Origin of the sequence: Rhodococcus oxybenzonivorans, assembly GCF_003130705.1 — a bacterium.
Classification (GTDB): Bacteria; Actinomycetota; Actinomycetes; order Mycobacteriales; family Mycobacteriaceae; genus Rhodococcus_F; species Rhodococcus_F oxybenzonivorans.
This window is the reverse complement of record NZ_CP021354.1, coordinates 4,014,081-4,128,791: the sequence shown is the minus strand read 5'-3', so window position 1 is coordinate 4,128,791 and position 114,711 is coordinate 4,014,081. Positions and strand designations below refer to the sequence as shown.

Annotated in this window: 113 protein-coding genes and 1 pseudogene (2 of these 114 running past the window's edge); 68 read left to right on the top strand and 46 right to left on the bottom strand. The window is 66.4% G+C overall.

Translation table 11 applies throughout. The annotated features are described in order from the left end of the window. Positions 1–624 carry the 5' portion of an ATP-dependent helicase gene (locus CBI38_RS19500; RefSeq protein WP_204164773.1) on the bottom strand. It extends 3,885 nt beyond the left edge of the window, so the window shows 624 of its 4,509 coding nt (coding positions 1–624); it begins with the start codon at positions 622–624; its stop codon lies off the left edge, out of view. A 112-nt stretch (positions 625–736) separates the two neighbouring features. Here CBI38_RS19500 and CBI38_RS19495 point away from each other — a divergent pair, with 112 nt between their 5' ends. After that, positions 737–2,194 (top strand): HNH endonuclease signature motif containing protein, encoded by a 1,458-nt coding sequence (locus CBI38_RS19495; protein WP_109331377.1) that lies wholly within the window; start codon positions 737–739, stop codon positions 2,192–2,194. Between the two features lie 27 nt (positions 2,195–2,221). Here CBI38_RS19495 and CBI38_RS37935 read toward each other — a convergent pair whose 3' ends face one another. The 4 genes from CBI38_RS37935 to CBI38_RS19480 form a co-directional block, all read right to left on the bottom strand. Next, positions 2,222–2,365: a hypothetical protein gene (locus CBI38_RS37935; RefSeq protein ID WP_162603256.1), complete on the bottom strand. Its 144-nt coding sequence runs from the start codon at positions 2,363–2,365 to the stop codon at positions 2,222–2,224. 86 nt (positions 2,366–2,451) lie between these two features. Continuing rightward, a complete protein-coding gene (locus CBI38_RS19490) occupies positions 2,452–3,456 on the bottom strand; it encodes an acyl-CoA dehydrogenase family protein (protein WP_109331373.1) in 1,005 nt (334 codons plus the stop codon). A 30-nt stretch (positions 3,457–3,486) separates the two neighbouring features. Beyond that, positions 3,487–5,004 (bottom strand): L-piperidine-6-carboxylate dehydrogenase, encoded by a 1,518-nt coding sequence (amaB, locus tag CBI38_RS19485; RefSeq protein ID WP_109331370.1) that lies wholly within the window; start codon positions 5,002–5,004, stop codon positions 3,487–3,489. Beyond that, complete coding sequence (locus CBI38_RS19480) at positions 5,001–6,227, bottom strand: 2-oxoadipate dioxygenase/decarboxylase family protein (RefSeq protein WP_109331369.1); 1,227 nt, start codon at positions 6,225–6,227, stop codon at positions 5,001–5,003. The genes amaB and CBI38_RS19480 overlap by 4 nt, the downstream gene beginning before the upstream one ends. A gap of 30 nt (positions 6,228–6,257) precedes the next feature. On the opposite strand from CBI38_RS19480, the gene CBI38_RS19475 reads away from it, so the two are divergent. The 3 genes from CBI38_RS19475 to CBI38_RS19465 all read left to right on the top strand — a co-directional run bounded on the left by CBI38_RS19475 (position 6,258) and on the right by CBI38_RS19465 (position 8,916). After that, entirely contained in the window at positions 6,258–6,722 is a 465-nt protein-coding gene (locus CBI38_RS19475; protein WP_109331368.1) for an Lrp/AsnC family transcriptional regulator, read from the top strand. Between the two features lie 65 nt (positions 6,723–6,787). Next, a complete protein-coding gene (gene lat, locus CBI38_RS19470) occupies positions 6,788–8,131 on the top strand; it encodes an L-lysine 6-transaminase (protein ID WP_109331367.1) in 1,344 nt (447 codons plus the stop codon). Beyond that, positions 8,128–8,916: a tyrosine-protein phosphatase gene (locus CBI38_RS19465; RefSeq protein WP_109331366.1), complete on the top strand. Its 789-nt coding sequence runs from the start codon at positions 8,128–8,130 to the stop codon at positions 8,914–8,916. Before lat ends, CBI38_RS19465 begins: the two co-directional genes overlap by 4 nt. Here CBI38_RS19465 and CBI38_RS19460 read toward each other — a convergent pair. The 10 genes from CBI38_RS19460 to CBI38_RS19415 all read right to left on the bottom strand — a co-directional run bounded on the left by CBI38_RS19460 (position 8,880) and on the right by CBI38_RS19415 (position 18,071). Further along, complete coding sequence (locus CBI38_RS19460; RefSeq protein ID WP_109331365.1) at positions 8,880–9,212, bottom strand: VanZ family protein; 333 nt, start codon at positions 9,210–9,212, stop codon at positions 8,880–8,882. The two genes, CBI38_RS19465 and CBI38_RS19460, sit on opposite strands and share 37 nt — an antisense overlap. A gap of 2 nt (positions 9,213–9,214) precedes the next feature. Continuing rightward, positions 9,215–9,553, bottom strand: a complete 339-nt coding sequence (locus CBI38_RS19455; RefSeq protein WP_109331346.1) for a GNAT family N-acetyltransferase — start codon at positions 9,551–9,553, stop codon at positions 9,215–9,217. A gap of 1 nt (position 9,554) precedes the next feature. Next, on the bottom strand, positions 9,555–9,950 hold the full coding sequence (locus tag CBI38_RS19450) for a DUF1707 SHOCT-like domain-containing protein (protein WP_109331344.1): 396 nt from the start codon (positions 9,948–9,950) through the stop codon (positions 9,555–9,557). A 16-nt stretch (positions 9,951–9,966) separates the two neighbouring features. After that, positions 9,967–11,754: an acetyl/propionyl/methylcrotonyl-CoA carboxylase subunit alpha gene (locus tag CBI38_RS19445; protein ID WP_109331343.1), complete on the bottom strand. Its 1,788-nt coding sequence runs from the start codon at positions 11,752–11,754 to the stop codon at positions 9,967–9,969. A 131-nt stretch (positions 11,755–11,885) separates the two neighbouring features. After that, positions 11,886–13,262, bottom strand: coding sequence for a condensation domain-containing protein (locus CBI38_RS19440; protein WP_109331342.1), 1,377 nt, complete (start codon positions 13,260–13,262; stop codon positions 11,886–11,888). Positions 13,263–13,282: 20 nt separating this feature from the next. Then, the gene (locus CBI38_RS19435; RefSeq protein ID WP_109331326.1) at positions 13,283–13,699 is read right to left on the bottom strand and encodes a SufE family protein; all 417 of its coding nucleotides are present in this window, start codon (positions 13,697–13,699) and stop codon (positions 13,283–13,285) included. Further along, entirely contained in the window at positions 13,696–14,595 is a 900-nt protein-coding gene (locus tag CBI38_RS19430; protein WP_109331325.1) for a sulfurtransferase, read from the bottom strand. Before CBI38_RS19430 ends, CBI38_RS19435 begins: the two co-directional genes overlap by 4 nt. Before the next feature lie 90 nt (positions 14,596–14,685). After that, positions 14,686–15,111 carry a hypothetical protein gene (locus CBI38_RS37930; RefSeq protein WP_162603255.1) on the bottom strand — a complete coding sequence of 142 codons (426 nt, stop codon included), beginning with the start codon at positions 15,109–15,111 and terminating at the stop codon, positions 14,686–14,688. Positions 15,112–15,147: 36 nt separating this feature from the next. Then, positions 15,148–16,590, bottom strand: a complete 1,443-nt coding sequence (locus CBI38_RS19420; RefSeq protein WP_109331324.1) for a condensation domain-containing protein — start codon at positions 16,588–16,590, stop codon at positions 15,148–15,150. Beyond that, positions 16,590–18,071 (bottom strand): condensation domain-containing protein, encoded by a 1,482-nt coding sequence (locus CBI38_RS19415; protein WP_109331323.1) that lies wholly within the window; start codon positions 18,069–18,071, stop codon positions 16,590–16,592. The genes CBI38_RS19420 and CBI38_RS19415 overlap by 1 nt, the downstream gene beginning before the upstream one ends. A 250-nt stretch (positions 18,072–18,321) precedes the next feature. On the opposite strand from CBI38_RS19415, the gene CBI38_RS19410 reads away from it, so the two are divergent. Beyond that, positions 18,322–20,106 carry an MFS transporter gene (locus CBI38_RS19410; protein WP_109331322.1) on the top strand — a complete coding sequence of 595 codons (1,785 nt, stop codon included), beginning with the start codon at positions 18,322–18,324 and terminating at the stop codon, positions 20,104–20,106. Here the strand turns inward: CBI38_RS19410 and CBI38_RS19405 are convergent. Genes CBI38_RS19405 through CBI38_RS19395 form a run of 3 tightly spaced genes read right to left on the bottom strand, consistent with a single transcriptional unit; the run spans position 20,026 to position 22,698 of the window. Continuing rightward, on the bottom strand, positions 20,026–20,670 hold the full coding sequence (locus CBI38_RS19405; protein WP_109331321.1) for a Maf family protein: 645 nt from the start codon (positions 20,668–20,670) through the stop codon (positions 20,026–20,028). The two genes, CBI38_RS19410 and CBI38_RS19405, sit on opposite strands and share 81 nt — an antisense overlap. Positions 20,671–20,704: 34 nt before the next feature. Next, a complete protein-coding gene (locus CBI38_RS19400; protein ID WP_109331319.1) occupies positions 20,705–21,061 on the bottom strand; it encodes an acyl-CoA carboxylase subunit epsilon in 357 nt (118 codons plus the stop codon). Next, complete coding sequence (locus CBI38_RS19395; RefSeq protein WP_109331314.1) at positions 21,058–22,698, bottom strand: acyl-CoA carboxylase subunit beta; 1,641 nt, start codon at positions 22,696–22,698, stop codon at positions 21,058–21,060. Before CBI38_RS19395 ends, CBI38_RS19400 begins: the two co-directional genes overlap by 4 nt. 104 nt (positions 22,699–22,802) lie before the next feature. Here CBI38_RS19395 and CBI38_RS19390 point away from each other — a divergent pair, with 104 nt between their 5' ends. From CBI38_RS19390 to CBI38_RS19370, 5 genes are read left to right on the top strand one after another with little or no spacing between them, the layout of a single operon-like run. Then, a complete protein-coding gene (locus tag CBI38_RS19390) occupies positions 22,803–23,663 on the top strand; it encodes a biotin--[acetyl-CoA-carboxylase] ligase (RefSeq protein ID WP_109331313.1) in 861 nt (286 codons plus the stop codon). A 16-nt stretch (positions 23,664–23,679) separates the two neighbouring features. Beyond that, the gene (locus CBI38_RS19385; RefSeq protein WP_109331312.1) at positions 23,680–24,237 is read left to right on the top strand and encodes an HdeD family acid-resistance protein; all 558 of its coding nucleotides are present in this window, start codon (positions 23,680–23,682) and stop codon (positions 24,235–24,237) included. Positions 24,238–24,253: 16 nt separating this feature from the next. Further along, positions 24,254–24,811, top strand: coding sequence for a PH domain-containing protein (locus CBI38_RS19380; RefSeq protein WP_109331310.1), 558 nt, complete (start codon positions 24,254–24,256; stop codon positions 24,809–24,811). Between the two features lie 39 nt (positions 24,812–24,850). Then, on the top strand, positions 24,851–25,531 hold the full coding sequence (locus CBI38_RS19375; protein WP_109331309.1) for a response regulator transcription factor: 681 nt from the start codon (positions 24,851–24,853) through the stop codon (positions 25,529–25,531). Between the two features lie 8 nt (positions 25,532–25,539). Further along, positions 25,540–26,874 carry a sensor histidine kinase gene (locus CBI38_RS19370; RefSeq protein ID WP_109331308.1) on the top strand — a complete coding sequence of 445 codons (1,335 nt, stop codon included), beginning with the start codon at positions 25,540–25,542 and terminating at the stop codon, positions 26,872–26,874. A gap of 15 nt (positions 26,875–26,889) precedes the next feature. Here the strand turns inward: CBI38_RS19370 and CBI38_RS19365 are convergent, their stop codons facing one another. Beyond that, a complete protein-coding gene (locus tag CBI38_RS19365; RefSeq protein ID WP_109331307.1) occupies positions 26,890–27,432 on the bottom strand; it encodes a GtrA family protein in 543 nt (180 codons plus the stop codon). Between the two features lie 131 nt (positions 27,433–27,563). Between CBI38_RS19365 and CBI38_RS19360 the strand changes: the two genes are divergently transcribed. After that, complete coding sequence (locus CBI38_RS19360; RefSeq protein WP_109331306.1) at positions 27,564–28,823, top strand: 5-(carboxyamino)imidazole ribonucleotide synthase; 1,260 nt, start codon at positions 27,564–27,566, stop codon at positions 28,821–28,823. Continuing rightward, entirely contained in the window at positions 28,807–29,334 is a 528-nt protein-coding gene (purE, locus tag CBI38_RS19355; RefSeq protein WP_109331293.1) for a 5-(carboxyamino)imidazole ribonucleotide mutase, read from the top strand. The genes CBI38_RS19360 and purE overlap by 17 nt, the downstream gene beginning before the upstream one ends. Positions 29,335–29,415: 81 nt before the next feature. On the opposite strand, the gene CBI38_RS19350 is transcribed toward purE, so the two are convergent. After that, positions 29,416–30,102: an endonuclease domain-containing protein gene (locus CBI38_RS19350; RefSeq protein WP_230989886.1), complete on the bottom strand. Its 687-nt coding sequence runs from the start codon at positions 30,100–30,102 to the stop codon at positions 29,416–29,418. A 131-nt stretch (positions 30,103–30,233) separates the two neighbouring features. Between CBI38_RS19350 and CBI38_RS19345 the strand changes: the two genes are divergently transcribed. Then, on the top strand, positions 30,234–30,614 hold the full coding sequence (locus CBI38_RS19345; protein ID WP_204164977.1) for a hypothetical protein: 381 nt from the start codon (positions 30,234–30,236) through the stop codon (positions 30,612–30,614). Here CBI38_RS19345 and CBI38_RS19340 read toward each other — a convergent pair. Both CBI38_RS19340 and CBI38_RS19335 read right to left on the bottom strand, forming a co-directional pair. Next, positions 30,599–31,318 carry a TIGR03089 family protein gene (locus tag CBI38_RS19340; RefSeq protein ID WP_109331290.1) on the bottom strand — a complete coding sequence of 240 codons (720 nt, stop codon included), beginning with the start codon at positions 31,316–31,318 and terminating at the stop codon, positions 30,599–30,601. The two genes, CBI38_RS19345 and CBI38_RS19340, sit on opposite strands and share 16 nt — an antisense overlap. Positions 31,319–31,341: 23 nt before the next feature. After that, positions 31,342–32,856: an LCP family protein gene (locus CBI38_RS19335; RefSeq protein ID WP_472515498.1), complete on the bottom strand. Its 1,515-nt coding sequence runs from the start codon at positions 32,854–32,856 to the stop codon at positions 31,342–31,344. Between the two features lie 67 nt (positions 32,857–32,923). Here CBI38_RS19335 and rfbD point away from each other — a divergent pair, with 67 nt between their 5' ends. The 3 genes from rfbD to manB are packed head-to-tail and all read left to right on the top strand — an operon-like array spanning position 32,924 to position 35,776. Beyond that, positions 32,924–33,772 carry a dTDP-4-dehydrorhamnose reductase gene (gene rfbD / locus CBI38_RS19330; RefSeq protein WP_109331289.1) on the top strand — a complete coding sequence of 283 codons (849 nt, stop codon included), beginning with the start codon at positions 32,924–32,926 and terminating at the stop codon, positions 33,770–33,772. Between the two features lie 34 nt (positions 33,773–33,806). Beyond that, a complete protein-coding gene (locus CBI38_RS19325) occupies positions 33,807–34,700 on the top strand; it encodes a glycosyltransferase family 2 protein (RefSeq protein WP_109331288.1) in 894 nt (297 codons plus the stop codon). Beyond that, positions 34,697–35,776 carry a mannose-1-phosphate guanylyltransferase gene (manB, locus tag CBI38_RS19320; protein ID WP_109331287.1) on the top strand — a complete coding sequence of 360 codons (1,080 nt, stop codon included), beginning with the start codon at positions 34,697–34,699 and terminating at the stop codon, positions 35,774–35,776. Before CBI38_RS19325 ends, manB begins: the two co-directional genes overlap by 4 nt. A 50-nt stretch (positions 35,777–35,826) precedes the next feature. Here the strand turns inward: manB and CBI38_RS19315 are convergent, their stop codons facing one another. From CBI38_RS19315 to cofD, 3 genes are read right to left on the bottom strand one after another with little or no spacing between them, the layout of a single operon-like run. Next, on the bottom strand, positions 35,827–36,375 hold the full coding sequence (locus CBI38_RS19315; protein ID WP_109335206.1) for an NUDIX hydrolase: 549 nt from the start codon (positions 36,373–36,375) through the stop codon (positions 35,827–35,829). Between the two features lie 10 nt (positions 36,376–36,385). Continuing rightward, positions 36,386–37,726, bottom strand: a complete 1,341-nt coding sequence (locus tag CBI38_RS19310) for a coenzyme F420-0:L-glutamate ligase (protein WP_109331285.1) — start codon at positions 37,724–37,726, stop codon at positions 36,386–36,388. Beyond that, positions 37,723–38,709 carry a 2-phospho-L-lactate transferase gene (gene cofD, locus CBI38_RS19305; RefSeq protein WP_109331283.1) on the bottom strand — a complete coding sequence of 329 codons (987 nt, stop codon included), beginning with the start codon at positions 38,707–38,709 and terminating at the stop codon, positions 37,723–37,725. The genes CBI38_RS19310 and cofD overlap by 4 nt, the downstream gene beginning before the upstream one ends. Positions 38,710–39,175: 466 nt before the next feature. Here cofD and CBI38_RS19300 point away from each other — a divergent pair, with 466 nt between their 5' ends. Next, entirely contained in the window at positions 39,176–39,436 is a 261-nt protein-coding gene (locus CBI38_RS19300) for a WhiB family transcriptional regulator (protein WP_201453656.1), read from the top strand. On the opposite strand, the gene CBI38_RS19295 is transcribed toward CBI38_RS19300, so the two are convergent. Further along, positions 39,437–39,928, bottom strand: a complete 492-nt coding sequence (locus CBI38_RS19295) for a metallopeptidase family protein (protein WP_201453459.1) — start codon at positions 39,926–39,928, stop codon at positions 39,437–39,439. 79 nt (positions 39,929–40,007) lie between these two features. On the opposite strand from CBI38_RS19295, the gene CBI38_RS19290 reads away from it, so the two are divergent. From CBI38_RS19290 to secA, 17 genes are all read left to right on the top strand, one after another. Beyond that, positions 40,008–40,403 carry a DUF3499 domain-containing protein gene (locus CBI38_RS19290; protein WP_109331273.1) on the top strand — a complete coding sequence of 132 codons (396 nt, stop codon included), beginning with the start codon at positions 40,008–40,010 and terminating at the stop codon, positions 40,401–40,403. A gap of 115 nt (positions 40,404–40,518) precedes the next feature. Continuing rightward, positions 40,519–41,886, top strand: coding sequence for a phosphomannomutase/phosphoglucomutase (locus CBI38_RS19285; RefSeq protein WP_109331272.1), 1,368 nt, complete (start codon positions 40,519–40,521; stop codon positions 41,884–41,886). Between the two features lie 85 nt (positions 41,887–41,971). Then, entirely contained in the window at positions 41,972–43,045 is a 1,074-nt protein-coding gene (locus CBI38_RS19280) for a tobH protein (protein ID WP_109331271.1), read from the top strand. Then, the gene (manA, locus tag CBI38_RS19275) at positions 43,045–44,277 is read left to right on the top strand and encodes a mannose-6-phosphate isomerase, class I (RefSeq protein WP_109331270.1); all 1,233 of its coding nucleotides are present in this window, start codon (positions 43,045–43,047) and stop codon (positions 44,275–44,277) included. Before CBI38_RS19280 ends, manA begins: the two co-directional genes overlap by 1 nt. Positions 44,278–44,413: 136 nt before the next feature. Further along, entirely contained in the window at positions 44,414–45,922 is a 1,509-nt protein-coding gene (locus CBI38_RS19270; RefSeq protein WP_109331269.1) for an amino acid permease, read from the top strand. A gap of 196 nt (positions 45,923–46,118) precedes the next feature. Next, positions 46,119–47,342, top strand: coding sequence for an alkane 1-monooxygenase (locus CBI38_RS19265; RefSeq protein ID WP_109331267.1), 1,224 nt, complete (start codon positions 46,119–46,121; stop codon positions 47,340–47,342). After that, positions 47,339–47,524 (top strand): rubredoxin, encoded by a 186-nt coding sequence (locus CBI38_RS19260; protein WP_109331266.1) that lies wholly within the window; start codon positions 47,339–47,341, stop codon positions 47,522–47,524. The genes CBI38_RS19265 and CBI38_RS19260 overlap by 4 nt, the downstream gene beginning before the upstream one ends. Further along, positions 47,521–47,703, top strand: coding sequence for a rubredoxin (locus CBI38_RS19255; RefSeq protein ID WP_109331265.1), 183 nt, complete (start codon positions 47,521–47,523; stop codon positions 47,701–47,703). The genes CBI38_RS19260 and CBI38_RS19255 overlap by 4 nt, the downstream gene beginning before the upstream one ends. Positions 47,704–47,779: 76 nt before the next feature. Then, positions 47,780–48,406, top strand: a complete 627-nt coding sequence (locus CBI38_RS19250) for a TetR/AcrR family transcriptional regulator (RefSeq protein WP_109335204.1) — start codon at positions 47,780–47,782, stop codon at positions 48,404–48,406. A gap of 84 nt (positions 48,407–48,490) precedes the next feature. Continuing rightward, on the top strand, positions 48,491–49,975 hold the full coding sequence (gene ahcY / locus CBI38_RS19245) for an adenosylhomocysteinase (RefSeq protein ID WP_109331264.1): 1,485 nt from the start codon (positions 48,491–48,493) through the stop codon (positions 49,973–49,975). 56 nt (positions 49,976–50,031) lie between these two features. Continuing rightward, positions 50,032–50,730 carry a dTMP kinase gene (locus tag CBI38_RS19240; RefSeq protein WP_230989885.1) on the top strand — a complete coding sequence of 233 codons (699 nt, stop codon included), beginning with the start codon at positions 50,032–50,034 and terminating at the stop codon, positions 50,728–50,730. A gap of 45 nt (positions 50,731–50,775) precedes the next feature. After that, positions 50,776–51,453, top strand: a complete 678-nt coding sequence (gene mtrA, locus CBI38_RS19235; protein ID WP_005240059.1) for an MtrAB system response regulator MtrA — start codon at positions 50,776–50,778, stop codon at positions 51,451–51,453. Further along, a complete protein-coding gene (mtrB, locus tag CBI38_RS19230) occupies positions 51,450–53,264 on the top strand; it encodes an MtrAB system histidine kinase MtrB (protein WP_109331263.1) in 1,815 nt (604 codons plus the stop codon). Before mtrA ends, mtrB begins: the two co-directional genes overlap by 4 nt. Continuing rightward, the gene (gene lpqB / locus CBI38_RS19225) at positions 53,264–55,048 is read left to right on the top strand and encodes an MtrAB system accessory lipoprotein LpqB (RefSeq protein ID WP_109335202.1); all 1,785 of its coding nucleotides are present in this window, start codon (positions 53,264–53,266) and stop codon (positions 55,046–55,048) included. Before mtrB ends, lpqB begins: the two co-directional genes overlap by 1 nt. Before the next feature lie 44 nt (positions 55,049–55,092). After that, positions 55,093–55,791, top strand: coding sequence for a ComF family protein (locus CBI38_RS19220; RefSeq protein WP_109331262.1), 699 nt, complete (start codon positions 55,093–55,095; stop codon positions 55,789–55,791). A gap of 212 nt (positions 55,792–56,003) precedes the next feature. Continuing rightward, on the top strand, positions 56,004–56,687 hold the full coding sequence (gene hpf, locus CBI38_RS19215) for a ribosome hibernation-promoting factor, HPF/YfiA family (RefSeq protein ID WP_109331261.1): 684 nt from the start codon (positions 56,004–56,006) through the stop codon (positions 56,685–56,687). Positions 56,688–56,838: 151 nt separating this feature from the next. After that, positions 56,839–59,706, top strand: coding sequence for a preprotein translocase subunit SecA (gene secA / locus CBI38_RS19210; protein ID WP_109331260.1), 2,868 nt, complete (start codon positions 56,839–56,841; stop codon positions 59,704–59,706). A gap of 9 nt (positions 59,707–59,715) precedes the next feature. Here the strand turns inward: secA and CBI38_RS19205 are convergent, their stop codons facing one another. Further along, a complete protein-coding gene (locus CBI38_RS19205) occupies positions 59,716–60,237 on the bottom strand; it encodes an Rv3235 family protein (protein ID WP_109331259.1) in 522 nt (173 codons plus the stop codon). 104 nt (positions 60,238–60,341) lie between these two features. Between CBI38_RS19205 and CBI38_RS19200 the strand changes: the two genes are divergently transcribed. The 6 genes from CBI38_RS19200 (at position 60,342) to CBI38_RS19175 (ending at position 66,629) form a co-directional block, all read left to right on the top strand. Further along, positions 60,342–60,779 carry an HAD-IA family hydrolase gene (locus tag CBI38_RS19200; RefSeq protein WP_109331258.1) on the top strand — a complete coding sequence of 146 codons (438 nt, stop codon included), beginning with the start codon at positions 60,342–60,344 and terminating at the stop codon, positions 60,777–60,779. Next, positions 60,773–62,194 (top strand): WS/DGAT/MGAT family O-acyltransferase, encoded by a 1,422-nt coding sequence (locus CBI38_RS19195; RefSeq protein WP_109331257.1) that lies wholly within the window; start codon positions 60,773–60,775, stop codon positions 62,192–62,194. The genes CBI38_RS19200 and CBI38_RS19195 overlap by 7 nt, the downstream gene beginning before the upstream one ends. Before the next feature lie 30 nt (positions 62,195–62,224). Further along, a complete protein-coding gene (locus CBI38_RS19190) occupies positions 62,225–62,734 on the top strand; it encodes a DUF6912 family protein (protein WP_109331256.1) in 510 nt (169 codons plus the stop codon). Between the two features lie 108 nt (positions 62,735–62,842). Beyond that, positions 62,843–63,958, top strand: a complete 1,116-nt coding sequence (locus CBI38_RS19185) for a ferredoxin reductase (protein WP_109331255.1) — start codon at positions 62,843–62,845, stop codon at positions 63,956–63,958. Between the two features lie 64 nt (positions 63,959–64,022). Then, positions 64,023–65,279, top strand: coding sequence for a fatty acid desaturase family protein (locus CBI38_RS19180; RefSeq protein WP_109331254.1), 1,257 nt, complete (start codon positions 64,023–64,025; stop codon positions 65,277–65,279). Between the two features lie 111 nt (positions 65,280–65,390). After that, positions 65,391–66,629 carry a fatty acid desaturase family protein gene (locus tag CBI38_RS19175; RefSeq protein WP_109331253.1) on the top strand — a complete coding sequence of 413 codons (1,239 nt, stop codon included), beginning with the start codon at positions 65,391–65,393 and terminating at the stop codon, positions 66,627–66,629. Between the two features lie 34 nt (positions 66,630–66,663). On the opposite strand, the gene rsgA is transcribed toward CBI38_RS19175, so the two are convergent. After that, positions 66,664–67,653 carry a ribosome small subunit-dependent GTPase A gene (rsgA, locus tag CBI38_RS19170; protein WP_109335200.1) on the bottom strand — a complete coding sequence of 330 codons (990 nt, stop codon included), beginning with the start codon at positions 67,651–67,653 and terminating at the stop codon, positions 66,664–66,666. Continuing rightward, complete coding sequence (aroA, locus tag CBI38_RS19165) at positions 67,650–68,966, bottom strand: 3-phosphoshikimate 1-carboxyvinyltransferase (RefSeq protein WP_109331252.1); 1,317 nt, start codon at positions 68,964–68,966, stop codon at positions 67,650–67,652. Before aroA ends, rsgA begins: the two co-directional genes overlap by 4 nt. Positions 68,967–69,067: 101 nt before the next feature. On the opposite strand from aroA, the gene CBI38_RS19160 reads away from it, so the two are divergent. Next, positions 69,068–69,820, top strand: a complete 753-nt coding sequence (locus tag CBI38_RS19160; protein WP_109335201.1) for an SOS response-associated peptidase — start codon at positions 69,068–69,070, stop codon at positions 69,818–69,820. On the opposite strand, the gene ybaK is transcribed toward CBI38_RS19160, so the two are convergent. Next, complete coding sequence (gene ybaK / locus CBI38_RS19155) at positions 69,807–70,301, bottom strand: Cys-tRNA(Pro) deacylase (protein WP_109331250.1); 495 nt, start codon at positions 70,299–70,301, stop codon at positions 69,807–69,809. The genes CBI38_RS19160 and ybaK overlap by 14 nt on opposite strands. A gap of 201 nt (positions 70,302–70,502) precedes the next feature. Between ybaK and CBI38_RS19150 the strand changes: the two genes are divergently transcribed. Together CBI38_RS19150 and rsrA are read left to right on the top strand one after the other, a co-directional pair. Next, on the top strand, positions 70,503–71,159 hold the full coding sequence (locus CBI38_RS19150; protein ID WP_374432561.1) for a sigma-70 family RNA polymerase sigma factor: 657 nt from the start codon (positions 70,503–70,505) through the stop codon (positions 71,157–71,159). Further along, a complete protein-coding gene (gene rsrA / locus CBI38_RS19145) occupies positions 71,156–71,437 on the top strand; it encodes a mycothiol system anti-sigma-R factor (RefSeq protein ID WP_109331247.1) in 282 nt (93 codons plus the stop codon). The genes CBI38_RS19150 and rsrA overlap by 4 nt, the downstream gene beginning before the upstream one ends. Positions 71,438–71,507: 70 nt before the next feature. Here the strand turns inward: rsrA and CBI38_RS40595 are convergent, their stop codons facing one another. Beyond that, positions 71,508–71,582 carry a 50S ribosomal protein bL37 gene (locus CBI38_RS40595; RefSeq protein ID WP_022597109.1) on the bottom strand — a complete coding sequence of 25 codons (75 nt, stop codon included), beginning with the start codon at positions 71,580–71,582 and terminating at the stop codon, positions 71,508–71,510. Between the two features lie 92 nt (positions 71,583–71,674). On the opposite strand from CBI38_RS40595, the gene CBI38_RS19135 reads away from it, so the two are divergent. Together CBI38_RS19135 and CBI38_RS19130 are read left to right on the top strand one after the other, a co-directional pair. Beyond that, entirely contained in the window at positions 71,675–71,890 is a 216-nt protein-coding gene (locus CBI38_RS19135; protein ID WP_005240095.1) for a biotin/lipoyl-binding carrier protein, read from the top strand. 24 nt (positions 71,891–71,914) lie between these two features. Then, positions 71,915–73,426, top strand: coding sequence for a sensor histidine kinase (locus tag CBI38_RS19130; RefSeq protein ID WP_109331246.1), 1,512 nt, complete (start codon positions 71,915–71,917; stop codon positions 73,424–73,426). An 80-nt stretch (positions 73,427–73,506) separates the two neighbouring features. Here CBI38_RS19130 and CBI38_RS19125 read toward each other — a convergent pair whose 3' ends face one another. Both CBI38_RS19125 and CBI38_RS19120 read right to left on the bottom strand, forming a co-directional pair. Further along, a complete protein-coding gene (locus CBI38_RS19125) occupies positions 73,507–73,761 on the bottom strand; it encodes a WhiB family transcriptional regulator (protein ID WP_005240099.1) in 255 nt (84 codons plus the stop codon). 240 nt (positions 73,762–74,001) lie between these two features. Next, a complete protein-coding gene (locus CBI38_RS19120; RefSeq protein WP_109331245.1) occupies positions 74,002–74,955 on the bottom strand; it encodes a diacylglycerol/lipid kinase family protein in 954 nt (317 codons plus the stop codon). A 75-nt stretch (positions 74,956–75,030) separates the two neighbouring features. Between CBI38_RS19120 and CBI38_RS19115 the strand changes: the two genes are divergently transcribed. Then, complete coding sequence (locus CBI38_RS19115) at positions 75,031–75,444, top strand: hypothetical protein (protein ID WP_109331244.1); 414 nt, start codon at positions 75,031–75,033, stop codon at positions 75,442–75,444. A gap of 3 nt (positions 75,445–75,447) precedes the next feature. On the opposite strand, the gene CBI38_RS19110 is transcribed toward CBI38_RS19115, so the two are convergent. Together CBI38_RS19110 and CBI38_RS19105 are read right to left on the bottom strand one after the other, a co-directional pair. Next, on the bottom strand, positions 75,448–75,927 hold the full coding sequence (locus CBI38_RS19110) for a GNAT family N-acetyltransferase (protein WP_109331235.1): 480 nt from the start codon (positions 75,925–75,927) through the stop codon (positions 75,448–75,450). Then, the gene (locus tag CBI38_RS19105; RefSeq protein ID WP_109331234.1) at positions 75,924–76,538 is read right to left on the bottom strand and encodes an acid phosphatase; all 615 of its coding nucleotides are present in this window, start codon (positions 76,536–76,538) and stop codon (positions 75,924–75,926) included. The genes CBI38_RS19110 and CBI38_RS19105 overlap by 4 nt, the downstream gene beginning before the upstream one ends. 69 nt (positions 76,539–76,607) lie before the next feature. On the opposite strand from CBI38_RS19105, the gene CBI38_RS19100 reads away from it, so the two are divergent. Then, the gene (locus tag CBI38_RS19100; RefSeq protein ID WP_109331233.1) at positions 76,608–77,405 is read left to right on the top strand and encodes a ParA family protein; all 798 of its coding nucleotides are present in this window, start codon (positions 76,608–76,610) and stop codon (positions 77,403–77,405) included. Here the strand turns inward: CBI38_RS19100 and CBI38_RS19095 are convergent. Next, a complete protein-coding gene (locus tag CBI38_RS19095; RefSeq protein WP_109331228.1) occupies positions 77,377–78,207 on the bottom strand; it encodes an SDR family oxidoreductase in 831 nt (276 codons plus the stop codon). The genes CBI38_RS19100 and CBI38_RS19095 overlap by 29 nt on opposite strands. A 139-nt stretch (positions 78,208–78,346) precedes the next feature. On the opposite strand from CBI38_RS19095, the gene CBI38_RS19090 reads away from it, so the two are divergent. Further along, on the top strand, positions 78,347–78,760 hold the full coding sequence (locus CBI38_RS19090; RefSeq protein ID WP_109335198.1) for a VOC family protein: 414 nt from the start codon (positions 78,347–78,349) through the stop codon (positions 78,758–78,760). Here the strand turns inward: CBI38_RS19090 and CBI38_RS19085 are convergent. Next, positions 78,752–79,966, bottom strand: a complete 1,215-nt coding sequence (locus CBI38_RS19085) for an Rv3212 family protein (RefSeq protein WP_109331227.1) — start codon at positions 79,964–79,966, stop codon at positions 78,752–78,754. The genes CBI38_RS19090 and CBI38_RS19085 overlap by 9 nt on opposite strands. A 9-nt stretch (positions 79,967–79,975) precedes the next feature. Beyond that, a complete protein-coding gene (locus tag CBI38_RS19080) occupies positions 79,976–81,568 on the bottom strand; it encodes a DEAD/DEAH box helicase (protein WP_109331226.1) in 1,593 nt (530 codons plus the stop codon). A 324-nt stretch (positions 81,569–81,892) separates the two neighbouring features. Here CBI38_RS19080 and CBI38_RS19075 point away from each other — a divergent pair, with 324 nt between their 5' ends. After that, the gene (locus tag CBI38_RS19075) at positions 81,893–82,573 is read left to right on the top strand and encodes a ferritin-like fold-containing protein (protein WP_109335197.1); all 681 of its coding nucleotides are present in this window, start codon (positions 81,893–81,895) and stop codon (positions 82,571–82,573) included. 121 nt (positions 82,574–82,694) lie between these two features. After that, the gene (locus CBI38_RS19070) at positions 82,695–82,925 is read left to right on the top strand and encodes a DUF3107 domain-containing protein (RefSeq protein WP_109331225.1); all 231 of its coding nucleotides are present in this window, start codon (positions 82,695–82,697) and stop codon (positions 82,923–82,925) included. 62 nt (positions 82,926–82,987) lie between these two features. On the opposite strand, the gene CBI38_RS19065 is transcribed toward CBI38_RS19070, so the two are convergent. Further along, positions 82,988–83,659: a TetR/AcrR family transcriptional regulator gene (locus CBI38_RS19065; RefSeq protein WP_109331224.1), complete on the bottom strand. Its 672-nt coding sequence runs from the start codon at positions 83,657–83,659 to the stop codon at positions 82,988–82,990. 81 nt (positions 83,660–83,740) lie between these two features. On the opposite strand from CBI38_RS19065, the gene CBI38_RS38460 reads away from it, so the two are divergent. The 4 genes from CBI38_RS38460 (at position 83,741) to CBI38_RS19045 (ending at position 87,284) form a co-directional block, all read left to right on the top strand. Beyond that, positions 83,741–83,932 carry a hypothetical protein gene (locus CBI38_RS38460; RefSeq protein ID WP_109331222.1) on the top strand — a complete coding sequence of 64 codons (192 nt, stop codon included), beginning with the start codon at positions 83,741–83,743 and terminating at the stop codon, positions 83,930–83,932. Positions 83,933–84,006: 74 nt separating this feature from the next. Next, complete coding sequence (locus tag CBI38_RS19055; protein ID WP_230990248.1) at positions 84,007–85,020, top strand: DUF3152 domain-containing protein; 1,014 nt, start codon at positions 84,007–84,009, stop codon at positions 85,018–85,020. A gap of 140 nt (positions 85,021–85,160) precedes the next feature. Continuing rightward, on the top strand, positions 85,161–86,363 hold the full coding sequence (moeZ, locus tag CBI38_RS19050; RefSeq protein ID WP_109331220.1) for an adenylyltransferase/sulfurtransferase MoeZ: 1,203 nt from the start codon (positions 85,161–85,163) through the stop codon (positions 86,361–86,363). A 66-nt stretch (positions 86,364–86,429) separates the two neighbouring features. Beyond that, on the top strand, positions 86,430–87,284 hold the full coding sequence (locus CBI38_RS19045; protein WP_109331219.1) for a TIGR02569 family protein: 855 nt from the start codon (positions 86,430–86,432) through the stop codon (positions 87,282–87,284). Positions 87,285–87,308: 24 nt separating this feature from the next. On the opposite strand, the gene CBI38_RS19040 is transcribed toward CBI38_RS19045, so the two are convergent. Continuing rightward, on the bottom strand, positions 87,309–87,974 hold the full coding sequence (locus tag CBI38_RS19040; RefSeq protein ID WP_109331218.1) for a FadR/GntR family transcriptional regulator: 666 nt from the start codon (positions 87,972–87,974) through the stop codon (positions 87,309–87,311). An 11-nt stretch (positions 87,975–87,985) separates the two neighbouring features. On the opposite strand from CBI38_RS19040, the gene CBI38_RS19035 reads away from it, so the two are divergent. The 6 genes and pseudogenes from CBI38_RS19035 to CBI38_RS19010 all read left to right on the top strand — a co-directional run bounded on the left by CBI38_RS19035 (position 87,986) and on the right by CBI38_RS19010 (position 95,721). Beyond that, the gene (locus tag CBI38_RS19035) at positions 87,986–89,269 is read left to right on the top strand and encodes an MFS transporter (protein WP_109331217.1); all 1,284 of its coding nucleotides are present in this window, start codon (positions 87,986–87,988) and stop codon (positions 89,267–89,269) included. An 89-nt stretch (positions 89,270–89,358) separates the two neighbouring features. Continuing rightward, positions 89,359–90,765 (top strand): nitrate/nitrite transporter, encoded by a 1,407-nt coding sequence (locus tag CBI38_RS19030; protein WP_230989884.1) that lies wholly within the window; start codon positions 89,359–89,361, stop codon positions 90,763–90,765. A gap of 54 nt (positions 90,766–90,819) precedes the next feature. Next, a pseudogene (gene nirB, locus CBI38_RS19025) lies at positions 90,820–93,329 on the top strand (nitrite reductase large subunit NirB). 81 nt (positions 93,330–93,410) lie between these two features. Next, entirely contained in the window at positions 93,411–93,866 is a 456-nt protein-coding gene (gene nirD, locus CBI38_RS19020) for a nitrite reductase small subunit NirD (protein ID WP_109331215.1), read from the top strand. Further along, positions 93,863–95,020 carry a uroporphyrinogen-III synthase gene (locus tag CBI38_RS19015; protein WP_109331214.1) on the top strand — a complete coding sequence of 386 codons (1,158 nt, stop codon included), beginning with the start codon at positions 93,863–93,865 and terminating at the stop codon, positions 95,018–95,020. Before nirD ends, CBI38_RS19015 begins: the two co-directional genes overlap by 4 nt. Beyond that, on the top strand, positions 95,017–95,721 hold the full coding sequence (locus CBI38_RS19010; protein ID WP_109331202.1) for a sirohydrochlorin chelatase: 705 nt from the start codon (positions 95,017–95,019) through the stop codon (positions 95,719–95,721). The genes CBI38_RS19015 and CBI38_RS19010 overlap by 4 nt, the downstream gene beginning before the upstream one ends. Positions 95,722–95,725: 4 nt before the next feature. Here the strand turns inward: CBI38_RS19010 and CBI38_RS19005 are convergent, their stop codons facing one another. Continuing rightward, complete coding sequence (locus tag CBI38_RS19005) at positions 95,726–97,474, bottom strand: NTP transferase domain-containing protein (RefSeq protein ID WP_109331201.1); 1,749 nt, start codon at positions 97,472–97,474, stop codon at positions 95,726–95,728. Positions 97,475–97,683: 209 nt separating this feature from the next. Between CBI38_RS19005 and yczR the strand changes: the two genes are divergently transcribed. Both yczR and CBI38_RS18995 read left to right on the top strand, forming a co-directional pair. Then, entirely contained in the window at positions 97,684–99,129 is a 1,446-nt protein-coding gene (gene yczR, locus CBI38_RS19000) for a MocR-like transcription factor YczR (protein ID WP_109331200.1), read from the top strand. Between the two features lie 145 nt (positions 99,130–99,274). Next, positions 99,275–100,525, top strand: coding sequence for a lipase family protein (locus CBI38_RS18995; RefSeq protein ID WP_109331199.1), 1,251 nt, complete (start codon positions 99,275–99,277; stop codon positions 100,523–100,525). A gap of 8 nt (positions 100,526–100,533) precedes the next feature. On the opposite strand, the gene CBI38_RS18990 is transcribed toward CBI38_RS18995, so the two are convergent. Both CBI38_RS18990 and CBI38_RS18985 read right to left on the bottom strand, forming a co-directional pair. Then, on the bottom strand, positions 100,534–100,830 hold the full coding sequence (locus CBI38_RS18990) for an MGMT family protein (RefSeq protein WP_109331198.1): 297 nt from the start codon (positions 100,828–100,830) through the stop codon (positions 100,534–100,536). Further along, entirely contained in the window at positions 100,830–101,606 is a 777-nt protein-coding gene (locus CBI38_RS18985; RefSeq protein WP_109331197.1) for an alpha/beta fold hydrolase, read from the bottom strand. The genes CBI38_RS18990 and CBI38_RS18985 overlap by 1 nt, the downstream gene beginning before the upstream one ends. Before the next feature lie 63 nt (positions 101,607–101,669). Here CBI38_RS18985 and CBI38_RS18980 point away from each other — a divergent pair, with 63 nt between their 5' ends. Both CBI38_RS18980 and CBI38_RS18975 read left to right on the top strand, forming a co-directional pair. After that, positions 101,670–104,969 (top strand): ATP-dependent helicase, encoded by a 3,300-nt coding sequence (locus CBI38_RS18980; protein WP_109331196.1) that lies wholly within the window; start codon positions 101,670–101,672, stop codon positions 104,967–104,969. Continuing rightward, positions 104,966–108,286, top strand: coding sequence for an ATP-dependent helicase (locus CBI38_RS18975; protein ID WP_109331195.1), 3,321 nt, complete (start codon positions 104,966–104,968; stop codon positions 108,284–108,286). Before CBI38_RS18980 ends, CBI38_RS18975 begins: the two co-directional genes overlap by 4 nt. Here the strand turns inward: CBI38_RS18975 and CBI38_RS18970 are convergent. Then, on the bottom strand, positions 108,277–108,675 hold the full coding sequence (locus tag CBI38_RS18970; RefSeq protein WP_109331194.1) for a DoxX family protein: 399 nt from the start codon (positions 108,673–108,675) through the stop codon (positions 108,277–108,279). The genes CBI38_RS18975 and CBI38_RS18970 overlap by 10 nt on opposite strands. 241 nt (positions 108,676–108,916) lie before the next feature. Between CBI38_RS18970 and CBI38_RS18965 the strand changes: the two genes are divergently transcribed. Beyond that, positions 108,917–109,984 carry a potassium channel family protein gene (locus tag CBI38_RS18965; protein ID WP_109331193.1) on the top strand — a complete coding sequence of 356 codons (1,068 nt, stop codon included), beginning with the start codon at positions 108,917–108,919 and terminating at the stop codon, positions 109,982–109,984. Between the two features lie 19 nt (positions 109,985–110,003). Then, a complete protein-coding gene (gene nudC, locus CBI38_RS18960; protein ID WP_109331192.1) occupies positions 110,004–110,918 on the top strand; it encodes an NAD(+) diphosphatase in 915 nt (304 codons plus the stop codon). On the opposite strand, the gene CBI38_RS18955 is transcribed toward nudC, so the two are convergent. Next, positions 110,915–111,169 (bottom strand): mycoredoxin, encoded by a 255-nt coding sequence (locus CBI38_RS18955; RefSeq protein WP_109331191.1) that lies wholly within the window; start codon positions 111,167–111,169, stop codon positions 110,915–110,917. The genes nudC and CBI38_RS18955 overlap by 4 nt on opposite strands. Before the next feature lie 80 nt (positions 111,170–111,249). On the opposite strand from CBI38_RS18955, the gene CBI38_RS18950 reads away from it, so the two are divergent. Both CBI38_RS18950 and CBI38_RS18940 read left to right on the top strand, forming a co-directional pair. Then, on the top strand, positions 111,250–113,385 hold the full coding sequence (locus tag CBI38_RS18950; RefSeq protein WP_109331190.1) for an ATP-dependent DNA helicase UvrD2: 2,136 nt from the start codon (positions 111,250–111,252) through the stop codon (positions 113,383–113,385). A 449-nt stretch (positions 113,386–113,834) separates the two neighbouring features. Then, entirely contained in the window at positions 113,835–114,176 is a 342-nt protein-coding gene (locus tag CBI38_RS18940) for a WhiB family transcriptional regulator (RefSeq protein ID WP_284707313.1), read from the top strand. Between the two features lie 73 nt (positions 114,177–114,249). Here the strand turns inward: CBI38_RS18940 and CBI38_RS18935 are convergent, their stop codons facing one another. After that, on the bottom strand, positions 114,250–114,711 hold the final stretch of the coding sequence (locus CBI38_RS18935) for an ABC1 kinase family protein (protein WP_109331188.1). It continues 882 nt past the right edge of the window; 462 of the gene's 1,344 nt are visible here — the last part of the coding sequence; its start codon lies beyond the right edge, outside the window — the gene reads right to left on this strand; it ends in the stop codon at positions 114,250–114,252.

The following is a 114,711-nucleotide window of genomic DNA, read 5'->3' as shown; positions in this document are numbered from 1 at the left end:
TTCTTCGTGCGGGCGCACCGTCGCTGACAGTCCGATGCGCTGCGCGGGGGTGTCGAGGAGCCGGTCGAGTCGCTCGAGCGACAGCGCCAGGTGCGCCCCACGCTTGGTTCCTGCGACAGCGTGAACTTCGTCGACGATAACGGTATCGACCCGGGTCAGCGTCTCCCGCGCCGACGAGGTGAGCATGAGAAACAGCGACTCAGGTGTGGTGATGAGGATGTCCGGCGGATTCTTGATAAGCGCGCGGCGGTCGGCGGGCGGGGTGTCGCCCGAGCGGACACCGACCGAGATCTCGGGCGGTGTCAGGCCGAGCCGTTTCGCTGTCTGGGTAATGCCGACCAGTGGGGCGCGCAAATTGCGTTCGACGTCCACGCCGAGTGCCTTCAGCGGTGAGATGTACAGAACCTTGGTGGACCGGTCCTTCTCGCCCGTCGCCGCGAGCTGGTCGAGGGACCACAGGAAGGCTGAGAGGGTCTTGCCCGACCCCGTGGGTGCGACCACCAGCGTGTTGGCGCGGCTGGCGATCGATTCCCAGGCACCGAGCTGCGCGTCCGTCGGCGCGGGGAAGGCGCCGTCGAACCACTCCCTGGTGGCGGCAGAGAACTTGCCGAGGACTTCGGTCACCGTTCCATAGTGCACCGGAGGTCCGACAGACACCGCACGTCTGCCCGAACGGCCGAGAGGACGACAGGTGCAGATGGAAAAGTGTGTCGGAGCGCTGAGATAGGTTTCGCACATGAGTTCGACTGGGGGGTCGGCGGAGAGCCGGGTGGCGGGGCAGCTGTCGCTGCTCACCGCTGCGGTGGACGGGTTGCTGGGCGCCGACGTGGTGGGATTGTCGGACGCCGAGGTGGTCGACGCGATCAGGAACCTGGAACGCGCACTTCGCCGCGCCGGTGCGGTGTCGCACCGGCTGGTTGTGGAGAGCGTGGAACGGTCCCTGCCCGCATCCTTCGGCTACCGTTCGCCCCACAAATTCCTGGTCGACGTCCTGCGTATATCCGCGGCCGACGCATCAGCCCGGGTCAGCGCGGCCCGGCAACTCGGGGTGTGGCACGCCTCGACCGGAGAATCTCTCCCGGCCGCTCTTCCGGATACCGCGGCCGCGCAACGGAATGGCGACATAGGCGCCGATCATGCCCGAGCCGTGTCGAGAATTCTGCGCAAGATCCCACACGCGGTCGACGCCGACGACACCAAGGCCGCGGAATCGACTCTCGCGCGAGTGGCTCGTGACGGGACGCCCGAGGACGTCGAGCAGGCGGGGCACCGACTTCTCGCGTATCTGAATCCGGACGGGAATCTCGGCGACGACATCGACCGCACCCGCCGCCGGGCACTCACCCTCGGCCGGCAGGACACCGAATTGATGTCGCGAATCTCCGGTGAACTCGACCCCACGGCGCGGGCACTGCTCGATCCGATTCTCGCCAAGTGGGCGCGACCGGGCATGAACAATCCGGCCGATCCATCCTCGCCCACCGGCGATGCCGAGCACCCCACTGTGGATTCGGACGTTCTCGCCGCCGCGGCCGCCCGGGACACGCGCACCACGGCGCAACGCAACCACGACGCGTTCAGTGCCATGTTTCGAGCCGTGCTGGAATCAGGAATCCTGGGCCGGCACCGGGGTCTGCCTGCCACCACGATCATCACCATGACGCTCGAGCAACTCGAGAGGGCGATCGGAGGGGTTGCCACCACAGCCAGCGGGGGCCTTCTACCGATCGAGGATGCGTTGGCGCTGGCCGAGCAGGCCCACCCGGTCTTGGTGTTGTTCGACCATGACGGCCGTCCCCTGCATCTGGGACGCCGCCGGCGTCTGGCCAGTGCGGATCAGCGGCTTGCATTGATCGCCGCCGACGGCGGATGCACCCGCCCAGGATGCGCGACGCCGGCCAGCATGTGCGCGGTCCACCACGTCACGGACTGGCAGAAAGGTCGTACCACCGACATCGACGGCCTCACTCTAGCTTGCGATGCCTGCCACGCTCGGGTCGATGACAGCGCCGCCGGGTGGGTCACCAGGACTGCTGAGGGTCGATATCCCGGCAGGACCGAATGGATTCCGCCACCGCACGTCGACCCCGACCGAAGGCCTCGCATCAATCATCGCCATCATCCCGGCGAGTTGATCGACCACGCACGGCGTGGAATGCGTGCACCACGAGAAGGGGGTGATGCTGTGCCGTAGCGAAGTTGTGGCCGCTGCCAAGCTTGGTCAGACGACATCGGAATCTGCGGACGCCGGCGCGAACGGCCACGGCACTTCGACCGTGTCGGGCGGCAGTGCGGCCGCCGCGGCATACGCACCGATGACGCACGCGAGCAACACCACTGCCACTGCGCGGACGATCCTGAACACGTTGACTCGCTTCGGTCGGAGGGCCCGGCTTCGCAGGGCAATCGTCAGACCGTAGACGAAGGTACCGACACGTCGGAGTGGGACGGTCAGTCGCGGTTCAGGCGTTCCAGCAGTGCGGCTTTGATTGCGGGACGTCCGGCGGCGACCAGAGTGAAGGTAGCTTCGCGCATCAACCGCTCGGCGGTATTGCCCGCGATCAGAGCGGAGCTGCCCTTGGCGGTGACGAGCGCCGTCGCGGTCCGCACGGCGAGTTCGGATGCCCGTGCCCGCGCGTCGGCGATGTCGGCTCTGCCCTCCAATGCCGCGTTGAGGTCGAGTCGTGCTCGGGCAGCTTGCTCCTCGAACGGGTCCGAATCGACTCCCAGAGTTTCGAGTTCGCTGATCGCGCGGCGGGTGATGCCCATGGCCATGCACCCGTTGATCCAGGAGCCGAACAGTTGGCTCTTCGCGAAGTCGTCGGGCGAGACGACGGCGCTTACCAGTTCGCCTGGCACTGCGAGGCCGTCGAAGGTGAGGCGAACGGTGTTGGAACCGCGGGCGGCGATCAGCGGTAGGTCTGCTGCGGTGAGCCCGCGAAGCGGTTGGGCGGGAATGATGACGTGCACGATGGTGTCGTCGAACTCGTCGCGGGCCGAAACCTGAAGCAGGTCGACGATGCCCCAACCGGTGACGAACGGTGCGACGCCGTCCAGCACGTACCCGTCCTCGACCCGGCGCGCCCACAGCGTGGGTGGTACCGGAATGGCTCCGGCCAGCGCGACTCCGGCTCGCACGGTGCCGTCGACGAGCCCGTCGAGGTACCGTCCCTGCAGGGTGGTGTTGGGTGAGGCCGCAAGACCGGCGACCACTCCGTGATGCTGCATCCACGTGAAGGCGGTCGCGAGGCACCCGCCGCACAATGTTTCCAGTACATCGACCAGGACGGACGGTGTCACGCTCTCGTCGTCAGGCGCTGCGAGACCGTAGAAGCCGTCGGCGGCCAAAGTCTCGAAATGGCTGTCGGGGACCTCACCATCGGCATCGACGCTGTCCGCCACCGGGAACAGGACGTTCTCGGCGATCTCTCGCGCCATTTCGGCCCAGTTGCTCACGTCCCGAGCGTAACCGCTCCACCGGCGCGATCAGGTGAACTCGACACCCTGCGCCAGCGGCAATTGGTCGGAGTAGTTGACGGTGTTCGTGGCGCGACGCATGTAGGCCTTCCAGGCATCGGATCCGGATTCCCGTCCGCCGCCGGTGTCCTTCTCTCCGCCGAACGCCCCGCCGATCTCCGCCCCCGACGTGCCGATGTTGACGTTGGCGATGCCGCAGTCTGAACCGTCCGCGGCGAGGAACCGCTCGGCCTCACGCTGGTCGGTGGTGAAGATGGACGACGAAAGCCCCTGCGGGACTTCGTTGTGCATCGCGATGGCCTGGTCGAATGTGTCGTAGGTGAGGGCGTAGAGGATGGGTGCGAACGTTTCTTCCCGCACCACCGATGTTTGTGCCGGCATGCGTACCAATGCGGGTGAGACGTAGTAGGCGGGGTTGTCTGTCCCGCGACGTTCGCCGCCGCAGATTACTGTTCCGCCGTCGGCACGAGCTTTGTCGAGGGCCGTCTGCATGGCGTCGAATGCCTGCGAGTCCACGAGGGGGCCGACGAGTACGCCGTCGTCGAAGGGGTTTCCGACCGTCAATGTTCGATAGGCCGCGGAGATCCGGTTCAGCAGCTCGTCCGCGATGGAGGAGTGCACAATCAACCGGCGGAGCGATGTGCAGCGCTGACCTGCAGTCCCTGCAGCCGAGAAGACGATGCCGCGCACAGCGAGGTCGAGATCGGCTGACGGGGCCACGACTGCGCCGTTGTTGCCGCCCAATTCCAGCAGGCTCTTGCCGAAACGCGCGGCAACCCGCGGTCCGACGGCGCGGCCCATCCGCACAGACCCGGTGGCACTGACCAAGGCGACCCGGGCGTCGTCCACCAGTTGCTCGCCGACGTCCACGGATCCCTGCACCAGTGCGTGCAGGCCCGTGGGCGCTCCCACATCGTGTGCGGCCTGCGCCAGCAGGGCGTCGCAGGCGATTGCCGTCAGCGGAGTCTTCTCCGAGGGCTTCCATACCACGGTGTCCCCGCACACCAACGCTATCGCCGTGTTCCAGGACCACACCGCGACAGGAAAGTTGAAGGCGGAGATCACACCGACGACACCCAGCGGATGCCAGGTCTCCATCAGGCGGTGCCCCGGACGTTCCGATGCCATCGTCCTGCCGTACAGCTGCCGGGAGAGACCGACGGCGAACTCGCAGATGTCGATCATCTCCTGCACCTCGCCCCGCGCCTCGGAGGGAATTTTTCCGGCCTCGAGGGTGACAAGTTCCGCCAGGTCGCGTTCGTGTTCTGTCAGTAGCTGTCCGAGCCGCCGCACGACGGCACCACGCTGGGGCGCCGGAACCGAGCGCCACGTGAGAAAGGCCTCGTGTGCCGCGGAGATCGCCGCGTCGACGTCGTCGGCGCTACTCGTAACGACCGTCCGCAAGTCGGTTCCGGTGATGGGGCTTCGGGCCACGAGTGCACCGCTGGGAGCACCGATGTCGGCACCGCACCTGATCAGTGCTTCCTCGGCGCGTCGGCGCAACTCCTCGGGGGCGGGAAGGTTCACGATGCTGTCCTCTCTCGGGATCTGTCCTGCTGCTCCTGATAGAGCGCGTACGGGTCGTGCACGGCCCGGCCGAGTGTCTCGGCGAGCCAGGGTAGGTGGTACCGGGCGCCGCAGTCGACCTCGGCGCGGGTACAGGCGTCATCCGTCGGCGCAGGGAGGAAGTCTTCGTACACGATCGGTTCGGCGATGTGCCGGCCACCCTCGCGTCGATACGTGAAGTACGCCATCCCTCGACTGTCGAGTTCGGCTTCGGTGCGCGGGAACCGGCGCTCCCACTCGGCCGCGTCGGCGTCCGCGGCAGCCAACCGGTCGTAGAGCTCGCGTCCGGGAGGCGTCAGGGCGAGGCCACGAGCCTCGGCCCCCGCGAAACTTTCTCCCACGACTGTTCCGCCGCTCGAGATGAACTGGTGGGGCTCCGACATCGCACGGAACGAGGTCTGACGGAGGAGAACGGCGGGCCCATCCCACTTGGGAGGTTCCTGAATGCCGTCGACCATCGTGAAACCCAGCGCCCGCATGCGGCGGCTCAACTCGTCGACGTCCAGCACGCGGGGCCTGAGGGCGTGGATATGGGTGCCGGCGCTTGCGCCGACTACCGCGGCGACCGGCGACACCGCTTCGAGCTCGGAGTACCACCCCTTGTCGACCGGTAGTTCCGTCCGCGCCAACACCGTGGCCGCGAGTGACACGAACCGCTCGGCCGAGGGAGCAGTCAAACCTTCCTCTTCGGCGGCGAGCGCGGCGAGATGCAGAAGCTCCGTCGGGAAGAGCGACCGCCCGGCGAGAAACCTTTCGAGGCGTGCGTGCAGATCGGCGTCGAAGAACCGGTGATCCGCAGTCGTGAGCACCGAGGTGAAAATGCCGAACGGGTTGTGGTTCAGTTCGAACGAATCGATCGGACGGAAGGCGGTCCCGACGACGGGTAAAGGGGTGGCGGCATCGCGCAGGTCGTAGAAGCCGACGGGGTGCATCCCGAATCCGGCAAACAGTATCGCGGCCTGACGGATTTCTGCGGCACTACCCAAGCGGATCTCGCCGTGCAGCTCCGCGGTGACTCGATCGAGGCTGCCCCATCGCTCCGCCTCCGCGGGCTCGCGTGCGGCGAAATCGGCGTTGACCTCCCCGGTCACCTGTCGGAGCGTAGTATAAATCGGTACCTCACGGCTGTACATTACCGACAGTGCACGGGCGAACCGGGCTCGGAGCTCCCACGTTTCAACCATGACGCACCTCCGCTGGGCTAGCCTGCGCTGGTGGTGGAATCTTTTCGCAGCGACACACCCCATACTCCTCTCGATGACATCGATCGGGTTCTGATGCAGGAGTTGGTTGCCGACGGCCGTGCGACCCTGGCGACTCTCGCCGAGAAGGCGGGATTGTCGATTTCTGCGGTCCAGTCCCGGGTCCGCAGGCTCGAAGCCCGAAAGATCATCCGCGGGTACACCGCGAAGATCGACCCCGAAGCGCTGGGGCACGGTTTGTCGGCGTTCGTCGCCATCACCCCTCTCGATCCGTCCCAACCGGACGATGCGCCTGCCCGTCTGCGCCACTTGCCCGCCATCGAGGCGTGTCATTCGGTGGCGGGTGACGAAAGCTACGTTCTGCTGGTGCGGGTGGCGTCCCCCCGGGAACTCGAACATCTTCTTCAGGAGATCCGCGCCACCGCCAACGTACACACCCGCAGCACGATCATTCTCCAGACATTTTACGACAGCTAGCGGACTCACCGTATGTTTTCTCGGTTGACATGCGTATGGCAGGAAATATGACGTAATCTCTCGATATGAGCACAGCGATTCGATTTCCCGGCGGCGGGGGCGAGTTGTCCGCCGACCAGGTCCAGGACGTACTGCGTGCGCGCATTCTGGTCGATGGTTTCGACCTGGTGCTCGATCTCGAGCAGTCTCGAGGAACGCACCTCGTGGACGAGCGGGACGGAACGGACTACCTCGACATGTTCGGGTTCTTCGGTTCATCCGCGCTCGGCATGAATCATCCGGCGCTGGCAGAGAGCGACGACTTCCGCGAGGAGCTGGTGGAAGCGGCGATCAACAAGCCGAGCAACTCGGACATCTACACGGTGCCGATGGCGCGCTTCGTCGACACCTTCTTCCGCGTACTCGGGGATCCCGCACTGCCGCATCTGTTCTTCGTCGACGGCGGCGCCCTCGCGGTCGAGAATGCGTTGAAGGTGGCCTTCGATTGGAAGAGCCGATGCAACGAACGCCGCGGAATCGACCCGGCGCTCGGAACGAAGGTGCTGCATCTGTCCGAGGCTTTCCACGGCCGAAGCGGATACACGATGTCGCTGACGAACACCGAACCGGGCAAAGTAGCGCGATACCCCAAATTCCAGTGGCCGCGGATCGACGCCCCCTACCTGTCCGAGGGACGCGACGTCGAGGTGGCCGAGCGCCGTGCCCTGGAACAAGCGCGGCGCGCGTTTGCCGACAATCCCTCCGACATCGCATGTTTCATTGCCGAGCCCATCCAAGGCGAAGGAGGCGATCACCACTTCCGGCCGGACTTCTTCCAGGCGATGGAGCAGTTGTGCCGTGAGAACGACGCCCTCTTCGTTTTCGATGAAGTGCAGACCGGGTGTGGAGTGACCGGAACCAACTGGGCGTATCAGCAACTGGGTGTTCGCCCCGACGTCGTGGCATTCGGCAAGAAGACCCAAGTGTGCGGAATCATGGCCGGTGGCCGGGTGGACGAAATCCCGGACCACGTGTTCGCAGTGAGTTCCCGCATCAACTCCACCTGGGGTGGCAACCTCACCGACATGGTGCGGTCGCGCCGGATCCTCGAGGTCATCGAGGACGATCGCCTGGTGGACCGCGCCCGGTTGACAGGGGCGCACCTTCTCGAGCGGCTCCGCCAGCTGGCCGCGGCAGTGCCAGAGATCACCGAGCCTCGTGGTCGCGGTCTGATGTGCGCGATCAGCCTGCCGACGACATCTCGGCGGGACCAAGTGGTCACGGCACTGCGAGAGCGCGAACGGGTACTTGTTCTCCCGACAGGTAAGTGCGGGATTCGGTTCCGTCCTCCGTTGAACGTCACTACCGCAGAACTCGACGCCGCCGTCGATGCGCTGGGCCGAGTGGTGGGCGGTACCGTCGACGGATGACCCCCATTGCGCTCACCTCCGTGCCCAACCTCAGAGACGTCGGCGGATATCGGACAGAGAGTGGGGCCAAGGTGCGCACCGGCGTGTTGTATCGCTCGACCGATCTCGGTCGGGTAGCGGACACAGACATGCCGCTACTCGCGGACCTCGGAATTCGGACCGTCTACGACCTCCGTACCGCCGACGAACGCGAAGTCGCACCCGACAAGCTCCCGGACGGGGCCCGAGCAGTTGCCCTGGACGTTCTCGCCGACAAGGGGATCCGATCGATCCCCGCGCAGATGCTCCACGTGATCGCCGACCCGATGATTGCCGAACGTGAACTCGGCGGCGGCCGGGCGATCGAATATTTCGAGGGCAGCTACCGTGATTTTGTATCGATGCCGAGCGCGGTGTCGTCGTACCGGGAGCTCTTCCGGGACCTTGCGGCGGATGACAGCACACCCGCCCTCGTGCACTGCACCACCGGCAAAGACCGGACGGGATGGGCTACTGCAGCCCTGCTGCTGTTGCTCGGTGTCAGTGAAGAGGACGTGTTCGACGACTACCTGCTGACCAATGAACTTCTACTGCCGTCCTTCGCCGGGGTCTTCGAGAAGTTCACCGATGCAGGTGGAGACCCCTCGTTGCTGGAGCCGGTGCTCGGTGTACGCCGGCAATATCTGGAGGTGTCCCTCGCCACGATGCGGACGTCGTTCGGAACAATCGAGGGTTATTTCTCCGACGGCCTGGGCCTCGACGCGGAGCGTCAGGCGTTGCTGCGGGAGCGCATGACTGCGGAGTGAACGGCGAGGCCGATTCCTACACCTAGCGTGTCCGCAAGCAGATCCCACACGGATCCGTGTCTCCCGATCGGCAGAATGCCCTGCAGGACCTCTGTGACCACAGCGAACGCTGCGAGCCACAGCACCGTGACCCGAACCGGCAGCAGTGCGTAGCGGGAGGCGCCTGCGAGCGCCGCGAACAGCAGGGCATGCACCACCTTGTCGGCGTGTTCGGGACCCGTCGGCGTTGCCGAGGCCGGCGACAGCAGCATGATCAGCGCCAACCCAGTGAGCGCGACTACGGGAACGGACCGCATCGTCACCGCTGGACCGTCAACCCCAACGCGCCCTCCGCGAAGCGTTGTACGGCATCGGCGCCACTGGCAAGGGCGGCGTCGTGCCCGGTCCGAGCCCATCCCGTGAGCACCGCGGTATCACCCGATCGAGTCAGTCCGACCTCGGCCAGCATCTCACCGGTGTTGGGTTGACAGATCGCCCACGAATAGTGCTCGTCGCTCGACCACTGCGCGGTCCGTCGGGCGATGTAGTCGGCGTCGTCGATACCGCCGTCGGTGAGGGCCGGCCGGTCGTCGACCCGTTCATCCGCGCGGAGTGCCCGCAGATACCAGCCGCCGGCATTGACTTCGACGGGTTCCATGTCAGCGATCCCGCTCGCGGTCGTTCCGCGTCCCGAAAAGGATTGCTCCGGCGGCCGGGATCATCAGAAAGAACAACCAACTGTTGTCGACCGGGACGACGAAGAACAGCACGAGCGCCACCAATGGGATCACCGACATCACGATGCGACGCCAGTTGTGGTCACCGTCGGGTTTCGTCGACGTGGGGCGCGGTGTGGCCGGGGCGGCGACGGCGGGAGTCGGGAGGTCTGCGAACACTCGATCGAGCTCGCCGCGGGTGGTCGCCCCGGCCACGGTGGCACTGCGCTCGTCGAACTCGACGACCGTCAGGCGGCCGGCCGCGAAATGCTCGCTCAGCAGGTCGAGGGCCTGCTCACGTTCGGCCGTGCCGATACGGATGTCGGGGAGGTCGGACATGTGAGTGATCTCGGACCTATTTGAGTTCGGCGAGGACGGTGCCTTGGGTGATGGCGGCGCCGGGTTCGACGGTCAGTCCGGTGACGATGCCGGCCTTGTGGGCGTTGACCGGGTTTTCCATCTTCATGGCCTCGAGGACGGCGATGAGGTCGCCCTCGGCGACTTCCTGGCCTTCCTCGACGGCGACCTTGACGACGGTGCCCTGCATCGGGGCGGTGACGGCGTCACCGGACGCGGCGCCCCCGCCGGCGCCGCCGCGGGTGCGGGCCTTCGGCTTCTTCCGGACGGCACCGTTACCGGTGGTGGGGGCGCCGAGGCTGAACTGGCCGGGCAGGGACACCTCGACGCGGCGGCCGCCGACCTCGACGACCACGTTCTGCCGGGGCCCGGAGTCGTCCTCGTCGACCGGTTGGCCGCCGGTGAACGGTTCGATCTGGTTGTTCCACTCGGTTTCGATCCACTTGGTGTAGACGTCGAAGCCGGTGCCGTCACCGATGAAGGCGGGATCGGAGACGACGGCCCGGTGGAACGGGATGACCGTGGCCAGCCCCTCGACCTGGAATTCGGCGAGGGCGCGGCGGGCGCGGGCGAGGGCCTCGTCGCGGGTGGCGCCGGTGACGATGAGTTTGGCGAGCATCGAGTCGAACTGGCCGCCGATCACCGACCCGGTCTCCACACCGGAGTCCATCCGCACCCCAGGGCCGGTGGGCGGGACGAACTTGGTGACCGGGCCGGGGGCGGGCAGGAACCCGCGGCCGGCGTCCTCCCCGTTGATCCGGAACTCGAAGGCGTGCCCGCGGGGGGTGGGGTCCTCGAGGATGTCGAGCTTCTCGCCGTTGGCGATCTTGAACTGTTGCAGCACCAGGTCGATGCCGGCGGTTTCCTCGGTGACGGGGTGTTCGACCTGCAGGCGGGTGTTGACCTCGAGGAAGGAGACGGTGTCGCCCTGGACCAGGTATTCGACGGTGCCGGCGCCGTAGTAGCCGGCCTCTTTGCAGATGGCCTTGGCGGAGGTGTGGATCCGGTTGCGTTGGTCGTCGGTGAGGAACGGGGCGGGGGCCTCCTCGACGAGTTTCTGGAAGCGGCGTTGCAGGGAGCAGTCGCGGGTGCCGGCGACGATGACGTTGCCGTGCTGGTCGGCAATGACCTGCGCTTCGACGTGGCGGGCCTTGTCCAGATATTGTTCGACGAAGCATTCACCGCGGCCGAACGCGGCGACGGCCTCGCGGGTGGCGGAGTCGAACAGTTCGGGGATTTCCTCGATGGTGTGCGCGACCTTCATCCCGCGGCCGCCGCCGCCGAAGGCGGCCTTGATCGCGACCGGAACCCCGTATTCCTTCGCGAACGCGACGACCTCGTCGGCGTTCTTGACCGGGTCTTTGGTGCCGGCGGCCATCGGGGCCTTCGCTTTTTCGGCGATGTGGCGGGCGGTGACCTTGTCGCCGAGGTCGCGGATCGATTGCGGGGAGGGGCCGATCCAGATCAGGCCGGCGTCGATCACGGCCTGGGCGAAGTCGGCGTTCTCGGAGAGGAAGCCGTAGCCGGGGTGGATGGCGTCGGCGCCGGACTTGGCGGCGGCGTCGAGGATTTTGTCGAACACCAGATACGATTCGGCGGAGGTCTGCCCACCCAACGCGAATGCTTCGTCGGCCAGGCGCACGAACGGGGCGTCGGCGTCGGGTTCGGCGTAGACCGCGACACTGGTGTACCCGGCATCGGCGGCGGCCCGGATCACCCGCACTGCAATCTCACCGCGGTTCGCGACGAGCACCTTCGTGATGTGCGCGCTGGCATGACTGGGCACTGAGCCTCCTGTGGTTCATGTGGTCGGTCGCCGCGGTGGTTCCGTGAAGTCGCACCAGCGGTGGGATACGGGCATCACTTCGGAGTCTAAGCACTGAACCGAACGCGGTCGTCACCGGATCGAGGTTTTCGTCAGGGCTTCAGCGACACTTCCCGCCCTACCGACGGGTAGGTTACTGCAACCTGTTCTAGTTGCCGCCGAAGGCTCGCCACCCAGGTGTGGACGCTCGCCGCAGCGATGTCGTTGCCCGGATATCGGACCGCCAGATTGACTCCCCGAGGTGTGCGATTGATCCATGCATAGACATCGTGGGTGTATTGCCGGCTTCGCAGCGCCCGGGCATTACGGTCGACCCACTGGCCCGCATCCGGGACGAATCGGACGTCCATGTAGGAGACGACGAAGCGCGGCCGGATGGGGAGGTGGAGTTCTCGCTCGATCCGGTCGAACGGGACGACGGCGATCGGCTTGGTCCGGGCCGTGTTCGCTTCCGCGGCGCGGGCCACCTCCCCGAACTCGTGGGAGGGGAGCTCGAAATCGACCGGGCTGAGCCCGACGAACCATCCGAGCGCCGACGCCCACTGGGGCGCATGCCGGGTGTGGACCGGCGTGATGGTGCGGAAACGTTGCTGCCCGGCGACTTCCGCGCCTGCCAGGCCCAAGCACGCCAGGAGCCCGGAGAAGAACCCCACATCGGCGTCTCTGCAAGCCGTAGAGAAGGCCGCTGCCTGATCGGCGTCGAGAATCCACGCCGACAGGTTTTGCTGCGCATCGTGCGTGCGCGGCCCGATCTCGAGAGGGAACTCCGGCAGTCCTCGATCGGCCAGAGCACCCCGCCACACGTCGAGTGCCTCGCGCTGCACGTCGGCGTCGGCAGGTGACTCCCGCTCGTCCCGCCCGAAATCGACGTAACTACCGACCGGAAACAGGTTGGCGGCCCGACCCGACAGGATTTCTTCGTACAGCGCCGTCAACTCGTGCGCGACCAGCACGATCGAGAACCCGTCGATGATCGAGTGGTCGGCAGCGAAGAACACGGTGAACCGATCGCGCTCCACCGGTTCGAGCGTCGCGAACACATAGGAAGGCCAGCTGTGCGGAGACGCGTACTCGTCGAACAGTTGCTGGAGGTGGGCGAAGTTGTCACCGCCCGCAGCGTCGTAACCGTGGCTGATGACGCCGATGTGTAATCCGCCGGCCGGTACTGTGCGCCGTCGGATGGTGTCGTGGGCGGGATCGAAGGAGGTGTGTGAGCGCAGCACCTCGTGCCGGTCGGTCCACTTCTCGAGTGCAGACTGAAAAGCGGCGACATCGAGGCGGCCCTCGATCTCGAAAGCGGTCCCGAGCCAGGACTCACGCCCGTCGGCAGCGGCGCAGCGGCGCAGGTGCGCCTCGTGGATGTACGACGCCGGGCGTGGATCGTCGATCCACGCCGAGCGCGCACACGGCAACCACTCGGTGAGAGCTCCCACGGGTATGGGGTAATCGGCGAGTTCTGTGAATTCCATAGGCTGTCGGCTAAGTCGGCCTAGCCGCGCAGATGCCGCTTGATGCGTGCGAGCATCGCGGACATGCCGCGCAACCGGAGCGGGCTGACGGCGTCCGCCAGCCCGAGGGCGGAGTAGAAGTCGTCGGGTACACCGAGGATCGTGGCCGTGCTGTGGCCGTCGAGACCCTGCTGAAGGATCGACGCGAAACCGCGCGTCGTCGGCGCCTCCGGGGGTGCGCTGAAATGCAGTCGCACGTGCTCGGGGTCGGAACTGTCCACCGACAGGAACAGCGGCGACTGGCACTCCGGCACGGGCTCCATGGCGTCCTGCTCGAGTTCGGCGGGCAAAGGTTGCAGTTCACGGCTGAACTCGAGCAGCAGCTGCAGCTTGTCGGAACCGTCGACGGCAGCGAAGTCGTCGACGATCTCGGCAAGCGAATCGGGCATCAGTGTCATGACGACGAGCCGGGGACCTCGCCCGGCTCCTCACCCCTGACGATGGGAACGCGCACGGTATTGCCCCATTCGGTCCACGATCCGTCGTAGTTGCGGACCTCCGGGTAACCGAGCAGGTGGGTGAGCACGAACCAGGTGTGACTCGAGCGTTCACCGATACGGCAATACGCGACTATGTCGTCGGCGGCGGACACGCCGCTGTAGATCTCGTTCAATTCCGTGCGGGAGCGGAAACGACTGTCCGGCGCCGCCGCCTTGGCCCACGGAATGCTCTGCGCACTCGGGATGTGACCGCCGCGCAGTGCACCCTCCTCCGGGTAATCAGGCATGTGTGTGCGCTCGCCGGTGTATTCCTGAGGAGAACGCACGTCGATGAGCGGGCCCTTGCCGAGGTGGGCGAGCACGTCGTCCTTGAACGCCCGGATCGGGGCGTCGTTGCGTTCCACCACCGGGTAGTCGGTGGGAGTGATGTCGGGTACGTCGAACGCGGTGTCCCGGTTCTCGGCGATCCACGCGTCGCGGCCACCGTCGAGGAGGCGGACGTCCTCGTGCCCGAAGAGGGTGAACACCCAGAGCGCGTATGCGGCCCACCAGTTGCTCTTGTCGCCGTAGATCACGACGGTGTCGTCGCGGCTGATGCCCTTCCGGCTCATCAGCTCCGCGAACTTCTCGCCATCGATGTAGTCGCGGGTGACCGGATCGTTGAGGTCGAGGTGCCAGTCGACCTTCACGGCACCGGGGATGTGACCGACGTCGTAGAGAAGGACGTCTTCATCGGACTCCACCACCTTGAGGCCGGGCGCTCCCAGATGTGCGTTGAGCCACTCCGTCGACACCAGCCGTTCGGGGTGGGCGTACTCGGCGAAGGAGGGCGTGGGATCTGGCGCTACGGGCACGGGCGGGCTCCTGCGGGATTGACGACGGGGCAGACTCGGTGGGACGAAAGCCAATTCTAGGCCGACGGCTCGAGTTCGTCCGAACGGCGTTCACAGTAACCGACCGGGGGTTCGCCGCAGCGCGTTCGGCATGCGGAGATTCGCCCCGTGAACGGAGGTTTCATGCCCGACATCTCGACCCGCGCCGACCTGGAGTTGCTGCTGCGGCACTTCTACGCACGGGCGTTCGCCGATCCGATCCTCCGAACAGCGTTCGACACACTCGCGACCGTCGGACTCGACGACCATCTCCCCGTGATGTGCGACTTCTGGGAGTCGGTCCTTCTGGGGTCCGGCAGCTACCGCGGCGGCGTCCTCGCCGTCCACCGCGCGCTGCACGGCCAGCACGGGTTCACCGCCCGGCACTTCGACCGATGGGTCGAGTTGTGGACCGCCAGTGTCGACGACCTGTTCGGCGGCGAGGTCGCAGGCCGTGCACGGATGCGGGCGGTCGACATCGCGCTGACCATGCGGCAACGCATTGTCGATCCGTCCGACCGAGCTGGGCAGGCGTCAGATGACGGGAGTGCCCTCGAGGTGCAGCTGGGTGGTCAGTTCGGCGATGGGTGCGACACCGTTCTCACAAATGTTCAGCATGATCTCGCGCAGCCGTTCGAGGAAGTCGGTGACCGCACGCCTTGCCGTCGGGGTTTCGGGGAATCGGGAGCGCAGCGCAAGGCCCCTCCCTGTTCGTGAGATCCAGAATTGTGCGTCGTCGGCCACCGTCACGTTGCTGATGTGGTGGGCGTTCAACTCGTCGTGATCGTCGGTGCCCGGGAGTCGGCGGTAGTCGATGTAGGACACCATGAACACGTCCGTCCGGGTTCGCCGGTACGCGTCGCCGAGCGATTCGCGGACCTGGGCCATCGTGACGCCCTTCAAGGTCAGGGCGGTGCGGAAGGACGCATGCGTGTGCGCCAGCGAGGACTGGAAGTCGCCGTCGGGGGTCACCTCTACGGTCAGGGGGGCACTCGTCGTGAGCCATCCGAGTGCGTTTGCCCACTGCGGGTCCTGGCGAATGTGCAGCGGAAACTGCAGCGGCATCCGGGATGTGCCGTTGATCGACTGGACAGCCAACCCCATCGCGGTAAGCGTGCCGGTGAACAGACTTCCGCCGGAGTCGAAGCAGATCTCCTCGAAGCGTTCGGCGTCGGCGGTGCCCAGAAGCGGGCGGACGTCGGCGCCCTGCGGTGCGGGTTTGCCGGCTTCGACACCCAGGTCCAACGGGAAACTCGGCGCGGTGCCGCCGCACCGCTCGTAAAACCGTGCCCATTCACGAACCCGGGGGTCACCCAGCTCGGTGGCCGGCGTCTCGGCCTCGAGTTCGCAATACCGCAGGAAGCTGCCGGGAGCGCCGAGTCCCTCGGTCAACTCCGCCGCGGTGATGCCGCGGGACACGCTGTGCGACAACAGCTTCTGGTAGATCTGTCGGAGTTCACCCAGCGCAATGACCAGCGAGTAGCCGTCGACCAGGGTGTGGTCGAAGGCACTGACAACGGTGTAGTGGTCGTCGCGCTCGATGGTCGCAAAGAGATACGCGGGAAACGTCAACGGATCGCAGGCCTCGGTGAAGCGGCGTCGCAGGTGGTCACGAAGCTCGTCCGGTGACGACGTGAGCACCGGATCGGAGGCGACCACCGAGGCGAGGGCGGGGTCGAGATCGACACGCATCAACGCGTCGGAGGTGACATCGAACCCGGTCTGCAGGGTGTCGTGACGCCGGATGAAGTGAACGAGCGCGAGTTCCAGGGCCTCTTTGTCGAGCCGCCCCGGAAGATCGAAAGCCGCTGCCATCCATACACTCCGGCCGATACCGTGGGTGCGCGCGGTGTCGAGGTGAAATAGCTGGTTGTAGGACGGCGGCACCGCCGACTGCGACACCACACCCGGGTCCACGGACCATTCGGTCACGATGCCGGGTTCGAGCATGTACTTGTCGATGGACGTGACGTGCACTAGCGCACCCCCTCCGGCGAGCGGTAATCACCCTCGCGGGCTACGGTTTTCATGATGGTCGACAGGCGTCCGGCATAGGCGGCGACGGAGCGATGTGCTTCCGGGGTATCGGGATGGGAGATGGCCATCCACGTTCCCTCGAGGACCCGGTTGATCCAGATGGAGGCGATCTGAGTTGCCTTCCCTCCCACGATGCCGGTGGCGCGGGTGGACGAGAAGTTCTCGGTGTCGGGCAACCTGCGTCCGTCGATGTACGACACGATCGGGGGAGGGGTGAGTGTCGTGTGCTGTGACAGGGTGCCCGGGCCCGAGGCGGCCAGCACCGTGTCGATCACCTGTTGCACCGACACTTCGCCGAGTGTCTTACCAGAGCGATATGCCTCTTGCGCGCGCTGCGCGAGCCCGGAAAACGTGGTGGCGCCGTCCAATTCGAATCCGACCGGAACAAGATTGATGAACCACCCCTGTGACCAGTAGAACTGCGGATCGTTGCGGGTGGTGACCGGGGAGAGCGCCATGTAACGGTCGCGTCCGACGAGCTCGTGTTCGGTGATGGCCAGTGCCGCGAACACACCACCGATGAAATTGGCACCGTTGGCCTTGCATGCGACCCCGAACAGTTCGCAGTCCCGTGCGTCGGCCAGCTCGAACCGGCTGCCGATGGCCGGCTTCGGCGCGTCGGACGCTCCGAGGTCGAGGGGGAAGCTCGGGAAGCTTCCTCCGTTACGGGTGAGGTGACCGATCCAGCCGTGCACCTCCGGAGACGCCATCGTCAATGTCGCGGCCTTCTCACGCTCGCGCCGACTGTAGTCCACGTAGCTGCCGGGGTCCGGCAATTCCGGCTCCACGCCGTCGAGTTCGGCCTGGTAGATCATTCTCGTCTCGGCGAACATCAGGATCATCGACTGCATGTCGGTGTGCGCATGGTCGATCGCGTGGAAGAGAGTAAAGCTCTCCTCGGCGTCGGGTGCGTCAGTCGCGTAGTGCTCTACTGCACCGAATACGAAGGCCGGCCAGGCGAGTGCACTGGTGTCGTTCGCGAAGCGCGCCGCGACGTGGTCGCGTACCTGCTCAGGCCTGTCCAGAACGGCGCCCTCGGCTGGGGCGAGGTTGATGGACTCGGTCGGAACGACGTGTCGCCGAATGGGATTCGTGGTATCCGTGGGATCTGCTACTGGGTCGGCGAACGAGAACCAGCTGTGGAGGGTGTCGTGCCGCAGAACGTACCGCTCGAGGGTTCGCGTCATGGCGGCCCTGTCGAGTCTGCCGGGGAAATCGAACGCGATACCGATCCAGGGGGACTGCGTCTCCCCGTTCTGCGCGGCGAGTCGTGCCCGCCTCAGGTGTCGTTCCTGCATGGTGGTCGGCAGGGCAGGGTCGACCGGAGCCTGTGCAGCCGCTCGTGCACTCATGTCCGTTACTTTCCACTCGACGACCCTCCCAGGCTGTGGTCTCCAGTGGGTGATCAAGTTCAAGTCCATCGAGCGGCTCCTGAGGTTGTCGAATGTCGAGGTGTGCGAGTTCGGTCGTGCACGCGCGTCTCGCAACAGGATGCGGCACTGAGTGCCTTACCGCGAGAGGTAACGGAGTACGGAGATTGATTACAGGTCGGTTTCTGCCCAGTCAAGTGTCGATCAAACGCCCCCTACGCTGCAACTTCCTGGCGTACTATCTCGGTTTTTTGAGCTACCTCACAACCCGCGGCACACATCGGGCTACTAGCCTGTGCGGATGCCTGTGACACAGCTTGAAGTCCCCGACCGCAGAGAGCTTGGTCGATGGGCCCCGTGGCTGGGTCTCACCACCAGTCTCGCTGCCGTGTTCATGCAACTCCTCGACGCCACGATCGTCAACGTCGCGCTGCCGAGCATCGCCGTCGAACTGGGCGCTTCGGTGTCTGCCCAGCTGCTGATGGTGAGCGTGTATACCCTCTCGTTCGCATGTTCGCTGATCACGGCCGCTCGGTTGGGTGATCTGCTCGGCAGGCGCCGGATCTTCCTCACCGCTCTGGCCGTGTTCGTTCTCGCATCCCTGCTCTGCGGGCTGGCACAGACGCCGATGGAATTGGTCCTGTCGCGGGCCGTGCAGGGCCTCGCTGCCGGATCGATGTCTGCCCAGACCTTCGCCATCATCTCGGGCCTGTTTCCCCAACGTGCCCACCCGCGGGTCTTCGGCATCTACAGGGCGACCATCGGGCTTGCGACGATCTCAGGTCCACTCGTCGGGGGCCTTCTCATCCAGTGGGATCTGCTCGGGTGGGGATGGCGCCTCATCTTCTTCGTCAACATCCCGCTCGGCATCGCCGCGCTGGTGCTCGGGTACTTCTATCTCGTCGACGCCAAGGCTGACGGTGTCCGGCGACTCGACGTGGGCGGCGCCGTCCTGTCGGCGGTGGGCCTCTTCCTGCTCATCTTCCCGCTGGCGGAGGGACGCGAGCGGGACTGGCCGACCTCGATCGTGGTGATGCTGGCCTGCTCGGTGCCGGTGCTCATCACCTTCGTCGTGTACGAGTGGCGTCTCGGGCGCCGGGGTGGCGACCCGGTGCTGCGGGTCGAACTGTTCGCCGATCGTGCGTTTTCGATCGGCGCCACCATCGCCTTCGTATTCTTCGGGACACTTACCTCGCTGATTTTCACCATCTCGCTGACGCTCCAGTTCGGCTTCGGATTCTCCCCGTTGCGGGCTGGGGTGATGACGTTGCCGTGGGCGCTGGGTACGGGTATCGCCGCGCTGGCGTCTTCGGTGGTCTACCGGCGAATCGGCAACCTCGTACTTCCGCTGGGCATGCTCCTGTTCGCGGGCTCGCTCGTCGTGCTGGCCGCGCAGTTACAGCACGAGGGAACCGATCCACGGTGGGGGGCCTTGGCTGGTCCGTTGTTCATGGGAGGTGCCGGGCTCGGGTTGTTCGTCGCCCCCCTGCAGACGGCGATCCTCGCCACTGTGCGACCCGACAATGCGGGCTCGGTGTCCGGGTTGCTCCCCACGGTCCAGCAGGTAGGCAGTTCCCTCGGCCTCGCAGTGATCGGGGTGGTGTTCTTCAACCTGGTGGCTACGCAGTCGTCGGAGGCTGTCCAGGCGGAGCGATCTTCCCTCACCGCGGAATTGGTACGAGTCGGTGTGCCGGCGCCCCTCGTTCCGCGGGCCGAGGAGACCTTCGTGCGGTGTGCCACGGACCAGCTCGGATCCACCTCGCCGATGAAGGTGCCTGACGACTGCCGGTCGCTCGGGCCGGGAAGCGCTACGGCCTGGGGTGCTTCGGGGCAGCAGATCGCAGATTCCGCCCTGGTCGCCGCCCGAGAATCCACGCGTGCGGCGGCGGGTGAGGCCTTCCTGCAGGCGGAGCGGCGCATCCTCTGGATCATCTCGGCGGTGGCCGCGGCAATCGGCGTGGCGTCGCTCACCCTTCCGCGGCGGAACCGGCAGGGCGAAGCAGAGTCAGGCGGTACGGCCCGACGTCGCCCACAATTCGGCGATACCGACGCCCACCCGGCCGAGGAGAGTGCGCACGAGGGGTAGACCGATCCCGATCACGCTCGACGGATCGCCGTCGATGCGCTCGACGAACCACCCACCGAGACTGTCGAGTGTGAACGCGCCCGCAACCTGCAGGGGCTCTCCCGTGGCGAGGTACGCCTCGAGGTCGGAGTCCTCAGGGCTCGCGAAGTGAACCACCGTGGCGCTCGACTCGTGGGCGTCGCCGATCACCGAGCCGTTCACCACCCGCAGAACACTGTGGCCGGTAAGCAGGGTCGCGCTACGGCCGGCCATGGACGCCCAGCGAGAGCGCGCAACTTCTACCGACCCGGGTTTGCCCTGCAACTCGCCGTCGAGCAGCAACATGGAGTCGCATCCGACCACCACGAAGTCGGAGAGGCCCTCGCTCGTCAGGCCGGGCAGCACATCCTTCGCCTTGGCGCGGGCCAGTTCGGTGACGACGTGCTCCGGGGACGCCTCGGCACCGAGTGCCGCGATGAGCGCGTCCTCGTCGACGCCGGACACCCGGACGATCGGCTCGACCCCGGCGCTGCGCAGCACAGCGAGCCGCGCCGGGGAGGCCGAGGCAAGTACGAACGCTGTCACAGTTGGCGCCTCACGACGACCGGCAGCGTCACCGTCAACGCGGGGATGCCGACACGTTCGGGAACGCGTACGGCGAGAAGGGCGCCACACTGCGGTGCATACGCGTGGGAGCACCCCAGGACTCCGGTGGCAGATGCGAATCGGGGTCTCCGCTGCCGCTGTTCGCGGCGGCCGTCAACACGATGACCAGGGCCGCGATCTCCTCGTCGGTGGGCGAGCCCTTGATTACCGTCACGAAGGGTTCGGTGGCGGTGGCTCCCGGTTCCGCACCCGGCAACAGCGCGGTGTCCGCGTCCGCGAGGGCGGCCTCGGCGGCGGAACCGTTGACCGACGTCCTCTCGGCCGCCGTGTCCGAACCGTTCTCCGTGCGCTCTTCAGTGAAAGCGGTCATAGGGGGATGTTCCCATGCTTCTTGGGCGGGAGGGTGACCATTTTGCGTTCGAGGAGGCGCAGGGCGGCCACGATCTGTCCGCGGGTGTGGGAGGGCGGGATGACGGCGTCGACGTAGCCGCGTTCGGCGGCGACGTAGGGGTTGACGAGGGTGTCTTCGTATTCGCGTTGCAGTTGCAGGCGCAGTGCGTCGACGTCGTCGCCGTTCTTCGCGGCCTCGAGGAGGCGTTTGCGGTAGACGAAGCCGACGGCGCCGGAGGCGCCCATGACGGCGATCTGGGCGGTGGGCCAGGCGAGGTTGACGTCGGCGCCCATGTGTTTGGAGCCCATCACGTCGTAGGCGCCGCCGTAGGCCTTGCGGGTGATCACGGTGATCTTCCCGACGGTGGCCTCACCGTAGGCGTAGAGCAGTTTCGCGCCGCGGCGGATGATGCCGTTGAATTCCTGGTCGGTGCCGGGCAGAAAGCCCGGGACGTCGACGAGGGTGATGATCGGGACGTTGAACGCGTCGCAGGTGCGCACGAAGCGGGCGGCTTTTTCGGAGGCGTCGATGTCGAGGCAGCCGGCGAAGACGGTGGGCTGGTTCGCGACGATCCCGACACTGCGGCCGTCGACGCGGCCGAAGCCGACGACGATGTTGCCGGCGCGTTCGGCCTGGACCTCGAGGAATTCGTCGTCGTCGAGGATCCGGCGGATCACCTCGTGCATGTCGTACGGTTGGTTCGCCGAGTCCGGGATCAGGGTGTCGAGTTCGAGGTCCTCGTCGGTGAGGAAGTCTTCGATGGCGCCGGGGATCGGGTCGGTGGGCTGGGTGCGGGGGGCGGCGGCCTGGTTGTTGCTGGGCAGATAGGACAGCAGGTCCTTGACGTAGTCCAATGCGTCTTGTTCGCCGGAGGCGACGTAGTGGGCGACGCCGGATTTGACCATGTGGGTGTGCGCGCCGCCCAAATCTTCCATGGTGACGTCTTCGCCGGTGACGGTTTTGATCACGTCGGGGCCGGTGACGAACATCTGGGAGGTTTTATCGACCATCACGACGAAGTCGGTGAGGGCGGGGGAGTAGACGTGGCCGCCGGCGGCGGGGCCCATGATCAGCGAGATCTGGGGGATCACGCCGGAGGCCTGGACGTTGCGGTGGAAGATTTCGCCGTACAACCCGAGGGAGACGACGCCTTCCTGGATGCGGGCGCCGGCGCCTTCGTTGATGCCGATCAGGGGGCGGCCGGTCTTGAGGGCGAGGTCCATGACCTTGACGATTTTTTCGCCGTAGATTTCGCCGAGGGAGCCGCCGAAGACGGTGGCGTCCTGGGAGAAGACGCACACGTCGCGGCCGTCGATGGTGCCGTAGCCGGTGACGACGCCGTCGCCGACGGGGCGGTTGTCGGCGAGGCCGAAGTTCACGCTGCGGTGGCGGGCGAGGGCGTCGAGTTCGACGAAGCTGCCGTCGTCCAACAATGCGGTGATGCGTTCGCGGGCGGTGAGCTTGCCCTTCGCGTGGACCTTCTCGACCGCTGCTTCACCGCTGGGGTGCTGCGCCTCGGCCTGACGATTACGCAGGTCGGCGAGCTTTCCCGCGGTCGTGTGAATATCGGGCGTGCTCGCCGACTCCGGCGCGCTCGGCTCCTGAACAGTGGTCATGACAGGTCAGCTTAAAGAGAGTGGCGGGGCCGTGGCCAAGGGAGGTGGGCGTCCGAACCCGGCTACTGACCAGTACATTTTCGGGCCCACCATAGGCTGGAGAAATGTGGACTGATCTGAACCGACCCCCGCTCGACGCCGACGCACTGCGTAAAGCCCTCGTCCGCGGCGACGGCGAAGGATCCGCCGGCGGCGATCCGCGCGCGTTCTGGTCGCGGCTGGACGTCGTGCAGGAGACCGGTTCCACCAACGCGGACCTCCTTGCGCGGGCTGCCCACGAGGACTGTGACCGGCACGTCCTGCTGGCCGAATTTCAGGGGAGCGGGCGTGGGCGCCACTCGCGCGCCTGGGTCAGCCCTCCCCAGGCGCAGATCGCAGTCTCCGCGCTGCTGACGATGCCCGGGATGAGCGTCGGCGACATGGGCTGGCTGCCGTTGCTGACCGGAGTTGCGGTGGTCGACGCGGTCCGCGCCGTCGCGAAGGTGCCCGCCGAGTTGAAGTGGCCGAACGACGTGCTGATCGACGGCCGCAAGGTGGCCGGAATTCTTGCCGAAGTGGCCACCACGACGCCTGATCCGGCGGTCGTCGTCGGAATCGGGATCAACGTCACCCTGGCCCGGGACGAGCTGCCTGTTCCACACGCGACGTCGTTGTTGCTCGAAGGCGCGGAGGTCACCGACCGGAACACGCTCGTGCGGGCGGTGCTGCGCGCCATCGCGGATCGGTGGCAGCAATGGCACGACACGAACTGGGACGTCACCGATCTCGCGGACGCCTACCGTGCCCGATGCGGCACACTCGGTCAGCGGGTGCGCGCCGAATTGCCCGGCGGCACCGAACTTCTCGGGATCGCGACGGACATCGACACCGAAGGGCGGGTGGTGATCGCGCCGGAGGGCCGAGCCGACACGGTAGCGGTCTCCGCCGGCGACATTACACATTTGCGTCCGGTGCGCAAGGAGTGATGCCACACTGTGGTACATGAGTACCTCGACTCCCGAATCGGCCGACCTCACCGTTCGGCGCACAATGACCGGTCTCACCGTGGTACTCGGACTGCTGACACTGGGTCTCGGGGTCGCGGTGCTGGTATGGCCGGACGTCACGCTCACCGTGGTCGCCGTCCTCATCGCCATCCAGTTCTTCGGTTTCGGTCTGGTTCAGATCATCCGGGCGTTTGCCGACGTCGACGCCGGCGGGGCCGCTCGAACGATCGTCGGCGTATCCGGTGCGCTCGCAATACTTCTGGCGTTCCTCGTGCTGCGGAGCCCCCTCCAGACGGTGGTGATCATCGCCCTCGTCGTCGGTGCGTGGTGGGTGTTCCGTGGCGTACTCGAGATTGTCGAGGGCGCGTCGGGAACTGCGGCGGACCGTGGCCTGAGCATCGTGCTCGGCGTCATCAGTGTCGTGGCCGGAGCGATCGTGCTGCTGCAACCCGAACTCTCGCTCGAGGTATTCGTCATCGTCGTCGGAGTATGGATGGTGCTGTACGGCATCGTCATCGTCATCACCCCGATCGTGCTGAGCCGTATGCGGTGAGGGCAGACTCTTCCGTATGGGATACCCCGAGGATGCCCTCGCCGACGACGAGGAACTCTTACTCCATCGTCATCCGCACTGGAAGATGTTGCTGCTGCCTGCCGTCACCCTGGTAGCGGCAACGGCTGTTGCCGGATTCGCGCTCGGCTTCGCCGGGAACAAACTCGACGGGTCGTCGCTGAACGTCGCAATGATCGTGGTGGTCGCGCTCTGGCTTGCGGTCGTGACCTGGCGATGCCTGGCACCGTTCCTCAGCTGGAAGTCCACACACTTCATCGCCACCGACCGTCGGGTACTCATCCGGCACGGCGTGCTGACCCACACAGGCATCGACATTCCGATGGGACGAATCAGCAACGTCCAGTTCCGGCACGGCCTGCTCGACCGGATGCTGCGTACCGGCACACTGGTCATCGTCTCGTCCTCCGACGACCCCCTCGAGTTCGACGACATTCCCGACGTACAGCGTGTCCACTCGCTCCTGTACCACCAGGTGTTCGACGCGATGGATCTGCACCGTGGTCGCGAGCGCGAAGACCCTCGCGGGGACGTCGATCCCGGCAAAGGCTGGTAACCGGTCACAGCTGTTCGCGCATCTCCGTACCCTGTGTAGGTGACTGCCGTATTGCTTGCCGAAGATGACGAAGCCATTGCCGCCCCGCTGTCGCGGGCACTGGGTCGGGAGGGATACGACGTCACCATCGAGCACACGGGGCCGGCGGCGTTGGAACAGGCGCTCGATGGTGCGTACGACCTGTTGATCCTCGACCTCGGATTACCGGGAATGGACGGTCTCGAGGTCTGCCGGCAAGTCCGCGCCCACAGTTCGGACCTGGCGGTGCTCATGCTCACCGCCCGCACCGACGAAGTGGATTTCGTCGTCGGTCTCGACGCCGGCGCCGATGACTATGTCGGCAAACCGTTTCGGCTGGCGGAGCTGATGGCGCGGGTCCGTGCCCTCCTGCGTCGCCGCGGCGGCGGCGAGGATTCCGTCGTCGAGGTCGGGGGCATCCGTCTCGAACCTGCCGCCCGGCGAGTAATGGTGAACGGCGCCGAAATCGCGCTGGCCAACAAGGAGTACGAGCTGCTTCGGGTCCTGCTCGAGCATGCGGGACAGGTGGTCTCGCGCGACACCATCCTCGCGGAGGTGTGGGGCGACGTCGAACTGCGAGGGTCCAAGACGCTGGACATGCACATGTCGTGGCTGCGCCGAAAGATCGGTGACGAGGGGCCCGCCGCCGAACGTCGGATCGCGACGGTCCGCGGCGTCGGTTTCCGGATCAACACCGACTAGGCCGGTTCGTGCGCCGCAGAATTCTCCAGTCGATCCTCGCTGTCGTCATCCTCACGGCGTTACTGCTCGGTGTCCCGCTGATCTACACCGCCTGGTTGTGGGTGGAGGACTTCACCCGCAGTGACCTCCAAATCCGCCTCGACCGGATGGCGACGGAAATCATCGCTCAAGAAGGTGCGGACGGTGTGGTGGAGGGGGTCCTCGACATCGATTCGCTGCGTCTTCTGACCCCGTCGGACGGCCGGTTGGTGGTGGTATATCCGACCCCCGACGACGGCGCCGCCCGCGTCGATATCGGGGAACCCGTCGTCCCCTCACCGCTGGTCGAGTCCCTGGCGATGGGCACGTCCGGTTCCCTGCGCCTCGAGGTTCCGTCCGACGAGATGCGCACTCAGCAACGCCAGGCGGTGGGCGCCGTGGCGCTGCTGGTCCTGGTGTCGGTCGCAGCCGGAACCGTGGTCGCGGTCGTCACGGCCAACCGGCTCGCCGACCCGCTGCGGGACGTGGCCGGCCGCGCTGCCCGTCTCGCCGAGGGCGATTTTCGCCCGGACAGTCGTCGCCACGGCATTCCCGAACTGGACAGGGTGTCCGATGTCCTCGATTCCGCCACCGTCGAGATCGCCGGCAGGCTGCAGCGTGAGCACGCCCTCGTCGCCGATGTGTCCCACCAGTTGCGCAGCCGCCTGACCGCTGTGCGCCTGCGCCTCGACGAACTGTCGGAGCACTCCGACCCCGCCGTCGTGGTCGAAGCGGACGAGGCGATGGCGCAGGTGGACCGCCTCACCGTCGCGATCGACGAACTGGTGCGCTCCTCGCGCAACAGCGGTACCGAAAACCACGTTTCCGTGATCCGGGAACTCGGCGTCGTCATCGCCGACTGGAAACGGCCTTTCGAGGATGCCTCCCGCGACCTGGTGCTGCGCGGTGATGCCACGGTGATGGCGTCGACCACGGGCTCACGGCTGCGTGAGGCCGTCGCGGTGCTCGTCGACAATGCCCTCATGCACGGCGCCGGTACCTGCACTGTCGCGGTGCGGCTGATTCACGGGCAGACGCTCAGGGCGGCGGGTCCGGATGCTTCCATCCGCGAAGCGACGGTGTGCGTGGAGGTCTCCGACGAAGGCGACGGGGTGAGCAACGACCTCGCGCCGCATATCTTCGACCGCGGGTTCTCCGGGGCCGGATCCACCGGAGTCGGGCTCGCGCTGGCCAGGGCGCTGATAGAGGCCGACGGGGGCCGGCTCGAGTTGCAGCGGCGCCGGCCGGCGTTGTTCGCGATCTTCGTCCCGGTCGCGCGGGAGCACGTGCCGACCCGGGTGGCCGGGATCAGGGAGCCACGGTAGGAGCGCGCCCTCGGCTCAAGCGTGGCCGATTTCTTCCTCGGCGGCCTCGTCGACCAGATCTGGATCGATGCGGACGGTCTGTTCCGGGAAGGCGAACCGGCGCAGCGCCCAGAACCGGAAGACCATCTGCAGAAGATTCCCGATGATGTAGTTGAGCACGAAGTCGACGATCACCAGAGTGGTGAGATTTTCCTGGTTGGCACGGATATCGAAGACGTTGTTGGCGGTCCACAAGGGTGCAGCGGCGATGAGAACTCCGATGCCGCTGATGGTGAAGAACAGCAACGCCTCGTGGTGGCGCTCGCGTCCACCGCGATTCTTGAAGGACCATTCGCGGTTGAGGATGTAGCTCAGCACTGTCGCCAGGACGCCGGAAAGAACCTTCGCGACGACCGGCTTCTCTTCCAGGATCGTGAGGCTGAGCGAGTAGAAGATGGCCAGGTCGAACACCATGGTGGTGCCGCCGACGATGGCGAACTTGATCAGCTCGTGATGCCGCAACGCGAGAGCCCGGAAAGGCTGGGGTACGCGTGCGAGGACACCATCGACGAATGACACAACGGAGAAGTTTACGAAAGCAGGACGCAATACCACTAACTGGCGGTGAAATCATCAGGAGAATCACAGAAACTGACGTGCTGCCACCTCGGCGCGGGGACCCGGCACCGGACGTGACAAACTTATGACCCGTGACCGGCAACTCTGACTCCTCACCGCGTCCCACGACACCCCGCGATCTGCACGCCGGGCAACCCGTCGTGACGATGATCGGCGGTGGCCAACTCGCGCGGATGACGCACCAGGCCGCGATTGCGCTCGGCCAGACGCTGCGCGTGCTCTCGGGTGCGCTCGACGAACCTGCCGCGCAGGTGAGCCCCGACGTCGTTCTCGGCAGCCACACCGACCTCAACGCGCTGCGTGAGGCGGCAGTCGGTTCGCATGCGCTGACCTTCGACCACGAGCACGTCCCGACCGAGCACCTCGACGTCCTCGTCGCCGAGGGTGTCAATGTGCAGCCGCCGCCGCAGGCTCTGGTGTATGCGCAGGACAAGCTGGCGATGCGGCGCAAGCTCGGCGAGCTCGGTGCGCCCGTCCCGGCCTTCGCCGAAGTGACGTGGGCCGAGGACGTCGTGAAGTTCGGCGCGCAGCACGGATGGCCGCTTGTGATCAAGGCCGTCCGCGGCGGATACGACGGCCGGGGTGTCTGGATCACTGACGATTCGGACGAAGCCGAGCGCATCGTCACACAGCAACTCGACAACGGTGTCGCCCTCCTCGTGGAGGAGAAGGTCGACATGCGCCGCGAGCTGTCGGCGATGGTGGCACGGTCACCGTTCGGCCAGGGGGCCACGTGGCCGGTCGTGGAAACCGTTCAGCGGCACGGCCAGTGCGCCGTCGTCCTGGCTCCGGCTCCGCAGCTGCCCCAGTCACTCGCTGCAGCGGCAGAGGGACTGGCGTTGCGGCTCGCCTCCGAACTCGGTGTGGTGGGCGCCATGGCGGTAGAGCTCTTCGAAACCTCCGACGGCACCCTCATGGTCAACGAACTGGCGATGCGCCCGCACAACTCGGGCCACTGGACCATGGACGGCGCCCGCACTTCGCAGTTCGAGCAGCATCTGCGTGCCGTCCTCGACTATCCCCTCGGTGATACCGCGCCGATCGCGCCGCTCACCGTCATGGCGAACGTCCTCGGGGCGTCCACCGCTCCGGAGATGAGCATGGACGAACGGGTCCACCACCTGTTTGCGCGGATGCCCGACGCCAAGGTGCACCTCTACGGCAAGGGCGAACGCAAGGACCGCAAGATCGGCCACGTCAACATCGTGGGCGGCCCCGGGTCCGTCGACGACCCCGAGTACGTGGCCGCGGTGCGCGAGCGGGCCGAGCGGGCGGCGCATTGGCTTTCACACGCGGAATGGACCGACGGATGGGATGTACACGGTGAGTGAATCGGCAGCACAGCAGGGCGCGCAGGTCGGGCTCATCATGGGCAGCGACTCCGACTGGCCCACCATGGAAGCCGCCGCCGAGGCCCTCGCGGAGTTCGGTGTCCGGTTCGAGGTCGGTGTGGTCTCCGCCCACCGCACACCGCAGCGGATGCTCGATTACGCGAAGTCCGCTGCCGGTCGCGGCATCAAGGTGATCATCGCCGGTGCCGGCGGCGCGGCCCATCTGCCCGGCATGGTCGCCTCGGCAACCCCACTGCCCGTCATCGGTGTGCCGGTTCCGTTGAAGTACCTCGACGGCATGGATTCCCTGCTCTCGATCGTGCAGATGCCTGCGGGCGTTCCCGTTGCGACGGTCTCCATCGGGGGGGCCCGTAATGCGGGTCTGCTCGCCGTCCGCATCCTCGGTGCCGCCGACCCCACCCTGCAACGGCAGATGGCCGCGTTCCAGGACGGGCTCGAATCGATGGTGCTCGACAAGGACAAAGCCCTGCGCGAGAAGCTCCTCGGCTGAGTTCGTACTGAGCCGCCACTATGTGGTTCTGGGTGGCCGAAGCGGCCTTCGATGGGCAAGGAGTGGCGGCTGAGTGCACTGTCAGCGCCGACTGCGCCGACGCACCGCAGTGACGATCTCGTCGGCGATCACATCGGGATGCGCCAGGACGTCGTAGGCCGCGAAGCGGAGCACCATCCACCCCTCCCGGACAATCCAATTTTGACGCCGTCGGTCGTTCCGGAACACCTTCGGCTCGCTGAGGAATTCGCGGCCGTCGACCTCGACGACGATCCGCGCCTGCTCATCGACGAAATCACCCGAGTACGGACCGATCGGGTGGTTGGCCTCGAGAGGACAACCGCGGAGGCTGAGCTCTCTACCGAGTACCCGCTCGGGTTCCGACGCGGCGCGGAGGGCCGCATGGCGTAGAAGTAGCCGTGCTGCGGGTGCGCCGTGCCGACCGCGGTGGGTGACGCAGAGGTCCCGGAATTCGTCGGGATCGACGCTTCGGTTGAGTTCGGCGTCGACAAGCGACGCGACGTCGCGCTCTGGCATGACGACGGCGCAGTCGAAGAGCGCTTGAGCAGACGAGACCACAGGGAGCAGCGACACCATCGATACCGACGGTGCCGGGAGGTCGCGGCGGTACAGCCGTAACCAGTCCGGGGGCGTCACCCGGAGCGCCCTGGGGATCGTCGCCTCGAATACCACTGGCTCGGGTAACCACCCGTACAGCCAGGCTGCTGTGCGGTGACTCAGGACCCCGTCCCGGCGCCACTCGGACACCGCGGCGCACCGGATATACGTGTCGGGTTCGACGATGGGTCACTCCTGCGCGCGAACTGGGACTTCCGGTTGGTCTGTGGATGGGCGTGATGTTGTGGATGAAGCTCGCCGCAAGCACCTATCCTCCACGGATGAGACGCAGTCGTGGGATCGCGGTCATCCGTGCGTCACGGGGGAATGCACAGTCGGCGGCGATCACCCGCTTGGCGTTGGTGTATGGGCGGGCGTGGGGTGGACGGATTGCCTTCGACGAAGAGTTCGGCATCTTCGTGTGCAGCGACATGAGGGGCGGCTTCGCGCGTGGGGGCACCACCATCGGTGGCGCGTTCCTCACGGGCCGGATGCCGGCGCGACCGCTACTGCGACACGAGTCGGTGCATGCCGACCAGTGGGCGAGCTACGGGTGGACCTTCGCGCTGCGGTACCTGTTCGAGGAGTTACGCCACCCCGGGAGGCGCAACAGATTCGAGATCGCCGCGGGACTGGCGGACGGTGGCTACCGCGTCAGCTGACGCGTGATTTTCTCGGTATCGATCCGCCGCGCGTGAGCCGACGGGTCGGCGTTGGCCACCTGCACCAGCGACGCGCCGGCCGTGAAGACGGCGATCAGCCCGGCGATCAGTGCATCGGGCGAATTCCAATCGGCATCGGACGACACCCGATCCGTCGACGTGATTCCCTGCGCTTCGGCCGACGCTCGTGCGGCCTCGAGAACGTCGTCCACGCCGGCCCCGGCGAGCGCCGGTCCGGCAACGGTCGGCCGGAACTGGTCGCCGTGGACGCGGACGGAGGTGGCGTAGTCGGTAATGCCGACCGGGAGATCGGGGACGGGGCGTCCGAATGCGTCGAGAGAAAGCACCGCGACCTCAGGTACGTCGTCGACGTCGTCGAGACGGTCCACCGAGACAAGTGCGACTTCCGCCCGCTCGTCGGGCTCGAGGACGACCTCGGCCCCGGCCCACCAGGCACCGAGGAGAACTGCGGCGGTCTGCCAGTGCGCGGGCAGCAGCACGCACACCCGTGCTCCCGGTTCGAGGGCGAACTCGTCCCGCAGCAGATTGGCGGTCTTCGCCGCCCAGTTGGTCAGGGTGAGCGCGGAGAGTTCGACCCGTTCGCCGGTGGCGTCGTCGTAGAACGTCACTCGTGGGCCCGCCGGGTCGCTCGCCAGGATGGGGTCGAGAAGGGCGTCGGTCAGCGTGCGGGAGGCATGGTTCATGGACACAGTTCGTTTCTCGTTCTCTAGTTCACGCAGCGCGGGCCGGAGGAGCCGGCGTCGATGGGCGGGCCGGACGGTGCCGGAGTGGGCGAGGTGCCTGCCGCGGAGGACGTGCCGGCGGTCTCGGTCGTTCCGCTCGTGGCGGTGGTCTCCGCGGAGGTCGGGCCGTTGTAATCGTCGGACAGCACCACGCGAACCGAGCCTTCGGGCAGAGACGAATCGGTGTCGGTGGGCAGCCCCCCGAGTGCCGATGCAACCGCCTTGGCGCTGTCGTCGTCCGCGGAGTGGGCGAAGACCGTGGTGGAACTCACCGAGGTGCCGGTGTAGTTACCCACCTCACCCTGTACGTAGCCCAGCGCGGTGAGCGCATCGGAGACACCGGTGGCGAGGCCCCCGATGTCGCTGGCGTTCGCGACATCCACGGTGACAGTGGACGCGTCGATGTTCGGTGTGGTGGTGGACGTGTCGTCCGAGTCGCTCGGTTCTTCACCGACGAGACCTGCCACATACTTCTTCACGGCCTTCGGATCGACCTCGACGATGGACTCGCCGTAGTCGGTCATGCCGTTGAGATCGGCCACCGGAATGGTGTCGAATTGCACCTTGCCACCGGCAAGATCCTGGAGTTGGGTGGCGAATTCGATGATGTCCCAGTCGTCGTCGAGGACGACGGAACGCTGGACCGCAGCGCTCAGTTCGTTCAGCTTGCCCGGATCGCTGAGAGTTTTCGCGGACAGAACCTTGCCGACGAGCGACGCCATGAACACCTGCTGGCGCACGATGCGGTCGAGGTCTCCACGGGGAAGGTCGTGGCGTTGCCGGACGAAGCTCAACGCGTCGGCGCCCTTCAGTGACTGCTCACCAGCGGGGAAATGTGCCCCGGACATGTCCTCGTCCACCGGCTCGTTGAGGCACACGTCGACGCCGCCCACCGCGTTGGTCAGGAGGACGAATCCGAGCAACCCGACCTCGGCGTAGTGGTCGACGGTGATGCCGGTCAAATCCGCGACCGATTTGATGAGTGCCTCCCGGCCGGACTCCGTCGACTGCTCCTCGGCCTCCTCATCGGTCGCGCCGCCCTCGACGAGCTTCAACCGCTCCGTTTCCTTGGTGGCGCCGTATGCCGCATTGATCTTGGATTTGCCGATTCCCGGAACGTTGACGTAGGAGTCGCGGGGGATGGAAATGGCGGTGGCGGAACTGCCGTCGTTCGGGACGCGGATCAGGACGATGGTGTCGGTATTGGACGCCACCTCCTCGCCGGCCCGCAGTGAATCTAGTTCCTCCTGGGACAACGGGTTGCCGTGCGCATCTGTGCGGCTGTCCGTACCCACCATGAGGATGTCGACGGCGCCGTCGGCGCTTCCGCCGAGTCCGAGACCGCCCGCCGTCGCCAGATTGTTCCGCAACGAATCGATGCTCCGCCACGCGAAGCCCGTGACGACGAGTGCGAGCACCGACAGCACGGCCGCCGCGATGTGGACGGGATGCCGGCGCGTCCTCGGGGGGTCGCCCGGAACGGGTTGCTCGTGTGACACGCAAACCAGGCTACTGGTCGGCGCGTTCGGAGTCGGGACGCGGCGATCGGCGTGCCAGACTGACCGCGTGACGGAAATGCTGGTGACCGGTGCCCGGGGACAACTGGGCAGACACCTTGTCCGATGCGCGGAGGCGGCAGGAATCGCGGTGCGCGGCGTGGGATCGGACGAACTCGACATCACCGACCGCGGCGCCGTGGACGCGCAGGTGGAGAGCGGATCGGTCGTGATCAACTGTGCTGCGTACACCGCAGTGGACGCCGCCGAATCCGACGAGGCGACGGCACTCGCCGTCAACGAGCGAGGCCCGGCGAATCTCGCGGCGGCGTGTGCCCGTGCGGGTGCGCGGCTGGTGCACATCTCCACCGACTACGTGTTCGCCGGCCAGGCGGACACGCCGTACGAGGTGGATTCTCCGACCGGGCCGGCGACAGCGTATGGGCGCACCAAACTGGCGGGTGAGCGCGCTGTACACGCAGCGCTTCCCACCGCCCACGTCGTGCGGACCGCATGGGTCTACAGCGGTGCGGGTGCCGATTTCGTGGCCACCATGCTCCGCCTCGAACGTGAGCGCGACACGATCGACGTGGTGAACGATCAGGTGGGTTCGCCCACCTTCGCCGGGGACCTCGCGGCTGCCCTCCTGGAACTGGTACTCCGCACCGATGTCACGGTCCCGGTGCTGCATGCCACCAACGCAGGGAAGGCCAGCTGGTACGACCTCGCCCGGGCGGTTTTCGAGGAGGCAGGGGCCGACCCGGAGCGGGTTCGCCCATGCTCGAGTACGCAGTTCGTGCGCCCCGCCCCGCGCCCGGCGTTCTCTGTTCTGTCACAGAACGCCTGGGTAGGCGCAGGGCTCACACCTATGCGGCCGTGGCGTGACGCCTTGCGCGCAGCGCTGACAACGGTCGTGTGAGGCGGAGCGCGCCGGAACGGCTACGCTTGCCCGCGTGAGTTCGAAGCTGGCCGTGGTGACGGTGACCTATTCGCCAGGCGAGCATCTGGAGCATTTCCTGGACACTCTCGCCGAGGCGACGAAAGAAGAGCCGCAGGTCGTGATGGCCGACAACGGTTCGACGGACGGCGCTCCCGAGGCTGCGGACAAGGCGTACGACCATGTGCGTCTGTTACGCACCGGCGGGAACATCGGTTACGGCGGTGCCGTCAACCGGGCTGTGGCGGAGATCGACGAAGAGATCGAGTTCGTCGTCGTGGCCAATCCGGATGTTCGGTGGGCGCCCGGATCGATCGACGTTCTTCTCGCGGCTGCGGAGCGGTGGCCACGGGCGGGAGCCCTCGGTCCCCTCGTGCTCGAACCCGACGGAAGCGTGTATCCCTCGGCGCGCCAGGTGCCCGACCTGGTGTCGGGGGCAGGGCACGCGGTATTGGGCACGGTGTGGCCGTCCAATCCCTGGACCGCCGGTTACCGCCAGGAGAACGAGTCACTCAGCGAGCGCGCGGTCGGCTGGTTGTCCGGTTCATGCCTGCTGATGCGCCGGGCGGCATTCGATTCGATCAACGGTTTCGACTCCCGCTACTTCATGTACATGGAGGATGTCGATCTCGGTGACCGGCTGGGCAAGGCGGGGTGGCTCAACGTCTACGTCCCGTCCGCCGAGGTCACGCACGCCAAGGGGCATGCAGCCGGGAAGCATCCAGAGTTGATGTTGCCCGCCCATCACCAAAGTGCCTATCGCTTCCAGGCAGACCGGCACCCGCATTGGTGGCAGGCGCCGTTGCGGTGGGCCCTCCGGGGAGGATTGGCGGTGCGGTCGAGGTTGGCGGTGGCCGCGGCAGTGCGCGAACGACACAAGAATGACCAACGAGGGGGCGACGTCCGATGACAGGTGAACAGAAGACCGATGCAGTGGTGCTGGTGGGGGGCAAGGGCACTCGGCTTCGCCCGCTGACCTTGTCGGCGCCCAAGCCGATGCTGCCGACGGCAGGTCTGCCGTTCCTCACCCACCTGCTCGCGCGTATCGCGGCGGCGGGAATCAACCACGTCGTCCTGGGCACGTCCTTCAAAGCGGAGGTGTTCGAAGAATACTTCGGTGACGGGTCGAAGCTGGGTCTCGAGATCGACTACGTCACGGAGACCGAGCCGCTCGGAACCGGTGGCGGCATCCGCAACGTGCTCCCGAAACTGCGCGGTGAGAACACCATGGTGTTCAACGGTGACGTGCTCGGTGGCACCGATCTCGGCGGGATCCTCGAGACACACCGAACCACCGAAGCCGACGTCACACTGCACCTCGTGCGGGTGGGCGATCCGCGGGCGTTCGGTTGCGTTCCCACCGACGCAGACGGACGCGTCACGGCGTTCCTCGAGAAGACTCAGGACCCGCCGACAGACCAGATCAACGCTGGCTGCTACGTGTTCAAGCGCGACATCATCGAACAGATCCCGTCGGGACGGCCGGTGTCGGTGGAGCGCGAGGTCTTCCCGGCTCTGCTGGCGGACGGCGCCCGAGTTTACGGGCACGTGGACTCGTCGTACTGGCGTGACATGGGCACTCCGGAGGACTTCGTCCGCGGCTCGGCGGACCTCGTCCGGGGCATTGCCCCCTCGCCGGCACTCGACGGGCCCCGCGGCGAATCCCTGGTTCACCCAGGAGCGGGTGTCGCCCCGGGTGCCTTGCTGATCGGCGGCACCGTGGTCGGCCGAGGGGCCGAGGTCGGGGCGGGTGCACGCCTCGACGGCGCCGTGCTGTTCGACGGTGCGGTCGTCGAGGCAGGGGCGACCGTGGAACGGTCCATCATCGGTTTCGGTGCGCGCATCGGTCCGCGGGCTCTGGTCCGCGATGCGGTGATCGGCGATGGAGCCGACATCGGTGCCCGGTGTGAGCTGTTGCGTGGGGCGCGGGTGTGGCCGGGTGTGACGCTTCCCGACGGCGGAGTGCGGTTCAGCACCGACGTGTGAAAGGCGTAGGCACACAGGATTACTGCGCCGCCTGGCGCAGGTAGTCCTGCTCAGCGCAGCCCGGCGAGATGGACCAGGTGGTCGATCGTCGACTTCTCCGCGGCGGGCGGCAGTGCGTCCACCGGCCACCAGCGCAGGTCTGTGGATTCGGAACTGCGCACGATGTGTGCGTCGGGCCGGGCCCGTACGAGGAAGCGCAGATCGAGATGCCGGGTCGGCTGTCCCAGTGAACAGGTGATGGGATGTGTGTGCGCCGAAAGCAATTCGGGGTCGATCCGTAGATCCGGAATACCCGACTCTTCGCAGGCCTCGCGCAGGGCCGCGTCGACGACGGTCTCGTCGGTGGCCTCGCAGTGCCCGCCCAACTGGATCCACCGGCCGACACGGGGATGCAATGTGAGGAGGACGTGGCATCCGCCTTCGTCCAGCACCAGCGACGACGCCGTGATGTGACCCGGGGCGTACTCGCGGAGACAGCCGAGGGGTGCGGAACCGAGGAACGCAAGCATGGTGTGGCGTAGCGATTCGTCGTTCTCGCTCCCTGTTTTCCAGGACTCGAGTACCTCGGTCGCAGACCGGTGCAGAGATTCGGCGCTCATGTCGCGGCGATCACCGTTCGAGAAGGGCGTCGGCGGGGTCGGGGACATCTCGCGGCGCGAGCGGCTCCAGGGGATGGCCGATCGCGACGGCACCGAGAGGCTGCCAGTCGGCGGGCAATTCCAGGACGCTGCGCACGACGTCGGCGGCGAAAATTGTCGAGCCGATCCAGCAACTGCCGATCCCCTTGACGGCCAAGGAGACGAGCAATCCCTGCACAGCCGCGCCGACGGCCACGGTGAACATCGTGGATTCGGCCGTTTGCCTGCGCGCGTCGGGATAGCTGTGGGCGCCGTCGGGAACACAGAAGGGGATGACGACCTCGGGGGCGTCGAACAGAATGTTCCCCCGCGCCACCCGGGCTTCGACGGTCGCCGCGTCCATGCCGTCGGAGGTGAGGTCGGCCCGCCACTGATCCCGCATGCGGGACAACAGTTCGTCCCGGATCGCGCGGGTCCGGATCCAGACGAACCTGACCGGGCGAGTGTGGTGCGGCGCAGGAGCGGTGAGCGCTTCTGAGATCGATGCGCGAACGGCGTCGGCGTCGACAGGCTCGTCGGAGAACTGCCGGATCGAGCGCCGCAGCAGAAGGGCCTCGGATCGGCCCTGAGCCAGCGATTCGGCGGTGCCGAGCCAGAACAAGTCTTCCGGTCCGCGCCGGATCAGATCCGCCCCGCGGGATCCGTCGTCGCCGACGTCGAGGCCACGCACGACAGCGACGGGCACGCCGCCGAGCTTTCCCTTCACGAGATCGCCTGCTGCGGCGATCTCGTCGGCGATCGCCACTTCGGTGACGATCAGCTCGTTGCCCTGGCCGTCGCGGGCCCCGGCATACGCGTGCAGGACGGGAAGACCGGCCGCACCGATCGCGGCATCGATCTGACCATTACGCCACGCCCGTCCCATCGTGTCGGTGACGACGACAGCGACAGTGACACCGAGGGCGGCCTTGATCGCGTCCCGGAGACCACGAGCGCTGCGGTCCGGATCCTCGGGCAGAAGAGCGAGTTCGGACCCCTCGACGTTCGAACCGTCGATCCCCGAGGCTGCTTGGACGATCCCGAGGCGATTCTCGGTGATCAGTGTGCGTCCCTTCCGGGCGACGATGCGGACGGCTTCCTGTTCGACGAGGCGCCGCCGGGCTGCGTCTCGTTCGTCGGGATCGGTGGGGGAGGCGACGATGCGGCCCTCCACCTTGGAGAACACCTTGCTGGTGACCACCAGCACGTCGCCGTCGCGAAGCCACGATGCCGCCGCAACCACGGCGGCGGCGAGATTGTCGCCGGGGCGGAACTCGGGCAGACCGAGGACCGGCAGGATTTCGAGCGGGCCGCCCGGTGCGTGATCGTTCACAGCGGCACCCCTGCCACGTCCAGAGCGGCCCGGACCATTGCCGCGGTCGCGTCGGGGTCGGTCATGATCAACGGCACACTCCGGACCTCGACCCCAGGTACGTCGGCGGTGTCGGTGTCGTGGACCAGCCAGCCGTCAAGAATTCCTGTCCCGCTGCGCGCCCCGTAGAAGCGTCCGATCGCCTCCGCCGACGTCTCGACCCCGAGGACGTCCAGGCATTCGTCCGCCATGCCGCGCAACGGCTTTCCGCCGATGATCGGGGAGACTCCGACCACCTTCGCGGCGGTCGTGCGCAAGGCCCCGCGAATACCCGGGACGGCGAGGATCGCCCCGATGCTGACCACCGGATTCGACGGGGCGAGCAGGACGATGTCCGCGGACTCGATCGCCTCCACCACTCCGGGGGCAGGCTTCGCCTGCTCGGCGCCGATGTGCGCGAAACTGTGTGTCGGGACCTGGGCGCGGTGCCGGACCCACCATTCCTGGAAGTGGATTGCGCGCTGCTCACCGTCTTCCGGATCCGTGATGACGACATGCGTCTCACTGCGGTCGTCGGTGACCGGCAACAGGGCGACACCCGGCTGCCAGCGATTGCACAGGGCCTCGGTCACAGCCGACAACGGGTACCCCGTGCGCAGCATCTGGCTGCGAATCAGGTGTGTGGCGATGTCGCGGTCGCCCAGACCGAACCAATCGGGTTTGGCACCGTACGCCGCAAGTTCCTCCTTGGCGTTCCAGGTCTCTCCCGCATGACCCCATCCACGCTCGGTGTCGATGCCGCCGCCGAGGGTGTACATGCAGGTGTCCAGGTCGGGGCAGATGCGCAGGCCGTGCATCCACACGTCGTCACCGACATTGACGACAGCGGTGATCCGAGGGGTGGGAGAGTCGTCCTCCTGCGCCCCGTCGGTGCCGAGGAGTCTGCGTACGCCTTGCAGGAATCGAGCCCCACCGACTCCGCCAACCAATACAGTCACGTTCACGAAGCAAAGCCTAGGCGGTGCTCCGAGGGAGGCGATCGGCCGCTTCCCCCCGCGATTTCGAGCGCGAAATAGTAATGGACATTTTGGGCTTAGCTTGACCGCGACACGCTGGGCGTGTCTAATCACAAATATGTCATTCCGACGTTGTGGGCGTGGAATCGCTTGCAGCGGGGATCAATTCGAACAGTTGTTCGAACGGATGGCAGGGGTGTTCGGTTCGGGGTACGTGAACGATCGAAATTTTCTGCGCTATCACAGGTGAGGAGGCGGAGCGATGCCCAATGAGCAGGTCGAGTCGGAGACTCGCTGGAGCACAGTAAGCGACGAACCGCAGACCAATTCCGAAGCAGGCGCAGCAGACGGCGTCTGTGTTCAAGAAGTCTGTGTGCAAGAAGACAAAGTAAGTGAGGATCCGGTGCGACAACTCGTCGCGCAGGAGATCGAGACGACGGGCACTCGCCCGGCGTTGAGCGTGGTGACGGGTTTCGACCATCTTTTCGAGACCATCGAGGATCAGTGGCAGGAACGCGCGCTGTGCGCGCAGACCGATCCTGAGGCCTTCTTCCCGGAAAAGGGCGGCTCCACGCGGGAAGCGAAGCGAATCTGCTTGGGCTGTGAAGTCAAGGACGAGTGCCTGGACTACGCGTTGGCCAACGACGAGCGGTTCGGCATCTGGGGTGGCCTGTCGGAGCGCGAGCGCCGTCGGCTCAAGCGGGGGATCGTCTAGTCAGTCCTCCTCGCCCGGCAAATCGGGGTCGATGATCTCTGGTTCGACGCCGAGGTAGGTGCTCACCTGCTGTACGAGCACGTCGTGCACCAGGTCTGTCAAATCGTCCGGGTCTTTAGCACGCTGTTCGAGCGGACGGCGGAACAGGACGACCCGCGCGCGGGTAGCGGTGCCGTGCCGGTCGATGCCTGCGGGTATCAGCCGCGACAGCGGCACCGGTCCGTCCGCCACGACCTCCGGCGGCCAGTTCACCGAATCGGGATCGAGCGCATGAATTTTCGGGACCTCGTCTACGGCGATGTCCAGCTTTGTGAGGCGCTCACGCCACTGTGCGTCGATCGGCGCAAACGCTTCGAGCACCACGAGATCGAATTTCTCCGCCCGACTGCGCCGTGCGGGCGCGTCGGGCGGGAACACCGACCCGCGAATTCCGCGTCCCCGACGGTCGACTGATCGGGTGGTCACCGGACGCCTGCGTCGTGCTCTGGACATGGACTGGACATTACGACAGCCGCACACTCTCGGTGTGTCCGAGTAGGTGCCGGGCCTCCGTGGGCTAGGCTCGCTAGCTGTGAGATCTCTGCGTCGATGCTGCCGCCCCGGGTGCAAGAACCCCGCTGTCGCGACGCTCACGTACGTCTATTCGGATTCCACCGCTGTCGTGGGTCCTCTGGCCACCGTCGACGAGCCTCATTCCTGGGATCTGTGCGACACCCACGCTTCGCGGATCACCGCACCGAAGGGGTGGGAACTGGTCCGGTACGAGGGCGGATTCTCCTCGAGCACGCCGGACGAGGATGATCTGACCGCGTTGGCGGAGGCCGTGCGCGAGGCTGGGTTGGGCGAGCGCGGGCGTTCCGAACGAGCCGCCTCCGCCGAGGAACGTGCCGACACCGGCATGCACACTCCACCGGTCCGAACCGGTCGCCGTGGTCACCTGCGGGTTCTTCCCGACCCGGCCAACTGACTTCCCGCTCGTCCGTCCTTGGCGTGAGCGCCGTCTCGCGGTTGCCGGGACGTGTCCGCGCCGGGCAGGCATTAGGCTGGCGCCAGCACTGGTGCTCGTAAAGGAGAAAACAGAAGTGGCGCGATCAGCCGAGTCCGTACATGCCGTGATCAAGGCTTACGACGTGCGTGGTGTGGTCGGTGAACTCATCGATGCCGCGTTCGTTCAGGATGTCGGCGGCGCCTTCGCGCGACTCGTGCGCGACGACGGGGCGAAAAAGGTGGTCGTCGGCCACGATATGCGGGCATCCTCCCCGGACCTCGTGAAGGCGTTCGCCCACGGTGTCACCGCGCAGGGTGTCGACGTGGTTCTCATCGGCCTGGCGTCGACCGACCAGTTGTATTTCGCGTCGGGGTTGTTCGACTGCCCGGGTGCGATGTTCACTGCGAGCCACAATCCCGCCGAGTACAACGGGATCAAACTCTGCCGTGCCGGAGCCAAGCCGGTCGGTCAGGAGACCGGCCTGGCGACGATCGCCGCGGAGGTGATCGAGGGAGTTCCCGAGTTCGACGGCGCGCCCGGCGCGGTGACGGACGAGGACGTACTCGAGCGGTACGCGAGCTTCGTCCGCGGCCTCGTCAATCTCGCCGACATGCGACCTTTGAAGGTCGCGGTCGACGCGGGGAACGGGATGGGCGGGCACACTGTGCCTGCCGTGCTCGAGCCCATGCCGGTGACCTTGGAACCGCTGTTCTTCGAACTCGACGGCACGTTCCCCAACCACGAGGCGAATCCGCTCGACCCCGCCAATCTGGTCGATCTGCAGGATCATGTGCGGAAGACGGGTGCCGACATCGGTCTGGCATTCGACGGTGACGCCGACCGCTGCTTCGTCGTGGACGAGCTGGGAAATCCCGTTTCGCCGTCGGCGGTGACGGCCCTCGTCGCCGAGCGGGAGCTGGCAAAGGAGCCCGGCGCCACCATCATCCACAACCTCATCACGTCGCGGGCGGTCCCGGAACTGGTCACCGAGCTGGGCGGGTCGCCGGTGCGCACAAGGGTCGGCCATTCCTTCATCAAGCAACAGATGGCGGAAACCGGTGCGGTCTTCGGTGGTGAGCACTCCGCGCACTATTACTTCCGCTCGTTCTGGGGCGCCGACTCGGGGATGCTGGCGGGACTGCACGTACTCGCTGCGCTGGGGGAGCAGGAGCGTCCGTTGTCCGAGCTGATGGCCAAGTACGAGCGGTACGCGGCCTCCGGGGAAATCAACTCCACCGTCGCCGACGCTGCGGAGCGCACCGCTGCAGTCGTGTCTGCGTTCGCCGATCGCACCACGGGTGTCGACCGGCTCGATGGCGTGACCGTCGATCTGGCCGGCCGCGCCTGGTTCAATTTGCGGGCGTCCAATACCGAACCGCTGCTACGGCTCAACGTGGAAGCGCCCACGGCGGAAGACGTAGACGCACTCGTTACCGAGATACTGGGCATCGTCCGATCCTGACTGCCATAGTTGGAATAACAGGTTTTGCACGCACACAAGTTTCGATGAGGCTTGTTCCGAGAAAAGAGAAAGGGGGTGCGGTGTCATGACAGCGCCGACGCCCCTGTTGGATCTCGACGACGGCGACGCACTGGTTGCCGCGGACACCGTGGGAGTCCTTCGGTCCGCGGCGATGGGCGGCGCCCAGATCCGGGCCACCAGAGCCGCCGTCGAGGAGGGGGTTCTCGAACGCCTGCACGGTCTTCGGCCGCGCAGTGTGGTGGTGGTGACCGGCTCGGGACGGGCAAGCCGTGGCGCGGCGATCCTCACGGCGGTCCTCGCCGAACGGATCGGGTTCCCCCTCGTGCGTGCCGCCAGTACGCCGGTATGGGTCGGACCCCTCGACGTGGTCGTGGTGGCCGGCGACGACGCCGGTGATCCTCGACTCGTGCAGGCCATCGATGCGGCGGTGCGCCGGGGCGCCGAGGTGGTGGTGGCTGCACCCGATGAGGGGCCTCTGCAGGCGGCCGCGGCGGGGCGCGTGCTGATGTTCGCGCCCAGGGTTCGGGCTCTGACCCGTCATGGTCTGCTGCGGTACTTCGCGGTCCTCCTCGCGGTCCTGCGCGTGGTGGGATCCGAGCGGTGGGGCGACGAGGTGCCCGATCTCGCGCAGCTCGCCGACGCCGTCGACAGCGAAGCCCTCCGCGATCGACCGACGAGCGAGGTATTCCACAATCCGGCGAAGTCTCTCGCCTCGCGGATGCAGGGACGACGGGTCGTACTCACGGGCGACACGGAAAGCGCGATGGAACTGGCGCGTCACGGCGCCGAGGCGCTACTGCATGCGGGCCGGGTGGCAACCGCGTCCGAACTGTCGGACGTCCTGAGTGCGGCGAATACCTTCCGTGCGCCGGCGGCCGTTCCCGATTCGATCTTCCACGATCCGGAACTCGACGGCCCGCCCTCCGCCAGTCCTGTCCGCACCTTTGTCTTCTCGGCCGAGGCCGAGCTGATGCTGACCGAACGCAAGACCGCGGTGCTGGGGGACGCCGACATCGTCGTCGCAGCTTCCGACGAGGGCCCCTCGCCGTCGCAACGGTCGGAACTCGAGCAGGCAGCGGTCCTCGTAGGGCGGCTCGACATGACTGCCGCATACCTGCAGCTGATCGGCGGTATCTAGTGCACCGACTCGAAGGTGCGCTCCGATCCTATGCATGGGGATCGCGCACCGCTATCGCTGAGCTGCGCGGACTGCCCGTTCCGACGGCACATCCGGAGGCGGAACTGTGGCTCGGTGCTCATCCGGCGGATCCCGCACGCGTCGTCACCGACGAAGGGGAGCGGTCGCTCCTGGACCTGGTGCGCACCGAGCCGGAGCGCCAACTCGGTCGCCGCAGCGTCGACACCTTCGGCGAACGCCTTCCGTTCCTCCTCAAACTGCTTGCCGCCGAGGAACCGCTGTCGCTGCAGGCGCACCCGAGTGCGGAACAGGCCCGCGAAGGTTTCGCGCGCGAGAACGAGCTGGGCATCCCGCTCGGATCCTCGATCCGCAACTACAAGGACGACAGCCACAAACCGGAGCTCGTGGTCGCGCTGAGCCGGTTCGATGCTCTGGCCGGTTTCCGGGATCCGAAGCGGACGGTGGAGCTGCTCGACGCGATCGCGGTGCCCGAACTCCAGCCCTACGCCGGGCTCATTGCGGGGCAACCCGACTCGGACGGGTTGCGTGCCCTGTTCACCACCTGGATCACTCTGCCCCAGCCCGTCCTCAGTGCGCTGATGCCGCGTGTGCTCGAAGGGTGCGTCGAGTATCTGTCAGGAGCCAAGGACGGTGACTTCGTTGCCGAGGTCCGAACCGCACTCGAGTTGAGTGAGGTGTATCCCGGTGATGCGGGCGTCCTCGCCGCTCTCCTGCTGAACAGGGTCACCCTCGAGCCTGGGCAGGCGCTCTATCTCGACGCGGGGAATCTCCACGCGTACCTGCACGGGATGGCTGTGGAGATCATGGCGAACTCCGACAACGTTCTCCGCGGTGGACTCACTCCCAAGCACGTCGACGTTCCCGAACTCCTCCGCGTGCTCGACTTCGATTCCGTCGACATCCCTGTCCTCGAGGCCGAGGAGTTGCCCGGCAGCGCCGAGCGCATGTACGTCTCGCCCGCTCCCGAATTCTGTTTGACGAGGATCGATCTGGCGTCGAACGGTGCTGTCGAACATCGCTTCCGGACGGAAGGTCCGCAGATTCTGCTCTGCACCGCGGGTTCGGTTCAGGTGGCGTGCGGTAGCGAGCGCCTCGATGTGGAACAGGGCAGTGCAGTCTGGATCGCCGCGGAGGACCCCGACGTGTCGGTGACCGCGACATCGGACCGGGTCCAGCTGTTCAATGCGAGAGTCGGCGCACCCATCGCGTAGCCTGTGAGCCGCCTTTGCGGACCGAGGTCCGGGTGCGACGAGCGGTTCCGGCGGCCGTCGCATCTACCTCGAACCCGACCTCTTCCGGGCCGCCGAAGCATAGGCTGAACCGCAACTTTCGAATGAGGAGGCTGATGTGGCCATCCAGGACAAAGGCAGTGGACCGGAGGTGAGCGGTCGCGCCAATGGACTGTTCCGGACCAAGTCGATCGAGCAGTCGATCCGCGACACGGACGAGCCCGAGACCAAGCTTCGGAAAGATCTCACGGCGTGGGACCTCACGGTGTTCGGTGTCGCCGTCGTCATCGGTGCCGGCATCTTCACCCTCACCGCCCGGACCGCCGGGAACGTCGCGGGACCTGCCGTGTCGGCGGCGTTCGTGATCGCCGCAATCGCGTGTGGTCTCGCAGCACTGTGCTATGCCGAGTTCGCGTCGACCGTTCCGGTGGCAGGAAGTGCATACACCTTCTCGTACGCGACGTTCGGTGAGTTCGTCGCCTGGATCATCGGCTGGGACCTCATCCTGGAGTTCGCCCTCGCCGCCTCGGTCGTCGCCAAGGGGTGGTCCCTCTATCTCGGCGAGGTGATCGGCAATCACACGCCGATCGCCCAGTTCGGCTCGTGGAAATTCGACTGGGGCGCGGTGCTGATCGTCGCGGTCATCACCGTTCTGCTCGTCACCGGTACCAAGCTGTCGTCACGCGTGTCGCTCGTCATCACGACGATCAAGGTGGCGGTCGTGCTCGTGGTGGTAGTCGTGGGCGCGTTCTATATCGAGAGTGACAACTATTCGCCGTACATCCCGCCGTCCGAGCCCGCCGAGACCGGTGAGGGTATCCACCAGTCGCTGTTCTCCTATGTGACGGGCGCCGGTGGCAGCACGTTCGGTTGGTACGGGCTCCTCGCCGCGGCCAGTCTCGTGTTCTTCGCATTCATCGGTTTCGACATCGTTGCCACCACCGCCGAGGAGACCAAGGATCCGCAGAAGGCTCTGCCCCGCGGCATCCTGGGCTCACTCGCGATCGTCACCGTTCTCTACGTCGCGGTCACCCTGGTTCTCACCGGGATGGTCGACTACAAGGAGTTGGCCGGCGACACGTCCAATCTAGCCACAGCCTTCGACATTCACGGCATCACGTGGGCGAAGAATCTCATCTCCTTCGGTGCACTGGCCGGTCTGACGACGGTAGTCATGGTGCTTATGCTGGGCCAGACCCGGGTGTTGTTCGCCATGTCGCGTGACGGCCTGATGCCGAGGCGTCTCGCGCCCACCGGCAAGCACGGCACGCCGGTCCGCATTACCGTGCTCGTCGGTGTCGTGGTAGCTGTTCTCGCCGGCTTCTTCCCGATCGGCACCCTCGAAGAGATGGTGAACATCGGAACGTTGTTCGCTTTCGTCCTGGTCTCGGTCGGCGTCATCGTGCTACGCCGGACCCGGCCCGACCTACCCCGTGGGTTCCGCGTCCCGCTGGTGCCGCTGGTGCCGATTCTCGCGGTACTGGCCTGCCTGTGGTTGATGTTCAACCTCTCCGTCGAAACATGGATCCGGTTCGTCGTGTGGATGCTGCTCGGCGTGATCATCTACTTCGCGTACGGCCGCAGACATTCCATGATGGGCAGGCGCAGTCGCGGCGAGGTGATCTGACCCGCAACCCGCCTCGGGTATCCGGTCCGCCGGGAAAGCACCACGGTGCTTTCCCGGCGGATTTCTCTTGCCGCGACCTTCTTGATCGATCAAGTTTACAAAATTTCCAATTTGTATAGATCAAGAACGAAAAGCCGGATATTGTCTATCTCATTGGTGACCTGCCTCACGTAGGGGTGAAAGCGAAGGAGCGGACATGGCAACACGTCCACAGGCGGAACCGGCGATACCGACCGAACAGTGGCGGGACAAAAAGCGCTATTTATGGCTACTGGGGCTGATACCGCCCACTGCGGTGTTTCTCGCGATCGGCCTCGTGTGGGCCTCGGGACGAATCGGTCTCGACGCGGTGGCGCCCGTGTGGTGGTGGATCGGCCCACTGCTCGTCTACGTCCTGCTGCCGATTCTGGACGTGTTCTTCGGCCCGGACGGCGAGAACCCGCCCGACGAGGTGATGGACCGGCTCGAGAACGACAAGTACTACCGGTACTGCACCTACGCCTACATTCCCTTCCAGATTCTCAGTCTCGTGACAGCCTGCTACCTATGGTCCGCATCCGATCTCGGGTGGCTGGGTATCGAGGGTGGCCTCGGGGTGCTCTCGAAGATCGGCCTCGCGATCAGCATCGGCTGTGTGGCAGGAATCGGGATCAATACCGCACACGAGCTGGGCCACAAGAAGGACGAGCTCGAACGGTGGCTGTCGAAGGTGACCTTGGCGCAATCGTTCTACGGCCATTTCTACATCGAGCACAACCGCGGTCACCACGTCCGGGTAGCCACGCCCGAGGATCCCGCGAGTTCCCGCATGGGCGAGACGTTGTGGGCATTCCTGCCGCGCAGCGTGTGGGGGAGCCTGACGTCGTCCTGGCGACTCGAGAAGGCCCGGCTGGATCGCCTGGGCAAGGGACCGTGGACGATTCACAACGACGTCCTCAACGCCTGGGCGATGTCGGTGGTGCTGTTCGGTGCTCTGCTGGCAACGTTCGGCCTCGGCATCGCACCGTATCTGGTGATCCAGGCCGTCTTCGGCTTCTGCCTGCTCGAGACGGTCAACTATCTCGAGCACTATGGGCTGCGCAGGCAGAAGACAGCTAGTGGTCGCTACGAACGTTGCACTCCCGAGCACAGTTGGAACAGCGACCACATCTGCACCAACATCTTCCTGTACCACCTGCAGCGACACAGCGATCACCACGCCAACCCGACCCGGCGATACCAGACGCTGCGGAGCATGGACGGCGCCCCCAATCTGCCCAGCGGTTACGCGAGCATGATTACGCTCGCCTACTTCCCGCCGCTGTGGCGCAAGGTGATGGATCCCCGGGTCCTCGCTCACTACGACGGGGATGTCACCCGCGTCAACATCCACCCCGCGAAGCGCGCCGAGGTTCTCGCGAAGTACGGAGCCCGGGCATGAGCGCGTACCGGTGCCCGGTCTGTGAGTACGTCTACGACGAGGCGACCGGCGCACCCCGGGAAGGATTCCCCGCTGGCACGCAGTGGGATTCGATTCCCGAGGACTGGTGCTGCCCCGACTGCGGGGTGCGGGAGAAGCTCGACTTCGAGAAGACGGCGACCACAGCAGGAGGCACGACATGACCGAGTACAAGCTCTACCAGTGTGTGCAGTGCGGGTTCGAATACGACGAGGCGCTGGGTTGGCCGGAAGACGGCATCGAACCCGGAACTCGTTGGGACGACATACCGGAAGACTGGAGTTGCCCGGATTGCGGCGCCGCGAAAGCGGACTTCTTCATGGTCGAGATCGAGCGGAGCTGACTTCCGGATGACAGTGCCCGGCGTGGCCACGTACCGGACGCACCGGCGTGCGGTGCCGGGCACTAATGTCGTGAACATGACTTCGTCGCGTGTCAGAGTGACCTACCAGGAGGCCACGCGGCTGCTGCTGCGTCAGTCGGTGCTCGACGCCATGCGCGATCTGTTGTTCGAGAAGGACTGGTCCGACATCACGATGTCGGACGTCGCGGCCGGTGCCGGGGTAAGCAGGCAGACCCTGTACAACGAGTTCAAGTCCCGTCAGGGGCTTGCGGAGGCATACGCCCTTCGGTTGGCGGACGAATTGGTCGATGCGGTCGACGAGGCGCTGGTCGCCCACGTCGGACAGGGGCGAGCCGCACTGCTGTCGGGCTTCACCGCGTTCTTCGCCGCGAGTCTCTCCGATCCGCTGGTGCAGTCGCTGCTACGCGGTGAGACCAAACCGGACCTCCTGCGGTTGATCACGACCGAGAGTGCACCCATCATCGAGCGTGCATCGACGCGATTGGCAGAAGTTTTTCACCGTAGCTGGGTACGAGCGAGTGTGGTGGACGCGGGAATTCTGAGTCGCGCCATCGTGCGGCTGGCTATGAGTTACATCTCGATGCCCCCCGAGTCGGAGGCCAACGTTGCCGAGGATCTCGGTGCTCTTCTCGGACCTTTCGTGGACAGGGCAGTCGACGGGGCCGATCGGTTGGAAGGCTGAGTGCGCGGACGGTCGTCTGAGTGTCACCCTTCGGCGGCCGTACCGATAGCCTTGATCGAAACAGCAGCCAACCAGGAGAGGCAGATGACGACCTCAGTTTCAACCACGCCCGTGGCCGAGAGCCGTAACGGGATCGATTTCAAGGTGGCGGACCTTTCGCTCGCGGAGTTCGGCCGCAAGGAGATCCGGCTCGCCGAGCACGAGATGCCGGGACTGATGGCGCTTCGCCGCGAGTACGCGGAGGTGCTCCCACTGAAGGGCGCACGGATCTCCGGATCGCTGCACATGACGATTCAGACCGCAGTACTCATCGAGACGCTCACCGCGCTGGGCGCCGAGGTCCGCTGGGCATCGTGCAACATCTTCTCCACCCAGGATCACGCCGCTGCCGCCATCGTGGTCGGTCCACACGGGACGCCGGAGGAGCCGAAGGGAACCCCGGTCTTCGCGTGGAAGGGCGAAACACTCGAGGAGTACTGGTGGGCCGCCGAGCAGATGCTCACCTGGCCGGACACCGACAAGCCGGCGAACATGATCCTCGACGACGGCGGCGACGCCACGATGCTCGTCCTCAAGGGTGCGCAGTTCGAGAAGGCCGGCGTCGTACCCCCCACCGACGACGACCAGGATTCCGACGAGTACAAAGTCTTCCTCAACCTGCTGCGCCGCTCCCTCGAGGCCGACAAGGGCAAGTGGTCGAAGATCGCTGAATCCGTGCAGGGTGTCACCGAGGAGACCACTACCGGAGTTCTGCGCCTGTACCAGGTCGCGGCTGCCGGTGAGCTCACCTTCCCGGCGATCAACGTCAACGACTCGGTCACCAAGAGCAAGTTCGACAACAAGTACGGCACCCGCCACTCGCTGCTCGACGGCATCAACCGCGGTACCGACGTCCTGATCGGTGGCAAGGCCGCGCTGGTCTGTGGCTACGGCGATGTCGGCAAGGGCTGCGCCGAGGCGCTCCGCGGACAGGGTGCGCGCGTCGCAGTGACCGAGGTCGACCCGATCAACGCGCTCCAGGCGCTCATGGACGGCTTCGAGGTGAAGACGGTCGAGCAGGCCATCGGCTGGGCGGACATCGTGATCACGTCCACCGGCAACAAGGACATCATCACCTTCGAGCACATGAAGCAGATGAAGCACCAGGCCATCCTGGGCAACATCGGTCACTTCGACAACGAGATCGACATGGCCGGTCTCGAGCGGTCCGGCGAGGTGACCCGTATCAACATCAAGCCCCAGGTGGACGAGTTCCGCTTCGGGGACGGTCACTCCATCATCGTGCTGTCCGAGGGACGACTCCTGAACCTCGGCAACGCCACCGGCCACCCGTCGTTCGTGATGAGCAACAGCTTCTCCAACCAGGTCATCGCTCAGATCGAGCTGTGGACCAAGCCGGACGAGTACGACAACGAGGTGTACCGGCTGCCCAAGCACCTCGACGAGAAGGTCGCAAAGATCCACGTCGAGGCACTCGGCGGCACGCTCACCAAGCTCACCAAGGAGCAGGCGGAGTACATCGGCGTCGATGTCGAGGGACCGTACAAGCCCGAGCACTACCGCTACTAGAGATGATGGCGTCCCCCGGTCCGCTGCGTGCGGGCCGGGGGATAGCCTTCTTCCCCGTGGGAACCACTTCTGTCGGAACGCTCGTAGCGCTCGAAGGCCTCGACGGCGCAGGCAAGCGGACACTGGTCACGGCCGTCCGGAAGCGACTTGACGAGGCGGGGCTCCGGGTCGGCACCCTCGACTTCCCTCGATACGGTCGCTCCGTCCATGCCGATCTGGCATCGGAGGCGCTGAAGGGGGCACACGGTGATCTCAGCGGATCGGTGCACGCGATGGCGGTGATGTTCGCCCTCGACCGGTCCGGCGCGATCGCGGAGATGTCCGAACTGCTCGCCGGCTGCGACATCGTCCTCCTCGATCGCTACGTGGCGTCCAACGCCGCCTACGGGGCCGCTCGGTTGCATCAGGGCGCCGACGGCGAATTCGTAGACTGGGTACGGGAGCTCGAATACGGTCGCCTGGGGCTGCCCCGGCCCGACCTCCAGCTGTACCTCGATGTGCCCGTCGCTTTGGCCGAACAACGTGCGCGCGGACGTGAGTCGGAAGACGCGAGCCGGGCGCTCGACGCCTACGAGCGCGACCGCGGGCTGCAGGAACGCACCGGTGAGGTGTACCGACAACTGGCCGCGGCCGACTGGATGTCGCCGTGGTGGGTGCTGTCCCCGGACATCGATCCGCTCACGCTCGCCGAAAACCTGGCACTCTTGAATGACGGCACGGGACGCCGTGGCGAGAAAGAACACGGCACGCCGTAACGGCGAACGGGCTGTTACGGGCTCCGAAGATGCAACGATAGGGACATGAAGCCAAGGATTCTGGTTGTCGACGACGACACTGCGCTCGCGGAGATGCTCACGATCGTTCTCCGCGGCGAAGGTTTCGACCCGTACGTGGTGGGGGACGGGACCCAGGCGCTCACCGCAGTCCGGGAGACTCGCCCGGACCTGGTGTTACTCGACCTGATGCTGCCCGGGATGAACGGGATCGACGTGTGCCGGGTGCTCCGCGCCGACTCCGGTGTGCCGATCGTGATGCTGACGGCGAAGACGGACACCGTCGACGTGGTTCTGGGATTGGAATCCGGCGCGGACGACTACATCATGAAACCGTTCAAGCCGAAGGAGCTGGTGGCGAGAGTTCGCGCGCGGCTTCGCCGGACCGAGGACGAACCCGCCGAACTGCTCAGCATCGCCGACATCGTCATCGATGTTCCCGCTCACAAGGTGAGCCGGGGCGAAGAACTGATCTCCCTCACACCCCTCGAATTCGACCTCCTGGTTGCGCTGGCCCGCAAGCCGCGGCAAGTGTTCACCCGTGAGGTTCTGCTCGAGCAGGTGTGGGGTTACCGTCATGCAGCCGATACCCGACTGGTCAACGTGCACGTTCAGCGTCTGCGCGCGAAAGTCGAGACTGATCCCGAGAATCCCGAAGTGGTTTTGACGGTCAGGGGGGTCGGCTACAAGGCCGGACCGCCGTGACAGGTGTTTCCCGATGGCGGCGTCGTGTCAACCGACGCGTATCGCCGATCCTTCGGTGGGGTCACTCACTGAGTAATACCCTCGCGCACACGTGGCGTCGCTCGCTGCAGTTGAGGGTGGTCGTGTCGACGCTGACGTTGTCGCTCATCGTCATCGTCGTCCTCGGAGTCGTGCTCACCAGCCAGATCACCGATCGGCTGCTCGAGACGAAGATCAACGCCGCGACCGAGGAGATGGACCGCGCTCGGAGCACGGTGGAAGGACAGCTGGCCGGGGCGGAAGACACCAGTTCGCCCACCACACAGCTCGACGGTGCCCGCGCTGCACTCACCAACAGGGAGCCGGACGCCGGTCAGGATTCCGGATCGGCAGGCACCTTCGACCCGGTGCTGATCGTGCCCGGTGACGGGTCGCGCGCGCCGACTTCGAGTGGTCCTGCGGATCAGATACCGGAGTCGCTGCGGGCGTTCGTGCAGGCCGGTCAGGTGAGCTACCAGTTCGCCACCGTGAACGACCCCGAGGGATACTCCGGCCCCGCGCTGATCGTCGGAAGCCCGACGGCCTCGGCCATCTCGACACTCGAGCTGTATCTCATCTTCCCGTTGGCGAGCGAGGACCGCAGCCTGTCGCTGGTACGCGGGACTCTGCTCGTCGGTGGCGCGGTGCTTGCCGTGCTCCTGGCTGCCATCGCGCTCCTCGTGGCCCGGCAGGTGGTCCTCCCGATTCGGTCCGCCTCCCGGATCGCGGTGCGGTTCGCAGACGGCCGTCTGAAGGAGCGCATGCCCGTGCGCGGTGAGGACGACATGGCCCGGCTGGCGATGTCGTTCAACGAGATGGCAGAAAGTCTGTCCAAGCAGATCACCCAGCTGGAGGAGTTCGGCAACCTGCAGAAGCGTTTCACCTCGGACATCAGCCACGAGCTGCGTACGCCGCTCACCACAGTGCGGATGGCGGCCGATCTCATCCACGACGGCAGCGACGACCTCGACCCCGTGCTCCGGCGCTCCTCCGAGCTACTTGTCGCCGAACTGGACCGGTTCGAGGGTCTGTTGGTCGATCTGCTCGAGATCAGCCGCCACGACGCCGGTGTCGCCGAGCTGGCGGCCGAACAACTAGACCTGCGGATGTGCGCGCGAGCCGCCGTGTCCACCGTGCGGCACCTTGCGCGCGAGAGCGGGACGGAACTGATCGTCGACCTGCCGGACCAGGCTGTCATGGCGGAGGTGGATCCGCGCCGCGTCGAACGGATACTGCGCAACCTCCTCGCCAATGCCATCGACCACGGGGAGGGCAAACCGGTGCTCCTGCGTCTGCGTGCCGACGACAGTGCCGCAGCGTTCATCGTGCGTGACCAAGGTGTCGGGTTGCGGCCGGGCGAGGAGAAACTTGTGTTCAATCGGTTCTGGCGGTCGGACCCCTCGCGAGTGCGCCGCTCGGGCGGCACCGGACTCGGACTGGCCATCAGCGTCGAGGACGCGAACCTGCACGACGGCCGGCTCGAGGCGTGGGGTGAGCCCGGTCAGGGTGCTTGCTTCCGGTTGACGTTGCCGAGGGTGCGGGGCTTGAAGGTGGTCTCGAGTCCGCTGCCGCTCAAACCCGGCACCGGCAAATACGTTCAGGGACAGCCTTTCCCGGGGGACACGTCGATGCCCCTGCGTAACGACAGCCCCGAAACCGCCGTCGACGAATCCCGGACCGTGCCGCAGAAACGCGAGTTGCCTGAACACTCCGGGCCCCCCGAGCTACGCGAGCGCGAGAGCGCCCACGTCGGCGACCGGGAAGGGTCGCATACAACGGAGCGGGACGGATGATGCGCTCGTCGTCGCCCGTGATCCGATCGATCTGGGCTGCTGTGGTCGGAGCCGTACTCGTCACGGTCGGTGGATGCGCCAGCCTGCCGGATTCGTCGACACCCCAGGCGATCGGCACGATCAACCGCGATTCGCCGGGATCGAGTGTGGCCGCGCCCGCACCGGGCCGGGAACCGGACCTGCTCCTGCGCGACTTCTTCAAGGCCAGCACAGATCCGTCGAGCCGCCACCTTGCTGCACGGCAGTTCCTCACCCCCGGGGTGTCCGGCAGGTGGGACGATGCGGCGAGCGCCACCATTGTCGACAAGGTCGACGTTCTGCCCGAGGCCCGGTCTACCGATCGCGCGACCTACACCATCCGTGCCAACAAGGTGGGGCAACTGGAACCGGGCGGACTGTACGTCGCAGAAGAGGGAAGTTTCGAGACGAAGATCAGTCTGGAGATGCAGGGCGGTGAGTGGCGGATCTCGGAGCTGCCGTCCGGAGTGATTCTCGACCGGGCCCAGTTCCTCAACACCTATCAACGGAAATCGCTGTACTTCCTCGACCCTGCCGGGACGACAGTCGTGCCGGATCCACGCTGGGTGTCGGGCGCGCAGGATCAGATGGCGGCCCAATTGATGGGTCTGCTGATCGACGGGCCGAAGTCGGCACTCGCCCCGGCCGTGCGTAACGAGCTCGGCGAGGGTGTGTCGGTCCGGGGACCGATCACGAAGGCGGACGGGCGCACCGCGCAGGTGGGTGTGGGGCTCGGGGGCATCCGGATCGATTTCTCCGGTGTACGGCCGATGGATCAGCAAGCGAAGGATTTGTTTGCGGCGCAGGTGATCTGGACCCTCGCGAACGCGGAAATCTCCGGTCCCTACGTGCTGCTCGCCGACGGTGAGCCCTTCGACGATCGATTCCCCAACGGCTGGACCACCGCCGACGTCGCGTCGATGAATCCGTTCGCGACCTCGAGTGCCACAGTGGGACTGCATGCCCTCCGAGACGGGTCGATGGTGAGTGTCACCGAGACCGGGGTGACCCCGGTGCCGGGATACTTCGGTTCGGCGCGGAATATGCGTTCCCTCGCGCTGTCGCAGGACGGCAAACTCGTGGCCGCCGTCGCGGACACCGGACGTCCACCGCCCGAGCCGGCGAGCGCCCTGATGGTCGGTGCCTATGAGGACGGGGCGGCGTCCGTGCTCGAGGGCGGCGCGATAACCCGTCCGACGTGGGCGCCCGACAACTCGGCGATCTGGGCGGCGGTCAACGGCAATGCCGTGATTCGGGTGCTGCGCGAGCCCGGAACAGGGCGGACCTCGGTCGAGAACGTAGATGTGGGTGCCGTCACGGCGCTGGGGGCTACCATCACCGAGCTTCGGCTCTCTCGCGACGGTGTGCGTGCGGCGCTCATCGTGGACGGCAAGGTGTATTTGGCCATCGTGGCGCAGAAGCCCGGTGGCGGGTACGCCCTCACCAACCCCCGCGCCGTGGCGATCGGCCTCGGAAGTCCGGCTCTGTCGCTCGACTGGAGCACGAGTGACACGATCGTCGTCGCGCGTGCGGCCTCGGATATTCCGGTGGTGCAGATCGCGGTCGACGGCTCACGGATGGACGCCCTGCCGAGCCGTAACCTCACGGCCCCGGTGGTGGCTGTGGACGCCTCGACGACGACGGAGTTCGTCGCCGATTCCCGAGCCGTCTTCCAGTTGAACAACAACGATCCGGCGGGGGATCGGTACTGGCGCGAGGTTCCCGGGCTGACGGGCGTGAAAGCGATACCGATTCTGCCGGGCTGATTCCGGCGGGCGAGTCTGTCGGTGGGGGTGCGGAAGATGACGGCATGCGCATACTGCCCGGCTCACGGACGCTGCTCGATCTGATTCTGCCGGCAGAATGCGGTGGGTGCGCAGAGCCGGGCACGCAGTGGTGCCAGGGCTGTGCCGCCGAGTTGGCGGACGATCCGATTCTCCTGCAGCCGCGGGTCGATCCGGGAGTCGCGGTGTGGGCGCTGGGACCGTATTCGGGTCCACGTCGCCGGGTGGTGATCGCTGCGAAGGAACGGGGCAGGCGCGACCTCGCGGTGCCGCTCGGTTCCGCTGTCGCGGGGGCCCTCGCGCGGCTGCACCAGTGGGGTGAACTGGCGCCGCCCGAGGTCGCGCCGGTGGTCCTCGTGCCCGCTCCCACGCGTTCGCGGGCGGCCAGGATGCGGGGTGGCGATCCCGTAACCCGGATCGCTGTTGCCGCGGTGGGAGCGTCCCGGGTGTGTCCGGCGCTGGCCATGCGCAGAGGGGTGCGTGATTCCGTCGGACTGTCCGCGGATCAACGTAGAGTAAACCTCGAGGGTGGTGTTCTCCTCACCCCGCGCGGCCACCGATTCGCGCAGCACGTGTGTTCGGAAAGGTCTGCGGCGCAACGTAAGACGGTAGTCCTGATCGATGACGTCTCGACCACGGGGGTGACCGCGGCCGAGTCGATCCGGGTGCTGTCCGGCGCCGGCATTCAGGTTGCCTCGGTGGTCGTCCTGGCCGGTGTCGGCTGAAGTCGCGGCGAGGCCGCGACAATCTCGGTGTCGGCCGGATGAAATTGCGCCGAACAGTGGCACTCGCGCGAGTTACGTACTAGCGTCGCGGACACACCCGAAACACAGGTAGGAGGTGGTACTTCGAACCTGGTGCCGGGCGGACCCCTTCCCGGCATTGCTCAAATCCGCCGCCGCCCATTTCGGGGCGGGGCCGTAATCGGGAGGTACGAGTGACGACCCCTTCGCAAGCTTCGGTTTTCATCGACGAACGCACCACGGATGCACAAGAGAAGACCGATGCCCCTAGCGCCGAAATTGTCGTCAAGGGACGCAACGTCGAGGTTCCCGACCACTTTCGTGTGTACGTCTCCGAGAAGCTATCGCGCCTCGAGCGCTTCGACCCCTCCATTTTCCTGTTCGATGTCGAACTTCAACACGAACGCAATCGACGCCAGAGGAAGAGCGCCCAGCGCGTCGAGATCACTGCCCGAGGCAAAGGGCCGGTAGCCCGAGCCGAAGCGTCGGCCGACAGTTTCTATGCAGCATTCGAGTCGGTCACCGCGAAGCTCGAGAGCAGGCTCCGCCGCACCAAGGACCGAAAGAAGGTCCATTACGGGGAGAAGACCCCGGTATCGGTGGCAGAGGCCACTGCTGCACTCGCCGAAGACGAGAGTCTCGGTATCAACCCAGACATCTCCCTCGACGGCCAGGAATCGCAGTCGCACGAGCACAGGCCGGGCCAGGTGGTGCGGACCAAGGAACACAAGGCCACACCGATGACCATCGACGATGCTCTGTACGAGATGGAGCTGGTAGGACACGATTTTTTCCTGTTCCACGACAAGGAGTCGGACAAGCCTTCCGTCGTCTACCGGCGGCACGCGTTCGACTACGGACTCATCCGCCTGGCGTGATCTGCACTCGTCCCACGTGACGGTGTGAGCGGTCGGTCTACTCGTCCGCACCGAAGAGCGCCTACCATGGAATCCGGCCGGGGTTCTCGGACCTCCGGCCGGATTTTGTGTGTCACCCACCCACCGCCGAAGATTGAGGACGAACAAGACTGTGCCGTCGCTGTCGCTATCCAAGCTGCTCCGTGTTGGTGAAGGTCGCATGGTCAAGCGGCTCAAGCACATCGCCGACCACGTTTCCTCGCTGTCGTCCGAGGTCGAAGACCTGACCGACGAGCAGTTGCGGGCGAAGACCGACGAGTTCCGCTCGCGGTACCGCGACGGTGAATCGCTCGACGAGTTGCTCCCCGAGGCGTTCGCGGTGGCCCGCGAGGCGTCGTGGCGCGTCATCGACCAGCGGCACTTCCATGTGCAGATCATGGGTGGGGCTGCGCTGCACTTCGGCAACATCGCCGAGATGAAGACCGGTGAAGGCAAGACTCTCACCTGCGTTCTGCCCGCCTATCTCAATGCCATCGCCGGCGACGGCGTCCACGTCGTGACGGTCAACGACTACCTCGCCAAGCGCGACTCCGAGTGGATGGGACGAGTTCACCGTTTCCTGGGTATGGAGACGAGCGTGATCCTGTCCGGAATGTCTCCCGCCGAGCGCCGCGCGGCCTATGCCGCAGACATCACCTACGGCACGAACAACGAGTTCGGATTCGACTACCTGCGCGACAACATGACGCACTCGCTGGACGATCTCGTTCAGCGTGGTCATGCCTTCGCCGTCGTCGACGAGGTCGACTCCATCCTGATCGACGAGGCCAGAACCCCCCTCATCATCTCCGGTCCCGCCGATGCGTCGAGCAAGTGGTATGCGGAGTTCGCGCGTATCGCGCCGATGCTGAAGCGAGACGTCCACTACGAAGTCGACATCCGCAAGCGCACGATCGGTGTGCACGAAGCGGGCGTCGAGCTCGTCGAGGACCAGCTCGGCATCGACAACCTGTACGAGGCTGCCAACTCGCCGCTCGTGAGCTACCTCAACAACGCCATCAAGGCGAAAGAGCTCTACACGAAGGACAAGGACTACATCGTTCGCGACGGCGAAGTGATCATCGTCGACGAGTTCACCGGTCGTGTCCTCGTCGGTCGCCGCTACAACGAGGGCATGCACCAGGCGATCGAAGCCAAGGAGAAGGTGGAGATCAAGGCCGAGAATCAGACGCTCGCAACGATCACGCTGCAGAATTACTTCCGGCTGTACGACAAGCTGTCGGGCATGACGGGTACCGCGGAAACCGAGGCCGCCGAGCTGCACCAGATCTACAACCTCGGTGTCATCCCGATCCCCACCAACCGGCCGATGGTCCGCGTCGACAACGGTGACCTCATCTACAAGACCGAAGAGGCCAAGTTCGACGCCGTCGTCGACGATGTGGTGGAGCGGCACGAGAAGGGGCAGCCCGTCCTGATCGGCACCACGAGCGTCGAGCGGTCCGAGTATCTGTCGAAACAGTTCACCAAGCGGGGCGTGCCGCACAACGTGCTGAACGCGAAGTTCCACGAGCAGGAAGCCACCATCATCGCCGAGGCAGGCCGGTCGGGGGCTGTCACCGTGGCAACCAACATGGCCGGTCGTGGAACCGACGTGGTGCTCGGCGGCAACCCCGACATCATCGCGGACATCGCCCTGCGCAAGCGGGGACTCGATCCCGTCCACACACCCGAGGAATACGAGGCGGCGTGGGACGAGGTTCTCGAGCAGGTCAAGGCCGAGGTGAAAGCCGATGCGGACAAGGTCCGGGAAGCGGGCGGACTGTACGTACTCGGTACCGAGCGGCACGAGTCCCGGCGAATCGACAACCAGCTTCGTGGTCGCTCCGGACGTCAGGGCGATCCGGGCGAGTCCCGGTTCTACCTCTCGCTCGGTGACGAGTTGATGCGACGGTTCAACGGCGCGGCGCTCGAGTCGATCATGACCCGGCTCAACCTTCCCGACGACGTTCCGATCGAGGCGAAGATGGTCTCGAAGGCCATCAAGAGCGCGCAGACGCAGGTGGAACAGCAGAACTTCGAGATCAGGAAGAACGTTCTCAAGTACGACGAGGTGATGAATCAGCAGCGCACGGTCATCTACAAGGAGCGCCGCCAGATCCTCGAAGGCGAGGACATGGAGGGCCAGGTCGAGAAGATGATCACGGACGTGGTCACCGCGTACGTCGACGGTGCCACTTCCGAGGGGTACGTCGAGGACTGGGATCTCGAACAGCTGTGGACCGCGCTGAAGACGCTCTACCCGATCGGCCTCGACTTCAAGGAAATCGTCGGAGACGGCTCCGACGGTGAGGTGAAGGACGTCACCAGCGACGAACTCCGCGAGATGCTGCTCGAGGATGCACACCAGGCGTATGCACGTCGGGAAGCAGAAATCGACGCCGCCGCCGGTGCGGGTGCCATGCGCGAACTCGAGCGGCGAGTGCTGCTGAGTGTGCTCGACCGCAAGTGGCGCGAGCACCTGTACGAAATGGATTACCTCAAGGAGGGAATCGGTCTGCGTGCGATGGCGCAGCGCGACCCGCTGGTCGAGTACCAGCGCGAGGGTTTCGACATGTTCACCGGCATGCTCGAGGGCCTGAAGGAGGAGTCGGTCGGATTCCTGTTCAATCTGCAGGTCGAGGCCGCTGCGCCGCAGCAGGCGGCCGCCCCCGGCGTCAATGTGACGGCGTCCTCGGCGGCCGCGACGGCGTCTGGCTCGCCGACGCCCGCTCCTGCCCGGCCGCTGCCCACCCAGGAGGCGGCACGCCAGGCTCAGGGCACCGCTGCACCGTCCGCCCTGCGCGCGAAGGGACTGGACGAGGCGGAGCCGCGTGGCCTGACCTATTCGGGTCCGGCGGAGGACGGCAACGCCCAGCTCAGCCGCCGCGGCACCGGCAGCGACACCAACTCGGACCCGGGAACCCGGCGCCAGCGGCGCGATGCTGCACGGTCGCAGTCGAAGGGCAAGAAGGCGCCGCGGTCCAAGCGCAAGCGCTGAGCCGCTTCGTCAGCCGACCACCATCGAGGTGACGATCCAGCCCGTGTCGGATTTCCGTTCGACACGGGCTGCGATCACGAACACCCGCGGTCCCCGTCCGTAGGTGCCGAAGGCCTCGAGTGTGTTGTCGTCGAGTACCCGAAGGTGGACACGGAGCAGGGTCGCGACTCCGAGCCGTCTCGACGGTGACTCGGCAAGCGCGAGAGTCCGTGCCACGTCCAGCAGTGAGGGAACGACCACGGGCCGCAGCTGCCGCACGTTGCGCCGCCGATCCAGTACTTCCAGCACCAGCCGGAACGCGTGTTCGGTGAAGCGCTGTGCGTCGGGAGCGGCGCGAGGACGAGTGACGTCGGGCGAGGAGCGCGGCGAGGTGCCGGAGTGCGCCGAGCTACGCGCCGGTGACGAGTGACGGCCCCGACCCAGGGCTCGCCGGGTGCCGGACGACACGGCCGGACCGGCCGCGCCCAGCGCCTCACCGGTCGGCGGTTCGTAGCTGGGCACGCGTGACAGGAACGTGTAGGACTCACTCATTTCTTCCCCCCGGTTTCGGCATGAGACGGCCGTCGTAGCGGCCATCCTTGCACGGATTCAGCGGTCGTGTCGCCGAACCCCGCAGGGAACCCTAGGGTGGGGTCGTGCGGGGATTGATTGTGGACGTCGGCGGTGTGCTCGTGGGCCCCGGTTCGGACTTCGACGGGCTGTCGGCGGTCCTCGCCGACGCGCGGCGTCGCGGCGTCCGGACCGCGATCCTGAGTAACGACCCCGGCGGTCCCGGGGGTGAGTGGTTGCGGGAACTCGGTGACGGCCGGCTGGTCGACCGGGTGGTGCTGTCCGGCGATGTCGGTGTGGCCAAGCCCGATCCGCGCATCTACCGGTTGACGGCCGAAGTGCTCGGCCTGGAACCGCGGGACTGTATCTTCGTCGACGACCTGGCGGTCAACGTTCGCGGTGCGGTGGCTGTCGGGATGGTGGGTGTGCACCACGTCGACGGCGTGGTGACCGCGAGCGAGCTGGCGGTGCTTCTCGACGTGGATCGAGACGGAATGCAAGGGGAACAGGCGTCGACATGGTGACGAGACTGACAACGCAGGACGCGTCGTTCTATTTTCTCGAGGCAAGTAGCACGCCGATGCACGTCGGTTCGCTTGCCGTCTTCCGCAAGCCCCGAAGTGGGTTGTCCTACGAGGAATTACTCCGTCTCGTCGAGGAACGCCTGAGTCTGGTGCCGCGGTACCGGCAGAAGGTGCGGGAGGTGGCGCTGGGATTGTCACGTCCGGTGTGGGTGGACGATCAGGATTTCGACATCGAGTACCACGTCCGGCGATCGGCGCTGCCGAAGCCAGGTTCGGACGCGCAGCTGCATGATCTGGTCGCGCGCCTCACGTCGCGGCCGCTCGACAACACGCGCCCCCTGTGGGAGATGTACTTGGTGGAGGGCTTGTCGAACAACCGCTTTGCGATCTTCACCAAGTCGCATTCCTCCCTCGTCGACGGGGAGACGGCACCCGAAATCGGTCAGGTCATTCTCGATTCGGCAAAGACACGCAGACCCATGGCGGAGGAATTGTGGATGCCCAGCCCGGAGCCGAGCGAGACCACCCTCGTCGCCGGCGCCCTCGCCGACATCCTGGCGCGGCCCGGGGAGGGGCTGGCGTCGTTGCGAATGACCCTGAGCGGCATGGCGTCTGCGCTCGGCGAGACCGTGCGCGCGGTGGGGAAGTTGGCCGCTGTGGTGCGTACGGCGACACAGGTCGCGCCCGCGACCCCGTTGAATGCGACCATCTCCCGTAACCGGCGCTTCGCCGTGGTCAAGACCGAACTGGGGGATTACCGGAAGATCCGCGCTCGGTATGGGTGCGAGGTCAACGACGTCATCCTCGCCGTGGTGTCGGGTGCCCTGCGAAACTGGTTGCTCTCGCGCGGCGAGCCGGTCGCCGAATCAACCACGGTGCGCGCCATGGTACCGATGTCGGTGTACGTCGACCCCGACACGGACGTCGACCTGGGTCAGCGTGGTGAGTGGTCGGATCCGCGGAGCATGGTGTCGTCGTTTCTCATCGACCTGCCCGTGGGGGAACCGAATGCGGTGGTGCGACTCTCACACGTGGCGCATGCGATGGAGGCGCACGCGAAGCAGAGTCGGCGCGTGACGGCTCAGACGCTCGTGCGGCTGTCCGGGTTCGCGCCTGCCACCCTGCACGCGATGAGTGCCCGTGTGGCGAGCAGCTTCTCGCAGCGGATGTTCAATCTGATGATCACCAATGCGCCCGGTCCGCAGATGCCGCTGTACGTCGGCGGAGCGCGCATGCTCGAGATGTACCCGGTGTCGCCGCTCCTGAAAAATCAGACATTGAGCATTGCCTTGACCTCTTACGACGGCAACGTCTACTACGGTTTGAATGCAGACCGTGATGCGATGGCCGATGTGGACGTGGTGGCGGCGCTGCTGTACCAATCTCTCGAGGAGTTGTTGGATGCCAGCCGGTGAGAAGTCCGCGTTGCGAATGACGGGTGACACATGACGAGGGTGTACGTTCCCGCGACCATCGAAATCCTGCACGAGCTGGTGACCGAGTCGAAGTTCGATCCGATGAGCCGGACCGCGTTCGCTGTCACCGCCACCCTGCGTGAGGCTTACTCGTCGGGCGACGACGAGGAGCTGGCCGAGGTGGCGATGGGTGAGGCCGCGCGGGCTTCGCTCCGGCTCATCGCGGGCCGGTTGGCAGAGGGCGGCGACGGCGTCCGTTTCCGGCGGGTGGTCGTCGCAGCAGACGTGGACGACGTCACGCCGCGCCCCGATCTCGACGATGCGGTGGTGCGGTTGCCGGGACCGGTGACTCTTTCGCAGGTGGCGTCGGTCCATGTGGATCTGGCGGAGGCCGAACCGGACATCGAGCGGGCTGTCGCGGCGATCGACGAGGCGGACCTCGGCGACCCGGATGCGGAATTCGTGCTCGGTGACGCCGAGGATCACGTGCTCGCGTGGTATGCCACCCAGGAGATTTCTTTTCTTCTGGAATTGCTCTGACCTCTGGGTCGTCCCAGGAGGACCGCATCCCTACCTCGAGGTAACCTACGGTACCGTAAGTCGGTAACCTACGGTAGCGTAGGTCACGACGAGACAGGTGGAGGTCTGATGGGTCTGAAGGACTGGATCGAGGCGCCCGCAGCAGCGGTGGTGCCCGCCAAGCGGTCCAAACTCAATTGGTTGCGCGGTGCGGCCGCACGGCTCACGACGCCGTTGCTCCCGGACGATTATCTACATCTGGCCAATCCGCTGTGGTCGGCCAGGGAGCTGCGCGGCCAGATCGTCGACGTGCGCGCCGAGACGGCCGATTCCGCCACGATCGTCATCAAGCCCGGCTGGGGATTCGACTTCAACTACGAGCCCGGTCAGTACATCGGCATCGGACTTCACGTGGACGGCCGATGGCACTGGCGTTCGTATTCCCTCACCTCCCCGCCCAACTGGGACGACAAGCTCATCTCCATTGCGGTCAAGGCGATGCCCGAGGGATTCCTGTCGAGTCACCTCGTCAACGGCGTGCCGTCCGGGACGATCGTGCGACTCGCGACGCCTACAGGGAACTTCGCCCTGCCCGACCCCCCGCCGGAGCGCATCCTGTTCCTCACTGCCGGCAGCGGGATCACTCCGGTCATGGCCATGCTGCGCACGATGAACCGGCGCGGGCAGCTTCCCGACGTGTTCCACGTCCACTCGGCGCCCACCGATGCCGACGTGATGTTCGCGGACGAACTGACCCGCCTGCACGACGAACACGACGACTTCCGGTGCAAGATCCAGCTCACCCGCACCGAAGGCAAGTTCGCGCTGTCCTCCCTCGACGACGTGTGTCCGGACTGGCGGGAGCGGCAGACGTGGGCCTGCGGGCCGCTGCCGATGCTGGACGAAATCGAGACGTTGTGGCGGGACGAGGACATCGAGGATCGCTTGCACCTCGAACGGTTCGCGGTCTCCCGGGCGGACACTTCGGGTCAAGGCGGCACCGTGACCTTCGCCAAAGCGGACAAAGTGATGACGATCGACGGCGCCACCACCCTGCTCGAGGCCGGCGAGAAGGCCGGGGCACTGCTGCCCTTCGGGTGCCGGATGGGTATCTGCCAGACCTGCGTCGTGCCGATTCTGTCGGGACACGCCATCGATCTGAGGTCCGGGAAGCAGCACGCCGAGGGAGACCGCGTCCAGACGTGCATCTCTTCCGCGGCGGGTGACTGCACACTCGACGCGTGAGCGTCGGCGTGTTGTTCATCTGTCTCGGCTATTCTCGGAGTCTCTGACCAGACGGAGGAGCACGGTGGCAATCACCGACATCAAAGAATTCTCACACCTCACCGAAGCGGACATCGAATCGCTCGGGCGGGAGCTGGACGCGATTCGGCTCGATGTGGAGGATTCGCGAGGCGTTCGCGACGCCCGCTACATTCGCCGAGCGATCCGGACCCAGCGGCTGCTGGAGCTCGGTGGCCGGCTCGCGTTGTTCGGAAGCAAGTACCGCCCGGCCTGGCTCGCCGGCACCGCCATGCTGTCCCTCTCGAAGATCATCGAGAACATGGAGCTCGGCCACAACGTGATGCACGGCCAGTGGGACTGGATGAACGATCCGGAGATCCACTCGATGTCGTGGGAGTGGGACCAGACGGGTCCGTCGGAGCATTGGAAGCGCGCCCACAACTACTCTCACCACACGTTCACCAACATCGTGGGAATGGACTCCGATGTGGGTTTCGGCATTCTCAGGATGACCCGCGACGAGGAGTGGCGGCCGATCAATCTGCTGCAGCCGATCGCGAATATCGTTCTGGCAGCTACCTTCGAATGGGGTATCGCGCTGCACGACCTCACGTTCGCGGCCGAGCTCGAGGGTGTGGAGAAGGGTCAGCTCAACTCGCAGGCGAACAAGGATTTTGCTCGCAAGATCTTCCGTCAGGTCGGCAAGGATTTCCTTCTCTTCCCGGTGCTCGCGGGACCCGCATGGAAATCGACGTTGTCGGCGAACACCACCGCCAATCTGGTCCGCAACCTGTGGGCGTACGTGGTGATCTTCTGTGGCCATTTCCCGGACGGTGCCGAAAAGTTCACCGTGAAGGAGTACGAGAACGAAACCCGGCACGAGTGGTATCTGCGACAGATGCTCGGCAGCGCCAATTTCGATTCCGGCAAGGTCATGGGTTTCATGAGCGGGAACCTCAGCTACCAGATCGAGCATCACCTGTTCCCGGATCTGCCCAGCAACCGCTACCCCGAGATTGCGGTGAAGGTGCGGGCGCTCTGTGAGAAGTACGACCTGCCCTACACGACGGGCTCGCTGGCCAAGCAGTACCTGCTGGCGCTGCGCACCATCCACAAACTTGCGCTACCCGACTGGATGCTCAAGGCGACGGCGGACGACGCTCCGGAGACCTCCTCGGAGCGCAAGTTCCGCGACGCTCGCGACGCTGGTGCCGCCATGGTCGAAACGATGCGTACGGACCCTGTGACGGGGCAGCGTCGAGGTCTGCTGTCGGCCCTCCGGGCCCGTGCTCAGGCCAAGATTCCTCGCCGTCGACGGTGATTTCCCTCACACCTACGCTGAGGTAACCTACGGTGTCGTAACTTACGGTACGGTAGGTCATGTCAGCGCCTACGGGTGTGAACTGTCGACCCAGCCAGGAGGAGGTTCCCCATGGCGATTGCAGACGTCAAGGAATACGCACATCTCACCGAAGCCGACATCGAGGCGCTCGGACGCGAGCTGGATGCGATCAGGCGCGATATCGAGGAATCTCGCGGTGAACGTGACGCACGGTACGTCCGCAATACCATTCGGTTGCAGCGGTCGCTCGAAATCGGTGGCCGGGCCGTTCTCTTCGCGAGCAAGCGCCGCCCGGCCTGGTTGGCGGGCACCGCCATGCTCGCCCTCTCGAAGATTATCGAGAACATGGAACTCGGCCACAACGTGATGCACGGCCAGTGGGACTGGATGAACGACCCGGAGATCCACTCCACGTCGTGGGAGTGGGACGTTACGGGGCCGTCCGCCCATTGGAAGCAGACCCACAACTACATTCACCACAAGTACACCAACGTCCTCGGTATGGACGACGACGTGGGATACGGGCTGCTGCGCGTCACCCGTGATCAGCGGTGGAAGCCGTTCAACACCGGCAACCTCGTGTACAACACCTTGCTGGCACTGTTCTTCGAATACGGCATTGCGGCCCAGCACCTCGAGCTCGGCAAGGTCGCCAAGGGGCGCGTGCCGAAGGAGGAGACTCAGCGCAAGCTCCGCGAGGTCGGCGAAAAGATCGGCAAGCAGCTCCTCAAGGACTATGTCGTGCACCCGGCGATCACCGGCCCGGCGTGGAAGAGCACGCTGACGGCCAACGTCAGCGCCAACATGATCCGCAATGTGTGGACCAACGCCATCATCTTCTGCGGGCACTTCCCGGACGGTGCCGAGAAGTTCACCAAGGCGGATATCGACAAGGAAACGCCCGCCGAGTGGTATCTACGCCAGATGCTCGGTAGCGCAAACATCGAGGGCGGCAAGGTCATGGACTTCATGTCCGGCAACCTCAGCTACCAGATCGAGCATCACCTGTTCCCCGATCTGCCGAGCAACCGTTACGCCGAGATCGCGGTGCGCGTGCGTGAGCTGTGCGACAAGTACGACCTGCCCTATACGACGGGACCGTTCCTCGTGCAGTACGCGAAGTCGTGGCGCACCATCGCCAAGTTGTCGCTGCCGAACAAGTACCTCAAGGCCACGGCGGACGACGCACCGGAAACCGCGTCGGAGCGCAAGTTCGGTGGAAAGGCAACAGCCACAATCGATCCCGTGACCGGCCGTCGGCAGGGGCTCCGCAGCGCGATCCAGCGCTCACGCGGGCGCCGCGGCCTGCGTGCGCTGTTGTCGCGCTAGAAGAAGTTTTCACCGGGCGCGGTTCGCCCCTTCGTCACCACGCTTCGTTGGAAGCGATCGCGGTGAGGAGGTGGCGGACCGCGTCGACGCGTCGGGCCGCTTTCCCTTCGAGCTGATCGAGCGCGCACTCCGGATCGGCGGGCGGGCCCAGATGGGTGCACCCGCGCGGGCAGTCTTCGATCGCCGCAGCCAGGTCGGAGAAGGCGGCCACCACATTCTCGGGGGAGATGTGGGCAAGCCCGAACGACCGGATTCCGGGGGTGTCGATCACCCAACCACTCGTCGGTAGGGACAGCGCGACGGATTGTGTCGAGGTGTGCCGCCCCTTCCCGACCCCGGACACCACACCCACCGCCCGATCGGCGTCCGGAACGAGCCGGTTGACCAGCGTGGACTTGCCCACACCGGAATGACCGATCAATGCGGTGAGCTTTCCCGACAACATGGTCATGACGTCGTCGACGGGATCGTCTCGTCCGGCGACCACCACGGGAACATCGAGATCCGCGAAAGCACTCGCGAATTCCTCGGGCGGCTCGAGATCACTCTTGGTGAGGCAGATGATGGGGTTCAACCCGCCGACGTAGGCGGCGACCAGCGCGCGCTCGACGAAACCGGTGCGCGGTGGGGGATCGGCGAGCGCGACCACGATCAGCAACTGCTGGGCGTTGGCGACGACGATCCGCTCGTACGGATCGGTGTCGTCGGCCGTCCGGCGCAGAACGGTGGAGCGCTCGGCCACCCGCACGATCCTGGCGAGAGTGTCGGGCTTGCCGGAGAGATCGCCCACAACACTGACCTGGTCTCCCACCACGATGGGGGTGCGGCCCAATTCCCGGGCGCGCATGGTGACGATCAGGCGCTCTGGATCGCCGCCCAGTACGCAGCCCCACCGTCCCCGGTCCACGGACACGACCATCGCCGACTCCGCGCTCAGGTGCTCCGGTCGGGTCTTGGTCCGCGGCCGCGTCCCCCTACCCGGACGGACCCGCACATCGGACTCGTCGTACTCGCGGCGGCTCAGAAGCTCGCCTTCCGACCGGTGCCCGCAGCTGCGGTCACCATTGCGGCCCAGAGGTTTTCGAAGCCCGGCAGCGTCTTGGCCGTGGTGCCCACGTCCTCGATCGTCATGTCGTCGACGACGAGTCCGATGATGGCGCCTGCCGTCGCCATCCGATGATCGGCGTAGGAGTGCCACGTCCCGCCGTGCAGCGTCGTGGGAGCGATGGTGAGACCGTCCTCTGTTTCGGTGACATTCCCGCCGAGCGCGTTGATCTCGGTGGAGAGCGCTGCCAGCCGGTCGGTCTCATGACCGCGCAGATGCGCGATTCCCCGCAGATGGGAGGGCCCTTCGGCGAGGGCCGCCAGGGCGGCGACGGTGGGAGTGAGTTCGCCGACGTCGTGCAGATCGATGTCGATTCCGGTCAGTGTGCCCGGTCCGGTGACCGTCAACTCGTCGCCGTCGAGGCGCACCTGCGCACCCATGGCGAGGAGAATCTCGCGTATCGCATCACCGGGCTGCGTTGTGCGGCCGGGCCATCGTGGCACCGTCACCTCTCCGGAGGTGACCGCGGCGGCCGCGAGGAAGGCCGTGGCGTTCGACAGGTCCGGTTCGATCGCCCAATCGACGGCCCGGATCACGCCTGGGCTCACCCGCCACGTGTCGGCGTCACCGCCGCTTGCCGGCGTGGACACCGCGACACCGGCTGCGCGCAGCATCTCGACGGTCATCTCGATGTGGGGCATCGAGGGAACGGACTTGCCGTCGTGGTGCACGGTGACACCTTCGTCGAACGCAGCCGCAGACAGCAGCAGGCCCGAGACGAATTGTGAGGAACCGGACGCGTCGATCGTGACGTGTCCGCCTCGGAGCGAGCCGCGGCCTTCGACCGTGAACGGCAGTGCGTTCCCGTCGATGTCCGCGCCCAGGCTGCGCAGCGCGTCGAGAATGGTGCCCAAGGGGCGTGTGCGGGCCTGTTCGTCCCCGTCGAACCGGACCGTGCCCGACGCGAGTGCCGCCACCGGTGGCAGGAAGCGCATGACCGTGCCCGCCAGACCGCACTCCACCGATCCGCCGCGGAGGGGTCCGGGGGTGACCTCGAGCGTCGTGGTGTCGTCCTGCTCTTCGACAGTGGTTCCGAGAGTGCGGAGAGCGTCGATCATGAGGTCGGTGTCGCGACTGCGGAGCGCACCGCGCAAAGTCGAGGGGCCCTGCGCGAGCGCGGCGAGGATCAGTGCACGGTTGGTGATGGATTTCGATCCGGGCAGGACAACCGTCGCAACGACGGGCTCTTCGGCGCGGGGGGCTTTCCACAGGCTCAGGCTCACGGTCTCCATCTTCGCCTACGCGAGGGGTGAGGGACACGGCTGGGCGGCGTGTCGGGTGGGTGGATGGACGGCTCGGCCCGGTGTCGGTGGTCCGTGCCACTCTGGTGGGTATGTGTGGCAGGTATGCGACCACTGCGGATCCGGCAACGCTGGCGACCGACCTCGATGCCATCGACGAGGTGGGGGAGGAGCCGGGTCGACCGGATTTCAACGTCGCCCCGACCACCGAGGTACTCACTGTCCTCCACCGTCACGACGCGCATCGTGTCCGGCGGATGAGGTGGGGGCTCGTCCCGCCGTGGTCGAGGAAAGTCGGCGGCGGACCCGTCCTGTTCAACGCCCGCGCCGACTCCATCGACAAACCCGCGTTCCGGAACGCGTTCACCCACACGCGGTGTCTGGTGCCGATGGACGGGTGGTTCGAGTGGAAGAACGAACCCACGGGTGGCCAGGGACGGGCGTCGGGCCGAACCGAGAAGATTCCGTACTATCTGTCGCCGCAGGACGGGTCCCGTCTGTACGTGGCAGGGCTGTGGTCCGTATGGCACGACCGGTCGGTGCGCGACCCCGCACCTGTCCTGAGTTGCGCCATCGTCACGGTCGACTCCGCTGCCCAGTTGGCGGATGTGCACGACCGGATGCCGCTCGTGTTGCCGCGCGATCGGTGGGACGCCTGGCTCGATCCTCGGCAACCCGCATCGGCCGATCTACTCACGGTCTCGACCGAGGCCATCGCCGACATCGGGATCGTCCGGGTGTCGACGCGAGTGAACAGCGTCCGGAACAACGGACCCGAGCTACTCGAGCACGATCCGGGCACGCCCGACGAAGCACGGACAGGAGAGCAGCTCAGCCTGCTGTGACGGCGGCGACCACCGCTCCGCTCAGCCGCACCAGGTCGGCCGGCGCGAGTTCGATCTCCACACCCCGGCGTCCCGCACTGCACAGCACCCGATCCCAGTTCATGGCGGAGGCGTCGATCACGGTCGGAAGGATCTTCCGCTGCCCGAGTGGCGAGATGCCCCCGAAAACGTAACCGGTCGACCGCTCCGCCTCGCTCCGCTCGGCCATCACGGCTCTACCCGCCCCGAGTGCCGCCGCTGCGGCCTTCAGCGACAGCATGTCCGGCACCGGCACGACCGCGACGGCGAGCTTGCCGGTGTCGAGTTTGATCACGAGGGTCTTCAGAATCTGATGGGCCGCGACCCCTACCGTTTCGGCGAGCGCGTCGACGGCCTCGGAGCCGTACGACTCGGCGCGCGCGTCGTGCGCATAGCTGTGTACCCGGTGCGCGACGCGCTGTTTACCGAGCAGGGTGGTCGCGGGGGTCGCAGTTCCGGCCATGGATGAACACTGTGCCATCTCGTCCCGGCGGCCTCAGGAGTACGTCCCGGGAACACAGTCGGGGGCAGCCGTGTTGGTACGGGCAGAAGCAAGCGTCCAGTGAAGGGAGTGGTCCTACTCGTGATGGCCACGGTAGCGGAGCCCACGTCGCGTCTGCAGTTGGCGGTAACCTTGACGCCCACGGCGACCGAAGGGATCAGCGTGCACGAACATGACCGTCCGAAGGCAGACCGACCCGAGCCCCAGGACGAGTTGATCGCGCGTTTCGAAAGGGACGCGCTTCCACTTCTGGATCAGTTGTACGGTGCTGCGCTGCGGATGACGCGCAACCCTGCGGATGCCGAAGATCTGGTGCAGGAAACGTACGTGAAGGCATACACAGCATTCCGGTCGTTCCGTGAGGGCACCAATCTCAAGGCCTGGCTGTACCGGATCCTGACCAACACCTACATCAACTCGTACCGGAAGAAGCAGCGGCAGCCCGCGCAATACCCCACCGACGAGATCACGGACTGGCAGCTGGCCGCGACGGCAGAGCATTCGTCCACCGGTTTGCGGTCCGCCGAGGTGGAGGCGCTCGATGCCCTTCCCGACGACGACATCAAGGAGGCGCTGCAGGCGCTGCCGGAGGAGTTCCGGATGGCCGTCTACTACGCCGATGTCGAGGGATTCCCGTACAAGGAGATCGCCGACATCATGGGTACCCCCATTGGGACCGTGATGTCGCGTCTGCACCGCGGACGTAAGCAGCTGCGCGGCCTGCTGAGTGACGTCGCACGTGAACGCGGCTTCAACCGGGGTGACGGAGAGCTGCCGGCCGAGGCGGCCGTAGGTGCGGATCAGGAGGTTTCCCGGTGAGCGAGCAGGACGAATTCGAGCAGCTCGACTGCTCCGCGGTGATCGCCGACGTCTGGCTGATGCTGGACCGCGAATGTGATGCGGCCTCGCGCGCGCGGCTGCAGCGGCATCTCGACGAGTGTGGCTCCTGCCTCGAGGCCTACGGAATCGAGGAGAAGGTCAAGAGCTTGGTGAGCCGCAAATGCGGTGGCGAGCACGCCCCCGAAAGCCTGCGCCAACGGCTCTCCGTCGAGTTACGGCGGACCATCCTGATCACAGAGACCGAACGCGAGGCTTAGGCTTCAGACAAGCAATCAGGGGCCGGAAAGCGTGCTGCTTTCCGGCCCCTGATGTGCGTTCTACGGCGCGTCAGGCGTTGGGACGCTTGCCGTGGTTGGCGGCATTGCCCTTGCGACTGCGCTTCTTGCGACCACGCTTACCCATGAGTAGATCTCCCTTCTTTTCACTACAGTGTTCCACGTGTGGTTGGGTGTCTGTGCAACAGGGCTTTCTCGACCCCGGGAGTAAGGATCACGATGGCAGAAGACGTGCGCGCCGAGATGGTGTCGACGGTGTATCAGGTTGTGGTCAGTGCGGGTGACGAGGTGAAGGAAGGCGACACCCTCGTCATTCTGGAATCCATGAAGATGGAAATTCCCGTCATCGCCGAGGAGCCCGGCACCGTCACCTCCGTGGACGTCAAGGTCGGCGACGTGATCCAGCAGGGCGACCTCATCGCCGTCATCTCGTGAGCTGACCCGAAGTCCCCTCAGCCGATGTCCACCCTGAGCGATCTGCTCGCCGAGCACACCGATCTTCCCGGGTCCGCCGTCGATCACCTGCAGAGAGTGGTCGGGGAGTGGCAGCTCCTTGCCGATCTGTCGTTCGCCGACGTGCTGCTGTGGGTCGAGGATTCTGCGTCCCCGAAAGAAACGCGGACGGTGATCTGCGTCGCCCACTGCCGGCCCACCACCGCGTCGACCGCGTATCCCGAGGACGTCGTCGGAACGGTGGCCTCGGAGTCCCAGCATCCGCAGGTGTTGCAGGCCCTTGTCGAGGAGCGGGTGGTGCGGCCGACGGATGGTGGCACGCATGCCGGACTGCCGCCGCGGGGCGAGGCCGTCCCGGTCCGCTGGGGCGGCGAGGTGATCGCGGTACTCAGCCGGGACACGAACCTGTCGCATCAGCGGGCGCAGAGCCCGCTCGAAGTGGCCTACCTCGACTGCGCCGAAGACCTGTGCCAGATGATCAGCGACGGCACCTTCCCGATCCGGGAGTCGCGGTCGGACACCAATTCCAGTCCCCGCGCCGGCGACGGCTTCATCCGACTCGACACCGAGGGTCGCGTCGTCTATGCCAGCCCCAACGCCTTGTCCGCCTATCACCGCATGGGTCTGAGCTCCGACCTGGTGGGACGCAACCTGGCGGCCACCACGCGGTCACTGGTCACCGACCCGTTCGAGTCGCAGGAGGTTGCGGGCTATATCCGCGACACTCTTGCAGATATCCCCGGCAGGCGGATGGAGATCGAGGCGCGGGGAGCGACGGTGCTGCTGCGTGCGCTGGTCCTCAAGCCCGGCGGTAAAAGGGTGGGCGCGGCCGTCGTCGTACGCGACGTCACGGAAGTCAAGAGGCGCGATCGAGCGCTCCTCAGCAAGGATGCGACGATCCGTGAGATTCATCACCGGGTCAAGAACAATCTGCAAACTGTCGCCGCCCTGCTCCGATTGCAGGCGCGGCGCACCAACAACGAGGAAGCGCGCCAGGCGCTGACGGAATCCGTGCGCCGGGTCACCTCGATCGCGCTCGTGCACGACACGTTGTCGATGTCCGTGGACGAGGAAGTGGACCTCGACGAGGTCGTCGACCGGCTGGTGCCGATCCTGTCCGACGTGGCAACCGTGAGCACACCCATCAAGGTCCGGCGTGAGGGAAGTTTGGGGGTGTTCTCCGCGGAACGGGCCACACCGCTCGTGATGGTCCTGACCGAACTCGTGCAGAACGCCATCGAGCACGCCTTCGAGCCCGGTGCGCCCGGAACGGTCACGATGCGCGCCGAGAGGTCCGCACGCTGGCTCGACGTGGTTATCCACGACGATGGGAAAGGCCTGCCGCCCGGTTTCAGCCTCGAACGTTCCGATCGTCTCGGCCTGCAGATCGTGCGGACGCTCGTGGCCGCCGAACTGAACGGTTCCCTGGGCCTGCACCCGGGAACGGACGGCGGAACGGACGCAGTGCTGAGGGTTCCGCTCGGCCGCCGCGGGCCTCGGTACTGGAACGCGACGTGACGGCGCACAAAAGCGGGACGGTGCACAAAGCAAGAGGCCCGGCACCATGTGGTGCCGGGCCCGTCTTCCTCGAAGTACTTCTATACGGTCGTGCGGGCCCGCGTGCGCGCGTTACGGCGCTTGAGTGCGCGTCGCTCGTCTTCGCTCATGCCGCCCCAGACACCGGCGTCCTGGCCCGACTCGAGAGCCCAGGAGAGGCATTCGGCGGTGACCGGGCAGCGGTTGCAGACAACCTTGGCATCGGCGATCTGCGCGAGAGCCGGACCGCTGTTGCCTACGGGAAAGAACAACTCGGGGTCTTCGTCGCGACAGATTGCCTTGTGGCGCCAGTCCATCCTTCTGCTCCTTAACTGGGTGCGTAATGCACCGTTTTGTCTTGGTGAGTTCATCTGTGCGTAGAGAATGTTTCCGCACTGTTGCTTGTGAATGCTTTCACGAACTGGCGGGATGTCAATAGAAATCCGCCGCACCGTGGGGGAACTCACTTACTAAGGTCGCCCTATGAGGCGCGCCGTCCTTTGTACCCCATGGCAGCCCGGCCCGCGAGGTGGAAAACCCGATTTCTCGAGGTCTGCTCAGGATTTGGGCGCAACCACGTCCAGGGCCTCCCGCACCGACACGAACTCGACGTCGTTGCACAGGCCGATGTAATCGCCGTCCATTTGGAGTCCGATCGGCCGGGACGCCGAGATGTGCACCGACGGCACGTCGTCGACCCTGATGAGCTTCTTCGCGCGCGGACTGACGCCGGGGGTCAACAACTGGCGGGCAACACGAAGTGTGGTGACGATCGACGTGGAGGTCATGGCGAAGACGCCGAGCCCACTGTCGTAATTCGTGTCCGGGTTGGTGTGGACCTCCCGTTTGTTCAGATACGTCCACGGACTGGCATTCGACACGAATGCGTAGTGGACGCCCTCGACCCGTTCCTGCCCGGGAACGTGCACCGTGAGCGTCGGCTCGGCGTTCTTCGACCGGAAGAAGACCCGGACCGCCGCCCGCACGTACTGGGCGGGTGTGGCCGGTCGGCCGTTCTTGCGGTGGGCGTCCACGGCCTCACAGACGGCGGCGTCCCACCCGAGACCCGCGTTGAACGTAAACCAGCGGTTGTCGCAGTGGGCCAGACCGATCCTGCGCAGCTCGCCGCGCGCCAGCAGGTCGATGAGCTGGTTGGTGGCATCGACAGGATCGGCGGCGATGCCGAGTGACCGGGCGAACACGTTCGCCGAACCTCCGGGTACGACGGCGATCGGCGGAACCAGTCCCACCGACTCGACTCGTGTCGACCCCGGCGGGGGAGTACCCAGGAGGCCGTTGACGACTTCGTTGACGGTGCCGTCGCCGCCGTGGACGATGATCAACCCCATTCCGTCCACACAGGCCTGCTGCGCAAGTTCGGCGGCGTGGCCGCGGTGCGTCGTGTGCGCCACCGTCAATCGCACTCTGCTCGACAGTGCATGGGCGAGGAGGTCGCGCCCGGCCGGGGTCGTCGAGGTGGCATTCGGATTGACGATCAGCAGCGCGCGCACAGGGACCAAGACTAGTGGGGCGTTGTGCGTCACCGTCCCGAGCCTGCCGGCGTCTCGGTGTTCTAGGCTTGCCGCGTGCCGAAGCCGCCTCTCAGCCAGTCCACGCCCGCAACGGTCCGCTCCGCGGGTGCACTGGTGTCCCTCGAGGGTGCCGTCGCCGTCGGGGTGGCCGTCGTGCTGGTCGTGCGTGGGCTGCTCGGCCACGATCAGAGTGTGAGCAGCGGCTACGGAACCGCGGCATGGTTCGCCATCCTCGGTGGCGCAGTGCTCGCCGCGGGCGTGGCGTTGATCTTCGGCAGGCGCTGGGGTCGGGCCATCGCGATCGTCGCGCAGTTGCTCCTGCTGCCGGTGGCGTGGTCGCTTCTCACCGATTCACACCAGCCCGTGTTCGGTGTCCTGCTCGGGGTCGTGGTGATCGGTGCTCTCGGCTGCCTGTTCAGCAGCCCCACGTCGAAGTGGATGGCCGCCGAATACGGTCAGGACGAATAACAGTCAGCTCACCTCGGATGCCAGCTTGCCCAGCGGGTCCCCGGTGAGCCGGTAGGTGGTCCACTCGTCCTGAGGATGAGCGTCGAGCGATTCGTAGAACTCGATCGACGGAGTATTCCAATTGATCACCGACCACGACAGTCGCGTGTAGCCGTTGTCGATGCACTCCTTGGCGAGTGTGGCGAGCAGCGCTTTGCCGTGCCCGGCACCTCGTTCGGAGGGGCTGACGAACAGGTCCTCGAGGTAGATACCGTGGGTGCCGTCCCACGTGGAGAAGTTGCGGAACCAGACTGCGATGCCGACCACGCGCCCGTCGTCGCTCTCGGCGACGTGCGCAAAGGTGGACGGCTGCGGTCCGAAGAGCGCATCCTGCATTTGCTCTGCCGTGACGGTGCACGCGTCGCGCGCCTTCTGGTGTTCGGCGAGCTCGTAGATCATGGCCGTGATGGCAGGGACGTCCCCGGGTCGTGCGCGTCTGATCATCGGGAACCTTCCTCGATCGTCACGTTGTGAGTGACCAGTTGTTGTGCGCCGTGCTCGAAACCCAGTATCGAGTAGGCGCCGGGCGACAGTGCGAATCGGCGCCCCTCGCTTACCGGCAGATCCGCCCACCGCGCGATGAGGGCGCGAGAGAAGTGGCCGTGCCCGACAAGGATCACGTCGCGGTCGGGAAGCTGCGAATGGGCAACCGAGAGGACGAGATCGCACCGGGCATGAATCTGCTCCGCCTGTTCTCCGCGCGGACAGGGATGAGTCCACACCGTCCAGTCGGGCACCTTCGTGCGTATGTCCGGCGTCGTCAGACCCTCGTAGGCGCCGTAGTCCCATTCGACGAGCGCGTCCCACGTGCGGTGGATCTTCAGTCCAGCGAGCTGAGCGGTGTCCTGGGCGCGGCGGCGGGGGCTGACGATCACGAGTGGATTGCGCAGTCCCAGAGCGTCGAGTGCGGTGCCCAGCGTCCGGGCCTGCCGTTCGCCCACGTCGGTGAGCGGAATATCCGTGCGACCTGTGTGTTTACCGGAACGCGCCCATTCTGTCTCGCCGTGCCGGAGGAGGACGATCCGACGTTCTGACGGCGAATCACTCGGTGGCATCCATCCATCATGTCAGTCGAATCGCGTGTAAGGCTCGCCTCGAGAGGCGAAGTAGGACAGGATCGAGCCGTGACAACGGTTCTTGCAGTGGCAAATCAGAAGGGTGGGGTCGCCAAGACCACCACCGTCGCTTCTCTGGGTGCGGCGCTCGTTGCGCTGGGCAACAAGGTTTTGGTGGTCGATCTCGATCCGCAGGGATGTCTGACCTTCTCCCTGGGCCACAATCCTGACCGCCTCGAGGCCTCGGTCCACGAGGTGCTGACCGGCGACCTCGCTGCGAAGGATGCCGTGATCCCCACCGAGGACGGTGTCGATCTGCTTCCTGCCACGATCGACCTGGCCGGTGCGGAAGCGTTGCTTCTGATGCGTCCCGGCCGCGAGTTCGCCCTCAAGCGCGCTCTGGCATCGCTTCTGGACGACTACGACACCGTCATCATCGACTGCCCGCCGTCGCTCGGGGTGCTCACGCTCAACGGTCTCACTGCTTCACAATCGGTGCTGGTCCCGCTGCAATGTGAAACGCTTGCTCATCGCGGTGTGGGCCAGCTGCTGCGGACGGTCCGGGAGGTCCAGCAGATCACCAACCCCGACCTCGTGCTGCTCGGTGCGCTGCCCACGCTCTACGACGCCCGGACGACGCACAGTCGCGACGTACTGTCCGATGTGTCCGACAGATACGATCTGCCGGTCCTGTCGCCGCCGATTCCGCGGACCGTCCGGTTCGCGGAGGCGACGGCGTCCGGCGCCACCGTTCTGGCAGGGCGCAAGAACAAGGGTGCGCAGGCCTATCGTGACCTGGCGGACAACCTGGCGAAGCACTGGGCCGGGTCCGAGCTGGTCACGTTCTCGACTGGAAGTGTCGAGTAAGGTCCTCAGGGGTCGGGGTCCAGGCCGCGGGCCAATCCTGTTGCCGGAGTAGTGCATCGGTGCCGCCGTCGGCGAAAACGACACTTCCGCAGAGCAGCGTGGACCCCGGTCCCACCAGGAACTCGACCACGGCTGCGATCTCCTCGGGCCGGCCGCGGCGTCCCAGTGGTACGGGGTAGAAATCCAGGGCTTTCGCCAACGCGGGGTCGAGGTCGGGTCCGTTCGTCATCGGTGTGTCGATCATCCCGGGTGCGACGGCGTTGAGGCGGATTTTCCGCCCGATCCATTCGGCGCGGACGGCTTCGCGCCGGACCCACCAGGCCAGCGCCAGCTTGGACGCCGGGTATGCCGGAATGGCGGTGGCCTCGTTCCCGAGTTCCAGGGCTCTGGCCTCGTCGCCATCGAGGCATGCGGCTACGAGGTGTTCCGAGATGCCCGGCTGGGTGGTAGTGCTGCTCGACGAGATCACGACCACCGACGCACCCTCGGCCCGCTCGAGCGCCGGCCGCAGTCCGGTGGCGAATTCGACAGCGCCGAAGTAGTTGACAGCGACGAGTGTCCCGCCGGGAGCGTGGGAGAGCGGTCCGAGTCCCGCACAGCACACGAGCCCATGCACCACTCCGTCGCTGACCTCGGTAACTGCCGCCACCGCCGCGGACCGGCCTTCCGGGGTCGACAGGTCGGCGACGACGTCGGTGTTCGCGAGGTCGACACCGATGACGGTGTGACCGGCAGAGGTGAGTAGCTGATCGGTGGCGGCGCCGATGCCTGACGCGGCGCCCGTGATCACATAGGTTGCCATGAGGGAATTAGAACATGTTACAGCTCTCGCGCGGGCGGGAGTTCTGCTTGGAAGCGGGCCACTTCCCGCTGACCGGACGCGTCGTGTGTGTGCTCATTCGTCCAAGCCCCTGGGGTTCGGCCACGCTACCGTCGCAGGCATGACGCCACCGAGCACAATCCCGAAAATACGGGCGCAACCGCTCGTCTCCGTAGCCGACGTCGAACGGGCCGCCGACTGGTATTGCCACGTCCTCGGAGCGGTGAGCGGCCACGGGGGAAGCGAGTACGAGCAACTTCTCGTCGACGGAGTTCTGATCCTGCAATTGCACAGGATCGACCTCGGCCACCATCATGGGGCGCTGTGTGACCCGGCGCTGCCGAAGGGTAACGGGGTGGCGATCTGGTTCGAGGCCGGTGACTTCGACGATGTGCTGACGCGAATACGAGATTCGGAGGTCGACGTCGTCACCGACGTTCACTTCAATCCCAATGCGGGCCACCGGGAGATCTGGTTGCGTGACCTCGACGGCTATCTCGTTGTGATCGCGGAATCCTCCACCCCGTCAGCGTAGGACGGTGATCCGGTCGCCACGTTGCTCGATGACGAGGTCACCCGCCACAGCGGGGGTGATCGGTCCCGTACCGGGATCGCGTTCGACCGGAATGGTTCTCAGCCGCGCACCCGTCGACAGGTCGAGAACAGCGATCCCGTTGTCGACCGGGACGAGGAGGCTGCCCGCCATGACGGCCCCGGGACCCAGGGCGCCGGGAAAGCTCCACCGTGGCGCAAGATCGGCGGCGCCCAAAGACACGACATCGGAACCCGTCCACCACGTGATGACGGAACTGCTTGCCGCAGTGACCGAATCGGGCCCGACTGCAGTGGTGAGAGAGTACTCGGAGACTGCGTTGCCGGTGCCGTCGAACAGACCGATCCGCGGACCGGTGGACTTCCCGCCGGGTAGATAAGCGGCAATGGTTTCACCGGACACGCCGAGAACCCGAGCACCCTCGACCCCTGCCTCGACGCCGGCGAGGACCCTGGACCCGTACTCTTCGGGCTCTTGATTGTCCTTCGGTGACGGGTTCATGACGGTCAGTCGGTCACCCTCCTCGCCGGGGCAACGCTCGAGCACGGCGAGCCGGCTACTGCTGGAACCGGCGTCGAGCAACGTGCATCCGCTGCGAGGCTGTTTACCGGGGTTGACGGGTGCGCCGACGTGGCCGTATTCGACGGTGCGCACCAAATCGGAGCGCCACAGCTCGAGGCGGCTGTTCCCACGCGCGGTGACATAGGTTCCATCCGCCGACAACATCACCTCGGGGTCGGCGTCACTGGAACGCTGCGCTACCCGGGCGCCGGTGCCGCCGTCGAGTTCCGTCACCTGAGAGCACCCTCGCTCGTCGCGGTAGACCGCCACGACTTTGTCCCACGAGGCGGTCACACCGCACAGCTCACGATCCCGGGAGTACCGCCACAGCTCGTCACCGGACGTACGGTCACGTCCGACGACGTCACCACCGTCCGCGGTCACCACGGCGCCGGCGACGACGAGAGGTGCAGTGGTGACGGCGCTCGACGCTTCCCACAGCGGATCGAGATTCTCGGGCACGGCCAGAGCCGTGACGAGTGCAGAGGGCGGCCCGGCCGCCGTCACCGAAGTGGTGCCCCGGGCGTCGCTACGGAACCACACGACGACCAGGGCGACCGTCACGATCAGTGCGATTCCGGCCGCGACGGCGAGATCGGCGCGCGAGCGCCGCTCAGGTGCGAGCACGGTAGTAATTTACTCCGCGTTCGTCGTGGCGCCGACCTTCGAGGTCCGGCGGCGACGACGACGGCGCGGCGTGGATGCGCCGTCACCCTCGGTGTCGCCGGAAGCAGCGGATTCGGGGGCCGTCGTCTCAGCTGTGACCGACTTGGGGCCGACGCTGTCGGCAGGATGCCCACCCCGTGTGCGGCGCCGGGTACGGGTGCGAGTCGGGCGAGGAGCCCGCTCGGTGATTTCGTCGTCCTCGACGGGCGCAGACTTCTCGGCTTTCGCCACCGGAGCCGCCTTCACCGAGCCGGTCGCCTCCGCCGGGATCGACAGCTCTTCGTACAGGTGGGGTGAGCTGGAGTAGGTCTCGACGGGGTCGGGGATGTCGAGGCCCAGGGCTTTGTCGATGAGCTGCCACCGCGGAATGTCGTCCCAGTCCACCAGCGTGACCGCGATGCCGGTGCGGCCCGCCCGGCCGGTGCGGCCGATCCGGTGGACGTACGTCTTCTCGTCCTCCGGGCACTGGTAGTTGATGACGTGGGTGACGTCGTCGATGTCGATGCCGCGGGCCGCGACGTCCGTTGCGACCAGTACGTCGATCTTGCCTGTGCGGAACGCCTTCAGCGCCTTCTCACGAGCGACCTGATTGAGATCGCCGTGGACGGAGCCCACGGAGAAACCGCGCTCGGCGAGATCGTCGGCGACCTTCTGGGCGGTGCGCTTGGTGCGGGTGAAGATCATCGTCGCGCCGCGGCCCTCAGCCTGCAGCACGCGGGCCACCATCTCTGCCTTGTCGAGCGCGTGCGCCCGGTAGATGTGCTGGCTGGTCCGGTCGTGCACCGCAGAGTCGTCGGCCTGCTCGGCGCGGATGTGCGTCGGCTGGGTGAGGAACGTGCGGGCCAGCGTGATGATCGGACCCGGCATGGTCGCCGAGAACAGCATCGTCTGACGCTTGTCCGGCACCATCCCGAGGATGCGCTCGATGTCGGGCAGAAAGCCCAGGTCGAGCATCTCGTCGGCCTCGTCGAGAACGAGGACCTCGACCTTGCCCAGGATCAGATGACCCTGGTTGGCGAGGTCGAGCAGGCGGCCCGGGGTGCCCACGACGACGTCGGCGCCCCTCTGGAGCGTTGCGATCTGCGTTTCGTAGGGGCGGCCACCGTAGATGGCGAGAACCTCGAGCTTGTTCTTCTCGCCCTTCAGGTACTTCGCCGCGTTGTCGAGGTCCTTGGTGACCTGGATGCACAGCTCGCGGGTCGGCACGATGACCAGTGCCCGGGGGGTGCCGTCGAGCTTGGCCGTTCCGGTGGTGCCACTGGAGATGCGGTGGAGCAGCGGGACACCGAAACCGAAGGTCTTTCCCATGCCCGTGCGGGCCTGACCGATCAGGTCGTCGCCTGCGAGGGCGAGCGGCAGGGTCAGTTCCTGGATGGCGAACGTGCGCTCGATGCCCTGCTCGTCGAGAGCCCGGACGATTTCGTCACGGACACCGAGTTCAGCGAAGGTGGGAGCAACGTGAGTGGAGTCGAGTTGCGCAGACAGCGTGGTCTCGGTCGCGTCGTCTTCATGGTCGACAGTGATCTTGCTCAGGGGACTAGCCTTCCTCGTAGCTGCACGCACGCACGAGGTAAGGGCCAGGCCGCTGTTCGGCCCGATTTCCCAGTCGACGCTTGTCGAGGTCCTCTTCCGAGTGATCCTGCCTCTGCCTCAGCGCGGAAATTCGCAGAATTTCGGCGAGGCGCGGCTGGGACCGTCGATCAGGTGCGCGCACATTATCGGTGGAGAACCGCTGACCACATCGTGAACGCGATCAGTGCCGGACCGGCGTTCGATGGTGACGAACGTGGCGACGAGCGGTTATCCACCATCATTGTAGCCGGACAACGCCCGCTCGCCGGTTGCTCATGGGGAATGTCACTCCCCGACGCACTAGGCTGGGGCGCCATGGAGCCCAACACGCCTGCCTCGTCGAACTCGACCATTCCCGCTGATCACCCCGGTGTCAGCGAACTCTTCGCGGTCCTTGCATACGGCGAGATCTCCGCCTTCTACCGGTTGTCCGAGGACGCGCAGATGGCGCGAACCCTCGAGGGCAAGGTCGCGCTCGCCAGCATGGCAGCCGCCGAAATGGGCCATTTCGAAATGCTCGAGCGCGCGTTGACCGTGCGCGGATTCGACATCTACGAGGCCATGGACCCGTTCGTGCGCGCGTTGGACAACTACCACGCCTCGACGACGCCCTCCACCTGGCTCGAGGCGCTCGTCAAGGCCTATGTCGGTGACGGAATCGCCGCCGACTTCTACCGCGAGATCGGCCATTCCCTGCCCGCCGAGGCGGCCGGAACGGTCGAAGAAGTGCTGTCACAGACGGGCCACTCGGAGTTCGTCGTACACGAGGTGCAGCGGGCGATTGCCGCCAGCAACCGGGACAAGGACCGCCTCATGCTGTGGGGCCGGCGTCTGCTCGGTGAAGCGATCACGCAGGCGCAATTCGTGTTGGCGCAGCGCGAGGCGCTGACCGATCTCGTGATCTCCGCGTCGGGAGACCTCAATGGTGTCGTCGCCTTGTTCGACCGCATGCAGAAGATGCACGCCGAGCGCATGGCGGTGCTCGGTCTCGTGTGACATCGCCCCGTGCGGGCGCCCTGTTCGCTCAGGGCACAGCGCACCTGCGCGCCCCGGCGGGTCCGACTGCATTAGCCTGGCCGGGACAGCTGATGTTTCTCGGAGAGTTCGGAGGTTGACCGTGGAGGTCAAGATCGGTGTAATCGACAGCCCACGTGAGCTCATCGTCAGCAGCGAGCAGACCCCGGACGAGGTCGAGACATTGGTCTCGGGCGCCCTCGGCGGCGGTGACGGGATCCTGTCTCTGCAGGACGACAAGGGACGCAAGTTCCTCATCCAGGCGGCGAAGATTGCGTACGTGGAGATCGGTCCGTCGGATATCCGCAAGGTCGGGTTCGCTCCCACTGCGTGACGGTGTACGAGAAGGGGCCCGCAGCCGGTTCGGCTGCGGGCCCCTTCTCGTACACCGAGGCTCTAGCGCTGCTCAGGATGCAGCGGCACGCGGGACAGACCCCCCCACGCCAGGGTGACGGTGGTGTCGACCGCTTCTTCCTTGGGAATGGGACGCGCTGCTTCGAGCCAGTAGCGCGCCGTGAACTGACTTGCGCCGACCAATCCCACGGCCAGGATGCGGGCGCGATAGGGATCGAGACCGGAGTCGTGACTGACGAGGTCGAAGACGGCGTCGACGCACGCCTCGGTGGCCTGCTCGACACGGCTCTGAACCTGAGGTTCTCCCATGAGGTCCGACTCGAACACCAACCGGAAGCCCTGCGAATCGTTGTCGACGAAGTCGAAGAACGCCTGGACCGCCGCACGGACGCGCTGCTTGTTGTCGGTGGTCGATCGCAATGCCTGACGGACACCCGAGATCAGGCTGTCGACATAGCTCTGCAGAACGGCGACATACAACTCGAGCTTGCCGGGAAAGTGCTGGTAGAGGACGGGCTTGCTGACACCGGCGCACTCGGCGATCTCGTCCATACCGGCAGCGTGGTACCCGCGCGTGACGAAGACCTCGCTGGCTGCAGCGAGTAGCTGCAGTCGCCGGGCGTCGCGGGGGAGGCGCGTACTGCGCCGCGGCCCGTTACCCTTTCCGGTGGTGGCGTCGCGATCGGAGTTCGTCCGATCTGCGAGTTCAGTCATAGCGCTTTCCAATCTGCACAAGTATTCCGCGTCACATTCTGTGTAACTGTGTGAACGATACCCGCGCGTAGGAATCGGTTCATGGTGGACTCACAGGTCGATGTCCGACTGCAATATTGCCTGACCGGTAACTGCCGGGATCCCGCTTGCGGCCATACCAGCTGGCACGGGTTGCCTCAGTGTTGCGGGCGGTCCGCGGCGGACACGCCGAAGAGGGCATCGGTGGACGGCTGGGACGAGCTGATGCCGGACTGTGAGATTCTGGCGTCGTGACTGACCGAGGAGGACCGCGCGTGCGCGGCAGGGCTCCCGAGAGCTCCGATCACGGGGAGTGGCAATCGCGCAGCCTGAATCAGCGTGTCGCCGCACCCGGTGCCTCTCGGTCCACTTCCCGGGCGCAATCCCATCAACCTCTCCGTGCGCAGTGGGATCCGATCACCGGGGACGTCACCAAACCCCGGACCCCGCGGCCGGAACGGCAGGTTCGGAAACAGAGCAGGGTGGGCCGATTCGTCTCCACCTATGGATGGCGCGCCTATGCGATACCGATCCTGTTCGTGGTCACGATCTTCGTCGTTGTCGACGCGGTGCGCGGCACTGGCACCGGAGACCCGGCAGCGAGCACCGACACTCCCGGATTCGGGACGCTGTCCCGGGACACGGACGGCTCGAGCGTCATCGGAGTGCCTCCCGAGGCGGATGGAAACTTCGCGGCGGATCTGCCGTCCGGAGCGTTGCCGGAAGGCGGCCCGTTCACCACTGCGGGGGCCCGCACGTGGCGGGTGGTGCCCGGCTCGGGTCCCAAGGTCGGACAGGGTACCGAGCGGGAGTTCACCTACTCCGTCGAAATCGAGGACGGCGTCGACACCTCGGGATTCGGGGGCGACGAATCCTTCGGGCGCATGGTCGACCAGACCCTGTCCAACCCGAAGAGCTGGACCAAGGACCCACGGTTCGCGTTCCGGCGGGTAGACCAGGGCGACCCTGACTTCCGTGTCTCGCTGACCTCCCAGATGACCATCAGGGAGGCCTGCGGATACGACATCCAGCTCGAGGTGTCCTGCTACAACCCCGGGATCGACCGCGTCCTCCTCAACGAACCCCGCTGGGTGCGCGGAGCCATCGCCTTCCAAGGTGACATCGGTTCGTATCGGCAGTACCAGATCAACCACGAGGTCGGTCATGCCATCGGCTACCAGGATCACCAACCCTGCGAAACGGAGGGCGGTCTCGCCCCGGTGATGATGCAGCAGTCGTTCGGCACCTCCAACAACGACATCGCCGAACTCGACCCCGAAGGGATAGTGCCCAAGAATGGCCTGACGTGCCATTTCAATCCTTGGCCGTTCCCGCGTGGCTGAGTTGAGCCCATGTGTCCCGCCGGCGTGGCGGGGGGAAGAATGGGGGTTGCCGGGGTGTTGACAGTGACATCGTCGAGAGTGTCGACAAGGAGACGCCTCGACGGAGCCGGAAGCAGTCGTGCAATCGTCAGGAGTGGATCGTGTCGCTTGACCGTTCTGGAAGAACCCCGCAGCCACTGCCACCGCTGGTGGAGCCGGACGCCGAACTCTCGCGTGACGAGGTGGCTCGCTACAGCAGGCACCTGATCATCCCCGACGTCGGAATGGCGGGGCAGAAGCGGCTGAAGAATGCCAAGGTCCTCGTCATCGGTGCGGGCGGCCTGGGCTCGCCGGCGTTGCTCTATCTCGCCGCTGCGGGTGTCGGAACCCTCGGGATCGTGGAGTTCGACGAGGTCGACATGTCCAATTTGCAACGTCAGGTCATCCACGGCCGCTCGGACGTGGGTAGGCCGAAGGCGGAAAGCGCCCGCGACTCCATCAAGGAAATCAACGAACACGTCGACGTCCGGTTGCACGAGTTCCGGCTCGAACCCGACAACGCCGTGGAGCTGTTCGGTCAGTACGACCTGATCCTCGACGGTACCGACAACTTCGCCACCCGCTACCTGGTCAACGATGCCGCGGTCCTGGCACACAAGCCGTACGTGTGGGGTTCCATCTACCGTTTCGAGGGACAGGCGTCGGTGTTCTGGGAGGACGCACCGGATGGGCGCGGACTCAATTACCGCGACTTGTACCCGGAGGCGCCGCCGCCCGGAATGGTCCCGTCGTGCGCCGAAGGGGGAGTGCTGGGGGTGCTGTGCGCCTCGATCGGGTCGATCATGGCCACCGAGGCGGTGAAGCTGATCACCGGTATCGGTGAATCGCTGCTCGGCAGGCTCATGGTCTACGACGCGCTCGACATGACGTATCGCACCATCACCCTTCGCCGTGACCCGGCACGCACGCCGATCACCGAACTGATCGACTACGACGCCTTCTGTGGCGTCGTCTCCGACGAGGGTCAGGCGGCAGCGGCCGGGTCGACCATCACTGCGACGGAGCTGCGGGACCTTCTCGACGCCGGGAAGGACATCCAGATCGTCGATGTGCGTGAACCCGTCGAATGGGACATCGTCCATCTGCCCGGCGCGGTGCTGATCCCGAAGGACCGCATCCTGTCGGGGGAGGCTCTCGCCGAGCTGCCGCAGAACAAGCCGATCGTGCTGCACTGCAAGACCGGCGTGCGGTCGGCCGAAGCGCTGGCCGCCCTCAAGAAGGCGGGCTTCTCCGACGCGACTCATCTACAGGGCGGAGTCATCGCGTGGGCGAGGCAGGTGGACACCAGCCTGCCCGTCTACTGACTTCGGCGGCACCTGGTCAGCGCGCCTTCCGGGGTCGCCGGGCCACCCGGCGGTAGCGTTGACATCGTGAGCACAGGACAACCCCCCCAGCACGTGTGCTCCACGTTCGGCCTCCGGGAAGTCGAGCCCATTCCACTCGGTGCGGACTGGGACGGCGGGTGGCTCTGTGGAGACGTAGTCCTCTCAGCCGTCGCCGACCACGCCCGTGCCGCCTGGTCGGCCAAGGTCCGGGAAACCCTCGAAGTGGACGGGGTGCGGCTTGCTCGTCCGGTGCGCTCCACCGACGGCAGGTACGTGGTGTCGGGGTGGCGTGCGGACACGTTCATCGAGGGCACGCCCGAACCCCGGCACGACGAGGTGGTGTCGATGTCGGGCCGGCTGCACGCCGCGACGTCCCAGTTGGAGCGTCCCCGATTCCTGGTGCAGCCTCCGGTCGCCCCGTGGGCGGAGGTCGACGTCTTCGTGGCCGCCGATCGGGCCGCTTGGGAGAAGATTCCCCTGCGCGGCGCGAAGGGTGCCGAGCAACTCGAAACGCCGTCGCCGGACGGGCGCAAGAGCCTGGAACTGATCACCGGCCTGGCGACTCTGCGCAAACCCGTGATCAGCCCCGATCAGCTCGTGCACGGGGACCTGTTCGGCACCGTGCTGTTCTCGGGTGCCCTGGCACCCGGCATCACCGACATCACCCCGTACTGGCGGCCCGCGGCGTGGGCGGCCGCGGTGGCCGTCGTGGACGCCATCTCCTGGGGTGGGGCGGACGAGGCCCTGATCGGACGTTGGGAAGACCTTCCCGAGTGGCCGCAGATGCTGTTACGTGCCGTTCTGTTCCGTCTTGCCGTCCATGTGCTGCATCCCCGATCCACGGCCGAAGCCTTCCCCGGACTCGCCCGTACCGCCGACGTGGTGCGCCTGCTGCTCTGAGTGGACGTGCCGAAGGAAGCCCCGCTAGTCGAGAAGTTCGGCGAAGAGGTCCCGCGCGGCGAGCGATGCGCGATGCTCGTCTCCGTCGATGACGGCCCGCACGAGGCGTTCGTGCTCCTCGTGAAATCCCTCACCGGTGGCGTGCACGTGCTGATCCACGGTGTGTTCGATAGCGGGGAGCAGCGAGTCGTAGAACTCCAGATACACCGCGTTGTGACTGGCTTCCACTATCGCGCGGTGAAGGGCGACATCGGCCGTGATCGCCGCATCCGTCGCCGACTCCTCCCACAGGCGTCGGCGTTCGCGCTGCAGGTCCTCGAGGCGGGCGACGTCCTCGGGCGTGCGCCGCCGGGCAGCGAGCGTGGCGGCGGTCACGTCGAGGGCCTGGCGCAGTTCCAGGACGTCGCGCTCGTGGGCCCCGGCGAAGTACTTTCCGAGGGTTCCGCCGACATCGGAGGTGGCGACGACGTAGGTCCCCGACCCCTGCCTCCGTTCGAGCAGCCCGGTATGGACCAGCGCCTGGACGGCTTCCCGGACGGTGTTGCGTCCCGTTCCGGTCAGTTCCGACAGCGCCGTCTCGGTCGGAATCTTCTCGCCGACCGCCCAGCGTCCGCTGCAGATCTCTTCCCGCAACTGCTCGGTGACCTGCGAGATGAGGCTCGCACGCCGAATCGGTTTTCCAAAGGTCATCCGGTCATCCTATGATTTCTCAGGTGGAACTTCTGCGCGGTCGCCTACTCGTCTTCTGCGCGATCGCCATGTCTGCGCTCGTCCTCAGGCTGGCGGTCACGTCGTTCAGCCCTCTCGCGTCTCAGATTCGTGAGGACATCGGCTTCTCACCCACCGTCGTCGGAGTGTTCGGGATGGTGCCGACGGCGATGTTCGCGCTGTTCGGCCTGACCACCCCGCTCGTCGCCAAGCGGTGGGGACTGGAACGGACGGCGCTCGTGGCAATGCTGATGGCCGGGGTCGGAATGCTCACCCGGGCGCTGGTGAACGACACGTGGTCGTTGCTGGCGCTGTCGGCGCTCGCGCTCGCGGGAATGGGTATCGGCAATGTTGTCATTCCCCCGCTCGTCAAGCGCTATTTCTCCGACTCACTGGCGGCGATGAGTTCGGTGTATATCGTCGGCGTGCAGATCGGGACCATCGTCCCGGCCTTCGTTGCGGTCCCCCTCGCGGAGGCGTTCGGCTGGCGTACTTCGATCGGTGTGTGGGCCGTGGTCGGTTTCGCGGCAGCACTTCCGTGGACCGTGGTGCTGGCGCGGGCGCGTCGCCGGGCAGCCTCCACGCCGGCGGGACCGGCTGTCGGTGCTCCCCCGGGAACGCCACACGGCAAGGCGTGGCGGTCGCCCGTCGGCTGGGGGATGGCGGGAATGTTCGGGATGACGTCGATGATCACGTATTCGATGTTCACCTGGATTCCGGACGTCCTCGCCGATGCCGGCGCGAGCGAGGCCTTCGGTGGCGCAATGGTGGGTCTCTTCTCCTTCATGGGGCTCGTGTCCGCGTTCGGTGCTCCTACTCTGTGCGCACGAATGCGTAATCCCTTCCCGGTGGTGATCGGCTGCGCGCTCTGTTACCTCGTGGCCTTCTCCGGCCTGCTGTTCGCGCCGATGGCGGCCCCGGTCCTGTGGGTGGTGCTGCTCGGGCTCGGGCCCAGTACCTTCCCGATGTCGCTGACGCTCATCAATCTGCGCACCCGCACACACCTCGGCTCGGCGACGTTGTCGGGTTTCACGCAGGGTGTGGGGTACGCCGTCGCGTGTCTCGGTCCGCTACTGTTCGGCGTGTTCCACGATTCCACCGACGGCTGGGCGCTGTCGTTCGGATTCTTGACCGTCGCGGTAGTGATCCTCGTCATAGCGGGAGCTCAGGCCTGTAAGCCGCGGATGCTCGAGGACAGCTGGAACGGCATTTCGGACGCTCGTCGACACGCTGCGGAAACGTCCACGAAACCTCACATCGACTCAGTCGGGAAGTGAGGATCAGTTGACGTTGCGGTCACCGACCGCAGCACCGCCGCAACACCCGTTTTCTACCTTTGGGTCTCCCACACAACGAGGAGGCCCGGGTGAAGCATTACATCGAGCACTGGGACGCGGAAGACGTCGCCGCCTGGGAGGCGGGCAACAAGAACATTGCCAAGCGGAACCTGATCTGGTCGGTCGTCGCCGAACACGTCGGCTTCTCCGTCTGGTCGATCTGGTCGGTCATGGTTCTCTTCATGCCCACCGATATCTACGGCATCGACGTAGCGGGCAAGTTCTTCCTCGTCGCCGTTCCCACTTTGGTCGGCTCGGTGCTCCGGATTCCCTACACCGTGGCAACGGCCCGCTTCGGCGGCCGTAACTGGACGATCTTCAGTGCCCTGGTGTTGCTGATCCCGACACTGTTCACCCTGTACCTGATGATGAACCCCGGGGCCTCGTACACGACCTTCATGCTCGTGGCCGCGCTCGCCGGAGTCGGCGGCGGAAACTTCGCTTCGTCGATGACCAACATCAACGCCTTCTACCCGCAGCGGCTCAAGGGCTGGGCCCTCGGCCTCAACGCGGGCGGTGGCAACATCGGTGTCCCGATGATCCAGCTGGTCGGTCTTCTCGTGATCGCCACCGTGGGCAACACGGAACCGTGGATCGTCTGTGCGGTCTACCTGGTGTTCATTGCGGTGGCAGCGGTCGGCGCCGCCCTGTTCATGGACAACCTCGGCAACCAGAAGTCCGATCTCCGCTCGATGGCCAAGGCGCTGAAGTTCTCCGATTCGTGGGTCATCAGCTTCCTCTACATCGGCACCTTCGGATCCTTCATCGGGTTCAGCTTTGCGTTCGGCCAGGTTCTGCAGATCAACTTCCTCGCCGGTGGTGAGACTCCCGCACAGGCTGCACTGCACGCGGCGCAGATCGCCTTCATCGGTCCGCTGCTCGGCTCCATCGCGCGACCGATGGGCGGCAAGCTCGCCGACCGGATCGGTGGCGGGAAGATCACGCTGTACACCTTCGTTGTCATGGCGCTCGCCGCCTCCGTGCTCGTGACCGCCGGCACCATCGACGACGGCACGCCCGGCGCCGCCACTGCAGGCGTGATGGTGGCCTTCGTCTTCGGCTTCATCGCACTGATCCTGCTGGCGGGAATCGGCAACGGTTCCGTCTACAAGATGATTCCGTCGATCTTCGAGGCCAAGGCGCAGGGCCTCGACGGGCTGAGCCGGGAGGCCAAGGCGGCCTGGTCGCGTGCAATGTCGGGAGCCCTCATCGGTTTCGCGGGCGCTATCGGAGGCCTCGGCGGTGTCGGCATCAACCTGGTGCTGCGCGCCTCCTACGGCGGGTCTGCCAAGTCGGCGACCATGGCGTTCTGGGTGTTCCTCGCCTTCTATGTCGCGTGCATCGCCGTCACCTGGGTCGTCTTCCTGCGCCGCCCGTCCATCGCTCGCGGCATCTCCGTCACCGACGGCGACGAAAAGGTCTCCGTCTCGGCGTGACCAACGAGCAGTTACCGCAAGAACTCGAGTATTTCAGCTAGAAGGAGCGACGGCATGAGCCGCAAGTCAGCAGTAGTTATCGGGCACGGAATGGTCGGGCACCGCTTCGTCGAGGCGCTCCGCGCACGCGACGAGTCGGACGACTGGTCGGTGACGGTGCTCTGCGAGGAGCCCTCCCCGCGTACGACCGCGTGGGCCTCTCCTCCTATGTGGGTGCGTGGGACCCCAAGGAGCTTGCGCTCGCGGGCAACGACTACCAGGGTGATGCCCTGGTGGACCTCCGGATCGGCCGCAGGGCCGCGTCCATCGATCGTGAGTCGCGCAAGGTCACGACTGATTCGGGAGAGGTCGTCGCCTACGACGCTCTGGTCATGGCGACGGGGTCGTACCCGTTCGTTCCGCCGATCCCGGGCCACGATCGGCCGGAGTGTTTCGTCTACCGCACGCTCGACGACCTCGACGGTATCCGCGCCCGGGCGGAGGCGGCCGGTCCCGGCGCGGTCGGCGTCGTGGTCGGCGGCGGTCTGCTCGGTCTCGAGGCAGCGAATGCACTCAAGCTGCTGGGCATGACCCCGCACGTGGTCGAGTTCGCACCCCGGCTGATGCCGCTACAGGTCGACGAGGGCGGTGGAGCGCTGCTGGCCAAGCTGGTCACCGACCTCGGCGTCACCGTCCACGCGGGTGTCGGTACCGCGGGAATCACCGAAGGCCCCGACGGCATCACTGTCGAACTGTCGGACGGTTCGACCATCGAGGCAGGGCTTCTGGTCTTCTCCGCCGGCGTGCGGCCCCAGGATCAGCTGGCCCGCGACGCGGGGCTCGACGTCGGCGAGCGCGGCGGAATTGTCACCGACCTCGGGTGCCGTACGTCCGACGAGAACATTTATGCGGTCGGGGAGTGCGCCGCGGTGGAGGGCCGCTGCTACGGGCTCGTCGCTCCCGGTTACACCACCGCGGAGATCGTCGCGGACCGCCTGCTCGGAGGAGACGCCGAATTCCCGGGCGCCGATCTGTCGACCAAGTTGAAGTTGATGGGTGTGGACGTCGCCAGCTTCGGTGACGCCCTCGCGCAGACCCCAGGCGCGCTCGAGGTCGTCCTCAACGACGCCGCGAAGGGCACGTACGCCAAGCTCGTCGTCTCGGACGACGCCAAAACCCTGCTGGGTGGCATTCTCGTCGGCGATGCGTCCGCGTATGCGTCGCTGCGTCCGCTGGTGGGCCGCGAACTTCCAGGTGATCCGGCGTCCCTCATCTCGCCGGCTGGCGAGAAGCCAGGTGCCGGGTCGCTTCCCGACGACGCCGAGGTGTGCTCCTGCAACGGTGTCACGAAGGGCGCGATCTGTGGGGCCATCGCGGAGGGCGCCTGCGACATCGCGCAGGTGAAGAGCTGCACCAACGCCGGAACCACCTGTGGCGGTTGCCTTCCCACCATCAAGCAGTTGCTGGCTTCGTCGGGCGTGGTGATGTCGAAGGCGCTGTGCGAGCACTTCGAGCAGTCGCGTGCCGAACTCTTCGAGATCGTGCAGGCCACCGACACCCGCACCTTCTCCGCGCTGATTTCCAAGTACGGCAAGGGTTCCGGATGTGACATCTGCAAGCCGGTGGTCGCCTCGATCCTCGCGTCCACGGACTCCGATCACATCCTGCACCGCAACCAGGCCGGCCTGCAGGACACCAACGACCACTTCCTGGCGAACATCCAGAAGAACGGCACCTACTCGGTGGTGCCGCGGATGCCCGGCGGCGAGTGCACGCCGGAGCAGCTCATCGTCATCGGCGAGGTGGCCCGCGACTTCGGTCTGTACACCAAGGTCACCGGTGGTCAGCGCATCGACCTCTTCGGTGCCCGCGTCGAGCAGTTACCTGCCATCTGGAAACGCCTCGTCGACGCCGGTATGGAGTCGGGTCAGGCGTACGGCAAGTCGCTGCGCACCGTGAAGAGCTGTGTCGGGTCCACCTGGTGCCGCTACGGAGTCCAGGACTCCGTGGGCATGGCGGTCGACCTGGAGAACCGCTACCGCGGATTGCGGTCGCCGCACAAGCTCAAGTTCGGGGTCTCGGGTTGTGCCCGCGAATGCGCCGAGGCGCGCGGTAAGGACGTCGGCGTCATCGCCACCGAGAACGGCTGGAACCTGTACGTCGGCGGTAACGGCGGTCAGTCGCCGAAGCACGCGCAGCTGCTCGCAGGTGGACTCGACGACGAGACGCTGGTCCGCTACATCGACCGCTACCTCATGTTCTATATCCGCACTGCGGACCGCCTCCAGCGCACGGCGCCGTGGGTGGATTCCCTGGAGGGCGGGCTCGAGCACCTCAAGGCAGTGGTGTGCGAGGACAGCCTGGGCATCGCGGCCGAGCTCGAAGCAGCGATGGACAAGCACGTCGAGGGATATCGGGACGAATGGGCGGGTGTGCTCGAGGATCCGGAGAAGCTGTCCCGATTCGTGTCGTTCGTCAACGCGCCTGAGGAGGCCGATCCGACCGTCGCCTTCGACGAGACCGGTGTCCGGAAGGTTCCCGTGCTGATGGGAATGCCGAAATTCGCAGCTTCTACCTCGGAGTAATCCCTTCTTAACGCCCAGGAAACACCAGACCCGAAGTATGTACCCCACACGGAAATGCACCAGCCCCAAAGGAGGACTGTGATGACCGTCGTCGACGTGAGCGTGCACAGTGCCAGTGGAAACAGGCGTGAGAGCGTCCAGTCAGGCCGGCTCGAATGGACGTCCGCATGCCCACTCAGCCGATTGATCCCCGGACTCGGCGTGGCAGTTCTGCTGCGCGGCGGTGAGCAGGTGGCGCTGTTTCTTCTCGAGGACGGATCCCTGCGCGCAGTCGGGAACATCGATCCGTACGGGCGCGCAGCAGTGATGTCCCGCGGCCTCGTCGGTGACCGCGCAGGAGAGCCCACCGTGGCGTCGCCCCTGCTCAAGCAGGTGTTCTCGCTGATCGACGGTCGTTGCCTCGACGATGAATCAGTTCGCCTGCCCGTGTACGACGTGCGCGTCTGGGCCGGTGTCGTCCAGATTCACAGTTCACACGGGAATGTCGCGGAAGCACCGGCTGACGACGTGTCCGTGGCGGGGGCTTCGAGTTCGTGAACGAGGGGACACCCCTGTGTGGGTTCACGGTCGGGATCACTGCGTCACGACGTGCCGAAGAGTTCGCGACACTTCTGACGAGGCGCGGCGCCACCGTGGTTCACGCTCCGGCGATCCGGATCATTCCGCTGGCCGATGACACCGAGCTCGAGCGCGTCACGCGTCAGATCATCGACAGTCCGCCCGACATCGTGGTCGCCACGACGGGAATCGGTTTCCGCGGCTGGATGGAGGCCGCGGAAGGCTGGGGCGAAGCGGAAGAGCTCGGCCGGGCACTGGCAGAGAGCCGACTGCTGGCCCGGGGTCCCAAGGCCAAGGGTGCCATCCGCGCCGCCGACCTGAGGGAGGAATGGTCCCCGGCGTCGGAGTCGTCGGCGGAAGTACTCGACCACCTCCTCGGTGAGGGCGTCGAAGGCAAACGGATCGCCGTGCAGCTGCACGGCGCCACCACCGAATGGGAACCGGTCGCCGACTTCTGCGAGGTGCTTCGGTGCGCCGGCGCCGACGTGATCGCCGTGCCGGTCTATCGGTGGACGCCGCTCGAAGATCAGGCCCCGATGGACCGGATGATCGATCTCATCGCCAGCGGCGGACTCGATGCTGTGAGCTTCACCAGTGCACCGGCAGTGGCGTCGCTCCTGACGCGAGCCAAGGAAACCGGACTGATCGAGATGGTGCTGCACTCGCTCCGCCATCGCGTGCTCGCCGTGTGTGTGGGACCCGTGACGGCCGGACCGTTGCGTGAGTTGGAGGTCCCGACGACGATGCCGGAACGTTCGCGACTCGGCGCCCTGGCCCGGCACATCGCGGACGAGCTGCCCCGGCGCGCCAACAAGATCCAGACTGCGGGCCATGAACTCAGCATCCGAGGAGGTTGTGTGGTGGTCGACGGGGAGGTCCGGCAGTTGCCGCCCGCAGCGATGTCGTTGATGCGGACACTGGGCGCACGTCCGGGGCGCGTCGTTCCCCGCGAGGAGTTGCTCGCCGCGTTGCCTGGCGGCGGCGGTGACACCCATGCGGTGGAGACGGCTGTGGCTCGGCTCCGCGCGTCCCTGGGAGCACCGAAAGCGGTGCAGACGGTGGTCAAGCGCGGTTATCGCCTGGCGCTCGACCCGGTCGACTGCGTCGACTCTCGTGAGGAGGGCGTTCGATGAACGAGACAGCACTGGTACTGGTGGCACACGGCACGCGGAGTTCGCGCGGCGTGGAGATGATCGCCACGCTCGCGGATGCCGTCGCCGAGCAGGTCGGTCCGACGCGCGTCGCCTTCGTGGACGTTCTCGGACCGTCGCCGTCCGAGGTACTGCGGGACATCACCGGCCCCGCGGTCGTGGTTCCGGCGTTTCTGGCGTCCGGGTATCACGTCCATACCGACGTTCCCCGGGAAGTCGCGGACAGCGGGCACCCGTCGGTCGCCGTCACGCGGGCACTCGGTCCTGACCCCGTACTCGCCGAAGTACTCCTGCGGCGTCTCGTCGATGCCGGGTGGCAGCCGGGGGATGCCGTCGTCCTCGCTGCAGCGGGATCGTCCGACCCACGCGCACTCCGTGACGTGCGCCGCGCCGCCGCGATGTTGGCGGAACTCGCAGCGACGCGGGTCCGCATAGGATTCGTGGCTACCGCCGAGCCTCGCGTACCGGCTGTCGTCGCTTCGCTTCGCGCGCAGGGTGAGAAGCGAGTGTTCATCGCCTCGTACCTCCTCGCACACGGACTCTTTCACGCCCGACTCGGTGACGCAGGCGCCGATGGTGTCGCGGAGCCGTTGGGAGTCGATCCGGCCGTCGTGGGGTTGGTGGCCGAGCGCTACCGCAGTGGCATTCCTGCCGCACATCACACTCTGTCGTTCCAGCGCTGACCCGTCAGCGGGGTAGCGGCACCAGCTCTGCCAGATCCCCGTCGGCTGCGCCCGCCGGGACCAGCGCCAACGCTTCGCGGTCGATGATGCCCGCGAGATGCGCGGTCCGGATTCCGGGGTCGACCCGCCACGTGCCGTCGGGTTGTGGGACGGCGGGCAGGATCCGGGTGGCGTCGCCACTGACCTCGGATGCATTCGCGATACGCGCCAGCTGACGTGGCGCCGGGGTGCGACCCGTGAGTGCGGCCACGATGGACGGAACCGTGATGAGCAGCGTCGCGACCGCGGCGTACGGGTTTCCGGGCAGCCCGAGCACCACCCGTCCGTCCGGCAACAGGGCGGTCACCTGCGAACCACCGGGGCGGCACTGCACCCTCCCCACCACGATCCGGGCCTTCGCCCGGTCGAGCGCCGCACGCAACTGGTCCGCCGCGCCGCCACCGGTCGCCCCCACGATCACGATCAGATCGGGCTGGCGGACTTCCCTGAACAATTCGTCGAAGCTGTCGGACGTGTCCCGCAGGTGTGTGTCCGCGACCGTCCGGACGCCACACCACGAGAGGAACTGGGGGAGAACGGGTCCCAGAGCGTCCCGCGTCTGCCCTCGTCGCAGCGGACCTTCCCGCCGGATCTCGTCTCCGGTCACCGCCACGTGCGCGCGGACGGGGCCGCGTACCCCCGCAGTGGTCACCTCCGCGCTCGCGGCTGCGGAGACGAGTGCCGGCGTGACGGCCGTGCCCTCCACCGCGAGCCGGTAGCCCTCGTGCCAGTCCTCGCCGCGCCGCCGCGCGTCGTCGCGCACGGGGGCGTCCTGGCTGCGGGACAGTTGCGGTCCGTCGGAAGTGTTTGTCACCACGGCGAATTCGTCGCGCACGACGGCGGTGGCGCCGCTGGGGAGGTGCGCGCCCGTCGCAATCCGGGCCGCCTCGCCGTCCGCCAGTTCGAGTTCGTCGGAGCTTCCCGCATACCGGATGTCGTCGCGCAGCACCCACGGACCGTTGCCAGCAACGGCGTATCCGTCCATGGCGGACACGGCGATGCGCGGCAGAGCTTCGGCGGCGAGCAGCCGCTCGGCGAGTGTGGCGCCGAGCGACGTGCCGAGCGTCGCAGACCGCGGCGGAAGTGGGGGAACCACCTCGAGGATCGCGCGCCTGGCCTCGGCGATCGAGACCGGCGACGCAGCGGCCCGGCCGCGGGCCCGCTCGACGTCCTCCGGTGTGTCGCAGTCGGTGACGCCGCGGAACAGGACCGTGTCGAACGTTTCGGGAACGAGCGCCTTCATGGGCTGATTGACCGTCGACCCGAGCGAGCGGACACGGTCGGTCAACGCGCCGATGCGCCACGCGGACAACAGGAACTGCAAGCGGCCCGACTCGTCGACCGCGAACACGGTGTCGGCGTCCTGCACGGCGGCGGCGAGAGCCTCCACCATCGTGGGTTCCGCGAACGGAAGATCCGACGCGAGCAGAATCACCCGGTCTCCCGGTTCGGCGTCGAGCACCGCCAGTCCGGCGGCCACCCCCGCCACCGGCCCGGCGCCCGGCGGGGTCTCCTGCGTTTGGAGCACCGTCGAATCGAGGTCGGAGCGCCGCGGTCCCACGACGACGATGCGCGCACAGTCATTGACGGCATCGAGAGCGGTGTCGAGCATCCGGCGTCCGCCGACCACCACGGCAGGCTTGTCGACGCCGCCCATCCGAGTGGCTCGTCCACCGGCGAGGACGATCGCGTGAACGGGTGCGGCAGGGTTCATTCCTTCATGCTGCCGCACACCCTCAATCGCTGTGCAGGTGGCTGCGCGGAGGTCCGGCGAGCCCGGACCGTCCGCCGTGCGTGGTGCTGACGCAGAGCCAGGCCACCGAGGCCAGGCTGAGGGCCAAGAGGATTCCAATAACCAGCATGTATCGATTGTCGGTGCAAAGTGGACCGTGATTTCCAGTCCTCTGTGGGAAAGTGGCCTGTATGAGTGGTGAACCAGTCCGAACCGTCTCAGCAGCCGAGTTGGCGGTACTGCTCGGCGCGGCGCCCATCGGTGGGCAACCGCTGTACCGCGGACTAGCCGACGCCCTCCGCGAGAGGGTCGCCGACGGATCGATGGCCGTGGGAGTCCGACTGCCCGCCGAACGGGCCCTCGCGGAGGAACTCCGGCTCAGCCGGGTGACCGTCAGTGCCGCGTATCGCGAACTACGCGAGGCCGGTTGGGCGTCGGCGCGACACGGATCAGGGACGTACGTGGCGATGCCCTCCGGTCCGCCGGCGTGGGGAAGCATGGTGGGTGCGCCCGTCGACGGTGTCATCGACCTCGTCAACGCCGCGCCGGCCGCGGCCCCTGAGCTCAGGGAGGCCTATCTGGACGCCGTCGACGAGCTGCCCCGTTTCATGCCTCAGCACGGTTACCACCCCGGTGGACTGACGACGCTGCGTGCGGCGATAGCAGGCCACTACACCCGCAGGGGTCTCCCGACCACCCCGGACCAGATCCTCGTCACCGGCGGCGCGGGTGATGCGACCGAAGTGGTGTTCGAGGCTTTGGTCGAGACGGGCGACCGGGTCCTGGTCGAACATCCGACCTATCCCGGAGCGGTCGAGTCCGTGCAGGCGGCGGGGGGCCGCCCTGTCCCTGTGCCGATCGATGCGAGGGATCCCGACGCCTTCATCGCCGAGGCGGATCGCGCTGCCCGGCAGAGCGCTCCCACCGTGGCGTACCTGATGCCGGACTTCTCCAATCCGTCGGGAGCCAGGGCGACTCCCGACGGGAGGCGGCGGCTGGCCGCGACCATGGCCCACCACGGCGTGGTGACCGTCGTGGACGAGGTTGCGGCGGAACTCGTGCTGGACGGTTCGGGCGACCTCGAGCCGTTCGGTGTCCCGGTCCCGGAATCGGCGACCGTGGCGATCGGCAGCCTCAGCAAGACCGTGTGGGGAGGTATCCGCATCGGCTGGGTGCGCGCCGAGGCCGCCCGCACCGCGCAGATGGCGAAGATCATGGCGCGGAGACAATTGTCGGTCTCCGTTCTCGACCAACTTGCTGCAGTGCGGCTGTTCGCGCAGCACGAAGGGCTGGTGGTACGTCGTCGCCATGAGTTGCGGGGGCAGCGTGACGCCCTCGCAGCGGCCGTCACCGAGCGGTTGCCGGGTTGGAGCTTCCAGCTGCCGTCCGGCGGGCTGTCGTTGTGGTGCCGCCTCCCGGCGGGGATCGGTTCGAGCGAACTCGTAGCAGCCGCACGCGCAAGGAATCTTCTGCTCGCGCCCGGACCCCGCTTCGGTACGGGTCATCTGTTCGACGACCACCAGCGACTCCCTTTCACCAGACCGGTCACCGAGTTGACCGCCGCCGTCGACGTGCTGGCCACCCTGGTGATGTCGGGCGAACCGTCGCTGTCCGCGGCGACAACGGTCGTAATCTGACTGCCCGGTCATGGCCGGAAAAAGATACCTGTGAACCGGAGTATCGGTCAGAGACCTGTTCGGTACCCGGAAAACCGGCGGCTCCTCCGCAACTGTCTGGCATAGTGATGGCCGCTGACCTGCTCGCCGGATTGTGGGGTTTCTCATGTGCTCGTTGATTCGTCGATCTCTGGGCGCCGCAGTCGCGGTCCTCGTTGCCGGCCTCGCCCTCACCCTCGCAAGTGCTGGTACCGGTGCAGCGCAGCCGCTGTTGCCGCCGCCCCCGGCGGCGGACGTCGCGTTTCCCATCCCGGACCCGGATCCGTTCTACCAGCCGACGCCGGACATCGCGGCGCGAGCGCCAGGCGATGTCCTGAAAGTGCGCCAGCTACCGCCGTCGTACTACTTCCCCGGCAGCGCGATGTGGGAGGTGCTCTTCCGGTCCACCGACTCGCAAGGGAACCCCATCGCGGCCAACACCACCTATGTACTCCCGGCGAATCACGCCCCCGACGGGCCACTGGTGTCGTACCAGCACATCATCAATTCGCTCGGGCACAAGTGCAAGATCGTCACCGAGCTGTACACCAGCGACCCGCTCCATCAGATTCGTGAGGCTGCCGGCCTCAACATCGCGTTGGCACGGGGGTGGGCGGTTTCGCTGCCCGACCACCTGGGACCGCGGATGGCCTACGGCGCGGCGAAGCTGGGTGGTCAGATCACCCTCGACGGGATCCGGGCCGTGAAGCGGGTGCCGGAACTCCAGGTCGCGAACAGTCCGGTCGGGCTGGGAGGATATTCCGGTGGGGGAATGGCCACCGCCTGGGCGGCGGCGCTGGCCCCCACGTACGCGCCGGAACTCGACATCGTCGGTGCGGCCATCGGTGGTGCACCGATGAATCTGGGGAAGATGGCACAAGGTCTGGGTACCAATCCCCACCCTGCCTTCGGCCTTGCGATGGCCGCGGCGCTCGGGCTGGAACGTGAGTATCCCGACCGCATCGACGTCAGCGGCCAACTCAACGCTCAGGGCCGCTGGCTCAAGCAGATGATCGGCAACGGGTGCACCAACGAGATCATGCTGTTCGGCGTTGGCCGAAGCGCCACGGAAATGACCGACAACAAGAATTTCATGGACAACCCCGAAGCCTGGAAGGTGATGGACGAGAACAGCGTCGAGCTGTATCCCGGCGTGCCGAAGGCGCCGATCTTCGAATGGCACAGCCCCACCGACGCCCTGATACCGGTGGACTCCATCGACAACACGCTCCGGCGCTACTGTGAAGCCGGAACACCCGTGCAGACACTGCTCACTCCGACACCCGACCATCTGTCCGCGGCCGCTCTCGGGGTATTCCAGGGGCTGGATTGGATGGACGCTCGCTTCCGCGGCGATCCCCCTCCCAGCACCTGCTGAGCAGTCCGTCAGAACCGGTGGCGTGCCGCCGCGAGATCTACGCGGCCGTCCCGCACGGGCACGCCTTCGAGTTCGAGCTTCGCGATCTGGCGGCGCGCCAGATGCTCAGCCGGACGACCGCCGGCGCCCAACACCCGGTGCCAGGGCAGATCCGCGGAATCGGTGCGCATGATCCAGCCGACCGTCCGTGGGCTCGACAACCCGGCAGCGGTGGCGATGTCGCCGTAGGTCGCCACGCGGCCGGGTGGGATCGACGCGACCAGTTCGCGCACGCGTTCGACCTGCTCCTCGGTTGTGGCGGGCATCAGAGAAGCGTGCGGATGAGCTGAGCCACCTCGTCGGGCCGGGCCTGCGGGACCATGTGGTCGCAGTCGAGATCGACGGCGGTGAGCTGTTCACCCAGATGGTCGGTGAGGGCGCGTCGGAACTCGGGCGTGACATACGGCGGCTGCACCTTGGCCGCCTGAACGAGAACGGTGGGCAGGTTCGCCGGCGGAAGGACGGCGGGACGCGCTAGTTCGCCCCAAGCCGCGACGAGCGCCGGTACGGACATTCGCCAGTTGACCCGGCCGTTCGCGAGGGTGATCAGGTGCTCGGCGATCTCCGCTTCGAGTACCTCGGCGTCCACCTCACCCCAGGAACCGTGCATCTTCTCGGCACGTGCCTCGTCGACATCGGTGTAGTCGGGCGACGAGATCGTGTCGTCCGCCGCCGATCGCATCTTCTCGGGATCCAGCCCGATCGCCGGATCCAGCAGGAGGAGACCCCGGACCTGTTCGGGGACTGCCCGGGCGAGGTGGAGAGCCAGCGCGCCGCCGAACGAGTGGCCCACGACCAGAACCGGACCCCGTGCGTGAGTACGCAAAGTGTCGATCACGCACGAGACGTGCGATTCGAAATTCCATGGCGGTGACCAGCTGGACCGGCCGTGACCGAGCAGGTCGGGCGCGATCCAGCGCGCGTCGGGGATGTGGTCGGTGGCCAGGGCCTGCCAGCGCTTGCCGTGACCGGTCACTCCGTGCAGAGCAAGGATCTCGGGACCGTCTTCGGCGCCGAACAGATAGGTATGCAGTGCTGACACGGATCCATGATGCCGGATCGGGCCGACGGGCGAGATGTCAGACCGTTCTGATGGAATGCCCGCATGACGGATTCGACGGTGCGCACCAGGACGGCTGCTCCTCGTGCCCGGCTCGTGCACCGTCGTCGGCCCGAGCAGGCACCCCGGGTCTGGGACGAATCGACGAAGCGCGTCTTCGCCACCGCGGTACCGGGTGTGGGCTGGAATCCCTGCCAGGTACTCGGCGGTCCGGGAACGGGCAAGACGTCACTGCTCGTCGACGTGGCGGTCGACCGCATTACCGGTGGAGAAGATCCCGAGCACGTGCTGGTCCTCACCCAGTCGCGGCGGGCGGCAGGCCGTCTGCGTGAGGAGATCACCGCGGCGCTGCTCGGACAGGGCGAACAGCACGGTGCCCGTGCCACGCGCGAACCACTCGTGCGGACCGTGCACTCCTATGCCTTCGCAGTCCTGCGACTCCAGGCGGCAGCACACGGAAACCCGCCGCCGCGCCTCATCACGGGCGCCGAACACGACGCGGTGCTGCGCGAGATGCTGCACGGCGACATCGCCGACGGCGCCCACCTCTGGCCGGAGCGGCTGCGTCCCGCCCTGGGGCTGGGGGGATTCGCGGTCGAGGTGCGGGATCTCATGCTGCGTGCGAGCGAACGTGGGCTCGGCCCGGAGGATCTCGTCGCGCTGGGGCGTCGGCACTCGCGACCCGAGTGGGTGGCTGCCGGAAAGTTTGCCGCGCGATACGAACACGGCATGCTGCTGCGAGGGGCGGTCGGTGTGGAGGCTCCCGAGGCCACGGCCCCCGCTCTCGACGCCGCCGAGCTCATCGGCGCCGCACTCACGGCCTTCGCCACCGACCCCGACCTCCTGCGGACGGAACGGGCACGCGTGCGCCACCTCCTGGTCGACGATGCTCAGCACCTCGATCCCCAGGCGGCGGAGCTGGTCCGCCTCGTGGGCACCGGTACCCGGACCACCGTCGTCGCAGGCGATCCGGACCAGTCGATCTACGGCTTCCGTGGAGCGGATCCCGCATTCCTGATCGGGCTCGCGGACAAGGGTGACGAGCGTCAGATCGTTCTTCCACTCAATTTCCGCAGCGCCTCCGAGGTGGCGGCGACGTCGGCACGCATCACTTCCCGGCTGCCCGGCCGGCTGCCCCACCGGACGTGGGTACCGTCGAACGACGGCGGCCGAACGTCCGTGCACGTACTGAGCACACCCGCCAAGGAAGCCGCGGTCATCGCCGACACCTTGCGCCGCGCGCATCTCCTGGACGGGATCCCGTGGTCCGACATGGCCGTCATTGTGCGCTCGGTGCCCCGTGCCCTGGCGCCGCTCCGGCGGGCGCTTCTCGGTGCGGGAGTGCCCGTCACCACACCCGCGTCCGAGTTGCCGCTGGCCCGCAGGCACGGCGTGTCCGGTCTGATGCTGGTGCTCCGCGCGTTGTCGGGTGAGGAATTCACCGGTGAGGACGCGCTCGCTCTGCTCGCCGGACCGATCGGTGGGGCCGAACCAGTGGCTCTCCGACGGCTCCGGCGCGGTCTGCGTCGCGCAGAACTCGCCTCCGGCGGTGACCGCGACTCGGCAGAGTTGCTGCGCCTCATCCTGACCGGGGAGACCGGCAATACCCGCAAGGTCGTCGCCAAACTCACCGATGTGGAGGCGGCCTCCCTCAACAGAGTGTTGTCCGTACTCCGCAAAGCGCGTGCGCAGCTCGACCGCGGACGCGGTGTCGAGGAGGTCCTGTGGGCTGCCTGGCAGGCGACGGGACTGGAACGACGCTGGGCGTCGGCGTCGGCGCGGGGCGGCCCCACCGGTGCGCAGGCAGACCGCGACCTCGACGCCGTGGTCGCCCTGTTCGACGCCGCCGCGGGGTATGTCGACCGGTTGCCGCGCGCTCAGCTCGCCGGATTCGTCGACTATCTCACCGGCCAGGCCATCCCGAGTTCGTCGCGAACCGCTTCCGTAGTGCCGAGTGACGCGGTGACGGTGCTGAGCGCGCATTCCGCGGCGGGTCGTGAGTGGGACGTGGTGGCGGTGGCAGGCGTGCAGGAGGGGTTGTGGCCGAGTCTGCGGACGCGCGGAAGCCTGCTCGGAACCGAGGCGCTGATCGACCTCGTCAGTGGAGTGTCCGACGGCACTGCGGAGGCGGCCGATCGGCTGTCGCGCACCGCACCGCTTCTCGCGGAAGAACGCCGTCTCTTCCTGGTCGCATGCAGTCGGGCACGGCGGAGTCTGCTGGTGACCGCCGTCGACTCTGCCGGGAGCGACACCGATCTCGTTCACTCCCGGTTCGTCGACGAACTACTCGTCGGAGCGGAGGGCGCGGACGTCGCGGACGCGGTGGTACCGGTCACGGATCCGTCTACCCGGGTCCTTGCCCTGCCCGCACTCGTCGCCGAGTTGCGGGGGGTGGTGTGTGATCCTCGCGTGGCCCGAGACGACCCGGATCGGCAGCGCCGGGCCGCTCGTCAACTGGCCCGACTCGCCCGGGCCGGTGTCCGTGGCGCGCATCCGGACCAGTGGTACGGCACGGCCGAGCCCAGTACTGCAGTGGCGTTGTGGACGGAGGAGGACGGGCCGGTGTCGCTGTCACCGTCCACCGTGGACCTCCTCAATACCTGCCCGCTGCGCTGGCTACTCGAACGCCACGGCGGATCCGACGGCGACAACACGCATGCCATCGCGGGAACGCTCGTGCACACGCTGGTGCAGGCGCTCGCCGGGCGCATACCGGCGGATCAGGTGGAACGGGCCCTCGAAGACGCCTGGGACTCCATCGATCTCGGTTCACAGTGGTATTCGCGACGGGAACTCGCACGCACCCGGGACATGCTGGCCACGTTCACCGCATGGCTCGGCACGACACGGTCCGAGCTCACCGAGGTCGGTGTCGAGGTCGCCGTCGACGGTGTGCTGGAGCCGAGGGAGGAGGGTGCGCCGGCGATTCGACTGCGTGGACGCATCGACCGGCTCGAACGTGACGCCGAGGGCAGGCCCGTGATCGTCGACGTCAAGACCGCTCGTGCGCCCGTGAGCAAGGAGGACGCGCAGCAACACGCGCAGCTCGCGGCGTACCAGGTGGCGGCCGCCGTCGGTGCGATCGAGGGCGAACCGGCGTCGAAACCCGGCGGGGCCCGACTCGTGTTCGTGGCCAAGCCGCACAAGAAGGAGGGCGCTACGCAACGTGTGCAGGCGCCGTTGTCGGACGAGGACGTCGACACCTGGCTGGCCGTCATTTCCGCCGCGGCCGCCGCCACGAGGGGGCCACAGTTCCTTGCCCGCGTCAATGACGGTTGCCGGCACTGCCCGGTGCGGACGAGTTGCCCAGCGCACGACGAGGGCAGGCAGGTGACGTCCGAATGACAGCGCACATCGACCCGGTGGAACTCGCCATCGGACTCGGTCAGCACCCACCCACACCGGAACAGGCGGCGGTCATCGCCGCCCCGCTGGGGCCGACGCTGGTCGTCGCCGGCGCCGGAGCCGGAAAGACCGAGACGATGGCGGCGCGGGTGGTGTGGCTCGTCGCCAACGGATTCGTCGACCCGGAAGCGGTGCTGGGCCTGACCTTCACCCGCAAGGCTGCTCAGCAGCTCACCAGTCGCATCCGGAAAAGGCTTGCCCGGCTGGCGGGTTCGGATCTTCTTCGGCGGGTCGATCCCAGTGGTGAGCTGAGGTCCAAGCTTCTCGCTGGTGAGCCGGAGGTGAGCACCTATCACGCGTACGCCGGGCGGCTGCTGTCCGAGCACGGGCTGTTACTGCCCATCGAACCGTCGGCCACCTTGTTGTCGGAAACGGAACTGTGGCAGCTCGCTCATCGCGTGGTCAGTTCGTGGGACGGCGACCTCGACACCGACCGGAATCCGGTGTCGGTCACCGAGGCCGTGCTGGCGCTTTCCGGACAATTGGCAGAGCACCTCGTCGAAGCCGAGGATCTTCGGGAGGCGCACACCGAACTCGACAAGCTTGTTCACACACTGCCGGCAGGACCACGCCAGCGAGGCGGGCCGGGTAAGGAATTGCTCGACATTCTCGACACACAGCATCGGCGGGTGGAACTTCTTCCGCTGGTGCACCGCCTGGCGGAGACGCTCCGGCGGGAGGGCGCCCTCGACTTCGGCAGTCAGATGTCGCTTGCGGCACGTGTCGCATCGGACCACCCCGAGGTGGGGCACGCCGAGCGTGCGCGCTTTCGGGTGGTGCTGCTCGACGAGTACCAGGACACCGGGCACTCCCAGCGTGTGTTGCTGTCGTCATTGTTCGGCGGCGGCCTCGACGGGCGGCTCGCCCTCACCGCGGTCGGTGACCCGATGCAGTCGATTTACGGATGGCGTGGCGCGTCGGCGGCCAACCTTCCGCGGTTCGCCACCGACTTCCCGCTGCCCGACGGCACACCGGCGCCGCCACTGGAATTGCTGACCAGTTGGCGGAATCCGCCCGAGGCGCTGGCGCTCGCCAACCTGGTCTCGGCGCCGCTGCGGGAGCGGGGAGTGCAGGTCAGTACGCTGCGGGCGCGGCCGCAGGCTGTTCCGGGCGATGTGCGGCTCGCGTTGACCGGCGACGTGGCCGAGGAACGCGCGTGGGTTGCCGACCGTATCGCGGAGCAGTACGCGCAGGCCTCGAGCAGGGGAGAGGATCCACCGACTGCGGCGGTGCTGATCCGGCGCAACGCCGACGCCGCGCCGATCGCGGAGGTGCTGCGCTCGCGCGGACTTCCCGTCGAGGTGGTGGGGCTGGGCGGTCTGTTGCACACTCCCGAGGTGGCCGACGTGATCGCGATGCTGCGCGTGGTCGCCGATCCCATGGCAGGCAGCGCTGCGGTCCGGTTGTTGACGGGGGCGCGGTGGCAGATCGGGGCTGCAGACCTGACGGCGTTGTCCCGGCGAGCGAGGGAGCTTGCCATCGGAACCGGATACGGCACCGCCGGCGCCGTCACCGACTCCTCGGCACTGGCGGAGGCGGTCGAGGGCGCATTGCCCGGCGAACAGGCCGAGCAGGCCGGGCTCGCGGACGCGTTGGCGGATCCCGGACCAGCCGAACGATATTCACCGGTGGGGTACGCGCGCATCACCGCAGTCGCAGCCGAGCTGGCATCCCTGCGTGAGCGGATCGGGCAGCCCCTCACCGAACTCGTGGCCGAGGTGGAACGGGTACTCGGCATCGGCATCGAGGCTCAGGCCCGGACCCGCACTGGTGCGGGAACAGGCGCAGGGCGCGAACACCTGGACGCCTTCGCGGATGTCGTTGCCGGATACGCCAGCCGGTCCTCGGCCACCATCACCGGATTGCTCGCGTTCCTTTCCGCGGCCGAATCCGTCGAAAAGGGATTGGCGCCCGGCGAAGTGGAGGTCGATCCGCACCGCGTCCAGGTGCTCACGGTGCACTCGGCGAAGGGGCTCGAATGGGAAGTGGTGGCGGTGCCCCATCTCACCGCAGGCGTGTTCCCGTCACGGACCGCGACCGGAACCTGGCTCGGCGCCCTCGGTGAATTGCCGCCGTCGTTGCGTGGCGACCGCGCGCGGACGGGAGAATCCGCAGACGGCGTACCGGTTCTCGATCTCGAAAACTTGTACAGCCGTAAGGATCTCGAGGATGCCGTCAAGTCGCACAAGGCGGCCCTCGCGGCGCGCAAGCTCGACGAGGATCGCCGGCTCTTCTACGTTGCGCTCACGCGGACGGAGCGGGTGCTGTTCGCTTCCGGTCATCACTGGGCGGAGTCGGGCAGCGAACCGAAGGGCCCGTCCGAGTTCCTCACCGAACTCCGCGACTTGATCGCAGACGAGTCACACGAGGGTCTCGGCGTCGTGGACGTATGGGCGCCCGCACCCGACCCCGAGACGCAGAATCCTCTCACCCGAACCCCCAAAGCGGCAGCGTGGCCGCCGGACCCGCTGGGACTGCGACGGGAGTCGGTCGAACACGGTGCTTCCCTGGTGCTCGCGGCGCTGACCGAAATCGGTGATGCATCCCTGGAAGACGAAGAAGACCCCGAGAACTGGGCGGCCGACGTCGACGCGCTCCTCGCTGAACGCGAAGCCCGCGCGCAGGCTCGCCTCGAAGTGGTCTTGCCTGCGCAGCTGTCGGTGAGTCAGCTGGTCGAACTCGAGGCGGACCCGGATGCGCTGGCTGCGCGGTTACGCAGGCCACTTCCGTACCCGCCGAACCCGCTGGCACGGCGAGGAACCGCGTTCCACGCCTGGGTAGAGCGCCGGTTCGGGGCGACCCGGCTGCTCGACCTCGACGAGCTCCCGGGCGCGGCCGACACCGATGCAGGACCGGACACGGACCTGGTGACGTTGCAGGACGCATTCCTACGTTCGTCGTGGGCTCATCGCAGTCCCATCGAGGTGGAGGTTCCGTTCGAGACGGCGGTGGCAGGGACAGTTCTGCGTGGGCGGATCGATGCGGTGTTCGCGGACCCGGACGGCGGGTGGACGGTGATCGACTGGAAGACCGGAGCGGAGCCGAGTGCCGACAAGGAGAAGGCGGTGGTGATGCAGCTCGCCGCGTATCGGCTTGCCTGGGCCGAGCTGATGGACGTACCCCTGGAGCGTGTGCGGGCCGCGTTCCACTACGTCCGCACAGGCCGCACGATCGCGCCGGACACCCTGCCGGACGCCGACGCTCTTGCCGGCCTCATCCGCACCGCCGGCGCGGACGAGGAAGCGCGTCAGGCCTGACGGCGCACCTTCAGGGCCTCGGTGACCAACGGGATCTGCAACGGAAGGCGCAGCAGCACACCAGTTTTCTGCAGGCGCGACATCTCGGTGCTCTTCAGCCAGTTGACGGCCATCGAGATGTTGGCCGGATAGACCGCAAGGAAGAGCAGCGCGGCCAGTCCGCCGCCGAGCCGGCGGGTTCTCGGTACCACAAGTGCCGCACCCACCGTCAGTTCGGCCACACCGGACGCGTAGGTGTACGTCCGAGGGTCGCCGGGGAGTCGCTCGGGAACGATCGCGTCGAAGAACTTGGGGGTGACGAAGTGAAGCACGCCCATGCCGAGAAGCAGGGCGGCGAGTCGGAGCGCGGGCGTGCGGCCGGTCCGGGAAAGGGTGCTGACGCGTTGCATGACGACAGCTTGCCCGAATCACTCCCGTCACGACAGCGAGACGCCGCTGTGACGATTGAGCGAGACGCCGCTGTGTCGATTGAGCGAGACGCCGCTGTGTCGATTGAGCGAGACGCCGCTGTGTCGATTGAGCGAGACGCCGCTGTGACGATTGAGCGAGACGCCGCTGTGTCCCTTCGAGGAGAATCGGGGTTAGGCTGCCAGCCGATGTCGGAGTTCTGTGCCCAGTGGAGACGAATATATGGCCGGTAGGCTACGTGCGAGATTGAACAGGTCGGACACCTTGACGGACCGGCCGGACTTCGCACTGGTGGGTGTCCTCAGGATTCCCCAGTTGCAGACCAGTCCTGCGCGGGCGATCTACCGCCGAGTGGCGATCGCTCTCGCCGCTTTGGCCCTGGCCGTCCTGATCGTCTACATCGATCGCGCCGGGTATCGCGACGCCCAGGACAACGAGTTGTCCCTCCTCGATTGCGTCTATTACGCCACGGTGTCGTTGTCGACGACGGGGTACGGCGACATCACTCCGTTCACGCCGTCGGCGCGACTGATCAACGTTCTGCTCATCACACCCCTTCGAATCTTCTTCCTCATCGTCCTGGTCGGTACGACTCTCTCCGCACTCACGGAGAGTTCCCGCCAGGCGTTCAAAATCCAGCGCTGGAGGCAGCACGTGCGCAACCACACGGTCGTGATCGGTTACGGAACCAAGGGGCGCACCGCGATCGACGCGATGCTCGGCGACGGGGTCACCCCGTCGGACATCGTCGTCGTCGACACCGATCAGGCGGTCCTCGAATCGGCGGCAAGCAAAGGGCTGGTCACCGTCCACGGTTCCGCCACCAAGTCGGATGTCCTGCGGTTGGCGGGGGCCCAGAATGCGGCGGCCATCATCGTGGCGGCCAACCGCGACGACACCGCCGTTCTCGTCACCCTGACGGCACGCGAGATCGCGCCGCAAGCGAAGATTGTCGCGGCCATTCGAGAGTCGGAGAACACCCACCTGCTGCGGCAGTCGGGCGCCGACTCGGTGGTGGTCTCCTCCGAGACCGCGGGCCGGCTGCTCGGCATCGCGACGACCACTCCCAGTGTCGTCGAGATGATGGAGGATCTGCTGACTCCGGAGGCCGGCTTCGCGATCGCCGAACGGGCAGTGGAACGCGACGAGATCGGCGGTTCACCGCGGCATCTGGCCGACATCGTCCTCGGTGTCGTCCGGGACGGGCGACTGGTGCGGGTCGGCTCCCCGGAGGTCGATTCGGTGGAGGAGAACGATCGGTTGCTGTACATCCGTAGGGTCGCTAACTGACCGGCAGTACTGTCGACGTGTGACTGCATTCCGGTTGAACGAAACCCCGCTCCTGTCGCGCTCCGCGGTCGGCCGCGCCGAAGACTTGCGTTCGGACACCGACGCCCTGCGAACGGGATGGCAGGACGCGGTACTTCTGCGGGTCAACCATCGCGGTCAGGTCCGTGTCGACGACGACGGCCTCGTGTTCGGAGCGGCAACCGAGCTCGGTCCGGAACCCGTCCGCGGTGCGGTTTTCCTGGGCATCCGCAAGGACCGGCATGTCTGGGCGGTGCGCGTGCAGGCCATGACCGGCGAGTTGGCCGACCTTCGCGTGCTGGGCGGAACGCTCGACGATGCGGATGCCGGCGTGCTGACCGGCGCGATCGCGATGTTGAACTGGCACGACAGTGCCGGTTTCAGCGCCCTCGACGGCGTTGCGTCGGAACCGACGATGTCGGGTTGGTCACGAATTTCGACCAGCACCGGGCACGAGGAGTTTCCGCGCACCGACCCCGCCGTCATCTGCCTCGTCCACGACGACGGAGACCGGGTGCTACTGGCACGGCAACCCACGTGGCCGCCGCGCCGGTTCTCGATTCTCGCCGGATTCGTCGAGGCGGGAGAGTCGCTCGAGACGTGTGTGATGCGCGAGATCAAGGAAGAAGTGGGTCTCGAGGTCCGCGACGTGCAGTATCTCGGTAGTCAGCCGTGGCCGTTTCCGCGGTCGGTGATGATCGGATTCTCGGCCGTCGGCGATCCCGACGCCGCGTTGATCTTCGCGGACGGCGAGATCGCCGAGGCTCGCTGGTTCACCCGCGAGGAGGTGCGCAATGCACTCGAGTTCGGTGACTGGGCATCCGACGCCGACGCACCCCTGCTGCTCCCCGGCTCGATTTCCATTGCCCGCGGAATGATCGAATCCTGGGTGGGGGCAGACGGGGCGAAGGCCTAGACCCCGAGTGCCTTCTTGACCTGGGACAGGGACGGGTTGGTCGCGGTGCTGCCGTCGGCGAACTTGACCGTGGGGACGACGTGGTTGCCACCGTTCACGCTACCGACGAACTCGGCCGAGGCCGGATCCTCCTCGATGTCGATCTCCACATAGCCGATGCCGGACTCGTCCAGCTGCTTCTTCAAGCGCCGGCAGTAGCCACACCAGGTGGTGGAGTAGATGGTCAGGGCCTTGTTGTCTGTAGCAGTCACGGCGCATATAACACCACGGCCGAGTGAAGTGTTCCCATGCGGCTCTTCCACCGCTGCGCGGGGTGTCGGTTGTCCCTGCCATGATGGACGCCATGTCAGCAGGTGCCCCCGAGGTGACGAGTACCGGCCTCGATCCCGAACAGTCCGCGGCCGTCCTCGCGCCTCGTGGTCCGGTCTGCGTGCTGGCGGGCGCGGGCACGGGAAAGACGCGGACCATCACCCGAAGGATCGCCCACCTCGTCGCCAGCGGACACGTCGCGGCGGGACAGGTACTGGCGGTCACGTTCACGGCCCGGGCTGCGGGGGAGATGCGAGGCAGGCTGAGGAGCCTCGGAATCGGTGACGGCGGCACCCAGGTGCAGGCGCGCACCTTCCACGCGGCCGCACTGCGCCAGCTGAGGTACTTCTGGCCGCAAGTGGTCGGAGACACCGAATGGCGGCTGCTGGACCGAAAGTTCGCGGTGGTCTCCGCTGCGGCCGGCCGGGTTGGGTTGTCCACCAGTACCGAAAGTGTTCGGGACCTGGCAAGTGAGATCGAATGGGCCAAGGCGTCACTGATCGCGCCGGAGGACTATCCGCGCGCGGTGGCGAAGGTGCACCGCGAGGCGCCTGCCGACGCCGCCAAAGTGGCCGAGGTGTATCACGGTTACGAGCAACTCAAGGCTCGAGGCCAGGATGCGATGCTGCTCGACTTCGACGACCTCCTGCTGCACACCGCGGCCGCCCTGGAGGAGCATTCGGCGGTAGCAGAGGAGTTCCGGGACCGGTACCGGTGCTTCGTGGTCGACGAGTACCAGGACGTGACGCCACTGCAGCAGCGGGTGCTCGATGCATGGCTCGGTGAGCGGGACGATCTCACGGTCGTCGGCGATGCCAACCAGACCATCTACTCGTTCACGGGCGCCACGCCCAACTATCTGCTCGACTTCTCGCGACGGTTCCCCGAAGCCACCGTTGTCCGCCTCGAGCGCGACTACCGGTCGACCCCCGAGGTGGTCTCGATGGCCAACCGGGTGATCGGCGCGGCGCGGGGCAGGATCGCTGGTACGCGGTTGCAGTTGATCGGCCAGCGGAAGTCGGGGCCCGAACCGACTTTCGCGGAGTTCGACGACGAGCCTGCCGAGGCCGCCGGGGTGGCCCGTGCGATCAAGCGGCTCATCGCCCGCGGAACGCCTGCCGCGGAGATCGCGGTGCTGTACCGGATCAACGCCCAGTCCGAGGTGCACGAGCAGGCCCTGACCAAGCTCGACATCCCATATCAGGTCCGCGGCGGCGAGGGCTTTTTCACGCGGACCGAAGTTCGTCAGGCCGTATCGGCACTGCGTCAGGCGGCCGGTCGCGACGACCTGCCCGATGCGGTCGGTGCCGACCTCGTCACCCTGGTGCGTGCCGTGCTGGTGCCGCTGGGTTTGACCGACACGGAACCTTCGGGTGCGCAGGCCCGCGAGCGATGGTCCTCGCTGTCCGCGCTCGTCGCTCTCACGGAGGAACAGCTGGCGCAGGATCCCGATCTGACGCTCGACGGACTGCTCCGCGAACTCGGCCTTCGCGCGGAGGCGCGGCACCCACCGGTGGTACAGGGCGTCACGCTGGCGTCGTTGCATGCCGCGAAGGGACTCGAGTGGGACGCGGTGTTCCTGGTAGGTCTGACGGACGGCACCTTGCCCATTCAGCACGTGCTGGGCGATGCCAACTCGGCTCCCGACGAGGCCGCGATCGAGGAGGAGCGCAGGCTTCTCTATGTCGGGGTCACCCGTGCGCGCGAACACCTGCAGATGTCCTGGGCGCTCTCCCGCAACGAGGGCGGCCGCAAGAGCCGTCGGCGTTCCCGGTTCTTGCACGGGCTGATTCCGGAAGACTCGCCGGCGTCGCGCATCGCCGCTCCACCCCAGAACGCGAAGAAGCGTCCGCGGTGCCGACTGTGTGGAAAGCCACTGATCGGTACCACGGCCACGATGCTCGGACGGTGTGAAGGTTGCCCGTCGAATGTGGATGTGGAACTGCTCGATTCGCTGAGGTCGTGGCGGCTCGAGAAGTCCAGGGAATTGAAGGTGCCCGCGTATGTGGTGTTCAGCGACAACACGCTGACGGCGCTCGCCGAACAGCGCCCGCAGGACGACCGGGGACTTGTCGCGATCCCCGGGATCGGCGCCAAGAAGCTCGAACAGTTCGGTGAGGATGTGCTGGGTGTGATCAGATCGAGCGGATCGCCATGACGACTCTCCGTCCGCAGGCGAACAAAAGGCGCATCGCCGCAGGTCAAAAATAGGTTGTGCGGATATGGAATTTTGCCTACTGTGGTTTCAGCGCACGGGGGGACTCGTGCAGTTCACATCGGTTCGACAAGAAATGGAGGTGGCCCCGACATGAAGTTCTACTCCGTACACAAGACGGCAGTCGCTGCCACCTCTGCGTTGCTCGGCATGAGCGCGACGGAGGCGGCACCGGCAATTGCCTGGTCGGCATCCCGTCGTCGTCCCGCAGCAGCAGCCGAGTCCGTGTCGCGGAGTTGTCGAGGAATTCCTCGCTAGAACACTCCCACCGTCTTTCCAAGGCCACGGACCCGCATCGCGGACCGTGGCCTTTGTAGTTCGAGCACTTTCCTCGCTCGCAGCCTCGGCTCTGGTTCGCACCTTGTACATCGAACCGACAAACGACCGACGCACTGAGAGCAGAGGAGAACGACGTGTCTACCGTGACATGCCGAGGGGTATCCGAAACCTCAACCGCCACAAGCGGATTTGTTGACATTGTTTCCACCCGACGGGATCTGCCCTGCCGGGCCGACGATCCGGACCTGTGGTTCGCGGATTCCCCCACCCAGCTGGAGCAGGCCAAGGCGCTGTGCGCGTCGTGCCCGATCCGGTTGCGCTGCCTCGATGCAGCGCTCGATCGGGGCGAGCCGTGGGGAGTCTGGGGCGGCGAAATTTTCGATCAGGGAGTCGTGGTCGCCCGTAAGCGCCCTCGCGGCCGCCCGCGCAAGGCGCAGACTCTGGTGTGTGCCTGACCAGTCGAGTGCATGGACAACGGCGTCCGCCCGGGAACTCGCACGAGTTGTCTGGGCGGACGCCTGACGTCGTTCAGCGGACGGTGGTGCCGTCGCCCTCCTGCGTCGGATCGTCGAATCCGGGAAGCCACCGCGTGAGGATCGCCATATAGGGCGCGTACGCATCGAGCTGAGCGCAGATACCCACCGAGCCGACGAGGACTCGGAAAATCATGAGGTACTCGGGTGGCAAACTCAGGGCTCGGGCAGTCCGAAACTGTGCGCTGTTGAAGTCCGTTGCGGTGCCGGCAGCCTTCTGTAGCCAGGCACGGGTGAAGTGGAAGGATTCGGTCCGAATCGGATCCGTCAGCGGACGCAGGTAGTCGGCGATCTCCTTGTCGGTTACGGTCCGACCGGGAAGAACGAATCCGTTGGCGTGCAGCAACTCCGTCAGCTCGTCGAACTGCTCGTGCAGTGCCAGACGCACCATCGTGCCGAGGACGGGAGGCAGGCCGTCGGGAAAGGGTGCGGCAGCACCGAAGTCGATGACGCCGAG

Excerpts from the sequence above, each read along its gene's own strand:
- CBI38_RS19495 (WP_109331377.1), top strand. The coding sequence starts at position 737 with ATGAGTTCGACTGGGGGGTCGGCGGAGAGCCGGGTGGCGGGGCAGCTG.
- CBI38_RS19480 (WP_109331369.1), bottom strand. The coding sequence starts at position 6,227 with ATGGTTGAAACGTGGGAGCTCCGAGCCCGGTTCGCCCGTGCACTGTCG.
- lat (WP_109331367.1), top strand. The coding sequence starts at position 6,788 with ATGAGCACAGCGATTCGATTTCCCGGCGGCGGGGGCGAGTTGTCCGCC.
- CBI38_RS19465 (WP_109331366.1), top strand. The coding sequence starts at position 8,128 with ATGACCCCCATTGCGCTCACCTCCGTGCCCAACCTCAGAGACGTCGGC.
- CBI38_RS19460 (WP_109331365.1), bottom strand. The coding sequence starts at position 9,212 with ATGCGGTCCGTTCCCGTAGTCGCGCTCACTGGGTTGGCGCTGATCATG.
- CBI38_RS19455 (WP_109331346.1), bottom strand. The coding sequence starts at position 9,553 with ATGGAACCCGTCGAAGTCAATGCCGGCGGCTGGTATCTGCGGGCACTC.
- CBI38_RS19450 (WP_109331344.1), bottom strand. The coding sequence starts at position 9,950 with ATGTCCGACCTCCCCGACATCCGTATCGGCACGGCCGAACGTGAGCAG.
- CBI38_RS19440 (WP_109331342.1), bottom strand. The coding sequence starts at position 13,262 with ATGGAATTCACAGAACTCGCCGATTACCCCATACCCGTGGGAGCTCTC.
- CBI38_RS19435 (WP_109331326.1), bottom strand. The coding sequence starts at position 13,699 with ATGACACTGATGCCCGATTCGCTTGCCGAGATCGTCGACGACTTCGCT.
- CBI38_RS19415 (WP_109331323.1), bottom strand. The coding sequence starts at position 18,071 with ATGGACTTGAACTTGATCACCCACTGGAGACCACAGCCTGGGAGGGTC.
- CBI38_RS19410 (WP_109331322.1), top strand. The coding sequence starts at position 18,322 with ATGCCTGTGACACAGCTTGAAGTCCCCGACCGCAGAGAGCTTGGTCGA.
- CBI38_RS19400 (WP_109331319.1), bottom strand. The coding sequence starts at position 21,061 with ATGACCGCTTTCACTGAAGAGCGCACGGAGAACGGTTCGGACACGGCG.
- CBI38_RS19395 (WP_109331314.1), bottom strand. The coding sequence starts at position 22,698 with ATGACCACTGTTCAGGAGCCGAGCGCGCCGGAGTCGGCGAGCACGCCC.
- CBI38_RS19390 (WP_109331313.1), top strand. The coding sequence starts at position 22,803 with ATGTGGACTGATCTGAACCGACCCCCGCTCGACGCCGACGCACTGCGT.
- CBI38_RS19385 (WP_109331312.1), top strand. The coding sequence starts at position 23,680 with ATGAGTACCTCGACTCCCGAATCGGCCGACCTCACCGTTCGGCGCACA.
- CBI38_RS19380 (WP_109331310.1), top strand. The coding sequence starts at position 24,254 with ATGGGATACCCCGAGGATGCCCTCGCCGACGACGAGGAACTCTTACTC.
- purE (WP_109331293.1), top strand. The coding sequence starts at position 28,807 with ATGTACACGGTGAGTGAATCGGCAGCACAGCAGGGCGCGCAGGTCGGG.
- CBI38_RS19345 (WP_204164977.1), top strand. The coding sequence starts at position 30,234 with ATGAGACGCAGTCGTGGGATCGCGGTCATCCGTGCGTCACGGGGGAAT.
- CBI38_RS19340 (WP_109331290.1), bottom strand. The coding sequence starts at position 31,318 with ATGAACCATGCCTCCCGCACGCTGACCGACGCCCTTCTCGACCCCATC.
- manB (WP_109331287.1), top strand. The coding sequence starts at position 34,697 with ATGACAGGTGAACAGAAGACCGATGCAGTGGTGCTGGTGGGGGGCAAG.
- CBI38_RS19315 (WP_109335206.1), bottom strand. The coding sequence starts at position 36,375 with ATGAGCGCCGAATCTCTGCACCGGTCTGCGACCGAGGTACTCGAGTCC.
- CBI38_RS19295 (WP_201453459.1), bottom strand. The coding sequence starts at position 39,928 with ATGTCCAGAGCACGACGCAGGCGTCCGGTGACCACCCGATCAGTCGAC.
- CBI38_RS19280 (WP_109331271.1), top strand. The coding sequence starts at position 41,972 with ATGACAGCGCCGACGCCCCTGTTGGATCTCGACGACGGCGACGCACTG.
- CBI38_RS19265 (WP_109331267.1), top strand. The coding sequence starts at position 46,119 with ATGGCAACACGTCCACAGGCGGAACCGGCGATACCGACCGAACAGTGG.
- CBI38_RS19260 (WP_109331266.1), top strand. The coding sequence starts at position 47,339 with ATGAGCGCGTACCGGTGCCCGGTCTGTGAGTACGTCTACGACGAGGCG.
- CBI38_RS19255 (WP_109331265.1), top strand. The coding sequence starts at position 47,521 with ATGACCGAGTACAAGCTCTACCAGTGTGTGCAGTGCGGGTTCGAATAC.
- CBI38_RS19250 (WP_109335204.1), top strand. The coding sequence starts at position 47,780 with ATGACTTCGTCGCGTGTCAGAGTGACCTACCAGGAGGCCACGCGGCTG.
- ahcY (WP_109331264.1), top strand. The coding sequence starts at position 48,491 with ATGACGACCTCAGTTTCAACCACGCCCGTGGCCGAGAGCCGTAACGGG.
- mtrA (WP_005240059.1), top strand. The coding sequence starts at position 50,776 with ATGAAGCCAAGGATTCTGGTTGTCGACGACGACACTGCGCTCGCGGAG.
- lpqB (WP_109335202.1), top strand. The coding sequence starts at position 53,264 with ATGCGCTCGTCGTCGCCCGTGATCCGATCGATCTGGGCTGCTGTGGTC.
- CBI38_RS19220 (WP_109331262.1), top strand. The coding sequence starts at position 55,093 with ATGCGCATACTGCCCGGCTCACGGACGCTGCTCGATCTGATTCTGCCG.
- CBI38_RS19205 (WP_109331259.1), bottom strand. The coding sequence starts at position 60,237 with ATGAGTGAGTCCTACACGTTCCTGTCACGCGTGCCCAGCTACGAACCG.
- CBI38_RS19195 (WP_109331257.1), top strand. The coding sequence starts at position 60,773 with ATGGTGACGAGACTGACAACGCAGGACGCGTCGTTCTATTTTCTCGAG.
- CBI38_RS19190 (WP_109331256.1), top strand. The coding sequence starts at position 62,225 with ATGACGAGGGTGTACGTTCCCGCGACCATCGAAATCCTGCACGAGCTG.
- CBI38_RS19185 (WP_109331255.1), top strand. The coding sequence starts at position 62,843 with ATGGGTCTGAAGGACTGGATCGAGGCGCCCGCAGCAGCGGTGGTGCCC.
- CBI38_RS19175 (WP_109331253.1), top strand. The coding sequence starts at position 65,391 with ATGGCGATTGCAGACGTCAAGGAATACGCACATCTCACCGAAGCCGAC.
- aroA (WP_109331252.1), bottom strand. The coding sequence starts at position 68,966 with ATGGAGACCGTGAGCCTGAGCCTGTGGAAAGCCCCCCGCGCCGAAGAG.
- CBI38_RS19160 (WP_109335201.1), top strand. The coding sequence starts at position 69,068 with ATGTGTGGCAGGTATGCGACCACTGCGGATCCGGCAACGCTGGCGACC.
- ybaK (WP_109331250.1), bottom strand. The coding sequence starts at position 70,301 with ATGGCCGGAACTGCGACCCCCGCGACCACCCTGCTCGGTAAACAGCGC.
- CBI38_RS19135 (WP_005240095.1), top strand. The coding sequence starts at position 71,675 with ATGGCAGAAGACGTGCGCGCCGAGATGGTGTCGACGGTGTATCAGGTT.
- CBI38_RS19130 (WP_109331246.1), top strand. The coding sequence starts at position 71,915 with ATGTCCACCCTGAGCGATCTGCTCGCCGAGCACACCGATCTTCCCGGG.
- CBI38_RS19125 (WP_005240099.1), bottom strand. The coding sequence starts at position 73,761 with ATGGACTGGCGCCACAAGGCAATCTGTCGCGACGAAGACCCCGAGTTG.
- CBI38_RS19110 (WP_109331235.1), bottom strand. The coding sequence starts at position 75,927 with ATGATCAGACGCGCACGACCCGGGGACGTCCCTGCCATCACGGCCATG.
- CBI38_RS19105 (WP_109331234.1), bottom strand. The coding sequence starts at position 76,538 with ATGCCACCGAGTGATTCGCCGTCAGAACGTCGGATCGTCCTCCTCCGG.
- CBI38_RS19095 (WP_109331228.1), bottom strand. The coding sequence starts at position 78,207 with ATGGCAACCTATGTGATCACGGGCGCCGCGTCAGGCATCGGCGCCGCC.
- CBI38_RS19090 (WP_109335198.1), top strand. The coding sequence starts at position 78,347 with ATGACGCCACCGAGCACAATCCCGAAAATACGGGCGCAACCGCTCGTC.
- CBI38_RS19075 (WP_109335197.1), top strand. The coding sequence starts at position 81,893 with ATGGAGCCCAACACGCCTGCCTCGTCGAACTCGACCATTCCCGCTGAT.
- CBI38_RS19065 (WP_109331224.1), bottom strand. The coding sequence starts at position 83,659 with ATGACTGAACTCGCAGATCGGACGAACTCCGATCGCGACGCCACCACC.
- CBI38_RS38460 (WP_109331222.1), top strand. The coding sequence starts at position 83,741 with ATGGTGGACTCACAGGTCGATGTCCGACTGCAATATTGCCTGACCGGT.
- CBI38_RS19040 (WP_109331218.1), bottom strand. The coding sequence starts at position 87,974 with ATGACCTTTGGAAAACCGATTCGGCGTGCGAGCCTCATCTCGCAGGTC.
- CBI38_RS19035 (WP_109331217.1), top strand. The coding sequence starts at position 87,986 with ATGATTTCTCAGGTGGAACTTCTGCGCGGTCGCCTACTCGTCTTCTGC.
- nirD (WP_109331215.1), top strand. The coding sequence starts at position 93,411 with ATGACCGTCGTCGACGTGAGCGTGCACAGTGCCAGTGGAAACAGGCGT.
- CBI38_RS19010 (WP_109331202.1), top strand. The coding sequence starts at position 95,017 with ATGAACGAGACAGCACTGGTACTGGTGGCACACGGCACGCGGAGTTCG.
- CBI38_RS19005 (WP_109331201.1), bottom strand. The coding sequence starts at position 97,474 with ATGAACCCTGCCGCACCCGTTCACGCGATCGTCCTCGCCGGTGGACGA.
- yczR (WP_109331200.1), top strand. The coding sequence starts at position 97,684 with ATGAGTGGTGAACCAGTCCGAACCGTCTCAGCAGCCGAGTTGGCGGTA.
- CBI38_RS18995 (WP_109331199.1), top strand. The coding sequence starts at position 99,275 with ATGTGCTCGTTGATTCGTCGATCTCTGGGCGCCGCAGTCGCGGTCCTC.
- CBI38_RS18990 (WP_109331198.1), bottom strand. The coding sequence starts at position 100,830 with ATGCCCGCCACAACCGAGGAGCAGGTCGAACGCGTGCGCGAACTGGTC.
- CBI38_RS18980 (WP_109331196.1), top strand. The coding sequence starts at position 101,670 with ATGACGGATTCGACGGTGCGCACCAGGACGGCTGCTCCTCGTGCCCGG.
- CBI38_RS18975 (WP_109331195.1), top strand. The coding sequence starts at position 104,966 with ATGACAGCGCACATCGACCCGGTGGAACTCGCCATCGGACTCGGTCAG.
- CBI38_RS18970 (WP_109331194.1), bottom strand. The coding sequence starts at position 108,675 with ATGCAACGCGTCAGCACCCTTTCCCGGACCGGCCGCACGCCCGCGCTC.
- CBI38_RS18965 (WP_109331193.1), top strand. The coding sequence starts at position 108,917 with ATGGCCGGTAGGCTACGTGCGAGATTGAACAGGTCGGACACCTTGACG.
- CBI38_RS18950 (WP_109331190.1), top strand. The coding sequence starts at position 111,250 with ATGATGGACGCCATGTCAGCAGGTGCCCCCGAGGTGACGAGTACCGGC.